The organism is Priestia sp. YIM B13490 (assembly GCF_042787735.1).
Lineage (GTDB): Bacteria > Bacillota > Bacilli > Bacillales > Bacillaceae_H > Priestia > Priestia megaterium.
In genome coordinates, this window is sequence record NZ_JBHZOT010000009.1 from 4,626 (window position 1) to 117,692 (window position 113,067).

The 113,067-nt window shown below is 37.7% G+C and carries 121 protein-coding genes and 3 riboswitches (1 of these 124 cut by a window edge); of the genes, 76 read left to right on the forward strand and 45 right to left on the reverse strand.

The genetic code is table 11. The features are described 5' to 3' along the window. The 3 genes from ACFX4R_RS22300 to ACFX4R_RS22310 form a co-directional block, all read left to right on the forward strand. On the forward strand, window positions 1-694 hold a 694-nt coding region (locus tag ACFX4R_RS22300; protein ID WP_377570416.1), incomplete at its 5' end, for a 3D domain-containing protein. 208 nt (window positions 695-902) lie between these two features. Further along, window positions 903-1,664, forward strand: coding sequence for a M15 family metallopeptidase (locus ACFX4R_RS22305; RefSeq protein ID WP_043982682.1), 762 nt, complete (start codon window positions 903-905; stop codon window positions 1,662-1,664). 229 nt (window positions 1,665-1,893) lie between these two features. Next, window positions 1,894-2,016: a YjcZ family sporulation protein gene (locus tag ACFX4R_RS22310; protein WP_080781703.1), complete on the forward strand. Its 123-nt coding sequence runs from the start codon at window positions 1,894-1,896 to the stop codon at window positions 2,014-2,016. 53 nt (window positions 2,017-2,069) lie between these two features. On the opposite strand, the gene ACFX4R_RS22315 is transcribed toward ACFX4R_RS22310, so the two are convergent. Beyond that, window positions 2,070-2,606, reverse strand: a complete 537-nt coding sequence (locus ACFX4R_RS22315; protein ID WP_043982683.1) for an SH3 domain-containing protein — start codon at window positions 2,604-2,606, stop codon at window positions 2,070-2,072. Between the two features lie 160 nt (window positions 2,607-2,766). After that, window positions 2,767-2,940, reverse strand: a complete 174-nt coding sequence (locus ACFX4R_RS22320) for a hypothetical protein (protein WP_165575601.1) — start codon at window positions 2,938-2,940, stop codon at window positions 2,767-2,769. A gap of 148 nt (window positions 2,941-3,088) precedes the next feature. On the opposite strand from ACFX4R_RS22320, the gene ACFX4R_RS22325 reads away from it, so the two are divergent. The 4 genes from ACFX4R_RS22325 (at window position 3,089) to ACFX4R_RS22340 (ending at window position 6,807) form a co-directional block, all read left to right on the forward strand. Beyond that, window positions 3,089-3,919, forward strand: a complete 831-nt coding sequence (locus ACFX4R_RS22325; RefSeq protein WP_043982685.1) for a GNAT family N-acetyltransferase — start codon at window positions 3,089-3,091, stop codon at window positions 3,917-3,919. Between the two features lie 467 nt (window positions 3,920-4,386). Further along, window positions 4,387-5,838: a cardiolipin synthase gene (gene cls, locus ACFX4R_RS22330; protein WP_043982686.1), complete on the forward strand. Its 1,452-nt coding sequence runs from the start codon at window positions 4,387-4,389 to the stop codon at window positions 5,836-5,838. A 174-nt stretch (window positions 5,839-6,012) separates the two neighbouring features. Beyond that, window positions 6,013-6,504 carry a general stress protein gene (locus tag ACFX4R_RS22335; protein WP_165575600.1) on the forward strand — a complete coding sequence of 164 codons (492 nt, stop codon included), beginning with the start codon at window positions 6,013-6,015 and terminating at the stop codon, window positions 6,502-6,504. A gap of 75 nt (window positions 6,505-6,579) precedes the next feature. Further along, on the forward strand, window positions 6,580-6,807 hold the full coding sequence (locus ACFX4R_RS22340; protein ID WP_028410211.1) for a hypothetical protein: 228 nt from the start codon (window positions 6,580-6,582) through the stop codon (window positions 6,805-6,807). A 227-nt stretch (window positions 6,808-7,034) separates the two neighbouring features. Here the strand turns inward: ACFX4R_RS22340 and ACFX4R_RS22345 are convergent, their stop codons facing one another. Beyond that, entirely contained in the window at window positions 7,035-7,244 is a 210-nt protein-coding gene (locus ACFX4R_RS22345) for an alpha/beta-type small acid-soluble spore protein (protein ID WP_016762907.1), read from the reverse strand. Between the two features lie 270 nt (window positions 7,245-7,514). Between ACFX4R_RS22345 and ACFX4R_RS22350 the strand changes: the two genes are divergently transcribed. Together ACFX4R_RS22350 and ACFX4R_RS22355 are read left to right on the forward strand one after the other, a co-directional pair. Next, a complete protein-coding gene (locus tag ACFX4R_RS22350) occupies window positions 7,515-8,846 on the forward strand; it encodes a prolyl oligopeptidase family serine peptidase (protein WP_377570419.1) in 1,332 nt (443 codons plus the stop codon). A gap of 137 nt (window positions 8,847-8,983) precedes the next feature. Next, entirely contained in the window at window positions 8,984-9,982 is a 999-nt protein-coding gene (locus ACFX4R_RS22355) for a LacI family DNA-binding transcriptional regulator (protein ID WP_013055218.1), read from the forward strand. Between the two features lie 63 nt (window positions 9,983-10,045). Here ACFX4R_RS22355 and ACFX4R_RS22360 read toward each other — a convergent pair whose 3' ends face one another. Further along, window positions 10,046-11,326 (reverse strand): MFS transporter, encoded by a 1,281-nt coding sequence (locus ACFX4R_RS22360; protein WP_013055219.1) that lies wholly within the window; start codon window positions 11,324-11,326, stop codon window positions 10,046-10,048. Window positions 11,327-11,753: 427 nt separating this feature from the next. Between ACFX4R_RS22360 and iolG the strand changes: the two genes are divergently transcribed. The 7 genes from iolG (at window position 11,754) to ACFX4R_RS22395 (ending at window position 20,427) form a co-directional block, all read left to right on the forward strand. Then, window positions 11,754-12,776: an inositol 2-dehydrogenase gene (gene iolG, locus ACFX4R_RS22365; RefSeq protein ID WP_165575598.1), complete on the forward strand. Its 1,023-nt coding sequence runs from the start codon at window positions 11,754-11,756 to the stop codon at window positions 12,774-12,776. Window positions 12,777-12,852: 76 nt separating this feature from the next. Continuing rightward, window positions 12,853-13,860: a 5-dehydro-2-deoxygluconokinase gene (gene iolC / locus ACFX4R_RS22370; protein ID WP_377570422.1), complete on the forward strand. Its 1,008-nt coding sequence runs from the start codon at window positions 12,853-12,855 to the stop codon at window positions 13,858-13,860. A gap of 73 nt (window positions 13,861-13,933) precedes the next feature. Beyond that, the gene (locus ACFX4R_RS22375; protein ID WP_165575597.1) at window positions 13,934-15,391 is read left to right on the forward strand and encodes a CoA-acylating methylmalonate-semialdehyde dehydrogenase; all 1,458 of its coding nucleotides are present in this window, start codon (window positions 13,934-13,936) and stop codon (window positions 15,389-15,391) included. Window positions 15,392-15,503: 112 nt separating this feature from the next. Beyond that, complete coding sequence (gene iolD, locus ACFX4R_RS22380) at window positions 15,504-17,438, forward strand: 3D-(3,5/4)-trihydroxycyclohexane-1,2-dione acylhydrolase (decyclizing) (protein WP_097824971.1); 1,935 nt, start codon at window positions 15,504-15,506, stop codon at window positions 17,436-17,438. Between the two features lie 84 nt (window positions 17,439-17,522). After that, the gene (iolE, locus tag ACFX4R_RS22385) at window positions 17,523-18,419 is read left to right on the forward strand and encodes a myo-inosose-2 dehydratase (RefSeq protein ID WP_097824972.1); all 897 of its coding nucleotides are present in this window, start codon (window positions 17,523-17,525) and stop codon (window positions 18,417-18,419) included. A 60-nt stretch (window positions 18,420-18,479) separates the two neighbouring features. Continuing rightward, window positions 18,480-19,505, forward strand: a complete 1,026-nt coding sequence (locus tag ACFX4R_RS22390; protein ID WP_043981666.1) for a LacI family DNA-binding transcriptional regulator — start codon at window positions 18,480-18,482, stop codon at window positions 19,503-19,505. A 133-nt stretch (window positions 19,506-19,638) separates the two neighbouring features. Beyond that, a complete protein-coding gene (locus tag ACFX4R_RS22395; protein WP_377570426.1) occupies window positions 19,639-20,427 on the forward strand; it encodes a 5-deoxy-glucuronate isomerase in 789 nt (262 codons plus the stop codon). A 254-nt stretch (window positions 20,428-20,681) separates the two neighbouring features. On the opposite strand, the gene ACFX4R_RS22400 is transcribed toward ACFX4R_RS22395, so the two are convergent. The 3 genes from ACFX4R_RS22400 to ACFX4R_RS22410 form a co-directional block, all read right to left on the reverse strand. Beyond that, window positions 20,682-20,900 (reverse strand): hypothetical protein, encoded by a 219-nt coding sequence (locus tag ACFX4R_RS22400; RefSeq protein WP_013055227.1) that lies wholly within the window; start codon window positions 20,898-20,900, stop codon window positions 20,682-20,684. A 348-nt stretch (window positions 20,901-21,248) separates the two neighbouring features. Beyond that, entirely contained in the window at window positions 21,249-22,115 is an 867-nt protein-coding gene (locus ACFX4R_RS22405) for a YitT family protein (protein WP_013055229.1), read from the reverse strand. Between the two features lie 382 nt (window positions 22,116-22,497). Beyond that, window positions 22,498-22,908 (reverse strand): Lrp/AsnC family transcriptional regulator, encoded by a 411-nt coding sequence (locus tag ACFX4R_RS22410; protein WP_097824974.1) that lies wholly within the window; start codon window positions 22,906-22,908, stop codon window positions 22,498-22,500. A 196-nt stretch (window positions 22,909-23,104) separates the two neighbouring features. Next, window positions 23,105-23,149, forward strand: a riboswitch (PreQ1 riboswitch). A gap of 9 nt (window positions 23,150-23,158) precedes the next feature. Between ACFX4R_RS22410 and ACFX4R_RS22415 the strand changes: the two genes are divergently transcribed. The 3 genes from ACFX4R_RS22415 (at window position 23,159) to ACFX4R_RS22425 (ending at window position 24,944) form a co-directional block, all read left to right on the forward strand. Beyond that, window positions 23,159-23,647, forward strand: a complete 489-nt coding sequence (locus tag ACFX4R_RS22415) for a QueT transporter family protein (RefSeq protein WP_013081607.1) — start codon at window positions 23,159-23,161, stop codon at window positions 23,645-23,647. Window positions 23,648-24,082: 435 nt separating this feature from the next. Next, a complete protein-coding gene (locus ACFX4R_RS22420; RefSeq protein ID WP_043981669.1) occupies window positions 24,083-24,532 on the forward strand; it encodes a hypothetical protein in 450 nt (149 codons plus the stop codon). A 64-nt stretch (window positions 24,533-24,596) separates the two neighbouring features. Further along, entirely contained in the window at window positions 24,597-24,944 is a 348-nt protein-coding gene (locus tag ACFX4R_RS22425; protein WP_162215209.1) for a hypothetical protein, read from the forward strand. Between the two features lie 56 nt (window positions 24,945-25,000). Here ACFX4R_RS22425 and ACFX4R_RS22430 read toward each other — a convergent pair whose 3' ends face one another. Next, a complete protein-coding gene (locus ACFX4R_RS22430) occupies window positions 25,001-26,437 on the reverse strand; it encodes a DHA2 family efflux MFS transporter permease subunit (RefSeq protein WP_043981671.1) in 1,437 nt (478 codons plus the stop codon). Between the two features lie 21 nt (window positions 26,438-26,458). Next, window positions 26,459-27,034, reverse strand: a complete 576-nt coding sequence (locus tag ACFX4R_RS22435; RefSeq protein ID WP_043981672.1) for a TetR/AcrR family transcriptional regulator — start codon at window positions 27,032-27,034, stop codon at window positions 26,459-26,461. Between the two features lie 339 nt (window positions 27,035-27,373). On the opposite strand from ACFX4R_RS22435, the gene rluF reads away from it, so the two are divergent. After that, the gene (gene rluF, locus ACFX4R_RS22440) at window positions 27,374-28,081 is read left to right on the forward strand and encodes a 23S rRNA pseudouridine(2604) synthase RluF (protein ID WP_025601719.1); all 708 of its coding nucleotides are present in this window, start codon (window positions 27,374-27,376) and stop codon (window positions 28,079-28,081) included. A gap of 36 nt (window positions 28,082-28,117) precedes the next feature. On the opposite strand, the gene ACFX4R_RS22445 is transcribed toward rluF, so the two are convergent. Further along, entirely contained in the window at window positions 28,118-29,071 is a 954-nt protein-coding gene (locus ACFX4R_RS22445; RefSeq protein ID WP_043981673.1) for a TRM11 family SAM-dependent methyltransferase, read from the reverse strand. 260 nt (window positions 29,072-29,331) lie between these two features. On the opposite strand from ACFX4R_RS22445, the gene ACFX4R_RS22450 reads away from it, so the two are divergent. The 5 genes from ACFX4R_RS22450 (at window position 29,332) to ACFX4R_RS22470 (ending at window position 33,888) form a co-directional block, all read left to right on the forward strand. Next, window positions 29,332-29,490, forward strand: coding sequence for a hypothetical protein (locus tag ACFX4R_RS22450; RefSeq protein WP_013055238.1), 159 nt, complete (start codon window positions 29,332-29,334; stop codon window positions 29,488-29,490). A 167-nt stretch (window positions 29,491-29,657) separates the two neighbouring features. Beyond that, window positions 29,658-30,047 (forward strand): tautomerase family protein, encoded by a 390-nt coding sequence (locus ACFX4R_RS22455; RefSeq protein WP_013055239.1) that lies wholly within the window; start codon window positions 29,658-29,660, stop codon window positions 30,045-30,047. 359 nt (window positions 30,048-30,406) lie between these two features. Continuing rightward, complete coding sequence (gene ftsZ, locus ACFX4R_RS22460) at window positions 30,407-31,411, forward strand: cell division protein FtsZ (RefSeq protein ID WP_013055240.1); 1,005 nt, start codon at window positions 30,407-30,409, stop codon at window positions 31,409-31,411. A 2-nt stretch (window positions 31,412-31,413) separates the two neighbouring features. Then, a riboswitch (cobalamin riboswitch) is annotated at window positions 31,414-31,603 on the forward strand. Between the two features lie 144 nt (window positions 31,604-31,747). Then, a complete protein-coding gene (gene nikA / locus ACFX4R_RS22465; RefSeq protein ID WP_323619278.1) occupies window positions 31,748-33,289 on the forward strand; it encodes a nickel ABC transporter substrate-binding protein in 1,542 nt (513 codons plus the stop codon). Between the two features lie 71 nt (window positions 33,290-33,360). Continuing rightward, window positions 33,361-33,888 (forward strand): GNAT family N-acetyltransferase, encoded by a 528-nt coding sequence (locus ACFX4R_RS22470; RefSeq protein ID WP_052500341.1) that lies wholly within the window; start codon window positions 33,361-33,363, stop codon window positions 33,886-33,888. A 311-nt stretch (window positions 33,889-34,199) separates the two neighbouring features. On the opposite strand, the gene ACFX4R_RS22475 is transcribed toward ACFX4R_RS22470, so the two are convergent. Beyond that, a complete protein-coding gene (locus tag ACFX4R_RS22475) occupies window positions 34,200-35,501 on the reverse strand; it encodes a CitMHS family transporter (protein WP_377570430.1) in 1,302 nt (433 codons plus the stop codon). 143 nt (window positions 35,502-35,644) lie between these two features. After that, window positions 35,645-36,088 carry a YfmQ family protein gene (locus ACFX4R_RS22480; RefSeq protein WP_162215211.1) on the reverse strand — a complete coding sequence of 148 codons (444 nt, stop codon included), beginning with the start codon at window positions 36,086-36,088 and terminating at the stop codon, window positions 35,645-35,647. 194 nt (window positions 36,089-36,282) lie between these two features. Here ACFX4R_RS22480 and ACFX4R_RS22485 point away from each other — a divergent pair, with 194 nt between their 5' ends. Beyond that, window positions 36,283-36,420, forward strand: a complete 138-nt coding sequence (locus ACFX4R_RS22485) for a lmo0937 family membrane protein (RefSeq protein WP_013055244.1) — start codon at window positions 36,283-36,285, stop codon at window positions 36,418-36,420. A gap of 32 nt (window positions 36,421-36,452) precedes the next feature. Here ACFX4R_RS22485 and ACFX4R_RS22490 read toward each other — a convergent pair whose 3' ends face one another. Then, complete coding sequence (locus ACFX4R_RS22490) at window positions 36,453-37,223, reverse strand: TatD family hydrolase (RefSeq protein ID WP_043981677.1); 771 nt, start codon at window positions 37,221-37,223, stop codon at window positions 36,453-36,455. Between the two features lie 66 nt (window positions 37,224-37,289). Next, window positions 37,290-38,210, reverse strand: coding sequence for an EamA family transporter RarD (gene rarD, locus ACFX4R_RS22495; protein WP_162215213.1), 921 nt, complete (start codon window positions 38,208-38,210; stop codon window positions 37,290-37,292). A gap of 335 nt (window positions 38,211-38,545) precedes the next feature. Between rarD and ACFX4R_RS22500 the strand changes: the two genes are divergently transcribed. Further along, window positions 38,546-38,941 (forward strand): SET domain-containing protein, encoded by a 396-nt coding sequence (locus ACFX4R_RS22500; protein WP_025753011.1) that lies wholly within the window; start codon window positions 38,546-38,548, stop codon window positions 38,939-38,941. 35 nt (window positions 38,942-38,976) lie between these two features. Here ACFX4R_RS22500 and ACFX4R_RS22505 read toward each other — a convergent pair whose 3' ends face one another. Next, entirely contained in the window at window positions 38,977-40,119 is a 1,143-nt protein-coding gene (locus ACFX4R_RS22505; RefSeq protein ID WP_013081622.1) for an AI-2E family transporter, read from the reverse strand. A 127-nt stretch (window positions 40,120-40,246) separates the two neighbouring features. On the opposite strand from ACFX4R_RS22505, the gene ACFX4R_RS22510 reads away from it, so the two are divergent. Further along, complete coding sequence (locus tag ACFX4R_RS22510) at window positions 40,247-40,516, forward strand: hypothetical protein (RefSeq protein ID WP_014461729.1); 270 nt, start codon at window positions 40,247-40,249, stop codon at window positions 40,514-40,516. Window positions 40,517-40,764: 248 nt separating this feature from the next. On the opposite strand, the gene ACFX4R_RS22515 is transcribed toward ACFX4R_RS22510, so the two are convergent. Further along, complete coding sequence (locus ACFX4R_RS22515) at window positions 40,765-41,295, reverse strand: IseA DL-endopeptidase inhibitor family protein (protein ID WP_162215214.1); 531 nt, start codon at window positions 41,293-41,295, stop codon at window positions 40,765-40,767. A 413-nt stretch (window positions 41,296-41,708) separates the two neighbouring features. Here ACFX4R_RS22515 and ACFX4R_RS22520 point away from each other — a divergent pair, with 413 nt between their 5' ends. Continuing rightward, complete coding sequence (locus tag ACFX4R_RS22520; RefSeq protein ID WP_043981681.1) at window positions 41,709-42,701, forward strand: zinc-binding dehydrogenase; 993 nt, start codon at window positions 41,709-41,711, stop codon at window positions 42,699-42,701. Window positions 42,702-42,796: 95 nt separating this feature from the next. Here ACFX4R_RS22520 and ACFX4R_RS22525 read toward each other — a convergent pair whose 3' ends face one another. Beyond that, entirely contained in the window at window positions 42,797-44,377 is a 1,581-nt protein-coding gene (locus ACFX4R_RS22525) for a lactate permease LctP family transporter (protein WP_043981682.1), read from the reverse strand. Between the two features lie 62 nt (window positions 44,378-44,439). After that, complete coding sequence (locus ACFX4R_RS22530; protein ID WP_013081626.1) at window positions 44,440-45,396, reverse strand: L-lactate dehydrogenase; 957 nt, start codon at window positions 45,394-45,396, stop codon at window positions 44,440-44,442. A gap of 332 nt (window positions 45,397-45,728) precedes the next feature. Between ACFX4R_RS22530 and ACFX4R_RS22535 the strand changes: the two genes are divergently transcribed. Continuing rightward, a complete protein-coding gene (locus tag ACFX4R_RS22535) occupies window positions 45,729-46,604 on the forward strand; it encodes a cation diffusion facilitator family transporter (protein ID WP_043981683.1) in 876 nt (291 codons plus the stop codon). Window positions 46,605-46,744: 140 nt separating this feature from the next. Next, on the forward strand, window positions 46,745-48,763 hold the full coding sequence (locus ACFX4R_RS22540; RefSeq protein ID WP_162215215.1) for a methyl-accepting chemotaxis protein: 2,019 nt from the start codon (window positions 46,745-46,747) through the stop codon (window positions 48,761-48,763). Between the two features lie 202 nt (window positions 48,764-48,965). On the opposite strand, the gene ACFX4R_RS22545 is transcribed toward ACFX4R_RS22540, so the two are convergent. Then, window positions 48,966-49,877 carry an RluA family pseudouridine synthase gene (locus ACFX4R_RS22545; protein ID WP_043981685.1) on the reverse strand — a complete coding sequence of 304 codons (912 nt, stop codon included), beginning with the start codon at window positions 49,875-49,877 and terminating at the stop codon, window positions 48,966-48,968. A gap of 154 nt (window positions 49,878-50,031) precedes the next feature. Between ACFX4R_RS22545 and ACFX4R_RS22550 the strand changes: the two genes are divergently transcribed. The 10 genes from ACFX4R_RS22550 (at window position 50,032) to ACFX4R_RS22595 (ending at window position 62,582) form a co-directional block, all read left to right on the forward strand. Next, window positions 50,032-50,424 (forward strand): YhcU family protein, encoded by a 393-nt coding sequence (locus ACFX4R_RS22550; RefSeq protein WP_013081630.1) that lies wholly within the window; start codon window positions 50,032-50,034, stop codon window positions 50,422-50,424. Window positions 50,425-50,657: 233 nt separating this feature from the next. Then, complete coding sequence (locus ACFX4R_RS22555; protein WP_043981686.1) at window positions 50,658-51,650, forward strand: Gfo/Idh/MocA family protein; 993 nt, start codon at window positions 50,658-50,660, stop codon at window positions 51,648-51,650. A 259-nt stretch (window positions 51,651-51,909) separates the two neighbouring features. Then, on the forward strand, window positions 51,910-52,704 hold the full coding sequence (locus tag ACFX4R_RS22560; protein ID WP_034654560.1) for a SurA N-terminal domain-containing protein: 795 nt from the start codon (window positions 51,910-51,912) through the stop codon (window positions 52,702-52,704). 190 nt (window positions 52,705-52,894) lie between these two features. Continuing rightward, window positions 52,895-53,665, forward strand: a complete 771-nt coding sequence (locus tag ACFX4R_RS22565; protein ID WP_043981687.1) for a L,D-transpeptidase — start codon at window positions 52,895-52,897, stop codon at window positions 53,663-53,665. A gap of 359 nt (window positions 53,666-54,024) precedes the next feature. Next, window positions 54,025-55,563 (forward strand): carbon-nitrogen hydrolase family protein, encoded by a 1,539-nt coding sequence (locus tag ACFX4R_RS22570; RefSeq protein ID WP_013055260.1) that lies wholly within the window; start codon window positions 54,025-54,027, stop codon window positions 55,561-55,563. 113 nt (window positions 55,564-55,676) lie between these two features. Next, the gene (locus ACFX4R_RS22575; protein WP_043981688.1) at window positions 55,677-56,231 is read left to right on the forward strand and encodes a glycerol-3-phosphate responsive antiterminator; all 555 of its coding nucleotides are present in this window, start codon (window positions 55,677-55,679) and stop codon (window positions 56,229-56,231) included. Window positions 56,232-56,409: 178 nt separating this feature from the next. Beyond that, the gene (locus ACFX4R_RS22580) at window positions 56,410-57,237 is read left to right on the forward strand and encodes an MIP/aquaporin family protein (RefSeq protein WP_025752994.1); all 828 of its coding nucleotides are present in this window, start codon (window positions 56,410-56,412) and stop codon (window positions 57,235-57,237) included. Between the two features lie 67 nt (window positions 57,238-57,304). Then, window positions 57,305-58,795 (forward strand): glycerol kinase GlpK, encoded by a 1,491-nt coding sequence (glpK, locus tag ACFX4R_RS22585; protein ID WP_162215218.1) that lies wholly within the window; start codon window positions 57,305-57,307, stop codon window positions 58,793-58,795. A gap of 187 nt (window positions 58,796-58,982) precedes the next feature. Then, window positions 58,983-60,662 (forward strand): glycerol-3-phosphate dehydrogenase/oxidase, encoded by a 1,680-nt coding sequence (locus ACFX4R_RS22590; protein ID WP_043981690.1) that lies wholly within the window; start codon window positions 58,983-58,985, stop codon window positions 60,660-60,662. 165 nt (window positions 60,663-60,827) lie between these two features. Then, a complete protein-coding gene (locus ACFX4R_RS22595) occupies window positions 60,828-62,582 on the forward strand; it encodes a phospho-sugar mutase (RefSeq protein WP_165575588.1) in 1,755 nt (584 codons plus the stop codon). A 34-nt stretch (window positions 62,583-62,616) separates the two neighbouring features. Here ACFX4R_RS22595 and ACFX4R_RS22600 read toward each other — a convergent pair whose 3' ends face one another. After that, on the reverse strand, window positions 62,617-63,228 hold the full coding sequence (locus ACFX4R_RS22600; RefSeq protein ID WP_028410248.1) for a biotin transporter BioY: 612 nt from the start codon (window positions 63,226-63,228) through the stop codon (window positions 62,617-62,619). Between the two features lie 210 nt (window positions 63,229-63,438). Next, a complete protein-coding gene (locus tag ACFX4R_RS22605) occupies window positions 63,439-63,690 on the reverse strand; it encodes a YhdB family protein (RefSeq protein WP_013055267.1) in 252 nt (83 codons plus the stop codon). 321 nt (window positions 63,691-64,011) lie between these two features. On the opposite strand from ACFX4R_RS22605, the gene ACFX4R_RS22610 reads away from it, so the two are divergent. The 3 genes from ACFX4R_RS22610 (at window position 64,012) to ACFX4R_RS22620 (ending at window position 66,372) form a co-directional block, all read left to right on the forward strand. Then, window positions 64,012-65,421 carry a SpoVR family protein gene (locus tag ACFX4R_RS22610; RefSeq protein ID WP_013055269.1) on the forward strand — a complete coding sequence of 470 codons (1,410 nt, stop codon included), beginning with the start codon at window positions 64,012-64,014 and terminating at the stop codon, window positions 65,419-65,421. Between the two features lie 123 nt (window positions 65,422-65,544). After that, window positions 65,545-65,874, forward strand: coding sequence for an antibiotic biosynthesis monooxygenase family protein (locus tag ACFX4R_RS22615; RefSeq protein WP_043981692.1), 330 nt, complete (start codon window positions 65,545-65,547; stop codon window positions 65,872-65,874). Between the two features lie 66 nt (window positions 65,875-65,940). Next, on the forward strand, window positions 65,941-66,372 hold the full coding sequence (locus ACFX4R_RS22620; protein WP_043981693.1) for an Rrf2 family transcriptional regulator: 432 nt from the start codon (window positions 65,941-65,943) through the stop codon (window positions 66,370-66,372). Window positions 66,373-66,424: 52 nt separating this feature from the next. Here ACFX4R_RS22620 and ACFX4R_RS22625 read toward each other — a convergent pair whose 3' ends face one another. Next, entirely contained in the window at window positions 66,425-67,420 is a 996-nt protein-coding gene (locus ACFX4R_RS22625; RefSeq protein WP_043981694.1) for an NADPH:quinone oxidoreductase family protein, read from the reverse strand. A 179-nt stretch (window positions 67,421-67,599) separates the two neighbouring features. Here ACFX4R_RS22625 and ACFX4R_RS22630 point away from each other — a divergent pair, with 179 nt between their 5' ends. Then, window positions 67,600-68,544, forward strand: a complete 945-nt coding sequence (locus ACFX4R_RS22630; protein WP_377570435.1) for a nucleoside hydrolase — start codon at window positions 67,600-67,602, stop codon at window positions 68,542-68,544. Between the two features lie 34 nt (window positions 68,545-68,578). Here the strand turns inward: ACFX4R_RS22630 and ACFX4R_RS22635 are convergent, their stop codons facing one another. The 3 genes from ACFX4R_RS22635 to ACFX4R_RS22645 are packed head-to-tail and all read right to left on the reverse strand — an operon-like array spanning window position 68,579 to window position 70,853. Beyond that, complete coding sequence (locus ACFX4R_RS22635; protein ID WP_043981696.1) at window positions 68,579-69,313, reverse strand: amino acid ABC transporter ATP-binding protein; 735 nt, start codon at window positions 69,311-69,313, stop codon at window positions 68,579-68,581. Window positions 69,314-69,343: 30 nt separating this feature from the next. Beyond that, complete coding sequence (locus tag ACFX4R_RS22640; protein WP_043981697.1) at window positions 69,344-70,048, reverse strand: amino acid ABC transporter permease; 705 nt, start codon at window positions 70,046-70,048, stop codon at window positions 69,344-69,346. Then, on the reverse strand, window positions 70,032-70,853 hold the full coding sequence (locus tag ACFX4R_RS22645; RefSeq protein ID WP_013081647.1) for an amino acid ABC transporter substrate-binding protein: 822 nt from the start codon (window positions 70,851-70,853) through the stop codon (window positions 70,032-70,034). The genes ACFX4R_RS22640 and ACFX4R_RS22645 overlap by 17 nt, the downstream gene beginning before the upstream one ends. Before the next feature lie 341 nt (window positions 70,854-71,194). On the opposite strand from ACFX4R_RS22645, the gene ACFX4R_RS22650 reads away from it, so the two are divergent. From ACFX4R_RS22650 to thiD, 9 genes are all read left to right on the forward strand, one after another. Beyond that, the gene (locus ACFX4R_RS22650; RefSeq protein ID WP_043981698.1) at window positions 71,195-71,593 is read left to right on the forward strand and encodes a fluoride efflux transporter FluC; all 399 of its coding nucleotides are present in this window, start codon (window positions 71,195-71,197) and stop codon (window positions 71,591-71,593) included. After that, window positions 71,594-71,983 carry a fluoride efflux transporter CrcB gene (gene crcB / locus ACFX4R_RS22655; protein ID WP_043981699.1) on the forward strand — a complete coding sequence of 130 codons (390 nt, stop codon included), beginning with the start codon at window positions 71,594-71,596 and terminating at the stop codon, window positions 71,981-71,983. Window positions 71,984-72,030: 47 nt separating this feature from the next. Continuing rightward, window positions 72,031-72,246, forward strand: coding sequence for a hypothetical protein (locus ACFX4R_RS22660; protein ID WP_013055279.1), 216 nt, complete (start codon window positions 72,031-72,033; stop codon window positions 72,244-72,246). Between the two features lie 162 nt (window positions 72,247-72,408). After that, window positions 72,409-72,510, forward strand: a riboswitch (TPP riboswitch). A 122-nt stretch (window positions 72,511-72,632) separates the two neighbouring features. Next, on the forward strand, window positions 72,633-73,256 hold the full coding sequence (locus ACFX4R_RS22665) for a thiamine phosphate synthase (protein WP_043981731.1): 624 nt from the start codon (window positions 72,633-72,635) through the stop codon (window positions 73,254-73,256). Beyond that, window positions 73,240-74,367 carry a glycine oxidase ThiO gene (gene thiO / locus ACFX4R_RS22670; RefSeq protein ID WP_237075263.1) on the forward strand — a complete coding sequence of 376 codons (1,128 nt, stop codon included), beginning with the start codon at window positions 73,240-73,242 and terminating at the stop codon, window positions 74,365-74,367. The genes ACFX4R_RS22665 and thiO overlap by 17 nt, the downstream gene beginning before the upstream one ends. Further along, window positions 74,364-74,567 (forward strand): sulfur carrier protein ThiS, encoded by a 204-nt coding sequence (gene thiS, locus ACFX4R_RS22675; RefSeq protein WP_013055282.1) that lies wholly within the window; start codon window positions 74,364-74,366, stop codon window positions 74,565-74,567. Before thiO ends, thiS begins: the two co-directional genes overlap by 4 nt. A gap of 5 nt (window positions 74,568-74,572) precedes the next feature. Then, on the forward strand, window positions 74,573-75,340 hold the full coding sequence (locus ACFX4R_RS22680) for a thiazole synthase (RefSeq protein ID WP_162215222.1): 768 nt from the start codon (window positions 74,573-74,575) through the stop codon (window positions 75,338-75,340). Beyond that, window positions 75,337-76,356 carry a thiazole biosynthesis adenylyltransferase ThiF gene (locus ACFX4R_RS22685; RefSeq protein ID WP_043981701.1) on the forward strand — a complete coding sequence of 340 codons (1,020 nt, stop codon included), beginning with the start codon at window positions 75,337-75,339 and terminating at the stop codon, window positions 76,354-76,356. The genes ACFX4R_RS22680 and ACFX4R_RS22685 overlap by 4 nt, the downstream gene beginning before the upstream one ends. A 22-nt stretch (window positions 76,357-76,378) precedes the next feature. Next, window positions 76,379-77,188 carry a bifunctional hydroxymethylpyrimidine kinase/phosphomethylpyrimidine kinase gene (gene thiD / locus ACFX4R_RS22690; RefSeq protein ID WP_377570439.1) on the forward strand — a complete coding sequence of 270 codons (810 nt, stop codon included), beginning with the start codon at window positions 76,379-76,381 and terminating at the stop codon, window positions 77,186-77,188. Between the two features lie 30 nt (window positions 77,189-77,218). On the opposite strand, the gene gpmA is transcribed toward thiD, so the two are convergent. Further along, window positions 77,219-77,944 (reverse strand): 2,3-diphosphoglycerate-dependent phosphoglycerate mutase, encoded by a 726-nt coding sequence (gene gpmA, locus ACFX4R_RS22695; RefSeq protein ID WP_013081653.1) that lies wholly within the window; start codon window positions 77,942-77,944, stop codon window positions 77,219-77,221. 180 nt (window positions 77,945-78,124) lie between these two features. Between gpmA and ACFX4R_RS22700 the strand changes: the two genes are divergently transcribed. Next, window positions 78,125-78,322: a hypothetical protein gene (locus tag ACFX4R_RS22700; protein ID WP_016762958.1), complete on the forward strand. Its 198-nt coding sequence runs from the start codon at window positions 78,125-78,127 to the stop codon at window positions 78,320-78,322. A 38-nt stretch (window positions 78,323-78,360) separates the two neighbouring features. On the opposite strand, the gene ACFX4R_RS22705 is transcribed toward ACFX4R_RS22700, so the two are convergent. After that, window positions 78,361-78,981, reverse strand: coding sequence for an NAD(P)-dependent oxidoreductase (locus ACFX4R_RS22705; protein WP_057274982.1), 621 nt, complete (start codon window positions 78,979-78,981; stop codon window positions 78,361-78,363). 184 nt (window positions 78,982-79,165) lie between these two features. Here ACFX4R_RS22705 and ACFX4R_RS22710 point away from each other — a divergent pair, with 184 nt between their 5' ends. Next, on the forward strand, window positions 79,166-80,431 hold the full coding sequence (locus ACFX4R_RS22710) for a hemolysin family protein (protein ID WP_043981703.1): 1,266 nt from the start codon (window positions 79,166-79,168) through the stop codon (window positions 80,429-80,431). A 65-nt stretch (window positions 80,432-80,496) separates the two neighbouring features. On the opposite strand, the gene ACFX4R_RS22715 is transcribed toward ACFX4R_RS22710, so the two are convergent. Next, window positions 80,497-80,715: an alpha/beta-type small acid-soluble spore protein gene (locus ACFX4R_RS22715; RefSeq protein ID WP_013055290.1), complete on the reverse strand. Its 219-nt coding sequence runs from the start codon at window positions 80,713-80,715 to the stop codon at window positions 80,497-80,499. Window positions 80,716-81,086: 371 nt separating this feature from the next. Here ACFX4R_RS22715 and ACFX4R_RS22720 point away from each other — a divergent pair, with 371 nt between their 5' ends. Further along, window positions 81,087-81,251 (forward strand): hypothetical protein, encoded by a 165-nt coding sequence (locus tag ACFX4R_RS22720; protein ID WP_377570441.1) that lies wholly within the window; start codon window positions 81,087-81,089, stop codon window positions 81,249-81,251. A 23-nt stretch (window positions 81,252-81,274) separates the two neighbouring features. On the opposite strand, the gene ACFX4R_RS22725 is transcribed toward ACFX4R_RS22720, so the two are convergent. From ACFX4R_RS22725 to ACFX4R_RS22755, 7 genes are all read right to left on the reverse strand, one after another. Then, the gene (locus ACFX4R_RS22725) at window positions 81,275-82,384 is read right to left on the reverse strand and encodes an ABC transporter ATP-binding protein (protein ID WP_025752961.1); all 1,110 of its coding nucleotides are present in this window, start codon (window positions 82,382-82,384) and stop codon (window positions 81,275-81,277) included. Between the two features lie 139 nt (window positions 82,385-82,523). Then, window positions 82,524-83,426 (reverse strand): PucR family transcriptional regulator, encoded by a 903-nt coding sequence (locus ACFX4R_RS22730; RefSeq protein ID WP_043981704.1) that lies wholly within the window; start codon window positions 83,424-83,426, stop codon window positions 82,524-82,526. A 29-nt stretch (window positions 83,427-83,455) separates the two neighbouring features. Further along, a complete protein-coding gene (locus tag ACFX4R_RS22735; protein ID WP_043981705.1) occupies window positions 83,456-83,665 on the reverse strand; it encodes a YheE family protein in 210 nt (69 codons plus the stop codon). Window positions 83,666-83,731: 66 nt separating this feature from the next. Then, complete coding sequence (locus ACFX4R_RS22740) at window positions 83,732-84,892, reverse strand: YheC/YheD family endospore coat-associated protein (protein ID WP_043981706.1); 1,161 nt, start codon at window positions 84,890-84,892, stop codon at window positions 83,732-83,734. Continuing rightward, window positions 84,889-86,238, reverse strand: coding sequence for a YheC/YheD family endospore coat-associated protein (locus ACFX4R_RS22745; protein WP_013081661.1), 1,350 nt, complete (start codon window positions 86,236-86,238; stop codon window positions 84,889-84,891). Before ACFX4R_RS22745 ends, ACFX4R_RS22740 begins: the two co-directional genes overlap by 4 nt. 4 nt (window positions 86,239-86,242) lie before the next feature. Beyond that, the gene (locus tag ACFX4R_RS22750) at window positions 86,243-87,325 is read right to left on the reverse strand and encodes a YheC/YheD family endospore coat-associated protein (RefSeq protein WP_241771385.1); all 1,083 of its coding nucleotides are present in this window, start codon (window positions 87,323-87,325) and stop codon (window positions 86,243-86,245) included. Next, window positions 87,322-88,665, reverse strand: coding sequence for a YheC/YheD family endospore coat-associated protein (locus ACFX4R_RS22755; RefSeq protein WP_043981708.1), 1,344 nt, complete (start codon window positions 88,663-88,665; stop codon window positions 87,322-87,324). The genes ACFX4R_RS22750 and ACFX4R_RS22755 overlap by 4 nt, the downstream gene beginning before the upstream one ends. Window positions 88,666-88,852: 187 nt before the next feature. Between ACFX4R_RS22755 and ACFX4R_RS22760 the strand changes: the two genes are divergently transcribed. The 6 genes from ACFX4R_RS22760 (at window position 88,853) to ACFX4R_RS22785 (ending at window position 95,127) form a co-directional block, all read left to right on the forward strand. Continuing rightward, window positions 88,853-89,203: a YlbF/YmcA family competence regulator gene (locus ACFX4R_RS22760; protein WP_013055299.1), complete on the forward strand. Its 351-nt coding sequence runs from the start codon at window positions 88,853-88,855 to the stop codon at window positions 89,201-89,203. A gap of 180 nt (window positions 89,204-89,383) precedes the next feature. Next, window positions 89,384-90,262, forward strand: a complete 879-nt coding sequence (locus ACFX4R_RS22765) for a Cof-type HAD-IIB family hydrolase (protein ID WP_013055300.1) — start codon at window positions 89,384-89,386, stop codon at window positions 90,260-90,262. A 439-nt stretch (window positions 90,263-90,701) separates the two neighbouring features. Beyond that, window positions 90,702-92,204 carry a coproporphyrinogen III oxidase gene (locus ACFX4R_RS22770; RefSeq protein ID WP_170943847.1) on the forward strand — a complete coding sequence of 501 codons (1,503 nt, stop codon included), beginning with the start codon at window positions 90,702-90,704 and terminating at the stop codon, window positions 92,202-92,204. A gap of 115 nt (window positions 92,205-92,319) precedes the next feature. After that, window positions 92,320-93,933, forward strand: coding sequence for a long-chain fatty acid--CoA ligase (locus tag ACFX4R_RS22775; protein WP_377570443.1), 1,614 nt, complete (start codon window positions 92,320-92,322; stop codon window positions 93,931-93,933). A 5-nt stretch (window positions 93,934-93,938) separates the two neighbouring features. Next, on the forward strand, window positions 93,939-94,742 hold the full coding sequence (locus tag ACFX4R_RS22780; RefSeq protein ID WP_098600673.1) for an enoyl-CoA hydratase: 804 nt from the start codon (window positions 93,939-93,941) through the stop codon (window positions 94,740-94,742). A 112-nt stretch (window positions 94,743-94,854) separates the two neighbouring features. After that, on the forward strand, window positions 94,855-95,127 hold the full coding sequence (locus ACFX4R_RS22785; RefSeq protein WP_013055305.1) for an HU family DNA-binding protein: 273 nt from the start codon (window positions 94,855-94,857) through the stop codon (window positions 95,125-95,127). Between the two features lie 40 nt (window positions 95,128-95,167). Here the strand turns inward: ACFX4R_RS22785 and ACFX4R_RS22790 are convergent, their stop codons facing one another. Then, complete coding sequence (locus tag ACFX4R_RS22790; RefSeq protein WP_025752944.1) at window positions 95,168-95,353, reverse strand: YhzD family protein; 186 nt, start codon at window positions 95,351-95,353, stop codon at window positions 95,168-95,170. 141 nt (window positions 95,354-95,494) lie between these two features. Here ACFX4R_RS22790 and ACFX4R_RS22795 point away from each other — a divergent pair, with 141 nt between their 5' ends. From ACFX4R_RS22795 to ACFX4R_RS22810, 4 genes are all read left to right on the forward strand, one after another. Next, window positions 95,495-96,394 carry an ABC transporter ATP-binding protein gene (locus ACFX4R_RS22795; RefSeq protein ID WP_028410272.1) on the forward strand — a complete coding sequence of 300 codons (900 nt, stop codon included), beginning with the start codon at window positions 95,495-95,497 and terminating at the stop codon, window positions 96,392-96,394. Next, a complete protein-coding gene (locus ACFX4R_RS22800; RefSeq protein ID WP_060745402.1) occupies window positions 96,387-97,640 on the forward strand; it encodes an ABC transporter permease in 1,254 nt (417 codons plus the stop codon). The genes ACFX4R_RS22795 and ACFX4R_RS22800 overlap by 8 nt, the downstream gene beginning before the upstream one ends. A gap of 493 nt (window positions 97,641-98,133) precedes the next feature. Continuing rightward, the gene (gene yhaM, locus ACFX4R_RS22805; RefSeq protein ID WP_013055309.1) at window positions 98,134-99,075 is read left to right on the forward strand and encodes a 3'-5' exoribonuclease YhaM; all 942 of its coding nucleotides are present in this window, start codon (window positions 98,134-98,136) and stop codon (window positions 99,073-99,075) included. A 65-nt stretch (window positions 99,076-99,140) separates the two neighbouring features. Continuing rightward, window positions 99,141-99,323: a sporulation YhaL family protein gene (locus ACFX4R_RS22810; RefSeq protein WP_013055310.1), complete on the forward strand. Its 183-nt coding sequence runs from the start codon at window positions 99,141-99,143 to the stop codon at window positions 99,321-99,323. A 42-nt stretch (window positions 99,324-99,365) separates the two neighbouring features. Here ACFX4R_RS22810 and ACFX4R_RS22815 read toward each other — a convergent pair whose 3' ends face one another. Beyond that, complete coding sequence (locus ACFX4R_RS22815) at window positions 99,366-100,289, reverse strand: peptidylprolyl isomerase (protein WP_016762972.1); 924 nt, start codon at window positions 100,287-100,289, stop codon at window positions 99,366-99,368. Window positions 100,290-100,596: 307 nt separating this feature from the next. On the opposite strand from ACFX4R_RS22815, the gene ACFX4R_RS22820 reads away from it, so the two are divergent. Together ACFX4R_RS22820 and ACFX4R_RS22825 are read left to right on the forward strand one after the other, a co-directional pair. Then, entirely contained in the window at window positions 100,597-100,686 is a 90-nt protein-coding gene (locus tag ACFX4R_RS22820) for a YjcZ family sporulation protein (RefSeq protein WP_016762973.1), read from the forward strand. Between the two features lie 36 nt (window positions 100,687-100,722). Beyond that, complete coding sequence (locus tag ACFX4R_RS22825) at window positions 100,723-100,818, forward strand: YjcZ family sporulation protein (protein WP_016762974.1); 96 nt, start codon at window positions 100,723-100,725, stop codon at window positions 100,816-100,818. Between the two features lie 35 nt (window positions 100,819-100,853). On the opposite strand, the gene ACFX4R_RS22830 is transcribed toward ACFX4R_RS22825, so the two are convergent. Further along, window positions 100,854-101,033, reverse strand: coding sequence for a hypothetical protein (locus ACFX4R_RS22830; protein WP_013055312.1), 180 nt, complete (start codon window positions 101,031-101,033; stop codon window positions 100,854-100,856). A 476-nt stretch (window positions 101,034-101,509) separates the two neighbouring features. Here ACFX4R_RS22830 and ACFX4R_RS22835 point away from each other — a divergent pair, with 476 nt between their 5' ends. Continuing rightward, window positions 101,510-101,854: a DUF1878 family protein gene (locus tag ACFX4R_RS22835; RefSeq protein ID WP_013081673.1), complete on the forward strand. Its 345-nt coding sequence runs from the start codon at window positions 101,510-101,512 to the stop codon at window positions 101,852-101,854. Between the two features lie 3 nt (window positions 101,855-101,857). On the opposite strand, the gene ACFX4R_RS22840 is transcribed toward ACFX4R_RS22835, so the two are convergent. Next, entirely contained in the window at window positions 101,858-102,454 is a 597-nt protein-coding gene (locus ACFX4R_RS22840; RefSeq protein ID WP_014461677.1) for an HTH-type transcriptional regulator Hpr, read from the reverse strand. Window positions 102,455-102,567: 113 nt separating this feature from the next. After that, entirely contained in the window at window positions 102,568-102,963 is a 396-nt protein-coding gene (locus ACFX4R_RS22845; protein WP_013055314.1) for a YtxH domain-containing protein, read from the reverse strand. Window positions 102,964-103,081: 118 nt separating this feature from the next. Between ACFX4R_RS22845 and yhzF the strand changes: the two genes are divergently transcribed. After that, entirely contained in the window at window positions 103,082-103,255 is a 174-nt protein-coding gene (gene yhzF / locus ACFX4R_RS29420) for a membrane protein YhzF (protein ID WP_472797451.1), read from the forward strand. Between the two features lie 257 nt (window positions 103,256-103,512). Here the strand turns inward: yhzF and ACFX4R_RS22850 are convergent, their stop codons facing one another. Together ACFX4R_RS22850 and serC are read right to left on the reverse strand one after the other, a co-directional pair. After that, window positions 103,513-104,043, reverse strand: a complete 531-nt coding sequence (locus ACFX4R_RS22850) for a tryptophan transporter (RefSeq protein WP_322551710.1) — start codon at window positions 104,041-104,043, stop codon at window positions 103,513-103,515. Between the two features lie 124 nt (window positions 104,044-104,167). Continuing rightward, entirely contained in the window at window positions 104,168-105,265 is a 1,098-nt protein-coding gene (gene serC / locus ACFX4R_RS22855) for a 3-phosphoserine/phosphohydroxythreonine transaminase (protein ID WP_377570447.1), read from the reverse strand. A 253-nt stretch (window positions 105,266-105,518) separates the two neighbouring features. Here serC and ACFX4R_RS22860 point away from each other — a divergent pair, with 253 nt between their 5' ends. The 3 genes from ACFX4R_RS22860 to ACFX4R_RS22870 all read left to right on the forward strand — a co-directional run bounded on the left by ACFX4R_RS22860 (window position 105,519) and on the right by ACFX4R_RS22870 (window position 108,733). Beyond that, window positions 105,519-106,073 (forward strand): PadR family transcriptional regulator, encoded by a 555-nt coding sequence (locus ACFX4R_RS22860; RefSeq protein WP_025752934.1) that lies wholly within the window; start codon window positions 105,519-105,521, stop codon window positions 106,071-106,073. Between the two features lie 17 nt (window positions 106,074-106,090). Then, on the forward strand, window positions 106,091-106,534 hold the full coding sequence (locus ACFX4R_RS22865) for a GNAT family N-acetyltransferase (RefSeq protein WP_013081678.1): 444 nt from the start codon (window positions 106,091-106,093) through the stop codon (window positions 106,532-106,534). 303 nt (window positions 106,535-106,837) lie between these two features. Further along, window positions 106,838-108,733: an acyltransferase family protein gene (locus ACFX4R_RS22870; protein ID WP_043981713.1), complete on the forward strand. Its 1,896-nt coding sequence runs from the start codon at window positions 106,838-106,840 to the stop codon at window positions 108,731-108,733. Window positions 108,734-108,835: 102 nt separating this feature from the next. On the opposite strand, the gene ACFX4R_RS22875 is transcribed toward ACFX4R_RS22870, so the two are convergent. Then, on the reverse strand, window positions 108,836-109,270 hold the full coding sequence (locus tag ACFX4R_RS22875; RefSeq protein ID WP_014461670.1) for an HIT family protein: 435 nt from the start codon (window positions 109,268-109,270) through the stop codon (window positions 108,836-108,838). Window positions 109,271-109,960: 690 nt separating this feature from the next. Here ACFX4R_RS22875 and ACFX4R_RS22880 point away from each other — a divergent pair. Together ACFX4R_RS22880 and ACFX4R_RS22885 are read left to right on the forward strand one after the other, a co-directional pair. Continuing rightward, on the forward strand, window positions 109,961-110,704 hold the full coding sequence (locus ACFX4R_RS22880) for an ABC transporter ATP-binding protein (protein WP_377570449.1): 744 nt from the start codon (window positions 109,961-109,963) through the stop codon (window positions 110,702-110,704). Beyond that, window positions 110,697-111,902, forward strand: coding sequence for an ABC transporter permease (locus ACFX4R_RS22885; protein ID WP_237075254.1), 1,206 nt, complete (start codon window positions 110,697-110,699; stop codon window positions 111,900-111,902). Before ACFX4R_RS22880 ends, ACFX4R_RS22885 begins: the two co-directional genes overlap by 8 nt. A 38-nt stretch (window positions 111,903-111,940) precedes the next feature. Here ACFX4R_RS22885 and ACFX4R_RS22890 read toward each other — a convergent pair whose 3' ends face one another. Together ACFX4R_RS22890 and ACFX4R_RS22895 are read right to left on the reverse strand one after the other, a co-directional pair. Then, window positions 111,941-112,660: an EcsC family protein gene (locus ACFX4R_RS22890; RefSeq protein WP_165575579.1), complete on the reverse strand. Its 720-nt coding sequence runs from the start codon at window positions 112,658-112,660 to the stop codon at window positions 111,941-111,943. Window positions 112,661-112,773: 113 nt separating this feature from the next. Next, a protein-coding gene (locus ACFX4R_RS22895) for a M20 family metallopeptidase (protein ID WP_322551711.1) crosses the window boundary here: on the reverse strand, window positions 112,774-113,067 show its final stretch. Its footprint extends 915 nt past the window's final position; the window shows 294 of its 1,209 coding nt (coding positions 916-1,209); its start codon lies off the right edge, out of view; it ends in the stop codon at window positions 112,774-112,776.

Genomic DNA, 113,067 nt, shown 5'->3' on the forward strand with positions numbered 1-113,067 from the left:
AGCAGCACAAGCACAGGCAGCACAAGAGCAGGCACAAAAAGAACAAGAGCAAGCTCAAGCAGCACAAGCACAGGCAGCACAAGAACAAGCACAAAAAGAACAAGAGCAAGCTCAAGCAGCACAAGCACAGGCAGCACAAGAGCAAGCACAAAAAGAACAAGAGCAAGCTCAAGTAGCAGCACAAGCACAGGCAGCACAAGAGCAGGCACAAAAAGAACAAGAGCAAGCTCAAGTAGCAGCACAAGCACAGGCAGCACAAGAGCAGGCACAAAAAGAACAAGAGCAAGCTCAAGCAGCAGCACAAGCACAGGCAGCACAAGAGCAAGCACAAAAAGAACAAGCAGCTCAGCAACAGCAACAAGCAGCTCAACAACAGCAACAGCAGTCTCAACAGCAAGCTAGCGGCAAGTCTATGACTGTTGAAGCAACAGCTTATACAGCTAACTGTGCTGGATGCAGTGGTACAACAGCTACTGGAGTAAATTTAAAATCAAATCCAAATCAACGAGTAATTGCGGTTGATCCTAGCGTTATTCCATTAGGTTCAAAAGTATACGTTGAAGGTTATGGTCAAGCTGTAGCAGCAGATACAGGTGGCGCAATTAAAGGAAATCGAATTGATGTATTCGTTTCTTCAGATAGTGCTGCACAAGACTGGGGCAGAAGATCAGTTAAAATTACAGTTATCGACTAATACTAGTCTTATAGAATAGAAGTAAAGAGAGATGTCTTTTAGGAGACATCTCTTTTTTTATGCTTAAAATGAACGTTTGAAAAAATTAGGTCCGGGCATACTAAAATTTATAGTAGGAATTAGTTTGTTATATTAGTAATTATTTCTTGATTTGTATACAATGTTTGAGTGTCCTAAAAAGCTGAAAATATGTCAGGAGTATAGAAATATGAAACTTTATAAAAAAATGGCTTTACTAATAGTGCTGGGTGTTATCGCAGGATTCTCGTATCTAGGCTATCAGGGATTATTTCAGCACGATGATCATTTGAATACGTCTGATCATAATCCTTTATCTTCTTCTAAACAGAAGCAGAATAGTATAGAAATTGTAGGGAACCCAGAATCCATTGCTGTGTTAGTAAACAAGCAAAATCTTCTTCCTGATCACTATGAACCCACCGACCTTGTATACCCAGACGTTCGGTTTGTATTTAAAGAAAAAATCGAAAAGCGCCAAATGCGTACAGAAGCAGCAAAAGCATTAGAAAGGATGTTTTCAGCTGCTGAACGAGAAGGAATTTACCTAGCCGGTGTTTCTGCCTATCGTTCTCAAAGTCGTCAAGAATCTCTTTATCAAGCGTATATAAAACAAGATGGAGAAGCGGCAGCTAATCATTACAGTGCTCATCCAGGCAGCAGTGAACATCAAACTGGTTTAAGTATAGATGTATCAAGCAGCACCGGTAAGTGTGCAGCTCAAGATTGTTTTAAAGATACTCCTGAAGCCAAATGGATTGAAGCAAATTCATATAAATACGGATATATTGTTCGCTATCCAGAAGGAAAGCAGCAGATTACAGGTTATAAATATGAGCCGTGGCATATACGATTTGTCGGAAAAGAACTCGCCTCTAAGGTGTCTAAGAAAGGAATTACGTTAGAAGAATATTATAATGACTACATGCAAGTTGATAATCTGGTTCAATAAAAAAGAAGAGTTATATAAACTCTTCTTTTTTTGTATTGCTGGAATATACCCTTACTTTAAAAAGGGGAACGAGGGAAAGATGTAGAGATGAAGCACGGGATGATATATCCTATGCCTTACTAGTAAAAGAGTTAACGTTTATAAATTATAATGAATTTTGTGATAAAGAATACTCATGTTCGTTTTCATTTCCCTTCACATATTCTACAAAAAAGGGAGGTGAAAGAAAATGAGTTTTTACGGAGGTTATGGTTACGGGTACGGATCAAGTCACGGAAGTAGCTTTGCGCTAATCGTTGTGCTATTTATTTTACTAATTATCATCGGTGCTTCATGGGCAGGGCACTATTAATCAGTTGTCCATAAATAAACTCCCTTGAAATAATTCAAGGGAGTTATCTATTTTTATCTATAAGTAGGTAACTGTAAGTACGCAGTGCTTACATATCCTTTAAAGCCGTTGTATTCTACAAAAGCCCAATCAAATGAAAGCTTGTTATCTTTTGAGTAGCCCCAAGCTAAGAAGCTGACGCTTTTTCCTTTAGGAATAGTTGTTACAACTTTGTTGCTTGTGCTAGGCCCTGTGCGTAAATTAAGGTTAGCAGCTGTATGAACAGTGGTAGGGACTTTCATTAAATAGGAAGTACTGATATATCCGGTGCCGCCAATTATTTTAATGGCGGCCCAGTCTGCATTTACAAACTTGACTACTTCGATTTGATCTTTTTTTCTTAATGTATCAAGAATCTTTCCCTGAGTGCTAGGTTTTGCACGTATATTGAGTACGTTTGCGGTCACTTCATATACGCTGAACGGTGCGTTTATTTTTTCTGCTGCACTTGCTGTTTGCTCGTGAGTGAATGGCAGTGTTCCAGATAGAGATGAAAAAGTAAAGCCCGCTGCTAATGCTAAAACCGATATAGATTTTGTAATTGTCTTCATACAAATATCCAACTCCTTAGTGAAATAGGTAATAACTTTTCTATAACACTAAGAATAAGGGTTACTTGTTTCTAAGTTGTTACCAACATATATCCCAGTTGTAAATTTATAAAAGGTCTGTAAAAAAGTTTATTTCACCGACCTTTTAATAGCTTTATTGTTACTCCTCCTCGCGATCTTCCGTTGATTTGTAAAAAGAAAAATATACAAAAACAGATAATACTGTTCCATAAATGCTCCACAAAGCTAAAGCGAAAATGAATTCTTTCTGCAGGCAATAAATAATGGTTAAAGCAACTAGTGCCATAAAACTTATTAAAATGGTCTTTTTCATAAGCACCCCGCCTATTTAGTTTGATTACTCTATATGCTTTTTGATCTTGCTTTTACCCTATAATTATTCGACTATTGCGCTAAAGATGAAAGGAAAAAGTTAAATAAAGCCGAACTTATAATAAAAAGAAGAATGCAGGGGGCGTTTTATGTTAGAACAACATGTGTTAGAAGATATACAAAAGCTACAGTCTATTTGCGAACAAGAAGAGCACATAGAGCTGAAGCTGAATTTTGATATGTTACGAAGTCGAAAACAAAATGAAGTTAACGATTTTTTTCATTATGAAGATAATCAGCTTGTTGGGTTTATTGGTCTTTATGGGTTTGGGAATACAGTAGAAATATGCGGAATGGTCGCTCCTAGCTATCGCCGAAAAAGGATTTTTTCAAAGCTGTTTTCTCAAGCTTTACATATATGTAAGAAGCGTGGGTATACAGAGATTTTATTAAATGCTCCTGGCGATTCGGTTTCAGGCAGGGAGTTCTTAAAGCAAATTCCATGCTCATTTACTTTTTCAGAATATCAAATGAAGTGGGCAGAAAAAGAATTGGAAGATGATAATCCCTTTGTTACACTTCGCTCTTCCCAATCAGATACAGATATGAAAATGGAAATGCAAGTCGATGTGGAATGCTTTGGTATGTCTTTAACAGAAGCAGCTGCTTATTATGAACAAACGAAAACGGAAGAACAGCAAATTCATTTTATCGTAGAGTACAATAGTCAAGCGGTTGGAAAGTTAAGGGTATCGTATGATAAAAGCGAAGCATGGATTTATGGATTTGGTATTTTACCTTCTTACCAAAAATCAGGAATAGGAAAAGCTGCTTTAAAACAAGTTGTTTTAAAGCAGTTTCGGCTAGGATATGATATATTTCTTGAGGTTGAAGCGAAAAACAAACGCGCTTTGCAACTCTACGAAACATGCGGTTTCAATTCATATCACGTGCAAGATTATTACGTATACAGCTTGTAGATAAAAAACACGGAAATCTTAGATTTTCGTGTTTTTTATTTATATATTAGATGATATGTGCTTTTTTGAGTAAATAATGAGAAAGTAGAGAAAAAGTGATATGCCCGTTGATAGAAACAGGGAAGGCCATACAAACATGATAGGGGCGCTGCAAGCAAGGATACACGTAAGAATACCTCCAATAAATGCTTTTCTAAATAATTGATAAGCCGTATACCTCAGGCTAATACTGACAAATACATTGATGAGGCTAAGAAAAATAAACGAAAAAAACAAATTATCTCCCCCTTGTTTTTAATACACCATAAAAGAAATATTTCACATTTTTAGTGTAGCAAAAAAGAAAAAATTTGGATCCTAAAGGTGAAAAAGGAAGCGATCTGTGTTATGTATAGTAAAGTGAATGAAAGCGTTAAAAACGGAAATGAGTTAATAAAGCAATGCAGTAGAAAGAAAGGAGTAATAGGATGGAATTTGCCCATATCTTTACACTAAGTGTATCTGTTGTAACAGCTATTAATGTTTTATTAGCCGGTATTCTTATTTTCATCGAACGAAGAGATATAGGATCTACATGGGCGTGGCTTCTTATTTTATTTTTTATACCGATTGTCGGCTTTATTGTATATCTATTCTTTGGAAGACAGCTAAAACAGAAGAACTTTTATAAGTTATCATCTGATGAGCGGGAATATTTAAGATCTTCAGTAGATGAACAATTAAAAGAACTTAAAGCTACCCATGAGTATCGAAATGATTTATTGATTCAACATAATAAACTGCTGTTCACTAATTTAAATTCTTCTAAGTCACTCGTGCGCACGGACAATGAAATTGATATCTTTAGTGATGGTAATCAGAAATTTGATGCATTGTTTGAGGACATTCGAAATGCTAAAAAAGAAATTAATATTCAATATTATATTATTCAACGAGATAATCTTGGGAAAAAATTAAGAGATGAGCTAACAAAAAAAGCAAAAGAAGGCATAAAGGTTCGCGTTCTTTATGATGAAGTAGGATCTAGAAAAATGACGCCATCATTTTTTAAGGAGCTTATTTCATATGGCGGCGAAGCACAGGCGTTTTTCCCTTCAATTCTTCGCTTAATTAATTTTCGGATTAACAATCGAAATCATCGAAAGCTTTGTATTATTGATGGTGAAGTAGCATACATAGGAGGATTTAACGTAGGAGATGAATATTTAGGGTTAGATCCAAAAATGGGTTATTGGAGAGACACTCATTTTCGTATTAAAGGAGAGTCAGTGAACGATATTCAAGGGAGATTCATTTTAGATTGGCATCAAGCAACAAAGCAGCCAATTGAACTGGAACAATTTTTGCATCGTACAGAAACTCATTCTGGAACGGTTCCTGTACAAATTGTAGCAAGCGGGCCAAACTCGACTACTCAGCATCTGAAAAACATGTATATCTCATTGATTATGTCGGCCAAAGAAAGTGTGTACCTTCAAACGCCTTACTTTATTCCAGACGCAAGCTTTATGGATGCTTGTAAAATTGCTTTATTATCTGGAGTAGAGATTCATATTATGATTCCAAACAAACCCGATCATCCTTTTGTTTATTGGGCTACGTGGTCTCACGTAGGCGAACTGCTGACGTATGGTGCACATATTTATCTCTATGAAAAAGGCTTTTTGCATGCTAAAACGATTGTAGTAGATAATGAAGTGTCTTCTGTAGGCACGACGAATATTGATCCACGAAGTTTCAGCCTTAATTTTGAAGTGAATGCAGTTGTATATGACCAGCCTATTGCCAAAAAGTTGCAGAACCTGTTTCTTGAAGATGTGCAATGCAGTTCAAAATTAACGTTTGAACGATATAAAGAGCGCTCTCTTCTTATAAAATTTAAAGAAGCGGTATCTCGCTTACTGTCACCAATTTTATAATACAAATCATTGATACCATGAAGCAGACTTGAATTTTTAGATTCAGGTCTGTTATTTTATTGGTTTCTCCTTGTAAGGAGAGTTAGAGATAAAATTAAAAAGTTTTACCAAAAAATCCAAGGGTATTAATACTATAACAAGCTAAAAAATGATAATACCTAGGAGGAAGAGAAAATGACAAAAAATGTAGTAGGTACGTATGATTCAGAGGCAGCGGTTATTACAGCGATTCGAAATTTAAAAACACAGGGATATCTGGACAGTGCACTTTCTGTCTTGACAAACAGTGGTCTGCGTCATGAAAATACAGAAGCGATTGAGCATTCTGCAGGAATTGATGTGCAAACAGTTGATACAGATCAACACTCAAAGCACCATCAATCCTTTATGGAGAAAATAAAAAATGCCTTTACGCCGTCTGAAGAAAAAATGGATCAAGATGTTAATCGAATCGAAAATCAATTAACCGAATATGGTGTACCTGCTGCAGAAGCTTCCTCATATGTATCTGATCTTAAAAAAGGAAAAGTTTTGCTGATGGTAGACGCAGTTGAGCATGATAAACACAATTCAGCTCTAGGACAAACAGTGACACCTGCTGAAAAATCAGCTGACCCAATGAATGAAAAAATGTTATACGGCAATCACGAAAATAAAATAGGGTAATGTTGAAGTAACCAAATGCGATAATAAAAGACTGCGTTCTTAAATAAAAGCTAGTTAACGAAAGGAAGGGGACCGATGAGAAATCTAGAAAAAACAGAATACGAACTTGACTATTTAAAACAGCAGCAAGAAGTTAATCAGAAGCTCATCAAAGTTTCACAGTCTCTTGTTGCTACGTTAAAACAGTATGAAGAAGAACCAGAGAATACGGAAGTATTAGCTGTTCTTGCTGACTTAGAAGGTCAGCAAGAGCAGCTAAAAGCAAAGACCGAAAAGATATCTAAAGAGCTTGCACATTTATAGAGTGAGATGAAAGAAGTTCCTATAAAAGGAACTTCTTTTTATGTTTTATCATAAACAATCTATTGTGAGAGAAAGAGAACCTTATATAACGGAACGTAAACGTTATGGGGAGGTTTTGTTTTAGATACATATAGAGGAGAAGAAATGCGATAAGAGATTATGTAAAAATGGGAAAAGGAAGAACGGTTATTCGCTCTTCCTCCAGCCGTATTGCTTATGATAGTGATTTAGAAACGTCCGCCGCCAAGTTGCTGTTCAGCCATTTGCACAAGACGTTTTGTGATTTCGCCGCCTACTGAGCCGTTTGCGCGTGCAGTTGTGTCAGGACCAAGAGTTACGCCAAATTCACTAGCGATCTCATATTTCATTTGATCGATTGCTTGTTGAGCACCGTGTACTGCTAATTCGTTGCTGCTCTTATTTCTGCTGTTTGCCATCATAATCAACTCCTTTTATAAGGTTAAGATTATGATTTGATTAATAGATAGTTTTTATACATAAAATAAAAAAATTTTTTCAGGGACTTATAGAATATGCTTATTGGAATAAAGAACCAAAAGTTTCCGCTAGGTAACGGAAAATAATTATGTGTAGAAAGAGAGAGAGGGCAAGTAAAATAGAACACAAGTAAGTAAGCGGTTACAAAATAATTAAGATAGAAGGAGAATTTTAATATTCCTATTCTATTTAAAAGGAGGAGATTTGGTATGTATCAAAGGTTAAAAAAGTCTGTACTATTGGCTATTACATTGAGTTTAGCAATTGGCATTGTACTCTCTTATGAGAAAGCAGCGCTGGCGAAGCAGACGCACGAAAAATCTACATCCTATCGTACAGTGACAGAGATTTATGACTGGGGAGCGGCGATCACAAAAATTATTATTGACTTAGGTGAACCTGTTCCAACCAATTCACTTACAAAAGAAACGTTTAAGGTGCATGTGGCTCGCAGTGATAGTCGATTAGAACCGTCTTTATTGGAACAAGGAGGTCGTACAGTAAAAAAAGCCTATGTATCCGATAAAGATGGACAACCAGCCGTACATACTGGAAAATATGCAGTTTTAGAAATGGAAGTTGGACCAGCTGTTTCATTAGGAGCACCACTAAATTACGATGAATATGGTACAGGGTTAAATGCATGGATAGACAGTCAATATACCATTACTCAGCAAAAAGACATGATAACAAATAAAGGAAAGTTGGCAGGGCTTGTAGTGAAACAGTTTGCGGGAGAGAAAAAAGAACTCGTAGATGATTTTACAATTAAAAAAGGTATATATCAAAATATAGAATTAGCATACGCAAGTCATGCACCGGCAAAGGATAAGAAAAAGAATCCATTAATCATTTGGCTACATGGTGGAGGAGAGGGAGGAACAGATGCAACAATTCCCTTATCTGCCAATAAAGCTGTTAGTTTTATCACAAAAGAAACTCAGGCTTATTTTGAAGGTGCCTACGTTTTAGTACCGCAAGCGCCAACAAAATGGATGGATGGTTATACGAGTAAAGCGGATGGAACTTCTATTTATAAAGAATCACTGATGGCCTTAATTGAAGAATATGTTTCTAAAAACCCTGATATTGATCCCAATAGAATCTATATCGGAGGAGCATCTAATGGCGGATATATGACTATGCTTATGATTCGTGATTATCCAAAATACTTTGCAGCAGCATTTCCAGTATGTGAAGGACTAAATGATAGATTAATTACGAATCAAGATATTGAAAAGATGAAAGAAACACCTATTTGGTTCGTAGCCGCCAAGAATGATACGGTCCTTCCGCCAACAATTAACACTCTTCCAACTTATGAACGTTTGGTGAAAAGCCATGCAAATAATGTTTATTTATCACTATTTGAAGATGTCCATGACACCACAGGCTTGTATAAAAATAACGATGGTTCGCCCTATCAGTATAATGGACATTCATCTTGGATATATCTGTATAATAATGAGCCCAACGCTAAAATAAACGGAAGCACAACAAGCATAATGGAATGGATGAGCAAACAATCGTTGAAAAATTAATCATTTTAAAAAAAGCTGTTGCACATTGAACAGCTTTTTTATTTCTCTTTTAAAACGAAAGATTGTATCTAAAATAAACGATTGAATACTTTCGTGATAAAATAAGGAAAGAGATCACGAAGAAAGGAACAGTGAAAGTGAAACCAACCATTTACGATGTTGCGAAAAAAGCAGGGGTATCAATAGCCACTGTATCCAAAGTAATCAATCAAACAGGCCGTATTAGTGAAAAAACGATAAAAAAAGTGAATGAAGTAATGATGGAATTAGATTATCAGCCTAGCAGTGTTGCAGCGGCGTTAACAGGAAAAAAGACGTACACGATCGGTGTTCTAGTTCCTGATATCTCGAATCCTTTTTTTGCAGAGGTAGCAAGAGCTTTTGAAAATAGTGCTAGAGCAGCGGGATACACGCTTTTTTTATGCAGTACAGATCATCAAACTGCGCGCGAACATGAATATATAGATCTTTTATTTAAAAAACAAGTAGATGGAATCATTATCGCAACCGAACTAAATGATACGAAGCTCGTAAAGAAGATCGTGAAGCATGATGTACCGCTTGTATTGTTTTCAGTTGACCATCCTTCTATTTCAACGCATGTAGTGACAATTGATAACGTTCGCGGAGGATATATCGCAGGTACGTATTTAATAGAAAAAGGTCATCAATCGGTAACGATTATGACTGAAAAAGATAGAAAAAGCAGTGAGGGACGATTAGCGGGATTTAAACAAGCGCTCACAGAAGCAAATTTATCACTAGAAAATCAATCCATTATCAGCTGTTATTCAACAGTAGAAGATAGCAGGAGAGCAAGTAAACAGCTGCTTTCCTTGCCTAATAGGCCAACAGCAGTCTTTGCATGTACAGATCTAATTGGGGTATCGCTCATAAACGAGGCAAGAAAGCAGGGGCTTTCGATCCCGGGAGATCTGTCGGTAATTGGATTCGATAATACGATTTATGCTGATATTGCTGAGCCGGGTTTGACAACGATTGAACAACCCATTTCTCAGATGGCTACTAGTACGTTTGAACAGCTGTTAAAGTCTATGAAAAAAGAAGAGCATGCGAAACAGCGAGTAACGATTATTCCCGAACTAGTAGAACGTGCGTCGGTAAAAAAGTTATAAAATAGAGAAAGTAAAAAAGCTGCAGGTGTCTCAACACCTGCAGCTTTTTCTTCTTAAGCATATTTATAGAGAGACCGGACTTTTGACTTCGTTTATTGTTTCGCCTTTAATAGTTGTCTCTGTTGGAATCGTAAGGAAACCAGTTAGAAAAGCACCAAAGAAGTATAAGCAAGCAAAGATCCAAATTACGCCGCCCGTGCCCAAAAGACCAATAAAAACGGTCACAATTAAAGGACCTACAAAAGCAGAAAGTCCAGATCCTAAGTTCAACACAGACATTGCAGCTCCTTTATTCTCCGGAGCTAAAGAAGGCACTAACGCTGTAAGAGGGACATAACCTGCTAGCGTTGCACCGTAACAGCATGCGACAATCATCATTACCCAATAATTATGTCCGACGAATTGCGGTACATAGTAGAGAGCAAGTGTTACAATTCCGCATCCAACTCCGCCAAACCATTTGATTGTATTTACCCAGCCAAACTTATCTCCAACAATACCAAAAATAATATTAAAAGCCATATTCACAAAAAACAATGTACCCCAGATTTGCAACCATTCACTCATCGTAAAATCATGTTTCATCATATATGTTGGCAAGAAAACAACAAATCCAAATTGAGCAGCAGAGTTAATAATCTTTACGATACCGCCGATTCCTACTTTAGGGTTCTCAAATGCAATTGTAATCCCTTTCATTAATTCTTTTGTTTTATTATCGTTTACTTTTTGTACGGTAAACTTGTCTTTATTCATAATAATCGAAAAGATTCCACCGATCAAAACAAAAAGTAAACCACTCCATAAGGTAGCGATTTCTCCAATCTTTGGAACCATATAACTTGAGTAAAAGGCTCCGATTACGCTTAATCCGAGCTGGAAGACAAACCAAAACCAGCCTACTGCTTTTGAAAGCATTTCCTGGGGTGTGCGGTAAGACACCCAGACCAAGAATGAGTAAGCAAATAAAGGGTAACCAAATCCTCTAAGAGCATAACAAATTAGTATAATGGTGTAATTCATAATATGAAGTCCTAAACCTATAAATCCAATTGAACCAATAATAAAGGATATCAAGCCGAATGCCATTGCTTTTCTAGGACCCCACAGTTGAACCAGTACGCCGGAGAACCAGGAAGAAACAGAGACCGTAATGCCGTAAACAGTAAACAGTAAAGCAGCATGTTCAATGGTTAAACCTCGTTCTACAAGATAAGGAGATAACCATCCTTGTTCTAAACCATCGCCAATCATAAAAACAATAATACCTATGTATCCCCACGTTAAATGAGAAGGGATCCCAATCCTGTCTAAAGCCGTTTTTCTGGAAATAAATTCATTCATTTTCCACACCACCAGATCGATTATTTTGTGTAAAACATCAAACTAATTTGGTTAAGCGCTTAATCTATTTGATAAAAAGTATACGCTTACATTTTTTGAACGTCAATTAAAATTTCAAATATATATAATTTTCAATTAAATTATTTCGATCATAAAAATATTAGTATGTAAGTCAATAATCACTGAATTCATGATAAAAATACTTAAATATAGAGAATTTCTTTATGTTTCATCGATAAATAGATAAAAAATAAAAATAGTTTTTTATAGATTATTTAGAATGCTAAAAAACAAATATTCTAAATAATCTATAAAAACTGTTTGCATTTCAGAAAACGTTATGTATAATTGGAATCAGGAAAGCGCTTAACCTGTATAAAGGTTTGAGCGAATGTTTTCTTAACTTTTAATTAAAGGGGAAAATAAGATGGGGATTCTTACAATTGGAATAATTGGTGCTGGACGCATAGGGAAATTACACGTTGATAATTTAAAATTAATGCCGCAAATAAAAATTAAAGCGGTTTCAGATGTGGTAGTAGACCATTTACATGAATGGGCTACAAGTAAAGAAATTTCGACGTTAACAACAAATTATCAAGATTTATTAGCTGATCCAGAAATTGATGCCGTTTTCATTTGTTCGCCAACGAATACGCACGCATCGATTATTAAAGAAGCAGCTCGAGCGAAAAAGCATATTTTCTGTGAAAAGCCCGTTAGTTTTTCAGTAGAAGAAACAATCCAAGCGTTAGAAGTAGTAAAAGAACATGGCGTGCAGCTTCAAGTTGGCTTTAACCGACGCTTTGATCCCAATTTTAAAAAAGTGCATGATCTTGTACAGCAAGGAGAAGTAGGACAGCCGCACATTTTAAAAATCACCTCCAGAGATCCTCAGCCTCCGAGTCCGGAATACGTTCGCGCTTCAGGAGGATTGTTCATGGATATGATGATTCATGATTTTGATATGGCTCGTTATGTAATGGACAGTGAAGTAATTGAAGTATCGGCTTACGGCACTACGCTCATCGATCCTGCTATTGAAGAAGCAGGGGATATAGATACAGCAATTGTGTCATTAAAATTTGCAAATGGAGCTTTAGGTGTAATCGATAACAGTCGTCAAGCTGTCTACGGTTACGATCAGCGCCTTGAAGTTTTTGGTGAAAAAGGTGCAGCTGCCGCTGACAATTGCCGTCCTACTACAGTAGAAATATCAACAGGCGAAAGCGTAGTCAAAGAGAAGCCGCTGTATTTCTTTCTTGAGCGCTATACACAAGCGTACATAGCGGAAGTGACACAGTTTGCAAGAGCAATTATGGAAAAGAAAAGCGTTATTTGTACAGGGAACGATGGGTTACAAGCAGAACGGATTGCTAAAGCAGCAAAAGAATCTTTACTATCCGGGCAGCCAGTGAAGATTGAACATAAAAAATACGCAGTGAATTAATGACAGTAAACGTGGGGATGAAAGAAATTGGTCTTTCTACCCTTTTAGGAAAGCGCTTAACTAAGGAGGAATAAAGATGAATCCGCTTGTTTTTAAAGAAAATCGTGGGTTAGATTTCATCGCTGTTGGCCGTTTATGTATTGATTTAAATGCAAATGAAACACAGCGTCCAATGGAAGAGACTAAAACATTTACTAAATATGTCGGAGGCTCTCCGGCTAATATTGCGATTGGAGCAGCAAGGCTAGGCTTAAAAACCGGTTTTATCGGAAAAGTATCAGATGATCAAATGGGACGCTTCATTATGGATTATCTGCAAAAAAATAAGATTAATACAGATAGCATTGTTGTTGATAAAACGGGGGCCGTAACGGGGCTTGCTTTTACGGAAATCAAGAGCCCTACAGATTGCAGCATCTTAATGTATCGTGATAACGTAGCGGATTTAAAGCTAAGTCCTACAGAAGTATCCGAAGAATATATCAAACAGTCAAAGGCACTTTTAATATCTGGAACAGCTCTTGCGCAAAGTCCTTCTCGTGAAGCAGTGTTTTTAGCACTAGAACACGCACGCAAGCATGAAGTTGTAGTGTTTTTTGATATCGACTATCGTCCATATACATGGGGATCGGAAGCTGAAACGGCAGTCTATTTTAATTTAGCCGCTGAAAAATCAGATGTAATTATTGGTACGCGAGAAGAGTTTGACATGATGGAAAAACTTTTAAATTATAAAGAATCTAATGATCAAGTAACAGCAGAGCGCTGGTTTTCTCACCATGCTCAAATCGTCGTGATTAAGCACGGTGGAGAAGGGTCTATTGCCTATACAAGAGATGGTAAATCTCACCGCGGAGGAATATTTAAAACAAAAGTTCTGAAAACGTTTGGCGCTGGTGATTCATATGCTTCAGCCTTTATTTACGGATTGATGCAAGGGCTGGAAATTCCACAGGCAATGCGATTGGGGGGTGCCTCCGCTTCGATTGTAATTTCAAAACACAGCTGTTCAGATGCTATGCCGACAAGCGTTGAGCTCTTCAACTTTATGGAGACAGCAACGGAAGTTTTGCAGGAAGTTTAATAAACAAAGGGAAAATCTTGAGAGATTAAAGGAATAGCAACTTATTAAAATGAGATAAAGGGAGAGATATTCTATGACACAGACAGCAGTAAAAACAGTAAAAAACTATATTGGTGGACAATGGGTTGAATCAGCTACATCAAAAACGGAACCTGTGTATAACCCAGCGACAGGTGAATTAATCGCACAGGTACCTCTTTCTACAAAAGAAGACGTAGATCAAGCGGTGCAAGCAGCAAATGAAGCGTTCAAAGGGTGGGCAAAAACAGCCGTGCCTAAACGTGCACGAATTTTATTCAAGTATCAGCAGCTATTAGTAGATAACTGGGATGAATTAGCAAAGTTAGTGACGGTTGAAAACGGAAAAAGCTTTAACGAAGCGCGAGGCGAAGTGCAGCGTGGTATTGAATGTGTAGAATTTGCGGCGGGTGCTCCTACGTTAATGATGGGGAAACAGCTTCCTGATATTGCAACAGACATTGAGTCTGGCATGTACCGCTACCCAATTGGTGTCATTGGGGGAATTACGCCGTTTAATTTTCCAATGATGGTTCCTTGCTGGATGTTCCCGCTTGCGATCGCTTGCGGCAATACATTTGTGTTAAAGCCTTCTGAGCGTACACCGCTTTTAGCTGCAAGATTAGTAGAATTATTTGAAGAAGCTGGTTTGCCAAAAGGTGTATTAAACATTGTAAACGGCGCGCATGATGTGGTAAACGGTCTTCTTGAACATAAGTTAGTGAAAGCTATTTCGTTTGTAGGTTCCCAGCCTGTAGCTGAGTACGTGTACAAAAAAGGTACGGAAAACTTAAAGCGTGTTCAAGCTTTAGCCGGTGCTAAAAACCATTCAATTGTATTAAAGGATGCAGATTTGAACGTAGCAACAAAACAAATTATCGGAGCCGCTTTTGGTTCAGCAGGTGAACGTTGTATGGCAGCATCTGTTGTTACTGTACAAGAAGAAATTGCGGATCAGCTAATTGAAAGATTAGTAGAGGAAGCAAATGATATTGTAATTGGCGACGGCTTAGAAGAAAATGTCTTCTTAGGACCAGTTATTCGTGAAAATCATAAAGAGCGTACGCTCAGCTATATTGAATCAGGCGTGCAAGAAGGAGCAAAGCTTATTCGTGACGGTCGCACAGATGCAGCAGTAAATGGCAATGGCTACTTTGTCGGACCAACGATTTTTGATCATGTTACGCAAGAAATGAAAATTTGGCAAGATGAAATTTTTGCACCTGTGCTGTCCATTGTACGTGTGAAAACATTAGAAGAAGCTATTGAAGTAGCTAATAACTCTCGATTTGCAAACGGTGCTTGTATTTATACAGATAGCGGCGCAAGTGTACGTGAGTTCCGTGAAAATATTGAATCTGGTATGTTAGGAGTAAATGTAGGGGTACCGGCACCTATGGCATTCTTCCCATTCTCTGGCTGGAAAGATTCTTTTTATGGTGATCTTCATGCAAACGGTACGGATGGCGTGGAGTTTTATACAAGAAAGAAAATGGTGACAACGCGCTGGTAAGTAATTCATTAAAAATCGCATCTCATTTTTAAAGGAAGTATCAGGAATTAAAGATATTCCTTATGCTTCCTTTTTTAAAATCGCAATCTAGTACTAGAAGGGAGAAAGAAGCATGGAAACAGTTAGAATGACGACGGCACAAGCATTAGTGAAGTTTTTAAATCAGCAGTATGTTGAATTTGATGGAAAGCAGCATCAGTTTATTAAAGGGATTTTTACAATTTTCGGGCACGGAAATGTGGTAGGTCTTGGGCAAGCTTTGGAAGAAGATCCAGGAAATCTAGATGTATATCAAGGACGTAATGAACAAGGAATGGCCAATGCAGCGATGGCTTTTGCAAAACAAAAACATCGAAAGCAAATTATGGCTTGCACATCTTCAGTGGGGCCAGGTTCAGCAAATATGGTTACAACGGCAGCCACTGCTTCAGCTAATAATATTCCAATTTTGCTGCTTCCTGGTGATGTATTTGCAACTAGACAGCCGGATCCCGTTTTGCAGCAAATTGAACAGTCATATGATTTATCTATTTCTACAAACGATGCTTTTCGACCAGTGAGTAAGTACTGGGATCGCGTAAGCCGCCCTGAACAATTGATGACAGCTATGATTAATGCGATGCGTGTATTAACGAATCCAGCAGATACGGGAGCTGTAACTATTTGTTTGCCTCAAGATGTGCAGGGGGAAGCATGGGATTTTCCAGCTTATTTCTTCCAAAAGCGCGTTCACCGCATTGAGCGCCGCCTTCCGACTAGGGACAGTCTAGCAGATGCAATTCAATTAATGAAAACAAAGAAAAAGCCAATCATCATTTGTGGAGGAGGCGTTCGGTATTCAGAAGCTGTAAAAGAGTTAAAACAATTTGCTAGTGAGTTCCATATTCCATTTGGAGAAACTCAAGCAGGGAAAAGTGCCGTTGAAAGTGACTATCGCTATAATCTGGGCGGAATAGGTGTAACAGGGAACTCAGCTGCTAATACAATCGCTAAAGAAGCAGATTTAGTAATTGGAGTAGGCACTCGATTTACTGATTTTACAACAGCATCTAAACAGCTTTTTCAAAATCCCAACGTGCAATTTCTTACCATTAACACGTCTGAATTTCATGCAAATAAACTTGATGCTGTGAAACTTGTAGCTGATGCAAAAGAAGGATTGCTTGCTCTTATGAAAGAGCTAAAATCAATTGGCTATCAGTCTGGTTATACAACAGAAATTGCAAATGCTAAAGACGCATGGGAGACAGAATTAGAGCGTCTGCATAGCATACGTTTTACTGGTGCAGATTTTGTTCCGGAAATACAAGGTCATTTAGATGAAAGCTTAGCTGAATATGTAGAATCACTTGGTACTCAATTAACGCAAACCGAAGTAATTGGAGAGGTGAATAAGCTCCTTGATGACAACTCCGTCATTGTTGGTGCAGCAGGAAGTCTTCCAGGCGACTTACAGAGAATGTGGAAGTCTACTAAACCTAATACCTATCATATGGAATATGGATATTCATGTATGGGATATGAAGTATCAGGCGCACTTGGAGTTAAGCTGGCAGAACCAGCTAAGGAAGTGTATGCGATGGTTGGAGATGGAAGCTATCAAATGCTTCATTCAGAGCTTATTACAAGCCTTCAAGAAAGAAAAAAGATAAACATTTTACTGTTTGATAACTCAGGCTTCGGGTGCATTAATAACCTTCAAATGTCAAACGGTATGGGGAGCTTTGGCACAGAGTTTCGTTATCGAAACGATGAAACAGGAAAACTAAACGGAAACGTGATGAAAATTGATTTTGCAGCCAGCGCCGCAGGCTACGGTGTAAAAACGTATCGCGTAAGTTCTCTTGAAGAATTAAAAACGGCGATAGAAGATGCACAAAAACAAGAGGTTTCTACGCTAATTGATATTAAAGTACTGCCAAAAACTATGACGAACGGTTATGAATCATGGTGGCATGTAGGAGTAGCAGAGGTATCTAAAAATCAGCATGTACAGGAAGCTTATGAAGATAAGGTGAAAAACCTTGAAATGGCAAGAGTTTATTAAGGAGCAGGAGAAAATGAGGTTGTTGAAGAGAAACATTCGATAAATATAAAAGCGGTTTTAATTTCATATAAGGGAGAGGAAGAGATGTTCAAGGAAAATACGGTCAAACTGGGGATTGCTCCAATTGCTTGGACAAATGATGATATGCCTGAACTGGGAGCTGAAAATACATTCGAACAGTGTATCAGTGAGATGGCTTTAACCGGTTTTAAAGGAAGTGAGGTCGGAAACAAATATCCGCGAAATGTTTCAATCTTAAAAAAGGCATTATCGCTTCGGAATTTGGAAATTGCAAGTGCATGGTTTAGTACATTTTTAACAACAAAGCCGCTGGAAGAAACGGTAACGCCATTCATTGAACATCGCGATTTTTTATACGAAATGGGAGCAAAAGTAATTGTTGTGTCTGAACAAGGGCACAGCATTCAAGGGTTGATGGATGTTCCTTTATTTAAAGAAAAGCCTGTGTTCACGCCAACAGAGTGGAGCAGACTTGCAGAAGGCCTGCACCATCTTGGGAAACTGGCACGAGAAAAAGATATGCATATTGTCTATCATCATCATATGGGAACAGGTGTACAAACAACAGAAGAAATTGAGCAGCTAATGGAGCTTACCAATCCGGAGCTTGTTTCGCTGCTATTTGATACCGGTCATCTTGTCTTTTCAGGAGCAGAACCTCTTTATATCTTAAAAAAATATCTGCACCGTATTAAGCATGTTCATTTAAAGGATATTCGTCAAGAAGTAGTTGATCGAGTCAAAGAACAAGACCTAAGTTTCTTGCAAGCGGTAAAAGAAGGAGCCTTTACTGTTCCAGGTGACGGAGCCATTGAATTTGATGAAGTATTTACTACGCTTGCCACTTCGGATTACAACGGATGGTTTGTCGTAGAAGCAGAACAGGATCCAGCCCTTGCTAATCCTTTTGAATATGCGTTAAAAGCAAGAAACTTTATTAAAGAAAAAAGCGGTCTTTAATTTCCATTTTAAAAGATTTTACGCCTTTTATGTGTTTATGAAAGGAAAGGAGGAGAGGAAATGAAGCCAACCATTTATAGTGTGGCTGAAGAAGCAGGTGTATCAATTTCTACGGTATCAAAAGTCATCAATCAAACCGGTCATATTAGTGAAAGAACAAGACAAAAAGTAATTGAGGTTATGGCGCAGTTGAATTATCATCCAAGTGTCGTAGCATCTGCTTTAACAGGAAAACCCACTAAAACGATTGGGCTTCTCGTACCTGACATCTCCAACCCTTTTTTTGCCGATTTGGCAAGAAGCATAGAAGACCGAAGTCATGAGCGAGGTTTCCATGTTGTAATGTGCAATACCGATAACGATGCGGAAAAAGAGAAAAAGTATCTATCGCTGTTAATACGTCAGAGAATCGACGGTTTAATTGTAGCTTCTGCTTTTCGCAATGCTAATCTTTTAAAAAATATGCTTAAGCAAGATATACCGATTAGCGTTATTGCTTCAGAAATTCCTCACATATCCGTTAATACAGTGACAGTGGATGACTACAAAGGGAGCTATTTAGCGACTGATTATTTGCTGTCTTTGCATCATAAAAAAATTGCGATTATTACAGAAAATGCAAAAAGCAATCACGCCCGTTTAGATGCTTTTCGAGACGTTATGCAAGAAAATGGAATCATCGTGCCGCCTCAGCACGTTATTACGACCGAAGCAAGTATTCAAAAAGGATATGAAAGTGCTAAGCAAATTTTTTCAATGAAGGAGAAAGTGACGGCTATTTTTGCTTGTAACGATTTACTGGCTATCGGAGTTATCCAAGCTGCAAAAGAATTCAAAATTGATGTACCGCAAGACTTATCAGTGATTGGCTTTGATAATACGGTTCTTTCTACTACCATTACGCCCATGTTGACGACAGTAGCACAGCCGACAAAAGAAATGGCTGTAAACGTAGTGGATTTGCTGGTTAGAGAAATGAAATATCCAGCGATGCATAAAGAACATTTGCTTCTTGAGCCAAAATTGATTGTTCGGAAATCAACGGCTCCGTTACGAAGGGAAGCCACAGCATCTACAAATAATTGAACACAATCAAGAATATTGCCGTTAATAAAAAATCCTCATAGTCACATATTTAAAAGAATTTAGAGAGTCTATGAAGAAAAATGAGTAATTAGTAAATTCTTATCGCGCTACTACATAAAGGAGGAATTCAAGCATGTTAAGTAAATTAGGTGAATTAAATAAAGGATACAACGTACTTACAGAAATGACCGGTCAGCACAAAGATATGCTGATGGATATTGGGATTTATAAAATGGCCCAAGGAAAAGAGGAAACTTTACTAGACAGCAGCAGTGAAACCGCTATTCTTTTACTAGAAGGAAAGATAAAGCTAGAGTGGGAAGGCCATTCGAAAGAAATTCAGCGCCAGTCCCTATTTGAAGAAGAGCCTTGGTGTTTGCACGTTTCAAAAAATGTGGAGGTCAAAATTACCGGACTTGCCGATAGTGAAGTACTAGTTGAAAAAACGGATAATGAAAAAGAGTTTTCATCAAAATTATATACGCCCGAAGATTGTCAAAACACAGTGGCTGGTGAAGGAGTATGGGAAGGTACTGCTCAGCGTGTAATCCGAACAATTTTTGACTACAATAACGCTCCTTACTCTAACCTTGTTATTGGAGAAGTTATTTCTTATCCGGGAAGATGGTCGAGTTATCTGCCTCATCATCATGACCAGCCCGAAGTGTATTACTATCGTTTTGACAAGCCACAAGGATTTGGCTGCGCAATGGTTGGAGAAGATGCGTACCGTGTAGTTGATAATAGTTTTATTACAATTCCTGGTGAATTGGATCATCCTCAAGCAACGGCTCCTGGCTATGCGATGTACTTCTGCTGGATGATTCGCCATCTCGACAATAATCCGTGGACAGACCGTATTATGGAAGAAGAGCATAAGTGGTTATTAGAGCCAGATGCAAAAATTTGGCCTGAAAAATAAATAAAGATCTTTATACGAAATGGATTTCAAATGTTGAAAAAGCTCGAATAAAAAATAATTATGCGTAAAATAATAGTTTATTTTTGTAAAATATGTTTTTATATGTTAAAATATAGCTTGTATTAATATTCAGGCGATGATATCGCTCTTTGCTGCAGATTCCTTTTTAGGAGTCTCTTTTTTTGGAAATTGAAGCAACAGATACAGATGATTCGTATATAAATTAAAAAGAAAAGGAGATAAGCGTAAGCCGCTTATCTCCTTTTCTTTTTAGCGTTATCTAATGCTAAGTTCTTTTTCACTACTTTTTCTAAAGCAACTTCTACGTGAACATTTTTTTCATCGATGTCATTCACAAGCACGACGGTTCCTTTTCGTCCTTTAATCTTTAAATCATCACCTGTAGAAGGAATGTTTTCCCTCAGCTGGCTTAATAGAAGCTTTCTGTTTTCAAAAAAGTGGACAGCCACCATTTTATCTCACCTAATTTCATATGATATGTGTGATACAAAGATGTGTATATGAAATCCTTCCTATACATTATGTGGTTAGGGGTGGTTTTAGAACACATTGAATAGACAATTGTTACATCGATATATGAAATAAATAGGAGGGCATAGTTATAAATCTCCTATCCTTGGACATACTTATACTACTAATCTAAAAAGGGATGTGGATGAAAATGAAGGTGGCTATCGGATTAAGTGTATTTACGGTCGTTACAGGAGCAATTGCCTTAGGGTCGGTTTACTTTTTAGCAGGTATCTTTTCGTTTTTTTTAACGGTTTTTTCATAAAAAAATCCACCAAGAGGTGGATTTTTTATTTAGCAGCGGCTTTTGTTTCATGAGGCGAATTGCCGATAAATCCAAATTTTCCGCCGACAACTTCTTTTACTTCGTGGATGACAATAAAAGAATTCGGGTCAATTTGCTGGATTTTCTTTTTAATTTTTAATAACTCGTTCTTTTTAATAACAACGTAGATAATGCGTTTATCTTTGTTGGCGTAGTATCCGTATCCGTAAAAGATGGTGGCTGCATTTCCAAATTCACTGGTAATAACTTGTGCTATGTCTTTGTATTGATCGGACATAATCGTCATTGCTTTTTTGTTGTGGAAACCTTCGATAACGACATCTACGATTTTGGCACAAAGATAGACGAATATAAAAGTATAGAGTGTGTTGTTGACGCCAATAGCAAAAACCGATGCTAAAATAATGACGCTGTCCATATAGAACATGCTTTTAGAAATATTATAGCCTTTTGTATAGTTTAATAAATAAGCTAAAAGCGTTGTTCCACCGGTAGATCCATCTGCGATAAAAATGAGAGCAAGTCCTGTTCCCATTAGTAAAGCCCCGAATACAATTCCTAAAATCATGTCGTGAACGTGAAAAGGAATATAGCTGACTAGACCGAGGAAAACGGACGTCATGACGGCTCCTAGAATCGTATAAAGAATCGTTTTTTTGGTTAGAAATTTATAGGCTAAGGCAATAAATATAAGGTTTACAAGAAATGTGCTGATACTTGTAGGGATATGAAATAAATAATATAAAACAAGAGCAATACCAACTGTACTTCCGTCACCTAATTTATTTGGAATGACGAAAAAATCAATGGATGCAGCAACTAAAAGTGCTCCAACAATAATTAAGATGATGTCTTTATAGATTGTTTTCAATATGCAAACCTCCTTGATTATTAGGATATTTTCATGTGTAATCTTGTTTTTAATAGTGTTTCACAAATGATAAAATAAAAAACGTCTTAGAAATTGTCTAGTTATAAAACTGATCAACTTCTAAGACGAAGAATTACGATACGTGTATAGGTCTTGATCCGGCTTTTCTATGCTTCGATGTCACCGATTATATAAACCTCTGACCGCTATGTCAACGCTATGAGAGATGTTCAACTTTTCAAAAAATAGAAGGCGGTTTCCTACATAAAAAAAGAATCCTTTGCGACGATGCAAAGGATTTTCAAATTTATTGGAATAGGGGGAATACGTTATTAGGATTACCATTTTCATAAATTAATATACCTTAATTTTTCAAAAAAATTTATTTGTTAATGACGATTGAAAGTTTGTAATTCACATGCTGATTTAGCTCTGTCAAAAAATCATTTAGTTCTTCATTTGAATGAAATTTGCATTCTAATAAGTAGCAGCCATCGCCGCTGATTTTAAAGTTGTTGATAACGTGCTCCTGCTGACTTTCTAAAAATGTAAGGTAGGGGTGGTGATGAATGCTCTGCGTATAGATATTTAAAAATGCATGGATGATATAGCCGAGTTTTCGTTCATCAATGTTAATTGTATAGCCTTTGATAATGCCTTCATCTTCTAACTTTAATACTCTAGCAGAAGCGGCTTGTCCGGTTAAATGCACTTTTTCTCCTAATTCTTTCATCTTCATACGTCCATTTTTTGATAGTTCTTCTAGTATGCGCTTATCTGTATTATCTAACATCGCTACAAATCCTTTCGTATTTCAAATCAAAAGGCTTAACTACTTGATGTCACCTATGTATACTGATACGTCTTCTATTTTATACTAAAGGAAAGTAAGAAAAAAGAGCAGTCAATATGCAAGATATAGAAAGCAGCAGTAGTTTGTAAACAGCTAGATTGACGAAAGCTTAAGCTTGCTGTATGATTCTTTGAGTGTTTACGTGGTTCGTAACCATCCCACGTTAAAAAACTAAGGAGAGAATAGTAAGATGAATATAAGAACACTTTGCGTCAACGGTCTTTTAGCTGCTATGTATATTGCTGTCAGCATGTTAATCCAGCCGTTTGGCTTCACCAATATCCAATTTCGTATATCGGAAATGTTCAATCACTTAATTGTGTTTAATAAAAAGTACGTGTACGGCATTGTGCTAGGAGTATTTCTGACGAATTTGTTTTTTTCACCAATGGTCGCTTATGATCTGGTGTTTGGGGTAGGACAATCCGTGCTATCATTACTCATTACCATTTTTTCTATGCGCTACATTAAAAATATGTGGGCTCGTATGCTTGTTAATACACTTGTATTTACGTTCACGATGTTTATTATTGCGTTTGAACTGCACTTAGCATTTGATTTACCATTTTTCTTTACATGGTTAACAACGGCTGTTGGTGAGTTCATTGTTATGCTTGTTGGAGCACCAATTATGGCTGCAATTAATAAACGTGTACAATTTAATAAGCTAGTTGGATAAAAAAGATGGGGCTGTGATAAATCTCACAGCCCCGTCTTTTTTTCTTTGTTATTCTATAAGTGTAGTGATAAACCCCTTATTATTGAAGAGCTTTTCACGCATGGACAAATTACCCATATCTAGCATGTGAAAAGAGCAGGTCGCGTTTGCGGTCTGCTCTTTTTGCGTAAGGCAATAGGAAGTATCCGGTTAGATTATTTTGAAAGAAGGAGTGACAAATCTCACAGCGCATTCTTTTTTCTTTTGTTACGATATACATATAGTTGGCAAACTCCTTATCGAAAAGTTTTTCGCACAACAACACATTACCTATGCGTAGCAATTAAAAAAGCAGACCAATGACGGTTTGCTTTTTTAATTGTATTTTTCCATTAAATAACTTTTTTTGAGTTATAATTGTAAAATAATCTTTGTTACTAGAGAGGGGATTGTTTTTTGAATAGAAAGTTAGGAATTCTTGTTTTATTAGCTTTAGCCATCTTATTTGTCGGGTGTTCAAAAGAAGAAGACAACGTTCCTTTAAGAGAACTAGAAAAGATAAGTATTAACGTAATCAAAGAACAAAAAATGAAGCAAGGAATTTCATATGAAATGGAATTAGTAAACAAGAGCGATTTGACCATCAAACAAAATAATGTATTTTTATCCTATCCCTTAAAAATGAAAAACGGTTATTCTGATAATAAATTTAAGGTGTTAGCAGAAGGAAATAAATTAAATATCAAGCCAAAACAAAAGGTGAAGTTAACGGCATTTCTTCCTTATAAAGGAACTAATAAAGAAGCGTTAGCTACTGATGAGCCTGACGTAAAGTGCATAGGGTATTGGAATAAGCTTGATGATTACCATCAATTTTCTTTTGGAGGATCCTTGAAGCAAGAATAATATATAACTATTTGTTAAATGGTGGAACTGAGCGTAAGGGATTGATAAAGGCGGTGAATGAACAGTGAGTGTAGACACGGATAGATTGATTAGCTTCTTTATTTTATGGGGAACACCCGCTGTTTTTAGTATAGTAGAGTACTGTAAACTGAGTAAAACTGAAAAAAAAGAAGCGATACGAGACTTAATATCTTTAAAATCTATTGCAACAACAGGATTTATATTGATTGGAGGAGTGATGGCGAGTTTAGGTAGAGTATTATCTCTGCTGCCTCTCCACGTTATAGGTACTTTTATTTTAGCTATTGGCGGTATCGTGGGCGCTGTTGAAGCATGGAAAACGGAAAGAAAGAAAAGTGTTGTTATCCTTGTTTTAATAGTATCTATGATTGCTTTTACATTTGTAATATAAATTCTGCATGTAACAAGAGCTGCTCAAATTATGAGCAGCTCTTATCAGTTTCTTATTTATTGCGTTTCGAGCTGCTGGTCTTTTTTCTTTAACGTAAGAGCGAGCAGGAACGAAACGACGGCGAAAGCGATGGCTACATAATAGACGGTATGGACCCCGCTTGTCATACTTTTTATTTGTAACAGCGTTTTATTCGTTTCGTTTGATTGTTGAATAAAGTGCTGAGAAGCCATGGTCATAATACTTGTATACAAAGCGGGTCCAATCGCACCTGAAACTTGGTTAATCGTATTTGAAATAGCTGAACCGTGGGCATGAAGCGGTTTTGGCACTTGATTTAAAGCAAGCGTCATCACGGGACCGATGCTTAAACCTACGCCAATTGTAAAGGCTGCGTATAAGATGGCTGCAGTCGTCGTGCTTGTTCCGCTTGAAATAGTAGTGAACAAACTTAAGATAATTGTTAAAAGGACTAAGCCCGTTAAAAGCAGCGGTTTAAATCCGATTTTGTCAAACAAACGTCCTCCCACCATAGCTGTTAGAGCCAGCGTTACGCCGCCTGGAAGCATAAGAAACCCTGTTTGCAAAGGAGACAGTCCCGCAGCCGTTTGGAAGTATAGCGGCAAAATTAACATCATTGAAAACTGAATCATCATAATAAGAAACATTAAGAAAATCGATTTTGAAAACACAGACGATCTAAAAGGCTTCATATTAATCATAGGAGAATTCAGCTTGCTTTGCTGTCTGACAAATAAAGCAAGAGCTATGACGCCAATTATGAGCGTAAGCCATACGATAGGATTACTCCATCCCGTCTCTTCACCAGCTGCGCTAAATCCATAAACAACTCCTCCAAACCCAATTGTAGAAAGAATCACAGATGGGATATGAATTGTTGGTCTAGATGTTTCAGAAACGTTACTGAGCTTGAAAAGAGCAAATAGGAAAATAAGCGCTGCTGCAATTAAAAGACCTAGAAATATAATTTGCCACGAATAATATTGAATAATTAATCCTGAAAGAACAGGTCCTATTGCCGGTGCAAATAAAATAGCTACGCTAAAAATTCCCATTACGGTGCCGCGTTTGCTAACAGGCACGAGTGTTAACATTGTGCTCATCACAAGAGGTAAAATAATGCCTGTCCCTAACGCTTGAATCATACGGCCCACAAAAAGCAGAGAAAACCAGGGAGTAGTAAATCCAATGAAGGACCCAATTAAGTAAAAGCTCATAGCCGTCACAAACAGCTGTCTTAATGTGAATCGTTGAATTAAGAAAGCAGAAACCGGAACAGAGATGCCGATTACAAGCATATATCCGGTAGTTAACCACTGAGCTGAGCTCGTTCTAATGTGAAAATCTGAAATGATACTTGGCAAGGCCACGTTCATTACCGTTTCACTAATTAAGCATAAAAAATTCCCTAGAATCAAAATGAAAAGGATAAGCTTACTTTGTGTACTCATTTTTTCTTCTGTTTGTGTCATAAGTGACCTCCTTTTACTAAATTAATTTTTGTTTGCAAACAGCTTGCCAATTTGGTCAGCTGCAATTTGCATAGGGACTGTACTATTTTTAGTTAATGAAAGAGTATAAGCCCCTTCAATCCAAGACTGTATAGCTGAACCTAGCTGTCTTGCTTCCTCTTGTTCATAACCTGAACAAACTAACTTATCTGCATAAACTTGCTCCCACTCGTTATACACGGCTTCACAGGTCATGCGAAGCGTTTCGTTTGATGACCATACTTCACTCGACATAGCAGCGAGAGAGATATCCGCTTCATTTTCCACTTGTTCAAACATTCGATCAGCCATCAGTTTTATATGATATTGAATAGCTGACGCGGCATCTTCATGAGAAGCGAGGGATTTTTCGATATAAGCTTTGACTCTTTCTCCCGTTTTTTGAATAGCTTCTTTTGCTAACTGTTGTTTTCCATCCGGAAAATAATAATAAATAGATCCTCTCGGAGCGCTGCTTTCTTTTGTAATTTGACTTAGACTGGTGGCGTGATAGCCTTTTTTGCGAAAAAGTTTAGCAGCTGCGCTTAAAATTTTTTCTTTTGAATTGGTTGGTTCCATGAAAACAGCTCCCTGATATAATTACTAGTTGATCGGTCAGTATAATGGTAGCAACTCTATACTGATCAGTCAATCCAGACGTCTAGGTCTTGTATATAAGTAAAGATTGATGCAAGTTTCACAGGTGTAAGCATTGATTGAAATGTTAAGAATAAGGTTACAAAGTATTTTGGACCTATACTTCTATTACTGTTAAAAAAATATGATTAAGTAATGAAATTAAAAGAAGACGAGAAGCGTATAGCATGTTACGATAGGGACGGTATAGAAATTGGCATATGTCTGTTTCTAATAGAAGAGACAAATTTTAAAATTTTTAAATGTAAGGTTGTGATTCACCTGAGACTGAATAAATTTATTAGCGAATCTGGAAAGGCGTCAAGACGCGGGGCAGATAAGTTAATTAGTGAAGGAAGAGTAACCGTTAATGGAAAGGTTGCAAAAGTCGGAGATCAAGTTAAGCCTGGCGATGATATTCGAGTAAGCGGACAACAGCTTCGGATTGCTCGAAATAATGTATATATTGCGCTTAATAAACCAGTCGGCATTACAAGTACGAGTGAAAAAAAAGTAAAGGGAAACATCATTGATTTAGTCAATCACCCTTTGCGTATTCACCACGTTGGACGACTTGATAAGGATTCAGACGGCTTAATTTTACTTACAAATGACGGCGATATTATTAATGAAATTTTACGTGCAGAAAACAAGCATGAAAAAGAATATATTGTTGCAGTAGATAAGCCAATTACACCAGAGTTTATCAAAAACATGTCTGAGGGAGTAAAAATTTTAGGCACAAAAACGCTTCCTTGTGAAGTGACACAGCTGTCTAAGTATGAGTTTCAAATTATTTTAACACAGGGTTTAAATCGTCAAATTCGCCGTATGTGTGAAGTGCTCGGATATGAAGTGTACCGCCTTCAGCGCACTCGTATTATGAATATCCATTTAAATAACTTACCTGTTGGGCAATGGAGAGATTTAACGAAAAAAGAGCGTACGCAGCTATTCAAAGAATTAGACTATGAACCTAAAGAGTGGTAAATCAAAAGACACCAGCCTGTTAGACTGGTGTCTTTTTTATTCGCATACAACTACTTGTCTAGAAAAAACGCTTTTGCGCGCTACGCAGCGATCTGAAATAGAAAAGCCCGCTTCATGAATCATATGGTCAATCGTATCTACTGTAATCACGACTACTTTATCCGCAAAGCGGCGCGCGTGTTTTAAAATAGAAAGCTGATCTTCAGGCGTCGCGTGGGTGTAGAGATTGTAAGGCATGTCGATGATAGCTACATCATAGTGAGTTGTAACATCTGAAATCGGTCCAGTTTTGACATCACCGCTTAAGCCGAAATGCGCAATATTTTCACGAGATCCGTCAGTCACAAGTGGATTGATATCGCGTCCTACAATATCAATGCTCATTGAAAGGGCTTCTACAAGGACTGTACCGATACCGCAGCATGGATCAATCGCTTTGATTCCTTCGGGGTTTGGAACGGCAATGTTAGCTACAGCTCTTGCAAGGCGGGTACTGAGTGCTGTAGAGTATTCACGCGGTTTTTTCAAATGATGCAGCCATACTGCTTCGCTTTTTTGATATTTCCCAAAATACCAGCGTCCTTCAAATGGAACAATGCCAAACAAATGGTCAGGGTTATGCAAGTCTGCTTCTGCTACAAAATGCCAACCCACATCACGTTCAATAGCACGCTGACCTTTATAACTTATTTTTTGATCTTTTTCCAAGTCATTAATTTTCATAAAAATGAGTTTAAATGTTTTGTCTCCGAGGTCAATATCTTCTACTTGCTTACAAATATCTGCAAGGTCATCTGATTCATACATAATATCTAATCGCTCTTTGATAAAAGGGCTTCTGCTTGGATCAAGTTTAACGGCACTTTTTATGATAGGTTTCTCAGTTTCAATTTCAAAAAGAGAGCGTCTCTCTAATTGACATAGTGAGAGTTCCTCTTCGCTGCATGCGTATGTGTAGATATACTGAGGCAGCTGCGTATGGTTATTCAATATCGTATCATCCTTTATCGTATCTAATTATCCTTCTTCTCAAACAATAGCGAGAAAAGAAGAGAAAAGCAACGAATTTAAATATATTTGGCTGTGAATAATAAATTGAAGCGCTACATAGTCCACTTATTTGACAAAACATGCTAAAATAACTGGTGATAACCTGCATGTGCTGCTGTCTATACAAAAGAACTGGATCAAGGTTTCTCAAAAATCATTTACACACTGCTGACATTTTGATGAATAGGAGAGGCTACGTGATGTCTAAAAGTGATCATGAAAAGCAACAGATGAGTCGGGCTGATATGAAAAAACAAGCCAAAACATCCTCGCAAAACCTTGTGATGAACGTACTCATTGCCATTGTATCTGTATGTATTTTAGCTCTTATTATAAATGTTTTTGTACTAATGAAATGAGCCGTTATACTGCTCATTTCTTTTTGTTAAGTTGAGCTTTTATTGAAGCATTTGAGGTCTCTTTCACTAGAGAGCACATTGTGAATAGCATATCTTTTTTTTACAAATGATAGTTGTGATATGATGAGGCAATAATATATTAGACAAAAAGCTGGAGGTTACTTAGTATGCCATTACTTAGATTTGATGTAATAGAAGGAAGAGATGAAAAAGAGTTAAAAACATTACTAGACGCTGCTCACCGAGCGATGCTAGAAGCCTTTGGCGTCCCGGAGCGCGACCGTTATCAAATTGTACATCAGCATCCTGCTCATGAAATGATTATTGAAGATACAGGTCTTGGCTTTGAGAGAAGCAAGGATTTGGTTATTATAAGTGTAACGAGTAAACAGCGAACAGAAGAGCAAAAGCAAGCACTTTACAGATTAATTGTAAAAGAGCTTGGAGAGAGTTGCGGCATTCAGCCAAACGACATTATGATTTCGATTGTTGAAAACGGTAATGCTGACTGGAGCTTTGGCATGGGAGAGGCTCAATTCTTAACTGGGAAATTATAAAACGGTTTATTATCTAGAGAAGCCCTTATTTCTAAGGGCTTTTTCTCATTTTGTCTATAAAAATATTATTCTCTTAGTCACATCTTACTCAAAATTAAATACAGACATCTGTCAAATGAATGATACAATAAGCTTATATGCCATTTTGAGTGGAAAAACCATAAAAGAGTTCGGCGTACTAATTTTAGAACAACAATAAATTTACATAAAGATGTAAAGATTTAAAGGTTAAAAGAGAAGTGTATAAAATCTGTAAAACAAAAGAACAGTTACGCGTTAAACATAGGAGTAAAAGGTTCTTCACGTGTTTTTTCGGATAATAAGAGAAAGTAATTTTGATCATTGAGGAGGAACTTAGAATGTTTGGATTTGATGCAGATGTATCGCCATTAGTGCGAATTAAAGTAATTGGGGTCGGCGGTGGAGGAAATAACACCGTTAACCGTATGATTGAACACGGTGTACAAGGAGTAGAATTTATCGCCGTTAATACGGATGCTCAGGCGCTTAACTTATCTAAAGCAGATGTGAAAATGCAGATTGGTGCGGCCTTAACGCGAGGATTAGGTGCAGGAGCTAATCCAGAAGTGGGAAGAGAAGCAGCCGAAGAAAGCAGAGAACAAATTCAAGAAGTACTGCAAGGCGCAGATATGGTATTCGTAACAGCTGGCATGGGCGGAGGAACCGGTACTGGAGCAGCTCCGGTTATTGCCCAAATTGCCCGTGAACTAAATGCTTTAACAATTGGAGTAGTCACTCGCCCGTTCAAGTTTGAAGGAAACAAACGTACGAAGCAAGCAGTAGGCGGTATTACTGCGATGAATGAATCGGTAGATACCCTTATTGTGATTCCAAACGACCGCTTGCTTGAAATTGTCGATAAAAAGACGCCTATGCTTGAAGCATTCCGTGAAGCAGATAATGTTCTTCGCCAAGGTATTCAAGGTATTTCAGATTTAATCGCTGTTCCGGGGCTGATTAACCTTGACTTTGCTGATGTAAAAACAATCATGTCTAATCAAGGATTTGCGCTTATGGGTATCGGACGAGCTTCTGGATCAGACCGGGCAATTGAAGCAGCGAAAAAAGCGATTTCTAGTCCGCTGCTAGATGCATCGATTGATGGAGCAAGAGGCGTGCTGTTGAACATTACGAGCGGCAGCAGCCTGAGTCTTTACGAAGTACAGGAAGCAGCAGATATTGTCACGTCTGCTTCTGATCAGGACTTAAATATGATTTTTGGGTCCGTGATTAATGAAGATTTAAAGGACGAAATGATGGTAACCGTTATTGCCACTGGATTTGATGATGAAGATGTTTCACCATCAGCTTCTACTTCTAGAGTTTCAAGAGCACGCTACTAAATTAAATAACCAGTTTTTATGGTGGCAATTGTTTTTCAATTGCCTTAAAAGGGAATCGGGTGCAAATCCGGAGCGGTCCCGCCACTGTAACAAGGAGCCTTATGTCAAAAAGCCACTGTCTATTTAGAGACGGGAAGGCGGTATAAGGCAATGACTTGAAGCCAGGAGACCTGCCATAAATCGCAGCACACAATAACCTACGAGGATAGGGAGGTGTTTTGGCAGAATCAAAAATAAGATAAACAAGGGATACGTTTATCTGAATTTGTTTTGAAGACAAGCACTTCTTTTTAGAAGTGCTTTTTTTGTGTATTAAAATAGAAGGTGGAAAAATCAATGATAAATAATAAAAAACTCGTATCTATGATATTTCTTGTGTTACTTTGCCTCACTGCTTGCGCTCCTAATGAAGAGAGCATAAGTATAAAAGAAAGAAAGAAAACGGATAAAAGTGTGACGTTTTTATTTAATTTTACATCTGCAACGCTTGATCCTCATACGGATGATAATTATACAGCAGTTCGTGCGGGAGTAGGGGAGACGCTTGTTAAAATCAGCAATGATTTAAAAATAAAGCCCTGGCTTGCTGAAAAGTGGAAAACGGAAGATAACGGTCTTACGTGGACATTTACGATAAGAAAGAATATTACGTTTCAAAATGGTAAAGCGCTAGATGCAAATGCCGTTAAGTCTTCTCTTCAAAGAACGATAGATCAAAGTTATGCGATGAAAAACGCTTTAAATATTAAAGAAATCAAAGCGAACGGTCATGCGCTGACAATTACATTAAAAGAACCAATGCCTAAATTTCCTTCTGAGTTAGTGCATCCAAACACAGCTATTATAGATGTTGATGTTTCTAATATAGCTAAGAAGCCTATTGGCACAGGTCCATTTCAAGTTTTGACTTTCGATCAAGGAAATCAAGTGAAGTTAGAAAGATATGAACATTATTGGAATGGGAAAGTAAAATTGAAAAATGCGATCTTTGCATTTAACGAAGATGCTAATGCGCGAGTTGCGGCTCTTCAGTCCGGAACAGCCGATATTATTTATCGCCCGCCTTTAGAAAGTTTGGGCACTTTACAAACAGATCCGTCTTTTAAGGTAAGTGGAGTACCCAGTGTGCGTACACATTTATTACTTTATAATCAAACCAATGACGCATTAAAAGACGAAAATGTAAGAAAAGCTATCGATACCTTACTGAACCGAAAAGAAATTGTCAGCAGCATCATGAACAATCAAGCGGCAGCAGCTCGAGGTCCATTTTTATCCCAATTTCCTTTTGCTGATAATAATGCTAATGAGCAAAGAGGTATGCCATCTGCTAAAAAATATTTAGAGAAAGCAGGCTATCAAATTAAAAATGGCAAAACAATCAAAAATGGAAAGCCATTATCGCTCTCTCTTGTCACATACAGCTCTCTGCCAGAACTTCCTTTGATTGCTCAGCTTATACAGTCTAATGCGAAAGAGTTAGGAATTACTATTAAGATTCATCTCGTTGAGGACAGCGATGAATATGTAATGGCAAAAGACGATTGGGATTTAGCACTGTACAGTCTTATCACTGCACCTAGAGGAGATGCAAGCTATTATTTAAGTACGAACTATTTGCCGGGCGGTGGTTTAAATGCCAGCCGGATTGATGATGAGAAGCTAACAAAAATGATTCAGCAGTTAAATTTAACCGTAGATGACGCAAAGCGAGATCAGTTAGCTAAGCAAGCAACCGCTTTGATTAATGCAGAAATGCTGACGTCATCGATTGTACATCCAAACATTGTTGTTGCTTATAATCAAAAGGTGAAAAACTGGACCACAAATCCAAGCGAGTATTATATGCTGACTCAGCATTTAGACGTAACGCCATAGTCAATATTGTGTTGTTCCTATAGGAAAAAGAGAAAGTATACAATGATAGATCAAAGGATGTGACAGTAAACGTGCAAGAAGTACCAATGTATCAAATTAAAGAAGTAAAAGAAAAGGATGCTGAAGTGATTCAGTTTGTCATGAATATGCGGAATGAGCTATTTCCTATGATGGAAAAAAATCAGCTTCCTGTGGATTTGCTTCATTTTAATGAATATTATGTTCAAGCGAAAGGCGCTGCTTTTTTTGCAGCTGTCACGGAAAATCAACAAGTAATTGGAACAATTGGTTTATACGCTTACGATGGAAGGTTTCATGCATTAAAAAAGCGATATGAACATAAAACTGCAGCCGAGATTGTAAAATGCTATGTCGATCCAGCATACCGGCGTCTAGGCATTGGACAGCAGCTGTTAAAGGCAGTGGAACAATTTGCTCAAAGTCATTTTTATGACACGTTGTATCTGCATACTCATCCTTTTTTACCGGGGGCTATTCCATTCTGGACTTCACAAGATTTTATCGAAAGGCTTGCTGAACAGGATGAGCCATGGAATACGCTGCACATGGACAGAAAAATACAACCGGTCGTAATGTAACGATATTATACAGTAATTACCATAGAATCTAGATAAGAGCTCATGCTATAATGAGCGTACTTACATTTATAGCCTGTAGGGCAAGTCCTTACAGAAAAGAACCGCGTTTCGAATTGGCTGAAACGTGGTTTTTTTCTACGAAAAACAAATAACAAAATATTTTTAAAAATATCTATGAAATCGCTTTCAAAATAATGAAATATATTATATAATTACTAATGTTGTGTTGTACTTTGTTAGTGTTAAATCAATATCCTACATGTGTGAGCCGATTGCCTTATGGTAGTCGGCTTCCTTTTTTATGGTAGAGTCTAAAAGGAAATAGCATTCGTTAAAATGGCTGTAATTGTCATCACAATAGTTGTTCCAAAGGCCCACTTGAAAAGAAACTTTTGATGCTCCCCGAAATCTACTTCAACCAGCCCAATCAGAATGAAAGTAGCGGGTACTAAAGGAGATAGGGGAAACCCAGTTGTGGAATGTCCCAATAAAGCTGCTCGTCCTATTTCTACAGGGTCTACACCAAAATTAGCTGCTGTATGGCTAATAACAGGTAAAATGCCAAAATAATAAGCATCAGGTGAAAATACAAAGCTAAGAGGAAGGCTCGTTATTGCTACAACTAAGGGAAGGTGAGGGCCCAGCCATTCAGGAGTGAGGCTGACAATGGTATTAGCCATGGCATCCATCATTTTTGTTTCTGTAAAAACGCCTGTAAAGATTCCGGCTGCAAAAACCAACGTACTAACCATTACAAAGCTGTTTGCATGACTTAAGATTCTTTCCTGCTGTTCTTTTGGATGAGGAAAATTAACAAATAAAGCAATGGCAAAAGCAATAGCAAATAAAATAGGAATAGGGAGTATGTCTACGACCAAGAGGGTCATTAAGCACAGTATCAATAAGGCATTAAACCAAAAGAGTCTAGGTGGCTTCCCAGGGGTCTCATGAACTGAAAGCTGTTCAGCAAAAGCCATTGATGAACCTTTTAAATGAATGGTTCCTAAGCGCGCTTTCTCTCTCTTTCCGAGTAGATATGCTGAAAATAAAGTCCACATCAATCCCGCTGCCATAGCTGGAATAAGAGGGTTAAATAGATCTGATACTTCTAATTGCAAACTTGCTGCGGCTCTTACGAGAGGACCTCCCCAAGGAATCATATTCATAACACCTGCGCTTAAACTAATAACACAAGCCAGTATTAGTCGGTTCATTCCCAGTTTTGTGTACAAAGGAAGCAAGGCGGAAACTGTAATTAAAAATGTAGAAGAGCCGTCTCCGTCCAAGCCAACAAGCATTGTAATAACGGCAGTTGCCATTACGACTTTTAAAGGATCGCCTTTCACAATGTTTAGGACACGAGAAATCATAGGATCAAATAAACCGACGTCAATCATTAGTCCAAAATATAAAATAGCAAAAACGATCATAATGGCCGTAGGAGCTACTTTTAAAATACCATTCATCATCATATCGCCCATATGGGCACTAAAACCTCCAATTATACCAAAGAGGATAGCGACAAAAATAAAAGCAACAACCACGGACAAGCGTTTACTGATGACAAGAAATAGAAAAGTCGCAATCATTCCAAACCCTAACAAAGAAAGCATTATCCATCACCTCTTATAAAAGTTAGAAAATTATATTAATTTACATTATAGCATTAGAATTACTGTTAAAGTTTGGTGTTTTTAAATAAGATAGCTTCAAACTAAAACTAAAAACCAAAAAAGCCGCCTTATAGGCGACTGGTTTAAGCTAGGTCAGCTGTTATGGACTGCTTTTGAAGGTGCTCAGACAGCAGGCTGTAAGCAATAATTTTCTTTTTATACTGTTTTACGACATCGACATGATCATCATAACTGTATACGCATAATCGAACATCTTTTTTTCCTTTTTTCGTATCGATAACCAGTGGAGTTTCACTGTCTTCTAGGTGTTTATAATAGTCCTTATTTCCGTCATGGACATAATATTGTTTTAAAAATGTTGCTTTATTAAAATAATCAATCACTTGCATTTTGTCTTTGCCTTCTAAATGTTTCCCATCAACTGTGACAGTAACGCTTTGGTCATCAAGTGTTGGGTGTAATTGAAATTTAGTCATAAGCCATTTGACCACTGGAGTTGGAAGACACGTTATTAATATTTTGAGTGCACTTACAAGAATGATGGAAAGTAATACAATCCACGTCATAGTTAATCATCTCCGCTATAGTTTAAATGAAATAAGATTACATACTTATTTTACCACAGAGAACATGATTGCTTTTTGTACATTATGTGAACCTTCCTCAGTGAAAAGATGTATATGAAATACGTTTATTTATGCACATTTAGGGAAATATAAAATTATAACAAATACTACATATAAAAAAAGGAGAAAAAATTATGTTGTGGACGATTATTGGACTTTTATTTATTTTTTGGTTATTAGGATTAGTTTTTCATATTGGCGGCGGCATCATTCACATTCTTCTTGTCATTGCAGTGATTGTGCTAATCGTAAAACTTGTGAAACGAATTTAGATATAAAAGGCCTTTCCTTAGGGAAAGGCCTTTTATATGGAGATATTATAAAAACAAGACGTATTTTGATATAAAAAATCATATGCTTCCGTTTCAGAAACTCCTTTGAGACGTGCTATTTCCTCAACGGACTGATGTATCATTGATGGAACCGTTATCTGGTTTTGAAAAGGTCCTTCAAATGGCCACGGACCATCTGTTTCGACCATCAAGTAGTCAAGAGGGTATTCCATGGCAAGCGCTTGGATTTTAGGCTTATATACAATATCAGGTGTAACTGAAATATAGTAACCGTTGTTTTTCATTCGTTCAACGGTTTTTTTAGCTCCTTTGAACCAGTGGAAGTGAGCTTTAGACACGGAATGTTTTTCCAGTAAGTCACACACAATTTCAGCGTCTTCATATACAGCGTGAAGAATTAATGGTTTTCCCCATTTTTTTGAATGAATAATAAAAGCTTCAAGCAGCTCCAAATAGGGCTCTAGAGAAAGAGTATAGGTCTGACTTAAGTAATAAGGTAGACCTACCTCCCCAACAGCTATCATTTCTTCATTGTTTTGATCAATCCAGGCAAACAGCTCCGCTAATTCATTTGAAGAAGGCAGCATTTGTTCAGGATGAAATCCGTAGGCGGGTTTCACACAGGAATACAATTGGCTGATTTTTTGATTAAGTTGGCAAGACTGTAATGTGGAAGATACAGAAATAAGCGCTTGTAACGAAGGATCCTTCTCTATTATGTCTTTCCAGCTTTTCGGTTCATATTGATCGAGATGAATATGAGCGTCAATGATTTGTTTCATAAATATCGCTCGCTCCTTTCAGCCCAATTTGTTTAGAAATAATACGTAAGAAAATGTATGCTTCTGTTAGGCTTCCATTTTATTTTTTATGTATTTTTTGTTCCCCCATTTAGCAATAGATGAAAACGTATAAACAATAAGAGCTAACCAAATCAAACTAAAAGCAATAACATGAGCTTTTGTTAGCGATTCATGGTACAGAATTACTCCTGCTAGCAGAGATAAGGTTGGTGAAATATATTGAAGAATACCAAGCATTGATAATGATACTTTTTTAGCACTTTTTGTGAATAATAAGAGTGGGAGAGCTGTGACCATTCCACTTCCGATTAACAAGAGACTTGTTGAAAAAGAATCAAAAAACTGCAAGTGTGATTGAAACGTGAGGTAGCCTATGTATGCTAATGCAATAGGGGAGATGACCATCGTTTCAAGAGTTAATCCGATTGTTGAATCAGCTTTAATCTTTTTCTTTGCCAAACCATATAATCCGAAAGTAAGAGCTAAACTAAGCGAAATCCAAGGAACCACACCATAATGAAGACTGAGTGTTAATACCCCGATCGCTGCTAGTATAAATGAAAAAATTTGAGCCCCGCTTAATCTCTCTTTTAAGACAATAACACCTAATAAAACACTTGTTAGGGGATTAATATATTGTCCAAGGCTCGCTTCTACTATTTTTCCATCAATGACAGCCCACATAAAAATGCCCCAATTTGCACTAATAAGTACAGACGTAGTAAAAAGGGCCCAGAATAAGGATGGTTTTTTCATTATTTCTTTTACAAACGTAATGTATGTACGCCATTTCTTTGTTATCAATAAAAGAATAAGCATAAAAATAAAAGACCAAAAAACGCGCTGAGCTAAAATCTCCCCCGGTGCTACGTGGTGGACCAGCTTCCAATAAATTGGCGTGAGCCCCCACATAAGATAAGAAAGGACTGCATACGTTACACCCTCTTTGTCATGATTTAAGTTCATTTAAAACCTTCTTTCTAACATGAGATAAATTTGGTAATAAGAGTGATAGATTAACATAAAAAAGCAGCATAAACGATTATATCACAGAGAAAAACGATTCTTCACATGTTGAATGGCTCAAAAAAGCGCTATGCGCAAGGTCATTGCTTTTCCATGTCTAAAATAAAATCAAATTGCGAGTTTCTAACAAGGTAAGTGCTTACACAAGTGTGCATGATAAGCGCTCTTTCAGCTTATATTCAAGTGGTTATGAAAAACAGTTGATTTCCCCATTAGAAACTGTCAAGCTTAAGGAAGAAAAAAATCTTAGAGGAAAGAATATATAGGTGACGAATATGATCGAAATAAAAGCGTCTGCGATAAGCGACGGAGAATTTAACAGAGGTGTATTTGCTAAGCAAGATATTAAAAAAGGAACGCTTATTCACGAAGCTCCTGTTATCGCTTATCCTAATAAAGAGCATGATTTTATTGAGAAAACAACACTAGCGGATTATGCTTTTGAATATGGAGTGAATCATACGGCTATTCTTTTGGGATACGGTATGCTGTTTAATCACTCGTATACACCCAATGCTACGTATGAAATTAATTTTGACAATCATACCTTTGATTTTTATGCATATACGGATATCCAAGCAGGAGAAGAAATTCTCATCAACTATAATGGAGATGAAGATGATCAAGAGCTCCTTTGGTTTGATCGTGAAGATGAAGAAGAACAAAAGTAAAAAGTTAAGCCCATCGAAAATCGATGGGCTTTTTATTATGCTTTTTTATCTGGATACATAGTAGAATTCAAACGGATGAATTGGTAAATATGCGTAATAATAACTTTTAAAACGGCATATCCAGGGACGGCTAAAATGATACCGATGATTCCGAATAAGTTTCCGGCGGTTAGAATGACAAAAATGACGGTAATCGGGTGAATGTCTAAGCTTCTTCCCATAATTTGCGGAGATATTACTTTACCTTCAAGCAATTGAACAACTGCCCAGACAATGGCTAGTTTTACAAGCATGAAAGGAGAGGTAATAAACGCAATAATAATGGCTGGAATAATGGCGATAATAGGACCAAGGTAAGGCACAACGTTGGTTACCATGGCGATAATCGCTAGAAGTAATGCATAATCTAATCCAATAATCAGATAGCCAATGAAAAGCAGTACACCTATACAAATCGCAACAAAAATTTGCCCGCGAATATATGCGCTTAATGCGTGGTTCATGTCGGCTAAAATGAATTTAGCTTCAGAACGAGAGCGGTTTGGAAGCAGTTTTACAATGTAATTAGGTAAATTTTTCCCATCTTTTAACAAGTAAAAAAGAATAAAGGGTAAAACGGCAACCGATAATATAATTTCTGTAATGGTGCCGACAAAGTTCACAATACCGCTTGAAAATCCAGAAACATATTTACTCAAGTGTTTTGATGCATCTTTTGAAATCTTATCTAGGTCCGTGTTAGCCGACTGAAGACCTTGTTCGACATATCGGTTATTCGAAAGGTTCGTCACCGCATGCTGAACGTCATGCGTCAGCTCTGGGATATTATCAATAAGACGGTCAACTTGATTTTTTAGAGGTGGAATAACCGATGAAATAATAATGGCTAACGCGCCGATAATCACTATGTATAAAACAAGAATGGAAATAATTCGTTTTACACCTTTTCGTTCTAAAAAGTCAACAAGCGGATTAAATAAATAAAAGCAAATTCCTGCTAAGATAATCGGCAGTGCGATTGTTTTAATAAAAATAGAGATAGGAATTAAAATAAATCCGATTTTTGATAACGAAAAAATAGTCATGCTGAGAATAAAAATAATAATTGTATATACAACAAATTTATTATTTAAGATTTTCTCTCGGAAAAAAGTTCCTTTCTGAGGTCTAGGTTCCAAGCTGTTCAACTCCTTTTAAAAATAAATGTATAGTTATCATACCCTGATTTAGACTAATTTAAGAGGGTTTTTTACAAAGAAGTGTGCATACTAGTAGAAAATCTTCTAGAAAGAAGGGGTAAAATCATTGAAAGAAGACAAGCAACCATCGTATGATGATTTCTCTACAGTAGAAAAAAGCCATGAGTATATAACCGCTGAAGAATTTCCAGACGGTCCTTTCGGCTCTCCTGTTAATCAAAAACTGGGGAAATCTACTTCATGGGAAGAAGGGCAGCGAACGTATAGCGCATTTAATTATGAAAACAAAAATCTTCATGAAAAAGCGCAAAGATTATTTCCAGGCGCTCATCCTGTACATGATAACCCAGAGGAACATGAACAAAATCCAAGTTAATGTCTTTATTATGCTCTGAATATATTGCCCTATCTTTTTGCTGAATTATGTTGACAATAAGCAATTTAGCCTGTAATATAAAACGTAACTTATCACTGTTTCTACAGGATTCGACAAAATTTGATTTACTTAAACTTGTGATCTCAACTTCTATTTACAGCTATTAGAGCGCTGTAAGTAGAAGTTTTATTTATGTTATCGATCAAAAAGAAAAAAGCAGGTCTGCTCAAGCAGGCCTGCTTTTTTTATTATTGAACAGCGTCAAATTTATTTACTTTCCACTGAGAATTAGATTTATAGAATGTGACAGTTCGTTTTACGCTGCCGCCATCTACAGTTGGAACTGTGAATTCATAAGAGCGAACTGTTGCTGTTTGATACACAAGCTTTGTTTTTGCTTTTGACCACTCTAACATGCTGAATCCGTCGCCGATTGGATGTGCAAGTTTGCCGTTATATGTCATATAGCCGTAATTTGTTAATCCTTTTTCTACTGCACTGTTTGTAAATGTCTCAGATAAGTAGCTTGATAGCTCAGCTTTTGTATCAAATTCAGGGCAAAGATACACGTACTCAGTTCCTTTATATTCAAATGTACGTTCTGTACATGGTTTGTTTTTATAACCGTGCAGAGCACTCCAGAAATGATTGCTGGCACTAGCTGCAATTTTGACAGCATTTGCATCCGTTAGTGTTGTAGATGTTGTTTGTGCTGTAACTCCAGTGCTTAGTGTAAAGAAAATAGCGATTGATGATAAAACTAGTCCAATTTTTTTCATTTCTAACTCACTCCTAATTAATTAACCTTATTTATGTAACAATTATGTGTTTTATATTTCTTTTGTTACATTTATATTACAATAAATTTGTAATAAAAGAAAGTGTTTTGTCTTTTTTTCTTAAATTTTTTTAGTTTTTTACTAGTTTCTAAACTAGTTATAGTAAGGGAATTACCAGTTAAAGGTTGATTTATCAACGTTTTCAGGCGTTTCTTTCTACTTTTTAATCTTTTTTTCAAAAAAAGATTGTTTGTAACAAAAATGTAATAAAAGAAGCTTAATACCTTTACGATACAGAAAAATAAAGATAAAACAGTGAAAGATCGATTCTAAAAGTTTGTTTTCCTTTTTTAGGCATATTTCTTTTTGGGTTTTGAGGTTTTTAGTAGAGTAGATTAAAAGGAGGCGAAATGATGAAAGGTATTATACATAGTGAAAAAAGTGGAATAGCAGGCATGAAGTACAGAAATCTTCAGGAGATGCTCCCTGAAAGAGGAGAAGTAAAAGTAAGACTAAAAACAGCAGGTTTAAACCGGAGAGATTTATTCGTTATGAATAATCGAGGCAAAGGAGATAAGCCGTTTATCCCCGGTTCAGACGGTGCAGGCATTATAGAAGAATTGGGAGAAGGCGTAAAAGGTTTAAAAAAAGGAATGGAAGTAATTATTAATCCAAGTCTAGAGTGGGATTGTGTAGAACACGTTCCACTTACACCTAAAATTTTAGGCGGTCCATCACATGGAACATTTGCAGAGTATGTAATCATACAAGCGAATAACGTTGTACAAAAGCCATCTTATCTATCTTGGAAACAGGCGGGAGTTCTTTCATTATCCGCTTTAACTGCTTATAGAGCTCTATTTACAAAAGGCCAATTAAAAAAAGGAGAGCACCTCCTTATTCCCGGTATAGGAAGCGGAGTCGCGACCTATGGATTGTTATTCGCAAAAGCTATCGGAGCTAACGTAACAGTCACTTCTAGAAGTGGTGAAAAAAGAAAGCAAGCTCTAAAGCATGGAGCGAATTATGCATTAGATAGCGGAAGCAACCTAAAAGAAGAAACCAACAATAGAAAAGTAGATATCATACTTGATAGTGTGGGGGCAGCTTTATTTCCTGCTTATTTTGAAATATTAAAGCCAAATGGAAGAATTGTTAATTTTGGTGCAAGTTCTGGAAATGAAGTTGAACTACCTCTAAGAACCATTTTTTATCCTCAATTCAACATACTTGGTACGTCTATGGGAAGTCAGGAAGAATTCGTGGACATGATGGATTTTATAGAGAAACATCAAATTAAACCAATCGTCGATCGATTCTATCCGCTGTCAGAGGCAGTTGCAGCCTGCGAACGATTAGATAAAGGGAAACAATTTGGCAACATAGGTTTACTTATTTCGGAATAAAAAAACCCCCAGCGCTAACTGGGGACTTTTTTATATAATCAAACGTTTGTTTAAATGAAAGAAACACGGTAATAACAGCTTTTTAGCGCTTTTTATCATAACCACCAAGCCAATAAAAAAGTAACCAACCCTCCTAGTATCAAAAATCCCATGCTGTATTTGAGCGTGTATTTAAACAGTTCACCTTCTTTTCCAGCCAGTCCCACTGCTCCGGCAGCGACGGCAATTGATTGAGGAGAAAGCATTTTAGCCATCACGCCGCCGGCAGTATTGGCCGCTACGAGAATAACTGGCAAGACATTAATTTGCTGAGCTGTAGTTAGCTGCAAGTTGCCGAACAGCGCATTATTTGATACGACAGACCCCGTTAGAAATACGCCGATCCAGCCAAGAAATGGAGATAAAAATGGAAAATAAGCGGCTGATGTAGCGAGCGCCAATCCAAGTGTAGAAGACTGTCCTGAATAATTTGAAATAAAAGCAAAAGCAATGACCATCATAATAGTAATAATAGGTCTTGATAATTCTTTTACGGTTTCTAAAAGAGTGGTCCATGCCACTTTTGGCGATACGTTAAGCAAGAAAACTGAAAGGATACAAGCAATAAGAATCGCTGTACCTGTTGCTGCAAATACGTCTATTTTTAAGATAGCAGCGTAAGGCGTAGGATCTTTTACTAAAGGCGCTGCTTTAATTACGTGATTGTGTAAAAATGGGACGTTAATAAGCAGGTTCATATGTTCAAGCATTTTTTTGACAAAAGAAATGCTCCAAGCCGTAACGAGTATCGTTAATAGAATAAAAGGAGACCAAGCCTTTAAAATCTGTTTTGGTGACAGGCTGAAGCTTTTAGCTGCTGCCGGGCTTGTTCGTTTAATATAAAAAGCAAGAGCAAGTAAACTCACAATAGAAGATGTGATATTTGGAAGTTCAGGGCCGATGTATGTAACAGTTAAATACTGTGTCAGTGCATAGGAAACGGCTGTGATGCTCGTTGCTTTCCATACGTCTTTTAATCCTTTTATCCCATCCATAATAAAGACAAGTAAAAAAGGGATAAGAAAAGAAATAATCGGAAGCTGCGTGCCAAGAAAATGAGCAATTTCTTTTGGATCTATGCCAGATACTTGTCCTGCGACAATAACAGGAATCCCCATGGCGCCAAACGCTCCTGAAGCTGTATTAGCAATTAAACATAGCGCCGCTGCTTTTAACGGTTTGAACCCAAGTCCAACTAAAAGCGCTGCTGTAATGGCAATTGGAGCTCCAAATCCCGCTGCCCCTTCTAAAAAAGCATTAAAGGAAAAAGCAACAAGCAGCATTTGCAAGCGGGGGTCATCCGTTATTGAAATAATAGATTGTCTGATGGTAGTAAACTGTCCGCTTTTGACAGTTAGCTTGTATAAGAACACCGCTCCGATAATAATATAGCTGATGGGCCAAAGTGCATACAGAAACCCATAGCCTGTGGCTCCTAAGATCATTGAGGCAGGCATATCATAAAAATAAATAGCAATAATCATAGAAAGAAGCACCGTAATACCAGCAGCAATATGTCCTTTTAATTTCAAAAGAGTTAAAGCAATAAAGAAAAAGATAATGGGGATGAGTGCAATTAGTGCAGAAAGCCAAATATTATCTAACGGATTATATACCTGAGTCCACGTCATATTCATACACCTCTACTACATATTTAAAACAAGGGAGCGGGGGAGTCCCCCGCAAAAATCTTTAGATGTTACACAAAAGCTCTGTCGCGAGTTTGCTTAAGTATGCTAGCAGAGTGCTCGAGCTGCTGCTGTTCGTGAGGGGTTAAATTCAATTCAATAATTTGACGCACGCCGTTTTTATTAATGATAGCTGGTACGCCGATATACACATCAGAAATACCATATTGTCCTTCTAATAAAGCAGATACTGTTAAAATAGAATTTTCATCATCTAAAATAGCCTTGGTAATGCGTACAAGCCCCATTGCAATTCCGTAATAAGTCGCTCCTTTTCGATTAATAATATGGTAAGCCGCATCGCGGGTTTGTTCGAATAGATGCTGCATATCCGGTTCTTTTTCAATAGCGGCAGTATTGATAAAATGTTCGAGCTTCACACCGCCAATTTGCGCGTGGCTCCAAACAGGAAATTCCGTATCTCCATGTTCCCCCATAATATAAGCGTGGACGTTGCGAGAATCTACTTCGAAATAGTCGCTTAACAAGTAGCGGAAGCGAGCTGTGTCAAGAATCGTTCCTGAACCAATTACCCGTTCGTTTGGTAATCCTGATACTTTTTGTGTAACATGTGCGAGAATATCAACTGGATTTGTTGCCACTAAAATGATGCCGTCAAATCCGCTGTTCATAATATCTTTTACAATGCATTCAAAAATTTTAACGTTTTTTTCAACTAGATCTAAGCGTGTTTCCCCTGGAGCTTGATTAGCGCCCGCTGTAATAACTACTAAATCAGCGTCAGCACAGTCTTTATAATCTCCAGCCCAGATTTTCATCGGTGTGGCAAATGGCATTCCATGATTGATATCACGTGCTTCACCTTCTGCTTTTTCTTTGTTCATATCGATTAACACTAATTCATTGGCAATACCTTGATTCACCATTGAAAAAGCGTAGCTTGAGCCAACAAAACCAGTTCCGATAACAGCAACTTTTCGTGTTTTTGGTGTGAATTGTGTTTTCATTTGTATCATCCTTTGAATTTTATTTTGTGATGTTTTTCACAATGTTAGTGTAACAAGAATAAATTGCTTCAGCTGTGATAAAAATCACACCCTTTAAAAAATAGTAAACAATTTTACAGGGCGATTTTAAAAAATGTCCTTCTACATGAAGTGCCACATTTAGAAAGATCTTAAACGTTTAAAGTGTTGAGTAAAGGCAACTTGTTTTGCAGAAAGCTAAAGAGTTTAACATTCTCTATTTGTATGTTAGCAGCCAATAATGTTTCTATAGACCCACACGAAATCCATTTGTTACACTAAGTTTGCTTATTTTGAATAAAGGAGTGGAAGGGATGGAGAACTACTATGAGCAAGCCCAAAAAGGTGCTTGGGTTAGTATCTTATCATATATCTTTTTATCAACATGTAAACTTATCATTGCGGGTGTCACCGCTTCCTCTGCATTAAAAGCCGACGGTCTTAATAATGTTACAGATATTATTGCATCGATTGCCGTCTTGGTCGGCTTAAAAATCTCTAAAAAACCTCGTGATAATGATCATCCCTATGGACATTCCAGAGCGGAACATATTTCTTCACTTATTGCTTCTTTTATCATGATGGTCATCGGACTAGAAGTATTGGTTGATGCGGGTCAGTCATTATTTATGGACAAATCTGAAGCTCCTAATTTACTGGCTGCTTGGGTAGGTCTTGGAGCGGCTGCTATTATGGGTGGTGTTTACCGATATAATATTAAGCTTGCTAAAAAACTTGATAGCCAGTCTTTATATGCGGTTGCTAAAGATAATTTGTCTGATGCACTTGTGAGTATAGGGGCTGTTGTGGGAATTTTCGGCTCACAATTCGGCTTGCCATGGCTGGATGTGGTAGCTGCTTTTGCTGTGGGAATTATTATTTGTAAAACAGCCATTGAGATTTTTAAAGAAGCGGCTCATTCCTTAACGGACGGATTTGATGAAGAAAAGTTAGGGCACTACAAAGAAAGCATCGAGCTTGTAGAAGGTGTAAAAGAAGTAGAAGATGTGAAAGCGCGCAAGCTTGGTAATCAAGTCGTGATTGATGTAACTGTTAAAGTAGACCCCCATTTAAATGTTATCAAAAGCCATGAAATTGCCGATCAAATTGAACATATGATGAACGATGAGCATCAAATTAAAGATACGCTTGTTCATATTGAACCTGATGCATACGAAAAGCAAAAATAAGACCAGCACGTTCTTTCGTTATGAAAGGATGCGCTGGTTTTATTTTGCGGGAATTTGAAATAAATCACAAAAACTTCTTCAAAAATGAAAATGAAAAGCCGTTATTAGTAATATAAAGGTTTTTGTAGAAGGGTGAGGGAATGAAGAGGTTAAGTGCAAAGCTCGTAGTATTTTTTAGTATTTTTATAGCTATTTTATTATTAGTTGTTTCAGGGGCTGTTTATCAATTTACCAAAACGCAAATAGAAAAAGATGTAGAAGTTCAGTCTCAAAGTCAAGTGAAAGAGTTAAAAGAAACCATTCATACATACTTAGACATGTATAGTCGTTCTTTGCTGACGTATAGTGAAAACGATGTAATTGTTAATTTTGTTAAGCAGGAAGGAGATCAAACAAACCAAGAGAAAAATCCGTATTTTACATGGAACACAGTTCAAAAAGAGTTTACGCAGTTTAAAGAAAAGTATCCAAACCTAGCACTTGAATACATAGGCACTCAAAATAAAGGAATGTATTCTGTTCCCAAACAAGAGTTTGGTTCAAACTATGATCCGACTTCAAGGGTATGGTACAAACAAGCAGTAGAATCACCTAATGATGTTGTTTATACGGATCCATATGAAGATGCAGCAACAAAAAAGACGGTCGTGACAATTGCAAAGGCTATTTTAGATCCAGATACTAAAAATGTACTGGGCGTTATAGCTACTGATTTAGACTTAGATGCATTAAAAAACATTGTAGGTAAAGCAGAAGTAAATCACGGTGGGTATGCATTTTTATTTGATCAAAATGGCACAGCGCTCGTTCATCCAACAGAAGCTGGGAAAAATTTGATGAATCAGCCATTTATGAAAAAAATGTACGAAGCAGACCGGAATAGAGATTTCATGAAGTATACCTTTCAAGGTGAAGAGAGAGTCATGGCATATGATACTCTCGAAGGGACGAATTGGAAGATAGGAAATGCCTTTATTTATAATGAAATGCTCTCAAGCGCTCATCATTTACTGACTGTTATTGTCTGGATTGCGTTAATTGGAATCTTATTATCAGTGGTGTTAACCATCTTTTTCTCAAGAATTATTACTAATCCAATTCGCCGCTTGAAAAATGAAGTAGCCAAAGTAACAGCTGGCGATTTAACGGTTCAGGTGAAGACGAAGTCAAAAGATGAAATTGGTGAGCTTACTCATTTATTTAATGATATGGTAGTCAAAATGAAAACATTGATTGGCACGGTTCAGACGTCTGTTGAGACAGTAAAAACGTCTGTTGAAGACTTGAGTGCCGTATCTGAAGAAGCAACTGCATCCAGTGAGGAAATCGGCCGGGCTATCCATGAGATTGCCAGCGGTGCCACGCAGCAAGCTTCTGACGCTGACTCTACTAATCATAAAACGATGAGTTTATCTTCGCAAATTGAAGAAGTCATTGAACAAAATGCACAGATTAATAAAATGACGATTGAAGCTGTAAGCATCAATGAAAAAGGTTTAAAACAGATGCAGCTCCTTCGCAACCAAACCACTGAATCGTCTCAAACGATTCACGCTGTTCAAGCTGTAATGGAAGAGTTAACAAATAAGATGAAAAAAATTGAATCTATTATTTTCACGATTAATAGTATTTCAGATCAGACAAATTTACTTGCATTAAATGCTAGTATTGAAGCAGCTCGTGCAGGAGAACATGGCAAAGGATTTGCGGTAGTAGCTGAAGAAGTGCGAAAACTTGCTGAACAGTCCTCTCAGGCCACTGAACAAGTTCGCCATACGATTGCAGCGATTCAAGGTGAAGTCGCTGCTGCGCGTGAAGAATGCAACCGTACAGAAGAGCTTTCAAAGTCTCAAGACTTTGTGGTAGGAGATACAGAACGAGCTTTTCATGAAATTGCAACTACGATTGAACAAGTGGCGGCGGCTGTCGAACATGTGACAAGCAGCATGGACAGTATCGATGAGCATAAGGAAGACGTGGTAGCGGCAATTCAAAGCATAGCAGCCATTGCACAGCAATCAGCAGCAGGAACTGAAGAGATTACCGCTTCCACAGAAGAACAAATTAGAGCTATTTCTACTGTTTCTCAATCAGCGGAACATCTGCAAGAGATTAGTGAAGAATTGGCGAACTTGATTCGTCAATTTAAAATTCAATAGAAAAAAAGAGGCTAGGACAAAAGTATTTTAGTTAAAGGAAAATCCGAACGATGAATTGAGATTCTTGATAAAGAATTCAACTCGTTCGGATTTTTTTATTGATATGGTGAACGCAGGTTTCATGTAGGTATCTCAAGCGGTTCAGCGCACTTCTTCTATTTGTTTGCCCTTAGCTGGTTGTGTCTTAACCTCTCTTTTATATTTAATAGGAAAGCAACTTGCTGTAAGGCAAAAAGACTTGCTGAGTTAGAGGTGCAACAGCTGAGACGCGCTGATGTGTAAACGGATGTATAAAAGAAAGCTTAATGGCATGTAAAGCTTGCTGCTGCTCTTTTAATCTCTTTCCTCCATAAAGAGTATCACCAAGTAATGGATAGTTGATGTGACTCATATGAACACGAATTTGGTGAGTGCGTCCAGTTTCGAGCGAAAGTTCAATAAGTGTTTCGTTTTTTGCCGTATTGCGTTTTAACACCCGATAACGTGTTTTGGCAGCTTGTCCCGTTCTAGATACTCGTCTTCTTGTAGCGTGATGACGATCACGTCCAATGGGTTCATTGATGATTCCGTCCTCTTTTTTTATGATTCCTTGGACGAGGGCAATATAAGTCCGATTAATTTTACGTTCAGCCAGCAGCTGATCAAACACGGAGCTTGCTACAAAATGCTTCGTGAATAAGATAGCACCTGATGTATCGCTGTCCAAACGGTGAACGTGTCTAGGCTTTGTTTTGAGGCCTATTTTTTGAAAATAAGCAGCTACAGCGTTTAAAAGAGTTTTTTGGTCTTGTTCTGATGAAGGATGAGTATCTAGGTTTATGGGTTTGTTTACGATTAGTACGTGCTCATCTTCAAACAAAATCTCTATATCAACATTGTAAGGTGTTATTTCATTAGGCTCTGCTTCAAAAAAAGGAAGTGACATTTTATCATGTTCCTTAAGAGTGTTTCTCCATGGTAAAGGCTCACCGTTTATAAGCACATTTTTCTTCATCCGAAACTGATGCAGCGTTTTTTTAGGAATCCGCCATTTCGTTTTTAAATACTCTTCAATTGTTTGCCCTGCATCATTTTTTGCGATTTTATCTTCTAGCCATTGGCCGTGTATACTCATATTTAATCCCTTCCTTACATACTAGTAAATATCCTTTAATCTTTTAAAAGAACTTGTAAATAATTAGGAGGAAATAACTACCTGAAGTTCTCGTTTTATGTTTATGTTATGCTAAATAAAGAGACATAAGTTAAGAGAAAAAGGGGGGGTAACCATGAAAATTGCCCAAGCAGCTCCGCCAGAAATGGAGAATTACATAGAAGAGTTGACTGAACAGCTTCGCTATGACTTGTTACCTCGGTATGTATCTGTAGATAAGCTTAATCCTGATGAATTATTAAACCCAGATTATTGTACAGACCATTTATATAATGGCTTACTCGATGAAGCATTGCAAGTCATTAGTAGCCTTCAGACAATAATTGCCGTGATTGAAGCGATTCAACACCGGCCGATTGAAGAAAGCGACTGCGAGCAATTCGAAAAAAATATTGCAATTTTAAAAAAATACGGGTTCTTATTTCCTGTTTCCATTGAGTGTTTTGCAAAAGAAAACAATTTGATTACGTATTCGTATGAATCGTTTTATAATTCATACATAAATTAAAGAAAGAGGCTGGGACAAAAGCATTTTAGACGAAGTGAAGAACGAACCATTGATCGAGATTTTTGATTAGTGGTTCGTTTTTTTGTTATGGTAAACGTAGGATTCATTTAGTTGTGTCTCAACTTATTTCTTTTTATTGGTATATTTCAGATTTCAATTGGACATTCAAAAAGAGCTTGTGATATGGTCAAACTTGTATAAATCCATCACAAAAAACAAATAGGAGCGAAAACATGACAAAAGCAAAATTATGTTTTATCGGTGCAGGCTTTCACGCATCAACGAACATTTATCCGTCCGTTATTGAAGCGGGAGCAGAAATTAAAGCAATTTCCACACGCAGTATGGAAAGATCAAAAGCTGCTCTTCAGCGATTTGGTAGCAGCGGTACGCCATACGATGATTATAAGGAAATGCTGAAGCAGGAAAAGTGCGACGGAGTAGTAGTTGTGGCACAGCCTGAAGATCATCCTGCTTTGGTGCTTGATTGCATTCGAGCGGGAAAAAATGTTTATGTGGAAAAGCCTTTGGGGCTGAATGAAAGGGAAGCAAAAGAGATTTCAGATGCTGCTAGGGAAGCTGGCGTAAAAGTAATGGTAGGTTTTATGAAGCGCTATGCACCTTGCTATATAAAACTAAAAGAGCTCATTGAAGAAGGAAAACTAGGAAACGTCCGTTCATTTCAAGCGAGGTTTGCTGTAGACAGTACCCCTTTTTGTAAAGATGAAGAGCAGTTTATGAAGCTTGCTGCTATACATATTGTTGATCTTGTCCGTCACTTGTTCGGCGAAGTCGTTCACGTGGCAGGGTTCAGAAATAATCATGGTGAGTATATTTCAAATAGTATTTCGCTGAAGTTTGAAAATGGCACTGTAGGGAGCCTGTATTTTACTGGCATGACAGCGTGGTCTCGCGAAAGCGAAAACTTATTAGTGACATTTGACAATGGCTTTGCTTTTGCTGATGAAGTAAACGCATTGACTATTCACGAATCTCAGACTTTTGATGATTTACCATGGAAGTCATTAAAAGAAAGCGACCGTGTGTTTACACCTTCTGCTTCTCCAATGTCAGGAGCATATCGAGATCTTTACCTTCGTGGATTTGTTGGAGAGATGGCTCATTTCATTGAGTGTTGTACAAGTGATAAAGAACTTCTTTCCAGTGGAAGTGACAATGTAAAAACCATGAAATTATGTGATCAAATACTGTCATCTTTAATGTAAAGAAAGCTTTAAAGAAAAGAATGTACGATGAATAAATTTCTGCAAATTATGTAAAACATACTAAATAATGTTATGATTAGACAAGTCGTATAAACGAAATTGTTTACCTTTCATAAGATTACAGAACGTTTCAATCTTATTACATATGTTTAAAATTAGACTAAATGGTTTCTTTTTACGCCTATATCATATACAATGCCCCCTAGATGATTTTTTCGAATAGCTAATAATCGTTTGGGATTATGAAAGGAGATTAATCATGAAAAAACTGATGTATACATTGCTCATTGGGGTAATTGCTGCAGCTTTAACAGCATGCGGTTCAAACGATGATGCAAAGCAATCAAAAAGTGATGATCAGAAAACTGCACAAACTGAGAAGCAAAAAGAGGCTCAGGAAAAGCAGGAAAAGCAAGCAAAAGAAATGCAGAAGAAATTAGATAAACAAAAAGTAGATGAGAAGAAAACCGTAGCGGTTGTAAACGGTAAAAAAGTTTCTGGTGAAGAATATAATGCGGCATTATCTTCATCACAAGCCCAATATCAACAAATGGGACAAGACCCAACATCTAAAGAAGCAGCTAAACAAGTAAAGCAGCAAACAATTGACAATTTAGTAGGTCAAACGCTGCTATTGCAAGAAGCTGAAAACAAAGGCTATAAAGCAACTGATGAAGAAGTAAATAAAAAGTTAAAAGAAACGAAAAAGCAGTTCAAAACAGATAAACAGTTTAAAGCGGCTTTAAAAGATGCAGGACTAACTCAATCACAATTAAAGTCTGAGCTGGCTGACAGCATTAAATATCAGCAGTACGTAGATAAAGACATCCAAACACCAGAAGTAACAGATAAAGAAATTCAAGATTATTACGATCAATTTGCAAAACAAAGCCAAAGTCAAGCAAGCGGCGGTAAAGAACAATCTCAAATGCCAAAGCTTGAAGACGTAAAGCCACAAATTAAGCAGCAGCTTGAACAACAAAAGAAACAAGAAGCATTAGAGAAAAAAGTTGAAGAACTTAAGAAAAATGCAAAAGTTGAAGTGAAGCTTTAAATACAAAAAAAAACGTCCCTTTAAAGGGCCGTTTTTTTGTTATGTACATTTATTGCTTCTTGTCAGTAAAAAGGGGTGCGTGAAAGATTTTATTGTATTTTGACTTATAAGATAAAAAGTGTTCTGATGGTTTGACTTTCATCCTATACTTTTCTTATATAGATATAAGAGAAATTGGGGGAGTCGATAAATGAAAAAGGTGGCTGTTTTTTTTGTTGGGCTTGTTTTTTTACTCGCGGGGATGGGCCTGACAGGCAATGCGTCTGCGGCGTCAAATCAACTTATTATTATTAATAAATCTACTAACACCCTTGCTTTTTATGATGGAGGAAAATTAGTAAAGACGTTCAAAGTTGCGACAGGCAGGCAGATGAGTTATACACCAGAGGGTACCTTCAGCATTGTGAATAAAATTAAAAACCGGCCTTATTATAAAGACAACATTCGGGGAGGAGATCCTAGGAATCCGCTAGGTGATCGCTGGCTAGGATTAAATGCGCGCGGAACATATGGAACAACGTATGCTATTCATGGAAATAATAATCCAAGTTCTATCGGAACTTACGCAAGTTCAGGGTGCATTCGTATGTATGATGAAGAGGTACGCTGGCTGTTTGACCGCGTTCAAACCGGTACAAAAGTGGTTATTGGTCAATTTCATTCTCAAGGTTTTGATTCAATCGCTGTTAAAAACAAATACAAAGTAAGCAGTGCTCCAGTCGCCCAGAACCTTTGTAAAACGAAAAAGCTTTCAAAAGGCCAAATTGGTTTTGTAACGATTGAATCACCGATGGTTTTGTTAAAAGAAGAAAAAGGAAAATGGGTAAAGATTCGTACGTTAAATCGCGGTGAACGCTATAATGTATATAAAATAGATGGCATTAAAGTCTCTTTAGGACCAGGGTTTATTGAAAATTATCCTACTAAAAAAACATCCATAAAATTAGATATTTGCAAATAGAAAATGAGGCTGGGACAAAAGTATTTTAGCCTAAGTAAAAAACGAACCATGAATCAAATATTTTGATTCATGGTTCGTTTTTTTATTATGGTGAACGTAGGTTTCATCTGTTCTGTTCCTTCTAGCAGTTGATGGGAGAGCAAGGCGAAGACTCCCGTGGAAAGCGAAGTGTTGGACGGAAATCAACAGCGGTGTCACAAGCTATTTATACGAGCTAATGCATCCGTTTGTTCGTCTTTAGATTGGATTTATTTCGTTATGTCTCAACCTCATTTTTTGAATTTTTAATAATGTTTATTATAATAAAAAACAGGGAAACTAATTGCCTAATGAAGAGAGAGAAAGGGTTGTTTTAACGTATGTCTACAATAGATTTATCAAAATTCGAGAAAAAAATGATTATTCGTAACATCAAACCGGACGATATAGATGAAATTTTAGCACTTCAAAAGCTATCATTCCCGGGAATGGATCCGTGGAAAAAAGAACAGCTTGAAAGTCACCTGGCCATTTTTCCAGAAGGACAAATATGTGCAGAGTACGACGGGGAAATTATCGGATCTTGTTCAAGCTTGATTGTGAACTTTGATGAGTACGATGATCAGCATACGTGGGACGATATTACAGACGAAGGATACATTACAAATCATAACCCCGAAGGCTACAATCTGTATGGAATTGAAGTAATGGTTCATCCAAAGTATCGCGGCATGAAAATAGGACGCCGCTTGTATGAAGCGCGTAAAGATTTAGCACGTGAATTGAACCTGAAAAGTATCATTATAGGAGGAAGAATTCCTAATTACCATAAGCATTCAGCTGAAATGTCGCCTAGAGAATATGTAGAGCAAGTTATTCATCATAAAATTTATGATCCAGTCCTATCTTTTCAGCTAATGAACGGATTTACGCTTATGCGTATAAACCCTGGTTATCTTCCTGATGATCTAGCTTCTAATAAGTATGCAACGCTGATGGAATGGAACAACGTAGATTATGTTCGCCGTTCAAAACGCCATTTTAAAACGTCATTCCCAGTGCGTATTTGTGTTGTTCAGTATATGATGAAACAGATCAATTCATTTGAAGAGTTTGCAACACAGGTAGAATATTATACAGATGTTGCTTATGACGCAAAAGCCGACTTCTGCGTATTCCCGGAAATTTTCACAACTCAACTAATGTCTTTCTTGAATGAAAAGATTCCAAGCAAAGCGGTTCAGCGCGTAGCAGAATATACGGAAGAGTACATTGAACTATTCACTAATTTAGCGGTTAAATATAACGTAAATATTATTGGAGGATCCCACTTCGTTGAAGAAGATAATGGAGATATTTTTAATATTGCCTATCTATTCCGCCGAGATGGAACAATTGAAAAGCAGTACAAAGTGCATATTACACCTAATGAAAGAAAATGGTGGGGAATTAGCCCAGGAGACAAAGTTGAAGTGTTTGATACAGATTGCGGTAAAATTGCGATCCAAATTTGCTATGACATCGAATTTCCGGAGCTTGCTCGTATTGCTACCGATAAAGGTGCAAATATTATTTTTACACCATTCTGTACGGAAGACCGTCAAGGCTATTTGCGCGTAAGATACTGCTCTCAGGCGCGCGCGATCGAAAACCAAATTTATACGGTTATCGCAGGTACAGTTGGAAACCTGCCTGAAACAGAAAACATGGATATTCAGTATGCTCAGTCCGCTATTTTTGCACCGTCTGACTTTGAATTTGCACGAGACGGCATTGTAGGAGAATGTAATCCTAATATTGAAATGGTAGTTATTGGAGACGTAGATTTAGAAATTCTTCGCCGCCAGCGTCAATCGGGAACGGTTCGTCAATTAAAAGACCGACGCCACGACGTTTACAATATTAAATATAAAAAATAACGAAGTTTCTAAAAACATCATGCAAATGCATGGTGTTTTTTATTTCAACTTTTGCCATAATAAAAACTATTACAATGAATTTTGTGGACTAACCATGGAAAAGAGGGGAAAACATGAGTTTTCATGGACAATCGGTATTACCCGCTGTTCGAGATATGAAGCAATTGGAAAAATTTTTAGTAAGTAATTATGAGTACGGAGTTCTTTTAGACAATCAAGTGGGCATGCTAAAAGGAATTATGAAAGAGGTCCATAAGCATGAAAAGAAACTAATCATTCATTTAGATTTAATTCATGGCTTAAAGCACGATGAATATGCGGTTGATTTTTTGTGTCAGGAGTTTAAGCCTGCGGGGATTATTTCGACAAGAACAAACGTCATTTTAAAAGCTAAACAAAGAGGGATTTATGCCATTCAACGGGTCTTTTTATTAGACAGCACGGCTTTGAAGAAAAGCTACGAGTTAATGAAGAAAGTAAAACCCGATTATATTGAGCTTCTTCCTGGAATTGTGCCCACTTTAATCCAAGAAGTCAAAGCTGAAACAGGCATTCCAGTGTTAGCTGGAGGTTTAATACGAACCGAAAAAGAAGTGCTGAATGCTTTAGGAGCCGGGGCTTCTGCTGTTACAACATCAAATAGAGAACTGTGGAGTATTTCAACTTAAAAAAACTGTTTGACAACGCTTTCACCATCTAGTAAACTTCTAGATAAGTTAATAGATGTGAGGGAGAATAGGAGATCCACGGTATAGCCTTTTAATGATTTTATTAGGGGGATGTATTGTGGATTTTCTTATTTTCTTGTTATTTTAATCGTTTTCATACAAAGGGGAGGTTATTTATATGCAAGCATTCTTAGGAGAAATAATTGGAACAATGATTTTAATTATCCTTGGCGCTGGTGTATGTGCGGGCGTCAATTTAAAAAAATCGTTTGCTGCTAATTCAGGATGGATCGTTATCACAATGGGATGGGGAATGGCAGTAGCGATGGCAGCATATGCGGTTGGTAATATGAGTGGGGCACACTTAAATCCAGCGTTAACCGTAGCGCTTGCTATTACAGGTGATTTTCCGTGGTCACAAGTACCGGTGTACATTTTAGCTCAGTTTATTGGAGCCATTCTTGGCGCAACAGTTGTTTATTTACACTATCTTCCACACTGGAAAGAAACAAAAGATGCTGGTACAAAATTAGGCGTATTCGCAACGGGGCCAGCAATTGCTAACCCATTTGCAAACGTTTTAAGTGAGGCAATTGGAACGTTTGTATTAGTAGTAGGAATCTTAGCAATTGGAGCAAATAAATTTACAGATGGATTAAATCCTTTAGTAGTAGGATTTTTAATCGTAAGTATTGGTTTATCATTAGGAGGAACAACAGGCTATGCCATCAACCCTGCTCGTGATTTAGGACCTCGTATTGCTCATGCTATCTTGCCCATACCTGGCAAAGGCAGCTCGAACTGGAAATATGCTTGGGTGCCAGTAGTGGGTCCTTTAGTAGGCGGATCAATCGGGGCAGTATTTTACCAAGCGGCATTTTTAAATAAAATGTCAAGCAGTTTATGGGTTGTTTTAAGTCTAGCGCTGATTGTTTTAGCAGTTATCTACGCTGTTTCTAAACAAAAGGCAGCACAGATTCAATCAGCAGTAGTACCGAAAAAATGAATGCGCTTTACCATCTAACTATGTACAATAAAGAAACGACACTATACAGAGAATAGGGGATATTGATATGGAAAAATTTATTTTATCTTTAGACCAAGGAACAACAAGCTCACGAGCAATGTTATTTAATAAAAAAGGTGAAGTTGTACATGTAGCTCAAAAAGAGTTTACACAGTACTTTCCAAAACCAGGTTGGGTAGAGCATAATGCAAGTGAAATTTGGGGATCTATCCTAGCAGTTATCGCATCTTGTTTATCTGAGTCAGGTATTCATGCGGATCAAATCGAAGGAATTGGGATTACCAATCAGCGTGAAACAGCAGTAGTATGGGAAAAAGCAACAGGGAAACCGGTGTACAATGCAATTGTATGGCAATCTCGACAAACGTCTGGTATTTGTGAAGAATTAAAAGCAAAAGGATTAAACGATACGTTCCGCGACAAAACGGGATTATTAATTGATGCATACTTCTCTGGAACAAAGGTGAAGTGGATTTTAGATAACGTAGAAGGTGCACGTGAAAAAGCAGAAAACGGTGAATTGTTATTCGGAACAATTGATACATGGTTAATTTGGAAGCTATCAGGCGGAAAGGCGCATGTAACGGATTACTCAAACGCATCCCGCACGCTTATGTTCAATATCTACGATTTAAAATGGGATGATGAACTGCTAGACATCTTAGGGGTACCGAAATCAATGCTTCCAGAAGTGAAGCCTTCTTCTGAAGTATACGCTCATACAGTAGACTATCATTTCTTTGGTAAAAACATTCCAATTGCTGGAGCAGCCGGGGATCAGCAAGCCGCTTTATTTGGACAAGCGTGCTATGAAAAAGGAATGGCGAAAAACACCTATGGAACAGGCTGCTTTATGCTCATGAATACGGGTGAAAAAGCAGTTAAGTCCGATCACGGTTTGTTAACTACATTAGCATGGGGGATTAACGGCAAAGTAGAATATGCGCTTGAAGGCAGTATTTTTGTAGCAGGATCTGCTATTCAGTGGCTTCGCGACGGTTTAAGAATGTTTAAAAATGCGGCTGAAACTGAAAACTATGCAACGCGAGTAGAGTCTACAGACGGCGTATATATTGTGCCAGCTTTCGTAGGACTTGGAACACCTTATTGGGATAGTGATGTACGGGGGGCGATGTTTGGATTGACTCGGGGTACAAAAAAAGAACACTTTATCCGTGCAACGCTTGAATCACTAGCTTATCAAACAAGAGATGTATTAAGTGCAATGGAAGCGGACTCTGGAATTACATTAAAAACATTGCGTGTAGACGGAGGAGCAGTTAAGAATAATTTCTTAATGCAGTTCCAAAGTGATGTGTTAGACGTTCCGGTTGAACGTCCTCAAGTGAATGAAACAACGGCTCTTGGGGCAGCATATTTAGCGGGTCTAGCGGTCGGCTACTGGAAAGATTGCGATGAAATTGCGCAGCAGTGGAATATGGAAAAATCTTTCGAACCAAGTATGGAAGAAGAAAAGCGTGAAGAATTATATAGCGGCTGGAAAAAAGCCGTACATGCAACAATGGCTTTTAAGTAATTATTTGATGAAAATCCTTTAATTAAAAGCGCATGTATGATATAATTTACTCAAGTTAATAAATTGGTTGGAGAATCGGAGAGACCACAGATCCATATGTAGGCATACTATATATGTGATTTGTGGTCTCTCTTTTTTGTATATTGGAAAAATTTTATATCTTTGAAAAATGAAAGGGGAATGACGTATGTTTTCAAGTCAAACACGTTCGAATAAATTGGTAGACATGACACAAAATCAATACGATTTACTAGTAATTGGTGGGGGAATTACTGGGTCAGGTATTGCACTTGATGCGACTCATCGAGGCATGAAAACGGCATTAGTTGAAATGCAAGATTTCGCAGCAGGAACATCTAGTCGTTCAACAAAGCTTGTTCACGGCGGTCTACGCTATTTAAAACAGTTTGAAGTTAAAATGGTAGCCGAAGTTGGTAAAGAACGTGCCATCGTATATGAAAATGGCCCTCATGTAACGACTCCGGAGTGGATGCTGTTACCTTTCCATACAGGTGGAACATTCGGTAAATTCTCAACTTCAATTGGACTGCGCGTATATGATTTTTTAGCTGGTGTAAAACGCTCAGAGCGCCGCAAAATGTTTAGCGCAGAAGAAACGCTTAGCCGCGAGCCATTGGTGAAATCTAAAGATTTAAAAGGCGGCGGTTACTACGTTGAATATAAAACAGATGATGCACGTTTAACGATTGAAGTAGCTAAAGAAGCTGCAGCAAGAGGGGCAGACTTAGTCAATTACACAAAAGTGGAAAACTTCATCTACGATAAAGGAAAAGTAGTAGGGGCGGTTGTTCGTGATCAGCTTACGAATAAAGAATATAATATCTATGCGAAAAAAATCGTCAACGCTGCAGGTCCATGGGTGGACACGCTGCGTGAAAAAGATAATTCAAAAAAAGGCAAGCAGCTTCAATTAACAAAAGGAATTCACTTAGTTATTGACCAAGAACGCTTTCCGTTAAAACAAGCCATTTATTTTGATACACCTGATGGACGTATGGTATTTGCGATTCCGCGTGATGGAAAAACATACGTAGGCACAACAGACACGGTCTATAAAGAAGACGCTAGACATCCGCGTATGACTGTAAAAGACCGTCAATATGTTATTGATGCGATTAACTATATGTTCCCAACGGTTGATCTTACGGTAGACGACGTAGAATCAAGCTGGGCGGGTGTTCGTCCACTTATTCACGAACAAGGAAAAGATCCTTCTGAAATCTCGCGTAAAGATGAAATCTGGACATCAGAATCAGGTTTAATTACAATCGCTGGAGGGAAATTAACTGGGTACCGTAAAATGGCTGAAATTGTCGTAAATCGCGTAGCTGAAGATTTTAAAGCAGAAGGACGCGAATTTGAAAGCTGTCAAACTAAACATTTACCGATTTCTGGAGGTAATGTAGGCGGTTCAGGTGGGTTCCCAACGTTTGTAGAGCAAAAAGTCAAAGAAGGCATCAAACTAGGGTTATCACGTGACGCTGCTGAAAAGCTTGTAAAACGCTATGGCTCAAACGTAGATAAAGTATACCGCTACATGATTGAACGTCCTGATCAGCTAAAAAACAGCGACCTTCCAGCTAGTGTATTTCTGCAAATTCAATATGGCATAGAAGAAGAAATGGTTTCAAAACCAGTGGACTTCTTCATTAGACGTACGGGCGCTTTATTCTTTGATATCAACTGGGTAAGAAGCTGGAAAAAACAAGTGATTGCTCATATGGCCGAAGAGTTAAAGTGGACGCCTGAGCAAACAAAAGCTTATACGGATGAATTAGAACAGCACCTTCATGACGCAGTTGTACCAGTAGATGAAAAAGTTAACCGTATGACAGGTATTTCATGATAAAATAAAAAAGTACCTCAAAATTTGTCAATACAGCCATAATATAATAGCAGGAAGTCAAATTTTGACGAAGAAATATAATATGACTGTTAAAAAAAGAGAAAGACGGTTACTCGTTTTTCTCTTTTCATACATATTTACATCTATATAAGGGGGCTTTTTTTTATGAGTTGGAAAGAAACGTATACATCTTGGATTAATTATCCAAATTTAGATCCTGAATTACGTCAAAATTTAGACGCAATCAAAGGTGATGAAAAACAATTAGAAGATAGTTTTTACAAAACATTGGAATTTGGAACAGGCGGAATGCGTGGGGAAATTGGAGCCGGTACAAACCGTATGAATACGTATACAATCCGAAAAGCTTCCGAAGGCTTTGCTGAGTACATTAAACAAGCTGGCGAAGAAGCTATTAACCAAGGAGTAGTCATTGCGTATGATTCTCGCCACAAATCCCCTGAATTTGCAATGGAAGCAGCAAAAACATTAGCAAGTCACGGAATTAAAACGTATGTATTTGAAGAGCTAAGACCAACACCTGAACTTTCATTTGCAGTGCGTGAGTTAAACGCATTTGGAGGTATTGTTATTACAGCGAGCCACAATCCTCCTGAATATAACGGATACAAAGTATATGGTCCAGACGGTGGTCAGCTGCCGCCAAAAGAAGCTGATGAACTAGTTGGCTTTGTAAATGCTGTGGAAAATGAACTTACATTAGCTGTTCAATCTGAAGCGGAGCTAAAAGAAAAAGGTCTTATTGAAATGATTGGTTCAGCGATTGACGAAGCATACAATGAGAAACTAAAAACGATTTTAATTAATCCAGAGCTAGCTTCTGAAACAGGTAAAGATTTAAAAGTGGTTTTTACACCTCTACATGGTACAGCTAATAAGCCAGTTCGCAACGCGCTTCAATCCATCGGTTACGAAAATGTCACGGTTATTGAAGAACAAGAACTTCCTGATCCAAATTTCTCGACGGTTAAATCTCCGAATCCTGAAGAACCAGCTGCGTTTGAATATGCTGTTCGTAAAGGAAAAGAAATTGATGCAGATATCTTAATCGCAACGGATCCAGATGCAGACCGTTTAGGAATTGCTGTCAAAGATCCAAGCGGCGAATATGCGTTATTAACAGGAAACCAAACGGGTGCTTTATTGCTTCACTATTTGCTTTCTCAAAAGAAAGAAAAAGGCGTGCTGCCTGCTAATGGCGTTGTGTTAAAAACGATTGTAACGTCAGAAATCGGCGCACAAATTGCTCTTTCATTTGGACTGCAAGTTGTTGACACTCTAACAGGTTTTAAATTTATCGGTGAAAAAATCAAGCAATATGAGCAAACAGGCGAGTATACATTCCAATTCGGTTATGAAGAAAGCTACGGCTATTTAATTGGTGACTTTGCTCGTGACAAAGACGCTGTACAAGCAGCCATTCTAGCAGTAGAAGCTTGTGCTTATTATAAAAAGCAGGGCATGACGCTATATGAAGCGCTTCAGCAAGTGTTTACTAAATATGGTTTCTATCGTGAAGGTCTGAAATCTTTAACGCTTAAAGGAAAAGAAGGATCTGAGCAAATTCAGCATATTTTGGCTACATTTAGAAATGAACCTCCTACTGACATTGCAGGATTAAATGTTTCGGTTGTAGAGGATTATACATTAAGTGAGCGTCAGCATATTAAAGCAGGGAAAGTAGAAGAAATTACATTGCCAAAATCAAATGTATTAAAATATATCTTAGAAGACGGTTCTTGGTTCTGCCTTCGTCCATCTGGTACAGAGCCAAAGGTGAAGTTCTATTTTGGCGTCGTGTCAGAAGATGAAGCAACGAGCATTGCTCATTTAGAAGCTGTACAAACAGCTGTAATGGGTGAAGTAGAACGTGTATTAGATAAAGTGAAAACGGTATAAAAGTAAAGCCTGCTCAAACTTGAGCAGGCTTCTTTTATGATACTTTATTTGATTGCGTATTTGACAAATACGAAGAAGATCGTAGGGCTTTATAAATTTTCGGAGCAAGCATAGCCCCAAGAACAGTAAAAATAAGATCCTTTACCGCAAACCACGACATAATCTTCCAAGCGGCTGCATATGTCATTGCAGGAGCTTCAAGCCAGTAATTAACCGCTGCATACATATACGTAGTACCTATTAAATAAATAACGGCAATACCAACTAGTGATGAAATTAAAAAGATAGAAAAAGTTGGCTTGCCGCGCATCTCCATAATTTTTCCTGTGATAAATGCTGCTACGATATAAGAAAGCAAAAAGCCGCCAGTGCTTCCAAATAAAATACCAATTCCTGCTTTAAATTGAGCAAATACTGGGGCGCCGGCAATGCCAATTAATACGTATACAATCATTGAAATAGAACCCATTCTGCTCCCAAGTAAAAGTCCTGCTAATATAACAAAAAAAGGCTGAAGTGAAAGAGGCACGCCGCCTACTTGTAAAAAAGGTGCCCAAGAAGTAATGTTTGCACCAATAGCCATAAGAGCCGCAAACATACCAGCTAGCGTTAAATCTAATGTGCGAAACCTTTTATTAGTACTCATATATGTTCCTCCCAGTATGTACTGAAATATCTTAGCGTATGTACTGAAGATTGTACGTCGAATCCACTTTTATGTCAACGATAAAAATAAATGTGTTTACATATATTATTTGATGTTTTTTGAAATAAAGTATGCATATTTTTAGTGCAACATAAAAAAATAAAGAAGGGAATTCATCCCTTCTTTGTCCAAGTGTGTGTATCAAAAATACTAGTACAATGATTCTTCCAGAAGCTCCGGGTTGTGCTCCGAATATTCCGTTGCATGATCAATGTAGCGTAGTAAAGAATAAAGCTCTTCTTGAATGATGCGGTAGTTTCGTTCAAAATTGTAGGCGTGCAAAAAATGTTCAATCTTTTTTGAAAGAAAATCGTCGTCTGTTCGAACCATTAAAATTAATAAGTTATCCCATTGTGAACGGTGTGTGTAATATAAAGCTCGATCATAATCAATTACATCCATTAATAACGTTCCTCCTTTTGAGGAGTTGAAATTAGTGTATGATATTTGCGGGAATTCTTACGCTGTAAATGTTGGGCAAAAGACCAGTGCATAATTAAAAGAGGTTGTAGTCATTATGCAAGAAGAATAAACGTACAGGACCCTATAAATGATAAGAAAGGCAAAGAATGATGCAGCATAACAGTTATATTACATCCATTATTTAAGACAACTAAATAAAAATCCCCTTTTCTTGAAAAAATAAAGCTTCTTTTTGATGAAAACACATGAATTGGCATGTTTGTACATAGATTGAAGTAAGGAGTGAAAGGGGGAGCTGTCGTGAAAGAAGCAGATTATAAGCAATTATACCGTGCGATTGATGAAATTACGGAAATAGCTAGCGGTTTCGGCTTAGATTTTTATCCGATGCGCTATGAAATTTGCCCGGCAGATATTATTTATACGTTTGGTGCATATGGGATGCCAACTCGTTTTTCACATTGGAGCTTTGGAAAACAATTTTACAAAATGAAATTACACTACGATCTTGGATTGAGTAAAATTTATGAATTAGTTATCAATTCAGATCCTTGTTATGCATTTTTATTGGATTCCAATGCGCTTATTCAGAATAAATTAATTGTAGCTCACGTGTTAGCCCACTGTGACTTCTTTAAAAATAACAGCCGTTTTGCCAACACTAAACGGGATATGGTAGAAAGTATGGCAGCGACCGCTGATCGAATTAAAGAATACGAAGTAAAGCACGGTAAGCGTGAAGTAGAAAAGTTTTTGGATGCTGTCCTATCGATTCAGGAACATATTGATCCGTCTCTTATGCGTGCCAAGCTTTCTTGGAGCATAGATGATGTAGAATCATCGGAAGAAGAAATCATTTCTCCTTACGATGATTTATGGAATTTGGATTATAAAGAAAAGAAAAAACCAAAACCTCCAAAATCTTTTAAAAAATTTCCGCCTCAGCCTGAAAAAGACATCTTATTATTTATCGAAGAATACAGTCCTTATTTAGAGGACTGGCAGCGGGATATTTTAACGATGATGCGAGAAGAAATGCTTTATTTCTGGCCGCAGCTTGAAACAAAAATTATGAATGAAGGCTGGGCTTCTTTCTGGCATCAGCGCATTATTCGAGAAATGGACTTAACGAGTGATGAAGCGATAGAATTCGCCAAGCTAAATGCAGGAGTTGTGCAGCCCTCTAAGACGGGAATCAATCCATATTATTTAGGTTTAAAAATCTTTGAAGACATTGAAGAACGCTACAATAATCCAACAGAAGATATGATTCGCCGGGGCGTGGAGCCGGGATCAGGAAGAGAGAAGATGTTTGAGGTACGTGAGGTTGAATCAGATATTTCCTTTATTCGCAATTACTTAACAAAAGATTTAGTCATGCGAGAGGATATGTACTTATTCCAAAAACAAGGAAAAGACTATAAAATCGTTGACAAAGAGTGGACAGAAGTTAGAGATCAGCTTGTTAATATGCGCGTAAACGGCGGATTTCCTTATATCACAGTAACCAATGGAGACTATCTAAAAAATGGAGAGCTCTATTTAAAACATTGGTATGAAGGAATTGAATTAGATGTCAAATACTTAGAAAAAGTGGTACCGTACGTTCATCAGCTTTGGGGCCGCCCCGTTCATTTAGAAACGGTAATGGAAGGCAAGCCAATCGCCTTTACGTATGATGGAAAAACAGTGCATAGAAAACATTTGTAAAAAAGAAGACCGCTTAAACAGCGGTCTTTTTGGGCTTCTGTAACTTATCCATATAAATTGAAAAAATAAAATTACTATGCAATAATCGAATGAGAATTACTTTCATTTAGAAAGGAAGATAAGATGTTTGTTGTAAACGCAAGTTTTGAAACAGAAAAGAAATTTGAAGAACAGCTCACGCAAAAAGCTAAGAAAAACAAAACAGAAATTGAGGCAGCCAAAGGAAATTTATCGTTCGAATGCTGGAAAAAAGATTCTGCAGATAAAGTTGAATATGTCTTTGTATCGAAGTGGGAAGACAAGCAGTTCTTTCAAGCGTGGATCTCAAGAGAGGAACATGTGAACGAACATAAAGAAGCGAATAAAAAGAAAACGAAAGCATTTTCTGAAGCTATGGAAATCAAGAAAACGCTGCGTTTTTATGAGGCGGTAGAAGAGGACATTCTTTCCTAAAAAAGCATGCTTGACTTTCATAAATGTTGTAACTATAATGATTACAACAAAATAGGAGTGAGAGCAATGAAAATTAGCAGTCGATTCACCGTGGCCGTTCACATACTATCTTTAATTAAAGTAGATAGCAGTCATCCTAGTACTTCAGAGTGGATTGCTAGCAGTGTAAATACAAATCCTGTTGTTATAAGACGAGTAATTGGGATGTTAAAGAAAGCTGGACTCGTAGGTGTAAAAGCCGGAGCTGGCGGAGCTTATCTATTGAAAGATCTAGAAGAGATAACGTTGCTAGACGTTTATCGAGCGGTGGCGGCAGTGGAAGAAGGAGAATTGTTTCAAATGCATGAAAATCCGAATGTGGAGTGTCCTGTAGGAGCCAATATTCAAAGTGTTCTTGAATTGATTTTAAAACGTTCTCAAGATGCCATGGAACAAGTCTTAGCCAATGTGACCATGAAAGAATTAGTGACGGATTTAATAGCAAAAATAGATGCATAATAACATGCTTCTGTTCGTAAAAAAACGGAGAAACCTAGGTTTCTCCGTTTTTTTATAGCTTCACAATTGTTCGTCCTCGAGCTTGTCCTTTTAATAAAGTCGGAAGTACCTCAGGGAGCTGTTGTAGTGAAATTTCTTGCTGAATGAAAGGTTCGAAGCTTTCAGGCTTAAAGTCATTAGCAAGTCTATTCCAAATCTCTTTTCGAGTAGGCATTGGACAGTAAACAGAATCGATACCTAATAAATTAATCCCTCTTAAAATGAAGGGAAAGACTGTTGTTGGCACTTTGCCTCCAGCCGTTAGCCCGCTGACCGCTACAGAGCCTCCGTACTGAATTTGACTGAGAACAGAAGCTAGAGGCTCTCCGCCCACAGGATCCACCGCAGCGGCCCATTTTTCCTTGCCTAATGCTTTTAATTTGCCGTTATAAACATCTTCACGCGCTACAATAGAGGAAGCGCCAAGCTCTTTCAAATAAGCTGCTTCCGAGCTTTTTCCCGTACTTGCTTCCACTGTGTAGCCTAATTTTGAAAGAATGGCAACCGCAAAGCTTCCTACACCTCCCGTAGCGCCTGTTACAAGCACAGAGCCATTAGATGGACTAGTATGGTTTTCCTCTAAGCGATGCACAGATAAAGCAGCTGTAAAGCCAGCTGTTCCGATAATCATTGCTTCTTTTAACGTTAAATTTTCAGGGAGAGGGACAATCCATTCGCTGCGTATGCGCGCATACTCACTATAGCCTCCAAAGTGTGATACGCCAATGTCATAGCTTGTTGCAATGACATGATCACCTTCTTTAAAATCAGGGCTGTCAGAAGATAAAACAACTCCTGCTAGGTCGATTCCTGGAACAAATGGGTAGCTTGTCACAATATTTCCGTTTGCGATGCTGGCTAAGCTATCTTTATAATTCACCCCTGAATAATGAACGCGAATAAGTACATCGCCTTCTGGCAAATCGTTTAGCGTCAGTTCTTGGACGGACGCCTCCACTTGCTCTTCACTTTTTTTATCTACGATTAATGCTGAAAATGATTGCTCCATTTTATTTCTCCTTTCTATAATGAGATGTATATATCTATACATAGACTACCTTATTTCTATACCCATTATAGAAAATAGTAAAAGAAGTTCCTAATACTTTGATTACGAAAGAGATTATTTCATTATAAAATAGCGGTATAGCTATTAGTTAGCAATACATAGAAAAGAGGAGAAGAGAAATGAGCACAAACATATATTTTAACCATGATGCAGGCATTGATGATTTAGTATCGCTTTTTTTACTGCTGAAAATGGATGATGTAAAGGTAACAGGGGTATCTGTTATTCCCGCTGACGGATATCTAGAGCCAGGTATCAGCGCAAGCCAAAAGATTATTGATCGTTTTGGAAGTTATGATATTGAGGTCGCTAAATCTACTTCACGCGGTATGAATCCATTTCCAAAGGAGTGGCGCATGCATACGTTTTATGTAGATGCACTGCCGATTTTAAATGAAAAAGGGGAAGTACAAACAAAAATAAGTCAGCTCCCTGCTCATGATCATTTAATCGAGACATTGCAGCACACAGCCGGGAAAACAACTTTATTGTTTACAGGACCGTTAACAGATTTAGCAAGAGCATTGGAAAAAGCGCCGGAAATAGAAAAGAAAATTGACAAGTTAGTATGGATGGGCGGTACATTTCAAGAAGTAGGAAACGTGCAAGAGCCCGAACATGATGGAACGGCGGAGTGGAATGCTTTTTGGGATCCAGAAGCAGTAGCGAAAGTATGGAAAAGCAAAATTAAAATTGAGATGGTTGCTTTAGAAAGCACGAATCAAGTTCCCTTAACACCCGCTATTCGTCAAATGTGGGCTTCACTTCGAAGATATGAAGGAGTAGACTTTGTAGGGCAGTGCTACGCGGCTTGCCCGCCGCTTGTACACGTTGAAACCAATTCAACATATTATTTGTGGGATGTACTCACAACAGCATTTACAGGGAATTCAACACTTGTGAAGGTAAAAACCGTTTCGAGTATTGTGCATACAGAAACACCGAGCCAAGGAAGAACAGAAATTTCCGAAGAGGGACGACCTGTAGATGTCGTATATAATGTCACAGCTGAAGCATTCTTTACGTACATTACAGATTTGATGAAAAAAGCAGTAGCCAAATAAAGAAAAAGGTTGCACATGAAAGTGTGCAACCTTTTTAATGAATCATATTCAAGAATTGACGTGTCCGCTCTTGTTGAGGATTTGAAAATATTTTATCTGGTGTCCCTCTTTCCATAATGACGCCTTGATCCATAAAAATAACTTCATCCGCTACTTCACGGGCAAAGCGCATTTCGTGAGTTACCACCACCATCGTCATTCCTTCTTTTGCCAAGTCTTTCATGGCTTGAAGAACGTCTCCTACAAGCTCAGGATCAAGAGCTGAAGTAGGCTCATCAAACAGCATAACTTTTGGGTCCATCGCCATTGCTCTGGCGATGCCAACGCGCTGTTGTTGTCCGCCAGACAGCTGGAAAGGATAAAAGTCGAGCTTGTCTCCTAAGCCAACTCGTGTTAATAATTCTTTCCCTCTTTTTTCTGCTTCTTGAGTGGAAACACCTTTTACAATTACAGGACCTTCCATAACATTTTCAAGTGCAGTTTTATGAGGAAATAAGTTATAGTTTTGAAAGACCATACCTGTTAGGCTTCGAAATGAAGTAATGTCTTTTTTACGAACAGGCTTGGTAAAATTCATGCTTTTTTTATCAAGTTCAATCGTACCGTCTGTTGGGATTTCTAACAGATTTAAGCAACGTAAAAAAGTTGTTTTACCGGATCCAGAAGGGCCGATTAATACAATTACCTTGCCCTGTTCAACTTCCAAATCAATCCCTTTTAATACTTGCAAATCACCGAATGATTTATGCAAATTTTTGATATTAATCATATAAAAAACTCCTTTAGCTACTTGAAACGGTTATTTAGATACGTAACGATCTAGTCTTATTTCAATGCGTCCTTGGATAATGGATAAGATTGTGCACATAATCCAGTACAAGAGCGCTGCTTCACTATAAAGAAGTAAAAACTCATAGTTAGTTGAAGCAATTTCTTGAGCTTGACGGAACATTTCAGAAACAAGAATAAGCGATGCAAGTGACGTGTCTTTAATAAGACTAATAAAAGAGTTAGATAATGGCGGAATCGATACACGTGCTGCTTGCGGTAAGATAATCCGTCTTAACGCTTGGGAATAGGTCATACCAAGTGAGTAGCCAGCTTCCCACTGTCCTTTAGGAATAGATTGAATTGCTGCTCGGATAATTTCAGATGCATAAGCACCTACACTTAATGAAAATCCAATAACAGCAGAGATAAATGGATCAATTGTTATATCTAAGTTAGGTAATCCGTAGAAAATGATAAATAATTGCACAAGCAAAGGCGTTCCACGAATAATTGAGACATATACACGTGCAATCATGTTTAATACCTTACTTGACGACAAGCGAGCAAGTGCTGTTAAAACAGCTAACACAATGCCTATGGCAAAGCTTATTAATGTTAGTGGAATAGAATATTGAATAGCTCCCTTTAGCATTGGTAAGAGAGATGATTGAGCGATTGAAATCAATTGATTCAATCGCTCTCCATCAGGAAAAATATTATTTAGGAGAAACATCTTCGCCAAACCATTTCTTAGAAATTTTTGCGTATGTTCCGTCTTTTTTCATATCTTTCAATGCTTTGTTTACTTCATCCACTAACTTACCGCTGTCTTTTCTAAACATAAAGCCGCTTGCAGCACCATCGGATTTTTCATCCGCGATTTTGATAGGTGCGTTAGGGTGTTTTTTCTTATAGTCAAGGAACGATAATTTATCGTTGATTGTAGCATCAACACGGTTTGCGCTCATTAGTTCTACTGCTTGAGCAAAACCTTCAGCACTCGTAATGTTTGCACCATAAGATTGAGCCATGTCTTTATAGTTACTTGTTAATGACTGCGCTGATTTTTTTCCTTTTAAATCTTTAAATGATTTGATATCTTTTTCGTCTTTACGAACAATTAATACAGCGCCTGACTGGATGTATGGATCAGAGAAATCGTATTTCTTTTGACGATCTTCACGAATACCCACTTCGTTAGCAATCATGTCAAAGCGTTTAGCATCTAATCCGGCAAACATGCCATCCCACTGTGTTTCTTTGAACTCAGCTTTTACGCCAAGACGTTTAGCTACTTCTTGAGCCAATTCTACATCAAACCCAGTTAGCTTTTGTTTGTCATCATGAAAAGTGAACGGAGGGTATGTACCTTCAGTTCCAATTGTTAATACGCCATCTTTTTTCACTTTATTATATAAATCCTCTTGTGAAGATTTATTGTCTCCATTGTTTGCTTCATTTTTTGAGCTAGAACCGCATGCGGCAAGCACAACTGTGAAAGCTAATAGTAGCGACAAAAGTGCAGCAAATTTCTTCATTTTCTAAACCCCCTAGTATTCTGATAGGAAATGATACTCTGTGATACTAAACAAGAACACAGCAAAAGTCAACAAAAAAAACTTATACGATTAATGTGACTTAAAATAAGGGAAATATACCTTCTATACACGGTTTATCATAAGGATACAGAAAGGTTTTAAAATTTGGATTAAGTGGATTTTTAAGGGAAATTTGAGGAGTAAAAAGGAAGTTTCATGCGACGATTTTCTCTTTCATTTTTTCATGACTTTTGGTGCAATAAACATATAGTTAAATGTTAAGGTAGAAATAAATTCCTTATGGTACACTTAAAGAAGAATTTATGAAACGGAGCGATATGATGAAAGCCATAAACTTAATCTCAATTGCCTTTGGTGCTATCGCTGGTACATATGCACGTTATTTGCTGAATCTTTCCTTATTATATACGGGCTATCCAATAGGAACGGTAATTGAAAACCTATTAGGAAGCTTCATACTAGGCCTATTAACAGGATTTTTTGTGTGGAAAAAGCCAAAAGAATGGATAAAGCTTGGACTAGGAGTTGGCGTATGCGGCGGTTTTACAACGTATTCAACGTTTGCAGGAGACGTCATTTCTCTCACTCAGCACCATTTATTTTGGGGAGCCATTTATGTAATGGTCTCTTTAGTAGGTGGAATCCTTCTTGCTTTAGCAGGCTATCTATGCGGTGAAGCGGCAGGGAAAAATTTAGTGAAAGTACATGAGGTGAAGTAAATGAGCATAGTGAGCTTGGCACTTGGCGGGGCAGCTGGAGGAATATGCCGTTATCTTTTGGGTTTAAAAGTTACAAAAACAGTTTCAAACCCTCCTTTTCCAGTATCAATGCTGTTTGTAAACTTGCTTGGTGCGTTTGGGCTTGGTCTTTTTTACGGTAGTTATTATGGAAAGGTTCCGAGTCATGCTTATGATGATTCAATATTTTTAATGATTGGCATTGGTTTTTTTGGTGCCTTTACCACTTTTTCAACGTTCAGTGTGGAAACCGTACAGTTAATTCGAGAAAAATCTTATCGGAAAATGCTGGCGTATGTGGGGATTTCAGCATTGGGAACAGTTGGTTTATTTACAGTCGGTTTACTGGCAGGAACGTTTTTATTTAAGTAAAGAGAACGTTTCTAGTAGGGAAAAACAAAAAGACGGAGAAGTAGAGAATGGATAGAAAAGCAGAAGTTTGGAAATACATTTTGTTGATTGTAGCTGTTGCAGGTCAGATCATCGGTTTTTTATTTTTATTTATAAATGTTGTGGCGGCATTTATTTTTTACGGTTTTTATATTCTAACTTTTATTATGTTACTCCTGCTGTTTATATGGGATCGGAAAAAGGAAAAAGACAAGGAAGAATTTGACGACTATACCGATTACTAATCATATAAAAAGCAGAATGATGCGGTGCGCCGGACCTCTTACTTAGTAAAGAAGCTTAAAAGATACATCTATAAAAGGAAGAGAGCCGTAAGAGCATAAAGAGATATTGTATTTACATCTAGTTGTGTTATAATTTTAAGTGCGAAAACAAAATCAATAAATAGCAATCACTAGGGGAGCTTTTTGAAGCTGAGACGAATGTATTTCGGACCCTTTGAACCTGATCTGGTTTGTACCAGCGTAGGGAAGTGGCGATCATGTTTACATAACGATGCATGCTAACCACTCTACGTTGTAGAGTGGTTTTTTTGTATGGAATAAAGCCCTCTACACAAGATGAAGTGATTGAAATTTCTCTTTATTCTGAACGGAAAGGTTTCGATCATATGGATATTCCTAAATTTCATGTCGTTACAACAGATAAGCAGCCAATTGAAGAGGTTCGGGACATTTTAACGGCTATTGAGCCTTTTGCGGGTGCCATTCATATTAGAGAAAAAAAGAAAACGGCAAAGCAGATTCAATGTTTGCTAGAAAGCCTGCCATTTTGTCTCTCTAAAATTATTGTAAATGACCGAGTTGATGTAGCGCATGCTTTAAAAGCAAAAGGCGTACAGCTTGCCTATCATAGTTTAGATGTTTCGTGTGTTAGAGACGTATTTCCTTCTCTTATTGTCGGAAAATCAGTTCACTCTGTGGAAGAGGCTTTAGAAGCTGAAAAAGATGGTGCCCACTACATTCTATACGGACATATTTATTCAACACATTCAAAAAAAGGATTAAAAAGTCGAGGGGTAGCAGCACTAAAAGAAGTAGTAGATGCTGTACAGATACCGGTTATTGCCATTGGAGGAATTACACCTGTAAATGCCAAAGAGGTGCTTCAAACAGGAGCACACGGTATAGCTGTGATGTCTGGTGTCATGCTTGCGCAAAATCCCCTTAAAGCGATTAAACAATATTCTCATATATGGACATCTGGAGGTGGAGAAAATGAAGCAGCATTATGATGTACTGTTAGTCGGAGGAGGCATAATCAGCTCTTCTATCGCTTATCATTTGTCAAAACAAGGAGCATCAGTGGCCATTCTTGAACGAAATCAAATTGGTTGTGAAGCTTCAAGTGCAGCAGCTGGTATTTTAGGTGCTCAAGCTGAAATTGATGAAGAAGGTCCTCTTTTAGACCTTGCTATTAAGAGCAGAAGCATGTTTCCTGAGCTGGTGAAGGAACTAAAAGAAAAAACGGCCATCGACGTAGAGCTCATTCAAAAAGGCTTATTAAAAGTCGCTGTAACAGAAGAAGATGCACACGTATTAAAGAAAAAAGCCGCTCAGCACCACCGATGGGATGAACATGTAAGATGGATCGATGTAAAAGAAGCGCGTTTGTTAGAACCCGGTCTCTCTCCAGACATATACGGAGCCATTACAATACCGGGGGACGGCCAGCTAGCTCCGGCTAAGTTAACGCAAGCTCTTGCTCATGGAGCCTTGTATCACGGAGCAGATATATTCGAATACTGTGATGTTCATTCTCTTATTATGGAAAATGAAACAGTAAAAGGTGTACAGACGTCCAGAGGCTCTTTTTACGGAGAAAAAGTAGTTATTGCAGCAGGCTCATGGGCTAAACGCTTTATTTCTTCTGAACATTTAGGCCGCGTGTTTCCCGTAAAAGGGGAGTGTATTGCTCTTCGAAGTCATAAGCCGCTGCTTTCTAAAACGATTTTTTTAGATGAAGGTTTTTACTTAGTGCCTAAGACTGGTGGAAGAATCATAATCGGGGCAACTAAGCTACAGCATGACTTTACCAAGACGGTTTCTGCACAAGGTATTCAATTTTTGCTGAATAAAGCTTCGGCGCTTCTGCCAGCTATTAAAGAAGCCACATTTGAAAAAGCATGGGCTGGTCTTCGTCCACAAACAAATGATGGCTGGCCTTATTTAGGAGAGCATCCTGAAATAGCGAATCTACACATGGCGTTTGGCCACTACCGAAACGGTATTTTATTAAGTGCTGCAACTGGAAAAATTATGGCTGATGCTTTGTTAGGGAAAAAGCTGAATCATTCATTTTTTACATCATTTCAGCTAACAAGAGTAATGGAGGGAGTTCATTGAATCTAATCATTAATGGTAAGACCGTTACTTTTGGAGATGAAATTGAAACGGTCGAGCACTTGTTGCAGGCTCAGAACCTGCATGAACGAGTGGTAATTGTTGAGCTAAACAAGAACATTTTGCAAAAAGAAGAACATAGCGATGCATGCTTAAAAGATGGCGATATATTAGAAGTTGTTTCATTTGTCGGAGGAGGATGAAGAGTATGTTAAAAATTGGACAATATACATTTAATTCACGTTTATTATTAGGGACAGGGAAATTTCCGGACATTACGACTCAGCGTCAAGCGGTAGAAGAGTCAGAAACAGAAATTTTAACATTTGCTGTGAGAAGAATGGATATTTTTGATCAAAATCAGCCTAATTTATTAGAAGCGCTTGATGTGAAGCGTTTCACTCTTTTGCCTAACACTGCTGGAGCAAAAAATGCAGAAGAGGCCGTACGTATTGCTAAATTAGCAAAGGCTTCTGGACTTTGTGACATGGTGAAAGTAGAAGTAATTGGATGTGATAAAACGCTGCTTCCTGATCCAGTTGAAACATTAAAAGCCAGTGAAGAACTGTTAAAAGAGGGCTTTACCGTTTTACCTTACACATCAGATGATGTTTTACTTGCGCGTCGTTTAGAGGAGTTAGGCGTACATGCCATTATGCCAGGAGCTTCGCCTATCGGTTCAGGTCAAGGTATTATTAATCCGTTGAACATGCGTTTTATCATTGAACAATCAACTGTTCCAGTAATTGTAGATGCAGGTATTGGAACGGCTTCAGACGCAGCTCAAGCTATGGAGTTAGGAGCAGATGGTGTGTTATTAAATACAGCTGTTTCAGGAGCAAAAGATCCTGTGAAAATGGCTCGTGCTATGAAGTTAGCGATTGAAGCAGGACGAGCAGCATTTGAAGCAGGACGTATTGAAAAGAAACAATATGCAACGGCAAGCAGTCCAACAGAAGGGATGAGTATCGGTTGATTAATCGTTATTCCCGCCAAGAATTGTTTCAACCTATTGGAAAAGGCGGACAGCAGCAAATTCAAGAAAAGCATGTTCTGATTGTAGGAGCAGGTGCTCTTGGAACAGGGAACGCGGAGGCCCTTGCGCGAGCGGGGATAAAGAAAATAACGCTCATTGACCGGGACTATGTAGAATGGAGCAACCTTCAGCGGCAGCAATTGTATAGTGAAAAAGATGCTGATAAAAGAATTCCAAAAGCAATTGCCGCTAAAAAACGGCTTCACGATATTAATCACGATGTAAAAGTAGAAGCGCACGTAGCAGACGGTACCCCTCAAGTTTTAGAACAGCTTGTTGAGGGGGTAGATGTTATGATTGATGCAACCGATAATTTTGACACACGCCTTGTAATGAATGATTTATCACAAAAATATGATATTCCTTGGATTTACGGAGCATGTGTAGGAAGTTATGGAATTAGTTATACTATTATACCAAGTGAAACACCGTGTTTATCCTGTTTGCTTGAATCTGTACCGCTTGGAGGGTTAACATGTGATACAGTGGGGATTATTAGTCCTGCTGTTCAAATGGTAGTCGCTCATCAAGTAACAGAAGTGTTAAAAATATTAGTTGGAGACTGGAATGCGCTCAGGAGGGAACTTGTTTCGTTTGACGTATGGAAAAATGAGTATACGAGCATCAATGTGAACGTGTTTCGCAAATCTGCTTGCCGCTCATGCGGCAGTGAACAAACGTATCCCTTTTTACAATATGAAAATCAAACGAAAACAGCTGTGCTATGCGGAAGAAACACGGTACAAATCCGTCCGGGCAAATCAGCCAAGCAGCCGCTGCAGTCTTTAGGTGAACGATTAAAAGAAAAAGGATATAAAATTGAACAGAATCCGTATCTGCTTTCTTTTTATGTAGATGATTACCGTTTAGTTATGTTTCAAGATGGGCGCGTCTTTGTCCATGGAACAAACGATATAGTAGAAGCAAAGTCACTTTATCATCGGTATATTGGGTAAGAAAGAGATGGAGGTTTCAAGCATGACAGTACCAAAAGCATTAACCATTGCTGGATCAGACAGCGGTGGAGGAGCAGGCATTCAAGCAGATTTAAAAACATTTCAAGAGCGTGACGTTTTTGGCATGTCTGTTATTACAGCTGTGACCGCACAAAATACAGTTGGCGTTCAAGGAGTTTATCCTTTAGAAGTAGAAGCAGTTGAAACTCAGTTAGATTCAATTGCCACTGACTTATTTCCTAATGCAGTGAAGACAGGTATGTTGTTCAGTGCTGATATTATTTACGCAGTGGCTCGTAAAATCAAACAGTACGGACTGCAAAATGTTGTAGTTGATCCCGTTATGATTGCAAAAGGCGGTCAGTCTCTTCTTCAAAGTGAAGCCGTACAGGCTCTAAAAGAATTGTTGCCTCTTTGTGAAGTCATTACGCCGAACATACCGGAGGCGGAAGTCATCACGGGTAAAGAAATTCACACGATCGAAGACCGAAAAGAAGCGGCAAAACAGATGCATGAGCTAGGTGTAAAGCACGTGGTAATTAAAGGCGGACATGATCAATCTCATCAAGATATGATTGATATAGTGTATGATGGTCATAAGTACGTTGAAATCACGCATGAAAAGATGAATACAAAGCATACACATGGAACGGGATGCACGTTTGCTGCTTGCGTCACAGCTGAACTAGCGAAAGGCAAAAGCGTGGTTGAAGCAGTTCAAACTGCCTCGGATTTTGTTCACTATGCGATTAAGCACACGCTTGAAATTGGTTCCGGACACGGTCCTACTAATCACTGGGCGTATGGAAAATACTTTCGTTCAAACATATAAAAAAACGTGCCTACAATCTAGGCACGTTTTTTATGAAGAAGGAATATGTGTAGGAATCTCTCCATCGATGCCTAAATAATAATGTCTAAGGGGCTTTAAATTATCATCAAGCTCATAAACAAGAGGCACGCTTGTGGGAATATTCAAGTTCGCAATGCCATCAGGCGAAATGTTATCCAAATACTGCATCAGAGCTCTAATCGTATTACCGTGAGCGGAAATAATAACCTTTTTTCCAGCTTTAATAGAAGGAGCAATAGTTTCGTCCCAGTATTCTAGAACCCGCTTTTCTGTATCGGCTAAGTTTTCCGTTACAGGAAATTGTCCCTTAGCTAATTCCTTATACTTAGGGTTAGAAGCTTCATAACGAATATCTGTTGTCTCTAAAGCAGGAGGGCGTTCGTTCATCGACCTTCTCCACAAATGCACTTGCTCTTCTCCAAATTTTTTTGCGGTTTCTTCTTTGTTCAAACCTTGAAGAGCCCCGTAGTGCCGTTCATTCAGCCTCCAAGATTTATATACGGGAATCCACATGAAGTCCATTTGATGTAAGACAATCCATAGAGTGCGAATGGATCGTTTTAAAACAGAAGTATAGGCAATATCAAAAGTATATTCGTTTTTCTTTAGTACTTTTCCAGCTTCTCGCGCTTCTTGCAATCCATTTTTAGAAAGATCTACATCCGTCCAGCCTGTAAATTTATTTTCAAGATTCCACACGCTTTGTCCGTGCCGAATCAACACAAGTTTTATCATCGTGTTCTCCTTTCAACAGTGACTAAGGACTCTATTCTTTTTATTATGAGAAGGAAAGAGTTTTTTATCCTAAAGCCGGGGAAAGGAGTTTTTATCATTTAGAAAAAGTGATGCCGAAAAGTAAAGCTTTAACTTTTTTACGCATATGATAAAAATAAAAAAGGGAAGGGAAGATAGTGGATGAGTGACCAAGAACGTCAGATTCAAGCGCTGCACGGCCAGATTGAAGATTTAAAAGAAGAAATGTATCAGATGAAGCTTGATATTAGCACATTAGAGAAAGAAAAAGGAAAGCCTGTTTTGACACCGGCTCTCGTTGGTCAAATAGGAGGTTTTGTTCTAGGTGGATTAGCTATAATCGGTATTTTCTGGATGTAGAACTTCTCGTTTTGAAAACGAAAAGTTCTCCTGATTTTTCAATAAGCAATCCCAACGCGGCATTTGGAAAATTTTTGAGCCCATATCTCATGGTAGGTAAAGTGAGCGGTATCTCCCGTTGAGATTTTAACGGCATCAGCTGGTAAAATATCTTTTTCCACTCGATACGTGCCTGTTATTTCACCCTCAGGCAAGTATGTTGGGCATATAACCGTCCAGTTTAGATCACTTTCCTTCAAGTGTAAGTATCCTTTTAAATGATCTTCTGCTGCTCTGGTCGTTTTACGCTTTGATTCATTTGATTGAAAACGATACTTTTCTGGTTCTGTTCGTGATTGTAAGATGCCTGCAGTTCCAATGGTAAGAATACGATGAACGCCGTAATACTTCATGCTGTTTATAATAAGCGGCATACTTTTTGAAATTGTCTCTGCACCATCTGTATTTAACGCGCTGACTACGATATCTTGGTGCTTGAGGGCAAAGTTGATATTTTCTTGATGAAGTACATCGCCTTGTAAGATATGTAGGTTTGGATGGCTAACCTGTAGCTTAGTGCGGTCTCTAACAAGTACAGTAACGTCGTTTTCATCTTTTAGCATCATTTTTAATAAAGACTGTCCAACTCGCCCTGTAGAGCCTAATAGTAAAATTTTCATTGGCTACACCCCTCTATAAAAGATAGCATCTATTCTTTAGGATATACAATCTGTATACTTATTCATAATAAAAAGCATGCGTAGCATAAAGTAATACAAAGTTGATGAATGAAATATTCAACAACAAAAAAATTTGATATGATAAAAAGACAGAAAAATCAAAAAATAGGAGAGTGAATGTCTTTTGGGAGACTTGCCTCTGAATCAAATGATGATACTAGTCGTTTTGCTTATGTTATCAGCTTTCTTTTCATCTGCTGAGACAGCCTTTTCAAGCGTAAATAAAATTCGTTTAAAACATTACGCTGAGAAAAAATATCGGGGAAGTAAAAAAGCGCTGCATATTGCTGAACACTTTGAGCAGACGCTATCGACAATTTTAGTAGGAAATGTTGTCGTAAACATTGCTGCGTCCTCTTTGGCAGCTAAAATTGCCCTCGATATGTTTAAAGGAAACCTAGCACTTGTGATTAGTATCATCGTTATGACCATCATCATTTTGATTTTTGGTGAAGTCTTGCCAAAATCGTTAGCTAAAGAGCATGCCGAATCTTTTGCGCTGATGATTTCTTCCTTGTTATTTATTATTATTAAATTGTTAACCCCGATTTCCTTCTTATTTTTACAGGTAAAAAAAGGAACTTCTCACTTGTTAACGTCTGCTCCTACACCAACGATTACAGAAGATGAAATTAAAGTGATGGTAGATTTAAGCGAAGAAGAAGGAACGATTAATAATATTGAAAAAGAGCTAGTTCATCGTTCACTCAATTTTAATGACATTGTGGTGGGGCAAATTTTAAAACCTAGAATAGATGTCACAGCAGTTGACGTAAATGCCGATATTGATTCGGTTTGTCAAATGTTTCTTGAAGAGAGATATTCGAGAGTGCCTGTATATGAAGATCATATTGATAATATTATTGGCATTTTATCAGAAAGAGAATTTTTAACCTGTTTAATCCAAAGAAAAAAGATTTCTATTCGTGATTTGTTGAGACAACCTATTTTTGTAGTAGAATCCATGAAAATATCTATTCTATTGCCAGAGCTCCAAAAAAGTAAGGTACACATGGCAATTGTAGTTGATGAGTTTGGTGGAACGGCCGGACTTGTGACCTTAGAGGATATATTAGAAGAAATTGTAGGAGAGATTTGGGATGAACATGATGAAGCTGTTAAGTATGTACACCAGATAGGGGAAAAGGAGTACGAATTTAACGCCGACATCCCTATTGATGAATTTTTAACCTATATAGCGGTTAGTTCTCCTGACAGTACGTGCCATACCTTAGGGGGATGGATATATGAGCAGTTTGATCATATCCCTGCTAAAGGAGACTTTTTCTCATATGAAGAGATATTGTTTACCATTAAGGAAGTAGAAAATCGACGTATTCGCAAAGTTTCCGTAAAATCATTTGGGAATAAGAATGAGGAAGCTGATTAAAAGAAACTAGAAAGCGCTCCAAGAAATCTTGGAGCGCTAAAGCCATAATATGAAATTAGTTAATATTAGTACTTTCCGCCTAGGTTTTGCTCAGCTAATTGTACTAAACGTTTTGTGATTTCGCCACCAACAGATCCGTTCGCACGAGCTGTTGCATCTGGTCCTAAGTTTACACCAAACTCACTAGCGATTTCGAACTTCATTTGATCGATAGCAGCTTGAGCACCAGGCGCTACTAACTTGTTTGATGAATTTCTGTTTGATGCGTTTTGATAATTTGCCATGTGTATTCATCTCCTCGTTAGATAAAATAGATTGTAATGGTTGAGTTAGCTGGAGTTGAACCAGCCGAGCAGATGCATCGATTAGATCTGCTTGCCTACCGCGGCGTAACTCAATGCTTGCGAGCTGTTGTGCTCGGTTGTTACTAGTATTATGGCGAAAGGGAAAAAAACATATACATAGAAAATTATTGGTAATTTATAGAATTTTTTGTGTAGAGTTTGATAAAGAGTAAGAGAGTTTTATTCCGTGCATATTATAGGTACATATTGATCAGGTAAAGCGAGGTGTGCGGATGTCGATTTGTTCCTTATGTAATGGGTTTAGTGATGTACAAATGACGTGCAAAACATGTGGAGGAGTGCTGGGGGATATGGGAAAAGTCAGCGATTATTTTGATGATTACAGTGCTTACATGGAAATCAATCAGTTAAAAGTAGAAAATGGGTATCCTAGTGATTTAGCAAATCACCAATGTATTCATCTCTTTTACTGTTCTACTTGTCACAGTGAAGAATTGAAGCAAATACAGGAATAAAAAAAGACCCCTGGGGGTCTTTTTTATTCGTGTTCAGCACGGATGCGCTGTTCAGATTCTGCATCAAAGAAATGCGCTTTGTTCATATCTAATGCTAAGTCTAGAGACTGAAGCGGTTTAATATCTGTTCTTGAATCTACGCGTGCTACAAAATCTTGTCCGCCAAGTTTAGAATAAAGCATGGTTTCAGCTCCCATTAACTCGGATACATCGACTTTGATTGTAACTTTTGTGCCAGGTGAAGATTCAATAAATACAGGCTCATCATGGAAATCTTCAGGACGGATGCCTAAAATAATTTGTTTGTTTAAATATCCTTGCTCGCGAAGTATTTTCATTTTACCTTCCGGAACTGCAAGAAGAGAATCGCCTACTTGAACCTTTCCGTCTTTTAACGTTCCGGTTAAGAAGTTCATAGCAGGAGAACCAATAAACCCGCCTACAAATACATTTTCAGGTTTTTCATATACTTCTTTTGGTGTACCAACCTGCTGGATAATCCCATCTTTCATAACAACCAGACGAGAAGCCATTGTCATTGCTTCGGTTTGGTCATGTGTTACGTAAATTGTCGTTGTACCCAAACGCTGGTGAAGCTTCGCAATTTCAGAACGCATTTGCACACGTAATTTCGCGTCTAAGTTTGATAAAGGTTCGTCCATTAAGAAGACCTTAGCATCACGAACGATTGCACGACCTAGGGCTACACGCTGACGCTGTCCGCCGGATAATGCTTTTGGCTTGCGCTCTAAGTATTGCTCAAGTCCTAAAATACGAGCGGCATCTTTTACGCGGCGTTCGATTTCATCTTTTGGTAATTTACGAAGTTTTAAGCCGAAAGCCATGTTGTCATATACGCTCATATGCGGATACAATGCGTAGTTTTGGAATACCATTGCAATATCGCGATCTTTTGGAGCAACATCATTTACACGCTTGCTGTCAATATAAAAATCACCTTTGGAAATTTCCTCTAGCCCTGCAACCATACGAAGCGTTGTCGATTTTCCGCAGCCTGAAGGCCCAACAAATACAATAAATTCTTTATCTTGAATGTGAAGGTTAAAATCTTTTACCGCCGTCACATCTTTATCATACATTTTATAAATATGTTCTAAACGTAATTCAGCCATTTCCATTTCCCCCTTGTATGTACTCTGTGAAACCGTTTTCTTAACTCTAGTGTAATTTTTTTAAATGAAACGGTAAATGGCAAACATGCACAAAAAAAAGAAAGAGTTTTCGTGCACTATTTACGAAAACCCTTTCATTTCATTCTCCATCTTGCGAATTTTTTAAAGCAAGAATGGCTAAGTAAGCAGACACAGCTCCTGTGAAGTGTTTGATATCAAGGTGTGTGCGATCAATAAATTTCTCAATTCTATACTGCAAGCTGTTGCGATGCATGTACAATTTCTTAGCAGCAAGAGATACGTTTAAATTACATTCTAAATAAACTTTAATCGTTTCTAAAAGATCTCCATCATCTTTTACTAAGTCAAGTAAATGTATCATATGATTTTGGATTGCCTCTGAAGACTCTTGCAGAACCAAATGGGGTAAAACGTCGGCAAAATGAATAACATGGTTTTGTTCGACTGTATGCTTAATTTGATAAAACCATTTCTTTTCACGCTCAAAAATTAATTGCGGTGAAGACGGAAAAAAGTGAATTTTTCCTTCAAAGAACTGAATCGAAGTTTCAAAATCATGACATAGCACCTCGATAGAATCTGATAAATTTTCAGTTAAGTCATTAGGATCATTAAAGGTTTCGATAACGATACCTGATTGTTTATCAATCCACAACACAGTAATGGAGGTAGAATACAAGGCGTGAAGCGCATTTTCAAACTCTATTTTTTGTTCAAACAAACGTTTAATTAAAAACTGGGTGAAGCGAAAAGAATGGTGCGTATGATGAGAGTGAATGACTTTTTCAGGTGCTTCAAATAACAGGTTTGACCAATACAATTGCTCTGGCGTTAGTAAAGAAACTTTCTCATCATAAGGGGTTAAAAAAGCAGAAAGTAACGCCTGCTCTTTTTGAGATAAAGCCGTGTGTTCAATTCCAATGAAGCCTTCATCACATGAAAACCATTTGTAACGTTCAAATTGAGAAGGGATTTTAGCCTTAATCATTTTATCCCCAAATAGTGTGTGCAGCTGTTTCATCTGTGCTCGTTCCCTTCGGTGAAAGCTTACTATTCATAAACGTGAAAAAGCATAAGCTCATGAATATAATCAATTAATTGTGTTTCATCTATTTGATTAGAAAGCGCAGTTTTCCATACAATTTGTCCATCTTTTAAATAATCAGCCTCATAATAAACCTGATTCATATAAAACGAGATGTGCCAGCCCGGCATTCGATTATTTTGATACAGCGGTTTAATCTGAAAATGTGCAACCATAAAGAAAATCTCCTTTCTCAATTAGTTATTATAAGCTTACCATGAGAAAAGGAGATGAAAAATCATTTAATCTAAAAATTTTGTTAATTTGTAAAATATGTTGCATATGTGTTTAGCACCTTGCGTTTGAATATCTGTTTCATCAAAAATCATTGGTTTTGCATTCACTTCAAACAGATAATACTGCCCTTGGGCTGACTTTGCCATATCAAGAGAAAATTCTTCAACTAGAGGGAAGGACTTTTGAAGGACTTGCCCGCACGTATTTACAAAGGACGAAAGAAAGGAAGTATCTACTTCATCTTCAAAATCTTGAAAAGGTGAAATGCTGCCGCCGTTTAACGTGTGTGTTGTAATGGATTGATAGGGACTATGTCGAATACCGACGCCGCTAATAACATATCCGCTATCTTTGTGATGCGCTAAAATACGTAAGTCATAGCGCCTGTCTTTGAATGGTTGCGTCTCAATCGCTTCTTGAATGAGATAAGCAGACCTGGGAAGGTCAATTGCTTGTAAAGAAGAAAATTCTTCTTTGCGTTTATGATCTTGGTAAATAATCGTATGCTTATGGGAAGATAATCGAAAAATTCCAGCACCTTTACTGCTGTTAATAGGCTTAAAGTAAAGGGAAGAGTGCTTTTGCAGGAGCTTAGCAATATCAATTTCTGGTGTTAAACGATAGGTTTTAGGAAGGTGAGAAGATAGTAGTTGATCCTTTGAAAATAATTGATATACTTTCCATTTTGAAAAAAAAGCGGAGTTAAAAAGTGGAATGTGCTTGCCTTTAATTTTTTGATGTAAAGATGTCAGCTTCTTAGTTTCTGATTTTCTTCCTGGATAACGATTATATATAACGTTTGGCAGCGGCAAAGTTGTTTTGATCCACTGCTTTTTTGCACTGTCAAAGCAATACCCTTCAAAGAAGTGATGAGACATTGTTTCTTCAGCGAATAAAGCAAGAAGGCCGCCTTTTTCTTGCAGGGTATGATGTAAGAGTTCCAATAAAGGGCGCTGTTTTACATTCAGTTTTTCCAAAACCGCTTTGTTCGTTAAAACTCCCACAATAGGACCGACTTTTTCTCCTTTTAAACGAAGAAAAGCTTGAGTAGAAGAAATGTTTTGAGTAAAGGGAAGTTCAATTTCTTGAACTCCCCATGTGTAAGACGCTGAAGGGTTATGATGAAACCACTGCTGCTTTTCTTTGTGATAGTAAATTGTAATCATATGCTGATGCCTTCAGGTGTATTTAGATAGTATCCAGATAAGTAAATCGCATATTCTAGAGAAAGTTTTCTAGTTTGTTGATCCGCTTTTCGTAAGGCAGGGTGTGAAAAAATAGAGCGACCGGGCTTGGAGTTAGCTTCAAACAGCCATACGTTGCCTTGATAATCCACTCCAAAATCGAATCCAAGCTCTCCAATTAATCCGTTCAACTCCTGTTCAAGCACATGACTAATTGAGATAGCGGCATCTTTTAGCTTATTTTCAATTTCTTTTTTGTAAGAAGGGTTGGTGAATATTTTAGCTGTAGCTTCAATTTCTCCGCCGTAATCAAGATGCGTAGTGATGCTGTTGGGACCCGCTACTTTAGCAGCCAGAGCAGTAAGCACCCATTGGTTATTCCCGTCTTTATTTGTATGCACGCGAAAGTCTACACAGCGCTTTTCTTTTTTGATTAATGAAATACCCTGCTGAGCAATGTAGGAAGGATTAGTAAGTAAATATTCAAATTCTGATAATAGATCCTCTAAGGTTTCTTTTTCTTGAACATGAAGACCTTTTTCTCCTTTGTAAGTCAGCGTGTACATGGAATCCTTAAAAGATAGGGTATAAATGCCCCGGCCTAAGCTTCCGTTTTTCGGTTTTAAATAAACGGTTTGATGAAGAAGCAGAAGTTTTTTTATTTGCTCACACGAAGGACTTTCAACCGTGTAAGGTAACAAATAGGCTGTCTGCTCGTTCAGTTTTAAAAGCTCATGAATTTCCCACTTGTTGAAAAAATCAGGATTAAAAAATGGAATGCCGTAATCAGTCATCATCTTTTCTTTAATGAACTTAAAAGGAGCTAACCCTTCTGTTTTTCGATTTGGCAAACGATTATATACAACGTTAGGAAGCGGGATTTCATGCTGTGTCCAGCCGCTTTCTTCATAAAAATAGCCGTTTATGGTCCCGGTTTCCCAGTTGATATGATGAGTTCCAAAAATAAAAGGCAGGCCCCCTGTTATACTTGCAGTAGAAAGAAGTTTAGCTAAGTGAAGGGAACGCTTTCCAATTGGCCGCAGCAGAGAACCAGTAAAACCAGCGGATAACACACCGATTAAAGGTCCTAAGTGAATGGTCTCATTCACAATAATAGGATGCATCATATGGGCGAAAGGAATTTGAAGTTTTGTCATTAGCTCAGCTGAAATCTGAATTTCTTCACGTTCTGAAGATTGTATAAGGCATGGAGCTGTCATTGTTCCAAAAGCTGCTTGTTTCAAGGAGTCTTTGTAAAGAGATGCAGGAACAGAAAGATCACAGCCTAGCTGCTCTACTACAACAAGGCGAGTAAGAGTTTTTTTCATAGCATTACTCCTTACGATACGATAGTGTGTTAGCTAAATAGACGCAGTAAGACAGGACATTTTTATACATGACTTCTTTTTGTTCAGGTGCTGTTTCCATTACTACTTTTCTTCCCGGTTTCGAATTTAAATCTAGAATCCAGATGCTGAAGTCTCTCGAGATACATAAATCAATACCTAATTCAAAAAGAGAAGGAAAGTGATTTTCCAGCACGGACGGAATCGTTTTACAAATGGTGTTGATTTCATCCATTACATATTGACGATGAACGCGAGGGATGCGAGGCAGCAAGTTCTCAAAAGGTACAATAGATGCTCCTGAACTTACATTTGTTACGATAGAGTCCCGTTCACCTTGTCTAATGCCTCTTCCAATTTCTTTCCAAGCGCCATCGTTTCCTTTTTGTAATAGCAGTCTTATATCAAAAGGAGTGCGTTCATAAGGGAAAAATGAAATATGGGGCTGAGCAATATACAGTACATCACGGGTGGTTTTCGTAAACCAGTTCTTAAACTCTTGAAAAGAGGAAAATAGAATGGTGTTTACAATGTCATTTTGTTGATATGCAGCTTCAATTTCACGTCCGCGCTGTCTTAATTTCACAATCCCTTTACCTTGTGAGCCGTTGGCAGGTTTAATCATTAGGCTATCGTTTGTTCGAAGCAGCTGAACAAGTTGCTCTACACTTTCGATTGGAGTGGTAGGAGGAATATATGAAGATAAATAGCTATCTTTTTTAATTATTTCATAGACATCTAGCTTATTGGGTAATCCATGGCCTAAAAATGTAACATCTTCCCGCTGTTTAAGCCAGTTTACAATAGGGCGAGCCTTTTTAGACAGAGAGTCTTTTCGATAAAAGCAGCGATCGTAAATAAACGAAGGAAGTAAGAAGGAATCTTCTATCCATTTCTTTTGTTGTAAATCGTAGCGGAAGCCTTCAATATTTTCGGTGTTAGGATGAATGTTAAAAGGAGTAAAACGGTATATTTCAATCGAAAACTCAGAAGCATGTTTAGCAATTTCGGTCACGTACTCCACTTCTTGCTGTGGGTGAATCGTTAAAAAGCCTAATGAAATCATCATAAATCCTCCTTGGGAAATTGAAAATTCGTTGCATGCAGACAATAATCAAGCAGTGCTTTTGTTGATGGACGGACAGAGAAAGCGCTTGAATCGGATTGTTTGGAAGGTTTGACATTTACTTCAATAATCCAAGGCTTTCCTTCTTGATCAATCGCTAAATCAATACCGAATTCGGCATAAAGTTCAGACGGATGAGAAAGCTGCGTGCAAATTTCAATCGCAATCTCTTTTAAAAGTGAAAGGATATGGCGCGTAGTTTTTGAATCATAGAGCTGAGTTAACACTTGCTGAGGAGGATGAATATCTCCTCCACGGGCAAGATTTGAGACGAAATTGCCGGGTTTTGATACACGTGTGACAATGGACGTGATTTTCCACGTCAAGTCGTCTTTTTTATGACAGAGAATGCGGAAATCAAAAGGGCACTGTTTGTATGTCTGCAGTGAAATTCCTTCTTGGATGAGAAATCCTTGCCTTTTTAATTGACTATAAAGCGTTTCAAATAAGTCATAAAGAGATTCATATTCTTTTTCATATGTCTGCGTAAACGTTGTATAGTCTAAAATATACTTCTCTTTTTTTGAAATTTTAAAAATATTTTTTCCTTGGCTACCATGAACAGGCTTCAAAAAAACATCGTCATGAAGTTCCAAAGCGTCAAGAAGATCTTGACGTGAACGAAGCTGATACGTTTTTGGCAAATATGGAAGCAAGTGTACGACATCTTTAAGCTGTTGAAAAACCGTCCATTTATTTAAGTAGCGTGCGTTAAAGAAAGGAACGTCATGTTCTTTTAAAAATGTTTTAAAGGTTTGAAAATCAGCGGTTTGCTCCGTTTTCCTGGCATGAATCCGATTGTGTACGATTCCAGGAAAGGGAACGTCTGAATAAACCCATCGATCAGCGCGATAAACATATCCTTTAGGGGATAATGACTTCACGTCGCTTAATTTGCTCACATAGCAAAAACACCCTAACTCCTTGCAAGCTTGAACAAATTCCTTACAAAATACAGAAATGGAGCCAAAGAGTTCTTCATCTTCTCGAACTTCTGTTACGATGCTAATTACGGGTCCCAACCTAAACGTGTTCTCTTCATAAATGCCTCTCAGCTGATGTGTTTCATACGGAAAGCGAAAGTCTGTAAATAGAGCTTCTGACATCATGAAACAGCATTCTCGATGCTGAAACACGGTGGCTTCGACTTCTTTCGTGATGGAACCTACTGTTAACGTAAACTCGTGCTTGCACTTCACACGTGAGAACAGAGCAGAACTAATGTAAATGTCGCTGCTCATATGGTTCTCTAGTGGTTTTAGAGAAATGGTAAAAGTATTCATAAACGAATCCTCTTTTTCTTTCCTTTAGTAGGCGAATGCTGATATATACTATGAGGAATTAGCCCAATCTGTGAAGAGAATTTATCGTTTTCTAAGAAAATAAAGGTCTTAAGCTGAATTTTATATAATAATTTGTTATAGTTAGGGAAGTCAAGAAATTATAGAACTTAATTAGGAGGAACTTAACGTGTCTGTAAACTTACATGATGTAGCAAATGATTTAGAAAAAGCAATTCGTCAAAGCGACGATTACACAAACTTAAAAAACTTATATGCAGCAGTAAACGCTGATCAAGGTTCAAAACAATTATTTGAGCGTTTCCGTACAATGCAAATGGAGCTGCAACAAAAGCAAATGATGGGCCAAGAAATCACTGAAGAAGAAGTTCAGCAAGCTCAACAAACAGTTGCAATCGTTCAGCAAGATCAAAATATCGCGAAGCTAATGGAAGCTGAGCAACGTATGAGCATGGTAATTGGTGAATTAAACAAAATTATCATGAAGCCACTTGAAGAACTTTACGGTGCGGCTGAATAAGAGATAGAGGAAAGAGGAAAAGAGAAATCTTTTCCTCTTTTTTTTATGCGGAAATTCCTTCTAATTGTGCAGTTCTGCTCATAAGCTTAGTAACAAGGCTACACATGCCGACTATCATGAAAAGGTCATTTATAACCGTATCCTAACGGATTAGACATCTATGAAAGAAGGGGTTCTCATATGGCTTATCGATTGCTAGCGTTGAATATTGATGGAACCATTTTAAATAGCCAAGGGCGCGTTACAAAAGAAACGAAAGACGCAATTCAATTCGTTAAAAATAAAGGGGTTTACGTTACGTTAGTAACAAACAGGCATTTTCCGTCTGCTAAAAAAATTGCTCGGTCACTTAAAGTTCATCCAGCAATGCTCATTACTCATAGCGGTGCCTTTATCGGAACATCGATAGACAAACCGATACTAGATAAGAGAATTAGCGAGGAAAAAACATTTAATCTCATTCAGCTTTTTGAAAATTTTAATTGTCATGTCCGCATTTTACATGAAAGGTTTTCAATTGGAAATCGTGTAAAGCTTCCTAATAATATCGTAGCTAAAAGCGTGTTGAAAACGGGAGAACCGCTCTTTTATCCCGTGCAGTTCGTAGATTCATTAGGAGATACACTTCGTGATGAACCTGTTTCTACGCCAAAAATAGAAGTGTATTTTGCAGATCGTAGAGAAAAAGAATATGCCGAGCAAACAATCGCTAGTGCAGTTCCAGATATTGAATGGTTTTCGTATCCAAATGAAAATAGATGTTATATTACGCCAAAAGGAGCCACAAAAGCTGCCGGCGTTCGTTATGTAGCAAATCGTCTAGGGATACCAATGGAAGACGTAGTAGCAATTGGAAATTGTTATGATGATTTAGAAACGATTGAACATGCGGGAATGGGTGTGGCCATGGGCAATTCACCAACAGAATTAAAAATGCTTGCGGATTGGGTTACTCGTTCTAATAATGAAAATGGTGTAGCCTATATGGTAAAAGAACTATTTAGAAAGCAGCAGCGCCTTGGTTATCTTCATCAAATTGACAGCTTTCGTTTAAAATAAATAAAGGAAAAAAGAGGCTAGTACAAAAGCAGTTTAGCCGAAGGAAGATCCGAACGATGAATCGAGATTCTTGATAGAGAATCCAATTCGTTCGGATTTTTTTATTGGAAGAGTGAACGTAGGTTTCATATATGTACGTGCTTCTAGCTGTTGATTGGAGGGCAAGGCGAAGGCTTCTGAGCGAAAAGCGCAAGCGACGAGAAGGCTCATCGCCCGCCCGCGGAAAGCAAAGCCTTGCACCGAAATCAACAAAGTGTAACAAGCGGTTCAGCTCATGTATCTCATTTGTTCGTCTTTAGATTGAATTAATGTAGCTATGGCTCAATCTCTTTTTCCGTTTGTTTCCTGTCCGCGCATTCCCTTGAGCTGAGCACCTTGACCGGACATACGTAGGTTTTGTAAACTGATTACTTAGATAGAATTGATTTGAAAGGTGATTATATTGAACATTTATATAAAAGGTATAGAAGATGAGCGTTTTTTACGTCCGCTTCACCGAATTTCAGATTTGTTTTTTGAAGAAAGCAATGTCTCCTTTGAGGATGATAACGAAGCTCAGCTGAAAGTCGAAGTAGAGCTAAAAGTTCATGAAGAAATTTATGCGAAAGCAGTGCTGCATGATGCTGAAACGGACAAGGTGTTTACCGAAGAGCTTGCTAAATCGTTTACGCCGTATGAAACAGAAAAAGAAAAATTTAAGCAAATAAAAAATGTGGTGCTTCGCGTCTACTTATCTGTGCTACAGGAGTATACAAGCATTGTTCAAAAATGGGGTATTTTGACCGGTATTCGTCCGACGAAACTGCTTCATATGAAACTGCAGTCAGGCAAAAGTAAAGAACAAGCCCATCGTGAGCTAAAGGAAGAATATTTAATTACCGATGACAAAATTAATTTAATGCAGCATATTGTGGATCGTCAACTAGCAGCTATTCCAGATTTACATGAGTTAAAGAACGAGGTAAGCATTTATATAGGCATTCCGTTTTGTCCGACAAAGTGTGCATACTGTACATTCCCAGCCTATGCAATTAACGGACGTCAAGGATCCGTTACGTCATTTTTAGGCGGCTTGCATTATGAGATGCGTGAAGTAGGAAAATGGCTAAAAGACAATAACGTCAAGATTACAACCGTCTATTATGGTGGAGGCACACCAACGAGCATTACCGCTGAAGAAATGGACATGCTGTATGAAGAGATGTATGAATCGTTCCCGGATGTACAAAATATCCGTGAAATTACGGTAGAAGCAGGAAGACCCGATACGATTACGGAAGAAAAGCTAGCTGTTTTGAACAAATGGAATATTGACCGGATTAGTGTAAATCCGCAGTCTTATATTCAAGAAACCTTAAAAGCTATTGGACGTCATCATACAGTTGAAGAAACTATTGATAAATTTCATCTTTCTCGAAAAATGGGGATGAATAACATTAACATGGACTTAATTATTGGGCTTCCAAATGAAGGTGTAGAAGAATTTCAGCATACGCTAGACGAATCTAAAAAATTGCTTCCTGAATCTTTAACGGTTCATACGCTATCATTTAAACGCGCGTCTGAAATGACTCAAAATAAACGGAAATACAAAGTGGCAGATCGCTATGAAATTGGTAAAATGATGGATTTAGCGACTGAGTGGACTCAAGAACAAGGGTATGAACCTTATTATTTATATCGCCAAAAAAATATTTTAGGTAATTTAGAGAACGTTGGATATTCATTCCCCGGTCAAGAGAGCCTGTACAATATTATGATCATGGAAGAAAAGCAGACGATTATTGGTCTTGGATGCGGGGCATCTAGTAAGTTCGTGCATCCAGAAACAGGCATTATCACAAGGTTTGCGAATCCAAAAGACCCAAAATCGTACAACGATGGATTCGAGCACTACACACAAGAGAAACTCAAGATTTTAGATGAATTGTTTAGGAAATAAAAAGATCACTTTTTAGTGATCTTTTTTTATTTTCGGCAGGGAAATGTCGGAATCTGTTGAATATATAAAAAAGTTGTAAGCGTTTTCTTATTATGGCGATGCGAGGTGCCGCTTAATGATGAATGTACAGTTAACCGTACCATCTATGATGGAAAGAGCTGAAAAGCTGTTTAGTAAAAAAGAAGTGATTTCTAAATCTTCAAAAGGAATTCAGCGTTTAACTTATAATCAGTTAATAAAACGGACTCGGCAGCTCTCTAGTATGCTAGAACGAATTGGAGCGAAGCGAGGAGAAAGAGTCGGGACGTTTGCATGGAATCATCATAGACATCTAGAAGCTTATTTTGCCGTGCCCGGAATAGGCGCTGTTCTTCACACCATCAATATCCGGTTAGATCCTGAGCAAATTGTATACATCATTAACCATGCACGCGATAAAGTCATTTTATTTGATGAATGTTTTTTACCTTTATTTGAAAGCATTCATCAAAAGCTTCCACATGTTGAAGCCTATATCATTATGACAGATGAAAATAAGCTGCCAGAAACAGACTTGCCAGTTTATCATTACGAAAATTGGATTAAGCAAGGGGATGCATCGCATTCTTTTGTTCAAGATTTAAACGAAGAAGAACCAGCAGGTCTTTGTTATACCTCTGCTACTACAGGAGAGCCAAAGGGCGTTGTATATTCTCATCGCGCTATTTATCTGCACTGTATGGCGCTAGGGCTTGCTGATAGTGCTGGATTATCAGAAGCTGATACCGCTATGCCTATCGTTCCAATGTTTCACGTGAACGCATGGGGAATTCCTTTTGCTGCCGTTTGGTTTGGAACAAAGCTTGTGCTGCCGGGTGCTTTTTGTACTTCAGAGACGATTGCTTTTTTGATTGAAGAAGAGAAAGTAACTCTGGCTGCAGCAGTACCTACCGTTTGGTTAAACTTTTTACAAGAGATAGAAAACAGGCCTTACGCAGTCGATAGTTTGCGAGCTATTTTATGCGGCGGATCAGCGGCCCCAAAAAGCGTTATTCGAGAATTTCAAGAAAAATATCAAATTGAATTTATGCATGCATACGGAATGACAGAAACAAGCCCTGTGGTGACCGTCTCCCGCTTAAAAAGCTATCAGTACAGCGAAGACTTTGAGTATCAGCTCAACGTAAAAGCTAAGCAAGGTTTCTTAGTTCCTGGCGTTGAAATGAAAGTAATAGGTCAAAATGGAGAAATTGCTTGGGATGGAGTGGAAATGGGTGAGCTATTACTAAAGGGCCCATGGGTAGCTTCTGAATATTACAAGGATAAAAGAACAGAAGATACGTTTAAAGACGGCTGGCTGTACACCGGAGATATTGTGACGGTTGACGAAGAGGGAACGATCAAAATCGTAGACCGAACAAAAGATTTAATTAAAAGCGGAGGAGAATGGATTTCATCGGTTGATCTAGAAAACGCGCTTATTGCCCATGAAGCTGTTTTCGAAGCCTGTGTAATAGCAGTCCCTCATAAGGTGTGGCAAGAGCGTCCAGTGGCTTGTGTCGTGTTAAAAGATGCATACAAAGGCATCGTTTCGTCAGAAGAGCTGCTCGAATTTTTAACGCCGCAGTTCGCAAAATGGTGGCTTCCAGATGACATTTTATTTATGGATGAGATCCCGAAGACAACGGTAGGAAAGTTCTTAAAACGTACGCTTCGTGAACAAGTCCTCAATCATTATCAGAAAGGGTGAGTAAGATGACCGTCGAATTAAAAGTAGTAGAACTAGTTTTGCAAGAGCGTATCGCCACAATTTCGTTTAACAGGCCGGATGCGTTAAATGCATTAAACGAAGAAGTGCTAGAGCAGTTTATTCAATGTTTAAAAGTTGTCGAAGAAAGTGAAGCGGACTTTTTAATAGTAAAAGGAAACGGAAAAGTATTTTCAGCAGGCGGAGATATTAATATGATGATGTCACCTTCACAATCAGAACGTTTTGAGCAGGTAATGGATTTGATTAATGAAGCCGTGCTGACTTTATACAGCCTCCCTCAAATGACGATAAGTGTACTGCACGGTGCGGCAGCAGGGCTAGGGCTGAGCATCGCGCTTGCCTCTGATTATATTATTGCAGAAAGACACACAAAAATTGCGATGAACTTTATCGGTATTGCTCTAATTCCAGACGGAGGCGGTCACTTTTTACTAGAAAAGCGCATCGGTGCTCATCGTGCAAAACAGCTAATTTGGGAAGGAAAGACGTTAAAAGCAGAGGAAGCTCATCAATTTGGCATAATTGATGAAATAAAAGAAGGAGATTTGGCGAAGCATGTAGAAGATTATCTCTCATATTGGCTAAAAAAACCTTCACGTGCTTTGAAGGAAACAAAGCGAATTTATGTGGAGACATCTGTTTCACAATTAAAGCAAGTGCTTGCGCTTGAGAAAAGAAGTCAGTTTGCTATGAGCCGAAGTTCGGATCATAAGGAAGGTGTACGTGCGTTTCTGGAAAAGCGAGCGCCTGTTTTTAATCAAAGTGAAAAAGATATTTCCGAAAATTAAGTGAACTAGTTTAAAAGCCAATATTTTTGTCTATCATATTGATAGAGCATGTTTAAAAGTTGCAAAACAGTGGTAACACAAGATAATGTAGAAACTAATGAGGTGATTGGAAATGAACAAAACAGATTTAGTAAACGCAGTGGCAACAAAATCAGAGTTAACAAAAGCAGATGCATCTAAAGCAGTTGATGCATTACTAGAAACAATTTCATCAACGCTAGGTGAAGGTGAAAAAATTCAGTTAATCGGCTTCGGTACATTTGAAGTACGCGAGCGTGCGGCTCGTACAGGCCGTAACCCTCAAACGGGTGAAGAAATGCAAATTCCAGCATCAAAAGTACCGGCATTTAAAGCTGGTAAAGAACTAAAAGAAGCTGTAAAGTAATATAAAACGCCGGAAAGCTAAAACTTTCCGGCGTTTTGTATTAACGATGAAACAATACAAGTTTTCCGCTAGAGCTAACGCATCGATGCGTTTTTTCTAAATAGGAAAGCTCTTCTAACTTCTTGGTGCCGACAGTCTTTGCTTCTGTATCAGAAGCTGCTTCGAAACTTTCATCTATTAATTTTTCTCCAGTCTTTTCAAAAGCGGTTAATGTGTAAGTACTCATAAAATCTACTCTCCTCTTATAGTATAATTGTAAGCGTATTCAACATATTTCTCGTCCTATTCCCTTAAATCCTGCTAAGGTTTACAGATATCATTTTTTTCCATACAATAAACATAGGTTTATTTACAAAGGAGGAATTAAATGTCTCTTTCTATCGGTGAAGTTTCAAAAAGGTACGGTGAATTTACAGCTGTAAACGAGCTATCCCTGCAAATTCCAAAAGGCGAAGTGTTTGGTTTTTTAGGTGCAAACGGTGCTGGCAAAACGACGACGTTTCGAATGATTTTAGGGCTCATTGAACCAACCTCAGGTCACATCCAATGGAATGATAAATCTTTAACTTACAGTAGAAGTCATCTAGTTGGCTACCTTCCAGAAGAAAGGGGACTGTATCCAAAATTAAAAGTCAAAGATCAGCTTGTGTACCTTGGACGGCTGCGCGGAATGAAAAAAGCGAACGTGCTGCAAGAAATGGAGCACTGGTTATCTCGATTTAATATTCCTCAATATGCTTCCAAAAAAGTAGAAGAGCTATCCAAAGGAAATCAGCAAAAAATTCAATTTATTGCCTCCGTTATTCATCGGCCCGAGCTGCTTATTTTAGACGAACCTTTTAGCGGCTTAGATCCTGTAAACGTAGAGGTATTAAAAGAAGCGGTGCTTGATTTGAAAAAGCGCGGAACGACGATTGTTTTTTCAAGTCATCGAATGGAACATGTGGAAGAACTTTGTGAATATTTATGTATTATGCATCATGGCACGCCTGTAGTGTATGGAAGGCTCCCGGAGATCAAACGTTCATTTGGAAAGAAAAACGTTATTGTACACGGAAAAGGTCCATTTGAGAGAATTACAGAGCTTGAAGGCGTTGTAAAGGTGAAAAAAACGGTTGAAGGCATGATTGTTCAAATTCAACATGAATCCGTATCACAACTCATTTTTCAAGAACTTAAACACTTTTCATTTGTATCTAAATTTGCAGTGGAAGAGCCTTCATTAAATGATATTTTCATTGAAAAGGTAGGTGCTTCCTATGAATAAATTTTGGGTCATTGTCTTTCATACATATCTTAATAAATTAAAAACAAAATCTTTTATTATTACAACGATTATTACTGCTCTTATTCTAGTTGCTCTTACAAATATGGAGAAAATTATCGACGTTTTTAATTCAGACGATAATGGAACAAATGTGGGTGTCATCTATGAAGTGGAAAGCGTATATACATTGTTCAAACAAAATGTAAATGTCATGGATAAAGACATTCATTTAAAAGAATTTACGTCTGAGTCTAAGGCAAAACAAGCGGTAAAAAACGGGGAGCTCGATAGCTATTTACTCTTATCTTTAAACGATAAGCAGCTGCCTCAAGCTGTGTACAAAGCTAATTCTTTGGCCGAATCAAATCTTTCTTCTACCTTAGAACAGGCGGTACAGCAAACAAAAGTGGCTATGGCTACAGTAAAAATCGGTTTAGAAGAAAAGCAAATTGATCAGCTTTACAGCCCTGTTTCATTTAAAAAGAAAGCGTTAGTTGAAAATGCCAAAACAGAACAAGAGCTAAATCAAGCAAGAGGTCTTGTATATGTACTGCTGTTTGTTATTTATTTTGCCGTTATCATGTATGGGAGCATGATTGCGATGGAAGTAGCTACTGAAAAATCATCCCGCGTTATGGAGATCCTTGTATCGAGCGTATCACCTATTACACAAATGTTTGCTAAAATCATTGGAATTGCACTGCTCAGCTTAACACAGCTTGCAGTGATACTGAGCGTGGGCTACACATCGTTAAAAGCCAGTGTGGAAACAAATCATAACGGTATCTTTTCTTATCTCGGATTTAATGATGTTCCGCTGACTACATTCGTGTATGCATTTGTCTTCTTCATATTGGGGTACTTCCTTTTTGCTACGCTCGCGGCTTTTTTAGGTTCTCTTGTGAGCCGTATTGAAGATGTACAGCAAATGATTACGCCTATGACCCTTGTGATTGTGGCTGCTTTTTTAATTGCTATGTTTGGACTGGGTGATCCTGAAACCACAATCATTACGGTCACATCTTTTATCCCATTTTTTGCTCCGATGATTATGTTTTTGCGTGTAGGTATGTTAAATGTTCCTGTGTGGGAAGTGAGTGTATCGATAGGGATTTTAGTTGTGACGATTACGGCTTTAGCTATATTTGGTGCCCGTGTGTATAAAGGAGGAGTCCTTATGTATGGGCAATCTACCTCTTTTAAAGATATTAAAAAGGCGCTGCAGCTAACGAAAAAAGAAACATAAAGAAGTGAGAGGCTGAGATAAAAGTAGTTTAGTTGAAGGAAGATCCGAACGAACAACCTAGATTCTTGAGGGAGAATCCAACTCGTTCGGATTTTTTTGTTGCTATAGTGACCATAGTTTTCATATATGTGGCTGCTTCTAGCTGTGAATTGGAGAGCAAGACGAAGACTCCTGAGGGAAAAGCGGGATAGGTGAGACCCCCGCAGGAACGGAGGAGACGAGGAGGCTCAGCGCCCTCACGCAGAAAACGAAGTCTTGCACGGAAATCAACAGCGGTGTCTCGAGCAGTTTAGCTCTTTTATCCAATTTGTTCTTCTTTAGATTGCATTGATTTTGTTATGTCGCAATCTCATCTTTTATGAAAAAGCGTCTACCCGTGCATTCGGTGCCAAGCGATGGTAAAATGAAATGTAAAGAGCTGTAAATAAGCGGACGAAGCGATAAGAGCTTCGTTATCAAATACATAGAATGAAGTGGTAAGGAGGAAAAGATCATGACAAAAGGAATTGCTCAATACGAAGTAGGAGAGCAAGTTGATCTTTATTTTTTAATTAAATCCTCAACGAGAGGAATTGCAAGCAATGGAAAGCCATTTTTAACGGTAATCCTGCAAGATAAAACAGGTGATATTGAAGCCAAGCTGTGGGATGCTTCCCCAGATGACGAGGAAAATTATGCTGCTCAAAAGATTGTGCGAGCTGCTGGAGAAGTAATGAATTACCGCGGGCGCAACCAGCTGAAAATACGCAACATTCGGCCTGCACAGCCCCAAGACGGAGTGCGCACATCTGACTTTTTAGAAGTGGCGCCTTTATCTCAAGAAGAAATGGTCGAACATATTACAAAGAGTATATTTGAAATGAAAAATTCGAATGTCCAGCGCATCACTCGCCATTTGTTTAAAAAATATCAAACGGAATTTCTAGAATATCCGGCAGCAACTAAAAATCACCATGAGTTTGTATCAGGACTTGCCTACCATGTGGTGTCTATGCTGAAGCTGGCTGAGTCATTTTCAACCCTTTACCCAAGCTTAAACCGCGACTTGCTGTACGCTGGAGTTATTCTTCATGACCTTGGCAAAGTATTTGAACTTTCAGGTCCTGTTTCGACGATATATACAGTCGAAGGGAACCTGCTTGGCCATATTTCGATTATGGTGAATGAAATTGGAAAAGCGGCAGAAGAATTAGCGATTGAAGGAGAAGAGGTTATGCTTCTTCAGCACCTTGTGTTATCGCATCACGGTAAGGAAGAGTGGGGAAGTCCGAAAAAGCCGTTAATTAAAGAGGCTGAGATGCTTCATTTGATTGACAATGTAGACGCTAAAATGAATATGCTGGACCGCGCATTAACAAAAGTGAAGCCCGGTGAGTTTACAGAGCGTATTTTTGCACTTGATAATCGCTCATTTTATAAACCAACGATTGATTAAAAAGGTATAAGTCTTTCTTCCTTCGCATATAGTGGTTGTAAATAACTGTGATGGGGGATCAATATATGGTGACACTACCAATTTGGATTTATTTAGTTGTAGCAGGCATTTTCTTTAGTGGATTTATGGCGATTCGTGCTGCACAACATGATAAGCAAGTGGATGATTCGTTTATTGAAAAAGAGGGACAAGTCTTCATCGAAAGAATGCAAGTGGAAAAAGAAAGACGCAACAGCGATTCCATCTGATTATATAAAAGAGCCTGTCACATGAGTGACAGGCTCTTAGCATTACTGCTGAGGAGTTTCTACGCCAGATTGACTATCTGTCGCACCTTCTTCGAAAATTGGTTTTACATCCTTATCTTTTGGTTTCACTTTTGCTTTATCAAGCTCTTTTTGAATCTTCTTGTTCGCTTCTGCTTGATCTACTTTTGAACGTTTGATTTGCTGCTCAAGTTCGGGTTTCTTTTTCTCAAACGATTCTACTTTCTTTTTATCGACTAGTTTAATGATATGGTAGCCGTACTCTGTTTTGATTGGTTTACTTACTTCACCTTTTTTCAGCTTGTAAGCCGCTTCTTCAAATTCTTTAACCATTTGGCCTTCACCGAAGTAGCCTAAATCGCCGCCGTTAGCTGCAGACTGCTGATCGGTTGAATATTCTTTTGCTAGACTAGCAAAGTCCTCGCCTTTTTTGATTTTCGCTTCTACTTCGTTTGCTGTCTTTTCGTCTTTTACTAAAATATGACTTGCGCGAATTTGAGGTTTTTGAGCTTTATATTCATCATAAGCTTTTTTCAGCTCTTTGTCCGATACCTTAATGCCTGCCGTAGCAGCTTTTTCACGGAGAATATCGACTTTTAGCATATCTTTGACTTCTTTTTCGCCTTTTTGCTTAATAACTGAATCCACCTGATCACCGTATTGTTCTCTTAGAATGTTCAGCTGCTGATCAAGCTCTTTATCCGTTACTTTATATTTTTTACTCAATACTTTTTCTTCGGTAACGCTTCGTACGAGTGTATTAAATTGATCTTGTCCGATTGTATCTTTCATTTGCTTATACAAATCACCTTGAGTGATATTGCCTGCTTTTGTTTCTACAATTACTTTTGAAGAATCGTTTGCATTTGAAGCATCATTTCCCCCACTGCATGCTGATAAAGCAACGAGGCTGGCTGCCGTTGTTAGTGCAACTAAGCTTTTTTTCATACGTAAACACTCCTACTCATCATTTTTACTTATGTAGCTTGACTCAAGATTTACTATATCACATTTCCTGATGTTAGCAAATGAAGTTAAAACCACGTAAATTTACATTTATTTTCCACTAAGCATGGAGTGATTATACGCTGATGATGGCTTTTTTATAAAGCGTTTTCAAAATGGTGGACAAACTCACAGAGTAATCTCCAAACGAGAAGCAAGAGAAATAAATTATGGAGTTTGGGCTAAAAGCCTAGACGTTTTTTGAGCTGATGCATAAGATGCAGTATTAGTAAACAAAGGGGGTGCTCAAATGAGCGGAGGCGGATATGGAGGCGGTTTTGCACTATTAGTTGTACTGTTTATCTTATTAGTCATTGTTGGTTGTGCATGTTACCACTAGGAAACAGATGAATATAAAAGGAAAGGGGCGATAGATATGGGTTCTTACGGATGCGGATACGGCAGTGGATTTGCGCTATTAGTCGTATTATTCATCTTATTAGTTATCATCGGAGCTAGCTGTTTTTGCTAAGCCTATAAAAAAGCGGTGAGACATCTCACCGTTTTTTATGTAAATGATACTTCAATATAAGATGAAACTAATAAAATGGTAATTAATACATTAATCGTACGAAAAACTTTAGGCTGTTTTTCAGCTGGAATTTCTTTTTGAATACACAATGTATTTGTTAGTGCATTGATGTAGAATAAAATGAATAGTGCAAATACAATAAAGAATATGTACATAAAAATCCCCCTAACAAAATCAGTGTGACGAAGACAAAAAGTCTTATAGTCATTTATATAGTACAGCTTTGTATGAATTTACAAATATCTATATTAACATTACCAAAAAAGCGGTAAAATAGATAGTTATATATACAGTTGAGCAAAGAATTTCAAAAGGTATTTACACAGAAATGCGGTTTTTATTTTATAAAGGGTAGTTAAGAAGTTGAGAAATAGGTTTTAAACGAAATAGCAAAGTGAATGGATAAGAAATGAGTAACAATTACCCATTGTGCAAAAGGATTGTTAAAAAAGACAGAGGGATTTATATTAATATATGCAGTGAGTACATAATCAGTATATGAAAATCTTTATACGGTGCTACTTAAACAGGAAATGTGAATGACGCAGAAAGAATTATTTGGAAGAACATGAATGAATCATGTACAATATGGAGTAGAGGTATATGAACGTTGAAGGAGTAGGGGAAGCGGATGGAAACTTTAGAATCTCGAGTATCACGTTTAGAATATTACATAAAACTGTTATCTGGGACATCTGAACAAGAAGCTAAACCATTTATTGATTTAGTGGTAAGAAATCAGCTTACAAAGAAGGAAGTAGAGGAAATTTTAATTCTGTGTGAAGATACAAAAAACGAATATATTGAGCAAAAAGCGGAAGGTCTAACAGACTTTGTTCCGCTTCTTACACAATTTGTTGGCATGCTGAATTATAAATTAACTCCCAGAGAGACGGTCGAATCGCTTCGTTATCAACCTTCTTATCAAGATGTGATGAATGAATTTTTTGAAATTATTCAATGGATAAGGGACTAACCATTAAGAGTTTGAAATAGTCTCCTGGTGGTTCTCTTTGTCTTTCTTGACGAGCTTGCCATCTTCTTCAGTGAATTCTTCTTCGATATGATGGAAAGATCGCTCGAAGATATCCATAAAATCTTCACCGTAAATTTTGCGGATGACGGTCATCAGTTCCATAAATTCAGGGAATTTGCCGTACAAGTCGCGCAACGGAAGTGCGCCGCTGAACACTGAATTATTAGAAGGTTCGTAATGTTCCATTAAATCTAATAAAATGGCCTCGCCTTTATCTGTCAGCTGAATGTACGTATTTCGCTTGTCGCTTTCTTTTTTAGAAAACTCAAGTAAACCTCGTTCTTCTAGTTTTTTGGAGAAGTTAAATGCAGTAGAAACGTGCATAACTCCAAACTTGGCAATTTCGGAAATGGAAGCCCCGTTTAAATGATATGAAATCCATAAAATATGATGCTCGTTAATATTAAGGTCATAAGGCTTAATCCATTGCTGCCAATCCTTCTCTACGGTTTTCCAAAGGGCTTTACTTAATTGGGCAATGCGTTGGCTAAATAGAAGTGCTTCTTTCAAACTGTAATCTTGATCACTAGTCTTTTTCATCTTCTCCCACCTACTTAGTCTCTTTTTTTATTTATCTTCTATTATGCCAATAAAATAAAAAATTATAAAGATGTAAATTTACAAAATTTTAAAAAATTAAAAAAGAAGGCGTTTCAACCTTCTTTTTTGTCAATTTTTTCATTGGGATTTTTAGTTGTCTGTACATGTTCCTCAAGGTTTGACAAAGAATTTTGGATTTCTTTCAAATGATGCTGAAGGGATTCCTTATGAGGGACAATTTCTTCTTTAAACTGACCAAGGGTAGTAGAAAGGTCACTTGCGATATTTTTCACTATAGTATTTCCTTCTCTGGCGGTCATTTGTACTTGTTGAGAAACAGCTTTTATTTTTGTTGAGAGCTCTTGTTGTGAAGCGTTAACTCGGTCTTTTCGAGAGCTGACACGCTGTTTAAGTTCTCGTCCTGAATATGGAGTAACAAGAAGCGTTGTAATAGCGGCTACGGTGCTTCCAATTGCTGCTCCAGCTGCTAGTTTTTTCATTCTGCTCATTATTTATTTCCTCCTATGTAGTAAAGTAATTGCTAACACTTCCTTCTGACATAATCATAAAAAAATAGCATAGATTTATACAAAAGAAGGAGGTTATCAACATGGGGTAGCTTTATTCATTCTTTTGATAATTAGCCTGAGTTTTTTTCTGGCTGCCTTTAAATGGTTTAGCCTTACGACTAGAACGGCATCATATCCACCTAAACATGTGCTGAAACAAAAGTCTCTTACATGTGCGACAGTGGCTTTTGCGAGTTTTTTATTGGCGCTTATACTTTATTATGTAACCTAGGATGGAGAACTTAAACCTTTATTACATAGTAAGTCTTCATACCTATTGTATGAGCTGCAAATGAAATTTAAGTGAAAAGCATTCTGTACCATTTCTTTTTAAACAAAAAGTTAAGAGTCGAACTGTAGATTGTTTCTAAAAGATCAGCAACATACTATAAATGAACCGTTTTATCTAAAAGCCCGCCACGCTTTGGCGAGCCTGAGCTTTTGGTGTAAAAAAAGAGCCTGATTCTTAATTAAATCAGGCTCTTGACGTTACGATAATTTTGCTTTGATGCTTGTGCGTTTTAGAACGGATTGAACAATTGGATAAATAACGACCATAACGATTGTGTTCACTACTGTTGCAGGTAATACAACCGCAGCAACAAGCGCCATGACGCTGTTTCCGCCCGGTAAGCCGACGATTAGCGCGGCAGCAGACAAGAATACGGTTCCTGATACGAGTGTGCCAACAGCTGTTAAAGCAGCGGCAACGGGTGTTTTAATGCCTATTGCTTTTTTCACAAGCATAAATAATGCAAAGAAAACAAATGCTGTAATTGGTTTATCAATCAAGTTTGCAATTTGTCCGCCAGGAAAGCTTGTTGTTAAAGCAGAAATAACCGCTGTGGTTAAGCTAACCAATGCAACATTTTTTATGCTAGGAAACAACAGGATTGCTAAAAACATCATTGTTAACATCATATCTGGCTTCATTCCAAATAAAATAGGAGGTACCACCGTGTGGAGAACCGCTCCAATTCCGACTAATAACGCTAAAGAAACTAAAACCTTTGTATTCATTTCTCATCTCTCCTCTTCTAAGCTAAGCTCGAAATATACCAATAGTGCCTCTATGCCCATTGCATATATTTACATACTGATTGTAACATATTTATGTGAAAAAAGGATCAGTTAATTCTGCCAATTATGCGTTTGCCTGTGCAAATTCATCCATAAAGGCGGCAAGAGCTTCACACGCTTCAAGGGGTACAGCATTGTAAATAGAAGCGCGGCATCCGCCGATTGAACGGTGTCCAGCTAATCCTACGAAGCCTTTTTCTTTTGCTTGCTGTAAAAACGCAGCCGTTAACTCATCGGTTGGTAAAGTAAACGTTACGTTCATAATTGATCGGCTTTCCTCTGTAGCGTGAGGGTTATAGAAACCATTTGAACGTTCCATGCTTGTGTAGAGTAACTTAGCTTTTTTATGATTTTGGGCTTCAATTGCTTTAACGCCACCTTGTTCTTTAATCCAATCTAAAACAAGTGAAAGCATGTAAATGCCAAACGTTGGAGGAGTGTTGTAAAGAGAGTTGCTCTTTACGTGTGTCTCATAATTCAGCATTGTTGGTAAACCTTCAGGAATACGTTTAAGCAATTCTTTCTTCAAAATGACAACCGTGACACCAGATGGTCCGAGGTTTTTCTGAGCACCAGCATAAATGAGTGAGAACTTAGATACATCAATTTGACGGCAAAGAATGTCGCTTGACATGTCGGCAATTAAGTCTACTCCTTCGATAGAAGGGTAGTCAGCCCATTGTGTACCAAAAATGGTATTGTTGGACGTGATATGCAAGTACCCAATCTCTTCTTTTGGAAGCTTTACGTCATCTAAAGCTGGAATAGAGCGGTAGTTCTCTTCTTTAGTAGAAGCAACAACTGCTGTTTTTCCAAGTTTCTTTGCTTCTTTTAATGCTTTTTCCGACCATGATCCGGTTAGTACATATGCACCGACTTGATCGGGAGCTAAAAAGTTCATTGGAATCATAGAGAATTGCAGGCTTGCTCCGCCCTGCAGGAATAAAATTTCATGTGTATCTGGAATGTTAAGCAATTCCGTGAGTGTTTCTTTAGCATGTGTTAATACATCTTCAAACTCTTTGCTGCGATGTGATAATTCCATCACAGACATACCTGTATTTTTAAAATTAACTAGCTCCTCTTGAGCAAGTTGTAAGACAGGTAGGGGAAGCGCAGACGGACCTGCATTAAAATTATAAGCTCTGTTTAACGTAATCACATTAATTCCTCCTCAAATTAGTTCGAACACTCATCATACAAAATGGCTAATGACTGATGTCAGAAAGAATATCATTATACTATCATGAAAACCATTGATTGTGGAGGTAACTTTTCAAAAATTTAAATTAATCTGTAAAGAGAAAATAATAGAAAAAAGATAAATAAAAAGTATACGCAAACATGTTTTGGCAAACATGTAAATGAAATGTTTATATGCTATACTGATGGAAGAAATAATGTGGAGGAACAGAATGAGAGTATTAAAATATGCCATATTAGGGCTCTTAGATCAGAAGGAGCTCAGCGGGTATGACATTACCAGACTTTTTAAAGAAGAGGTCGGTAATTTTTGGAGTGCTAAGCACAGCCAGATTTATCCCGAGTTAAAGCGATTAACAGAAGAGGGATTTATTCGCTATGAAACCGTGATTCAAGGCAAGAAATTAGAAAAAAAGATGTATTCGATAACGGAAGAAGGAAGAGCTGAGTTAAGCAAGTGGCTCACTACGATTGATCCTATTCCTGAAACAACTAAAGATGAATTTATGTTAAAAGCTTATTTTGCTTCATCCATGTCAATAGAAGAGTTAAAGCAACAAATAGATAACCAGCTATCAAGCAGGAAAGTGAAGCTAACTTTTTTAAAGAAACGAATGGATGACCTTTTGGAACAAGTTAATCATCACATTACCGTTTCGTCTCCTCAATTTGGTCATTATTTGGTGCTATCTCGCGCTCAAGACCGGGAGACAAGCTATATCAATTGGCTTGAACGTACGCTGAATTTAATTGAAAAAGAACAATAAGAAAAGGTGAGCGGATCATGACTTGGTGCATAAAATCATTTCAAGAGCTGACAAACGATGAGCTTTATGAAATTCTACAGGTTCGCACCGCTATTTTTGTTGTCGAACAGAAGTGTGCTTACTTAGAAGTAGATGGAAAAGACAAACTTGCTTATCACTTGTTCAAAAAAGAGAATGAGAAAATTATCGCATATCTTAGAGTTTTACCAAAAGGAATTAGCTACCAGGAAGCTTCTCTTGGGCGCATTATTGTAAAACAAGCGCAGCGCGGTACGGGTCTCGGAAGAGAACTAGTAGCAAGAGGAATTGATTTTTTAGAGAATGAATTGCACGAGAAGACAATTAAAATTCAAGCTCAAAGCAGACTTCAAACATTTTATGAATCGTTTGGTTTTAGACCTGTTTCCGATATTTATTCAGATGAAGGGCTTCCCCACGTAGATATGCTAAAGACACCTTAGAAACTTCACCAATTGTGTGAAGTTTTTCTATTTCTGAAACGGGTAAGGTGAAAGAAAGATGTTAGGCTTTAGTATTGCGCAGATAGAATCGATATGACTACTACTAAATTAGTAATTTATGAATAAGATAGATAATGAATTTGTTTCTTTTTGCTTATTCTTTGATTTTAAGTAAGTGATATATTGAAGAAAGTAATAATATTGTATATAATGATTTTTGTAACAAAAATGTAACAATTACGTAATATTCTTAATGTTGGTTCAGAAAGAAATTTGTTGTACATATTGCTTGGAGGCATTTTTATGAGTGCAAAGGAAAAGAAAAATAGGTATATATATAGTTTGGATGGACTTCGAGCTTTCGCTGTTATGTCTGTCATTGCATATCACTTAGGATTTGGATGGGCATCTGGAGGATTTCTAGGAGTTGACGTTTTCTTTGTATTATCAGGGTATTTAATTACCTCGATTTTACTGGTGCAATCTTGGGAAAATCCTTTGAAAAATTTGAAGCATTTTTGGATTAGCCGAACGAGAAGACTTCTTCCAGCTGTGTATGTGATGGTAGTATTAACTGCAGCTTGGGTTATTTTATTTAACCGGCCATTGTTAACAACGCTACGAGGCGATGCATTATCGTCTATTTTTTATATGAGTAACTGGTGGTTTATTTTTCATAAAGTTTCATATTTTGATAGTTTTGGGTCACCGTCACCATTAAAGAACTTATGGTCACTGGCTATTGAAGAGCAGTTTTATATTGTGTGGCCACTTGTTTTATTGTTGGGTTTAAAATTTATCAAAAAGAGAGGAATTCTTTCTCTATTCATTTTAGCTGGAGTAATGGCCTCAGCTATTCTAATGTCTTTTTTATATGAGCCAGGAGGAGATCCTAGCCGCATTTATTATGGAACCGACACTCGGCTGTTTGCCCTTTTAATCGGCTGTTTACTTGCATTTGCCTGGCCGATGTATCGTTTATCATCAAAAAATCTTCCAGCCGTAGGCAAGCAAGTATTAAACGCGGTAAGTATGGTGAGTTTCTTTGTATTTATTCTCTGCGTATGGAGCGTTGATGAGTATACTCATGCATCTTTTCTTTATCAAGGTGGAATGCTGCTGATTTGTTTAAACGCTGCTGTACTGGTTGCAACGATTAGTCATCCTAGTAGTTTTTTAGGAAAAGCTCTGTCGTTTAAGCCGCTTCGCTGGCTTGGTACTAGATCATACGGCATCTATTTGTGGCATTATCCGGTTATTGTTCTTACAACACCTGTATCCGAGATTGGCCGCCCGGTCTATTGGCATGCGCTGCTACAAGTAGGCCTTACATTTATCATTGCTGAACTTTCTTACCGTTACATCGAAGTGCCTATCCGCACACGCGGCTTTCGCTATTATTTCCGGCACTACCATCCGAGAGAGCTTTTTAAATGGCGTAATCTCTCTCGTTCGAGACAAGCGGTTTTGGGCAGTCTCATTTTCTTTTTGGCGCTGTTTACAGCGGATATGACAAGCTTTGCTATTAGTACGCAGCAAAAGGATGAAACGACAGCGAAAGAGACAGAGGTTAAAATTCAAACGAATCATAAAGAAAATGCTTCAACTTCTGTCAAAGACAAGAACAAAGCGGATGATAAAAAAGCAGAGAACGCGGAAAAGAGTTCCGGGGAAGAAAAATCTGATGCCAAAGAAAAACAGCAGCCGAATTCTTACAGAGATGTCCTTGCGATTGGAGACTCGGTCATGCTGGATATTGCTCCTAATCTTAAAGAGATGCCGCTTAGTATTACGATTGACGGAAAAGTAGGAAGGCAGCTCAATGAAGCACTGCAGCTAACTCCTAGCTATCAAGCATTTAATAATCCGAACAGCGCAGTGATTATTGAGTTAGGAACAAACGGCTATTTTACAAATGAAGAACTTGAACAACTGTTAAAAGCTTTTTCACACGCGGATGTTTACTTAGTGAATACGCGCGTTCCTCGTTCGTGGGAAAGCACCGTGAACAAGAACTTGAAAGCTGCTTCTGAAAAGTTTGATCACGTCACGCTCGTAGATTGGTACTCAGAGGCTTCTAAGCACCCTGAATACTTTACATCAGATGGTGTCCACTTGGTACCTGAAGGATCAAGAGCATTAACAAAATTGATTGAAGAACGTATGAATTTAGAAGTTAAGGCGGAAAGTCGTTCATAATAAGTGAAAAGCTGTACGATGTTTTGTATCACAAACTGATTAAACATGTGTTAAATGAATAGATAAAACAAAAAAAGCTTACATGTGTAAGCTTTTTTTGTTTCAAGAAAGGCGAGAAGAAATATTGCCAGCGATTTCTTGAAGTTTTTCAGGCGTGTATTCGCTTGTATGCTCTTTCCATACAGCACCGAATCCATCGCCTTCCCCATAGCGAGGAATAATGTGCATATGATAATGAAACACGGATTGACCAGCTTTTTCACCATTATTATTTAAGATGTTTAAGCCGATTGGGCTGTATGTTTCTTTAATTGCATTTGCGATTTGAGGAACCACTTCAAACAAATTGCGCGCAATTTCCGGCGTTAGTTCGTGAATGTCTTTTTTATGTACTTTTGGAATCACCAGCGTATGCCCTTTTGTTACTTGACTAATGTCTAAAAAAGCTAATACATGTTCATTTTCAAATACTTTTGCACCTGGGATTTCACCGCGAATAATTTTGCAAAAAATACAGTTTTCATCATGTGTGCTCATTATATTCACCTTCCGTTACCAATATAAATGTATGGGTATACATGTACGTTTATTTTACCACAAAGTAGGAATGCAATCAGCAGACAAGAAATAGCTGTTGGCATTTTATACACAAAAACGGGATGCAAACGATTATGCATCCCGTCATGTGAAGAAGGAAAAAATAGCTTTTAATGCAGCATATGATCTTTAAGGAACACCTCATTTACGTAATTGCATTGCCTAATGAAACAGTAACTTGAAAAAGTATATTCTCTTTAACAAACACCTCATTTAAGCATTGAGCTAAAAAAATATACAATGTGAACGAAATCGTTCTTGGTCTTTGACAAACACCTCATCTACACAGTAATAAATGAACATTATTGTCTACCCATTATATATATTCTTACTACGTTCATGACTACCATCCCCTTATGAATCAAACATACATCGATTTACAATAAGGTTTTCTGAAATATGCCTGCTGTAGACACCTCATCCCAAATGTAAGAAGCTTTGTAATGATTAGTTGTAATCAATAACTTGTTTTCCTTCTTCCCTATATAGAATGTCCCGATATTTCGATTATATTCTGGAAAAATTAACCGAAAAAAATTGAAAACAATGTGAGGAAGAAAAAGATTTGGTACAATAGAGCAAATAGCGCTTGCGCTTGGAGACAAAAAGAACAAATAAAAGGAGATCGTGATGGGTTCTTTATTGCAAATTAACAATATTACAGGGGGATATACAAAAACTCCCGTCTTAAAAAATGTATCGTTTGATGTAAATGCAGGTGAATTAGTCGGGTTAATCGGGTTAAACGGGGCCGGCAAAAGTACAACGATTAAACATATCATTGGATTAATGGAAGCAAAAAAAGGAAGTGTATCCATTAATAATAAAACCTTTCAACAAGATCCAACAGGTTATCGAAGTCAGTTTACGTTTATTCCAGAAACTCCTGTGTTATACGATGAATTAACATTAAAAGAACATTTAGACCTTACAGCTATGGCTTATGGACTTGAGCCTCAAACATATGAAGCCCGTCTGCAGCCGCTTTTAAAAGAGTTTCGTTTAGACCGGAAGTTAAAATGGTTCCCTGCGCATTTTTCAAAAGGAATGAAGCAGAAGGTTATGATTATGTGCGCTTTTTTGGTTCAGCCGTCTCTTTATATTATTGATGAACCTTTTTTAGGTTTAGATCCGCTGGGTATTCAATCTTTACTTGATTTGATGACGGATATGAAAAAGCAAGGTGCAGGCATTTTAATGTCCACACACATTTTGGCGACCGCGGAACGCTACTGCGATAAATTTGTTATTTTACATAACGGAGAAGTAAGAGCGCAAGGAACGCTTAAAGACCTTCAAGAAGAATTTCAAATGCGCAATGCTACTCTTGATGAAATTTATATTGAATTAACAAAGGAAGAAGGCTATGAGTAAGATTGATGCATTATGGAAGCAACGGTTTCAGCAGTATTTAGTGGATATAAGAAGATATACAAAATATATCTTAAATGACCACATTAAATTAGTGTTAATTTTTGCAATTGGCGGTTTGGCCTACTATTATCAACAGTGGTTGAGTACATTAACACCTGCGTTTCCTTCGGCTGTAGTGATTGCGATACTTATGGGATTGATTTTAACCATGGGTCAAATTCAAACGTTTTTAAAACGACCTGATTTAGTCTTTTTACTTCCTTTGGAGACGAAGCTTCAGCCTTATTTCAAAAAATCTTTTTGGTTTACCTTTACGATTCAGCTTTATATTTTATTATTTGCAACTGGTGCAGCAGCACCTCTTCAAGTAAAGGTAATGCATGATTCTTACTCAAACGTTTTTGTGTTTTTTCTGCTATTACTCATCTTGAAAGTTGTAAACTTAGGCATGTCTTGGTGGGCTGTATGGTTTGAAGAAAAGTGGGCGAAGTGGACAGATTATATCGTCAGGTTTTTCTTGAACGCAGTTTTTACGTACTTCTTATTTTCCCATGCATACGCATTCTTTACAGGAATCGTAGCGGTGATTATGATTGCGCTAGCCATTTATTATCGCTCGCTTACAAAAAGAAAGCCGATCAAATGGGAAAAGCTAATTGACTTAGAAGAAAAGCGCATGGGCTATTTTTATCGATTAGCTAATTTATTTACGGACGTTCCTCAGGTGAAAGAGCGAATCAAACGCCGTAGATATTTAGATTGGCTAGTAGCACGTATTCCATTTCGTCAAAGTGCCACTTACCATTACTTATACACCAGAACATTTTTGCGATCAGGAGATTATTTAAGTTTGCTCGTTCGCTTAACTGTCATTGGCGGATTTTTAATTGTAGCTGCGCCGTTTCAATACGGCAATATAGTGGTTGTTTTATTTGTTGTATACATGACGGGTTTTCAATTACTTCCGCTTTGGAAGCAGCACAAACAGATTTTATGGCTTTCTCTTTATCCGGTTGAAGCTAAAGAACGGAAAAAGGCATTTTTGGACGTATGGAAAAAAGCGCTGTATGTACAAATTCTTGTGCTCGCCATAGCGGTGGCTTTTTCTAATATAGTTGCTGCACTGCTTTCCGTGGCAGCAGGTGCTATATTTATTCACTTATTTGTACATGCATATGTAAATAAAAAATTAACGTAAAAAAAAAGCTCCGAAAGGAGCTTTTTTACGTTTTTAGACTACTTTGGAGACGAAGATAATATACGGAAGCGATAGACGTTCATTGCTACTTTTGTGAGATGGTCAAGAAGCTGATAATTAGCATATGCACCTATAACAGCTCCAATTCCCGGCATAAGCTGAAACATTTTCACAACATCAATGTAATCACGGTATTCTTGTTGAAAAGCTTTCCAATCAAGCTCAAGAAGTTCCTCTTTCTTTTCTTCCCAGTTTTCTACTACTTCGAGCAGCTTCGTTCTATGGTCGTCGCTGCAAAAGGCAAGATGAAAAATATACAGCATATAAATGCGTTCTTCTTTTTCTTTTACATCAAAACCATACGTAGCGGCAATGTCAAATAAGCACTTCATTTTTATGGAAAGAAGAAGCGGGAAATCTGCTGCACCTAAAAGGATACCGCCTGCACCAGTACCAGCTCCTTCTACAGCAGCTGTTTTTTTGTACTTAGGTATGAGTTCCAAAATTCTGTTCTCTTTTTCTTCAAATGAAAGACCGCTGACATCTCTTTTTTTAGTGGTGAAATCGGATCCAACAAGCGTGGTTTCAACCATTTTTTTTATGCTTTCAGTCATAATTTTATGGACTTTAGCAGGGATTTTTTCATTTATTTTAAGCTGTAAAGATTTTGCGGTCCGTTGAAATTTAGAAGGTCGTTTCAACATGCTGAATTTCCAATGTTCAGCTTCTTGTAACACTTTTTCTTCATACGTATTCAAAAAAATCACCTCATTTCAGTCGATATAAATACTACGTTTTAAGTGAGGAAAAGGTTCCTCAAATAAAACAACAAGCACTCGTCTGCTTATCTGTACGAATGCTTGCTGAATGATTAATTCGCTTTTATTACGTTTTTAGAAGGAGCTTGTTCTCTTAAATACTCAACAGCAGCCGTACCAAGCGTTTTAGCTGCGATAAGCATTGCTTTTTCGTTAAAATCAAATTTAGGATGATGATGAGGATACGGAGCATCTACACCTTCTGGCTGAGCCCCTGTAAAAAAGAACGTTCCTTTAATATGCTGCAAATAATAAGAGAAATCTTCCCCAGTCATGTGAGGCTCCGTTTCTTCGACTGTATGAACTTCATCGATTTGAGAAGCAGCAGAAGCAAGAAAGGCCGTTTC

Coding starts and splice junctions, on each gene's coding strand:
- ACFX4R_RS22305 (WP_043982682.1), top strand. CDS start 903: ATGAAACTTTATAAAAAAATGGCTTTACTAATAGTGCTGGGTGTTATC.
- ACFX4R_RS22310 (WP_080781703.1), top strand. CDS start 1,894: ATGAGTTTTTACGGAGGTTATGGTTACGGGTACGGATCAAGTCACGGA.
- ACFX4R_RS22315 (WP_043982683.1), bottom strand. CDS start 2,606: ATGAAGACAATTACAAAATCTATATCGGTTTTAGCATTAGCAGCGGGC.
- ACFX4R_RS22320 (WP_165575601.1), bottom strand. CDS start 2,940: ATGAAAAAGACCATTTTAATAAGTTTTATGGCACTAGTTGCTTTAACC.
- ACFX4R_RS22325 (WP_043982685.1), top strand. CDS start 3,089: ATGTTAGAACAACATGTGTTAGAAGATATACAAAAGCTACAGTCTATT.
- cls (WP_043982686.1), top strand. CDS start 4,387: ATGGAATTTGCCCATATCTTTACACTAAGTGTATCTGTTGTAACAGCT.
- ACFX4R_RS22335 (WP_165575600.1), top strand. CDS start 6,013: ATGACAAAAAATGTAGTAGGTACGTATGATTCAGAGGCAGCGGTTATT.
- ACFX4R_RS22340 (WP_028410211.1), top strand. CDS start 6,580: ATGAGAAATCTAGAAAAAACAGAATACGAACTTGACTATTTAAAACAG.
- ACFX4R_RS22345 (WP_016762907.1), bottom strand. CDS start 7,244: ATGGCAAACAGCAGAAATAAGAGCAGCAACGAATTAGCAGTACACGGT.
- ACFX4R_RS22350 (WP_377570419.1), top strand. CDS start 7,515: ATGTATCAAAGGTTAAAAAAGTCTGTACTATTGGCTATTACATTGAGT.
- ACFX4R_RS22360 (WP_013055219.1), bottom strand. CDS start 11,326: ATGAATGAATTTATTTCCAGAAAAACGGCTTTAGACAGGATTGGGATC.
- iolG (WP_165575598.1), top strand. CDS start 11,754: ATGGGGATTCTTACAATTGGAATAATTGGTGCTGGACGCATAGGGAAA.
- iolC (WP_377570422.1), top strand. CDS start 12,853: ATGAATCCGCTTGTTTTTAAAGAAAATCGTGGGTTAGATTTCATCGCT.
- ACFX4R_RS22375 (WP_165575597.1), top strand. CDS start 13,934: ATGACACAGACAGCAGTAAAAACAGTAAAAAACTATATTGGTGGACAA.
- iolD (WP_097824971.1), top strand. CDS start 15,504: ATGGAAACAGTTAGAATGACGACGGCACAAGCATTAGTGAAGTTTTTA.
- iolE (WP_097824972.1), top strand. CDS start 17,523: ATGTTCAAGGAAAATACGGTCAAACTGGGGATTGCTCCAATTGCTTGG.
- ACFX4R_RS22390 (WP_043981666.1), top strand. CDS start 18,480: ATGAAGCCAACCATTTATAGTGTGGCTGAAGAAGCAGGTGTATCAATT.
- ACFX4R_RS22395 (WP_377570426.1), top strand. CDS start 19,639: ATGTTAAGTAAATTAGGTGAATTAAATAAAGGATACAACGTACTTACA.
- ACFX4R_RS22400 (WP_013055227.1), bottom strand. CDS start 20,900: ATGGTGGCTGTCCACTTTTTTGAAAACAGAAAGCTTCTATTAAGCCAG.
- ACFX4R_RS22410 (WP_097824974.1), bottom strand. CDS start 22,908: ATGTTAGATAATACAGATAAGCGCATACTAGAAGAACTATCAAAAAAT.
- ACFX4R_RS22415 (WP_013081607.1), top strand. CDS start 23,159: ATGAATATAAGAACACTTTGCGTCAACGGTCTTTTAGCTGCTATGTAT.
- ACFX4R_RS22430 (WP_043981671.1), bottom strand. CDS start 26,437: ATGACACAAACAGAAGAAAAAATGAGTACACAAAGTAAGCTTATCCTT.
- ACFX4R_RS22435 (WP_043981672.1), bottom strand. CDS start 27,034: ATGGAACCAACCAATTCAAAAGAAAAAATTTTAAGCGCAGCTGCTAAA.
- ACFX4R_RS22450 (WP_013055238.1), top strand. CDS start 29,332: ATGTCTAAAAGTGATCATGAAAAGCAACAGATGAGTCGGGCTGATATG.
- ACFX4R_RS22455 (WP_013055239.1), top strand. CDS start 29,658: ATGCCATTACTTAGATTTGATGTAATAGAAGGAAGAGATGAAAAAGAG.
- ftsZ (WP_013055240.1), top strand. CDS start 30,407: ATGTTTGGATTTGATGCAGATGTATCGCCATTAGTGCGAATTAAAGTA.
- nikA (WP_323619278.1), top strand. CDS start 31,748: ATGATAAATAATAAAAAACTCGTATCTATGATATTTCTTGTGTTACTT.
- ACFX4R_RS22475 (WP_377570430.1), bottom strand. CDS start 35,501: ATGCTTTCTTTGTTAGGGTTTGGAATGATTGCGACTTTTCTATTTCTT.
- ACFX4R_RS22480 (WP_162215211.1), bottom strand. CDS start 36,088: ATGACGTGGATTGTATTACTTTCCATCATTCTTGTAAGTGCACTCAAA.
- ACFX4R_RS22485 (WP_013055244.1), top strand. CDS start 36,283: ATGTTGTGGACGATTATTGGACTTTTATTTATTTTTTGGTTATTAGGA.
- ACFX4R_RS22490 (WP_043981677.1), bottom strand. CDS start 37,223: ATGAAACAAATCATTGACGCTCATATTCATCTCGATCAATATGAACCG.
- rarD (WP_162215213.1), bottom strand. CDS start 38,210: ATGAACTTAAATCATGACAAAGAGGGTGTAACGTATGCAGTCCTTTCT.
- ACFX4R_RS22500 (WP_025753011.1), top strand. CDS start 38,546: ATGATCGAAATAAAAGCGTCTGCGATAAGCGACGGAGAATTTAACAGA.
- ACFX4R_RS22515 (WP_162215214.1), bottom strand. CDS start 41,295: ATGAAAAAAATTGGACTAGTTTTATCATCAATCGCTATTTTCTTTACA.
- ACFX4R_RS22520 (WP_043981681.1), top strand. CDS start 41,709: ATGAAAGGTATTATACATAGTGAAAAAAGTGGAATAGCAGGCATGAAG.
- ACFX4R_RS22525 (WP_043981682.1), bottom strand. CDS start 44,377: ATGAATATGACGTGGACTCAGGTATATAATCCGTTAGATAATATTTGG.
- ACFX4R_RS22530 (WP_013081626.1), bottom strand. CDS start 45,396: ATGAAAACACAATTCACACCAAAAACACGAAAAGTTGCTGTTATCGGA.
- ACFX4R_RS22535 (WP_043981683.1), top strand. CDS start 45,729: ATGGAGAACTACTATGAGCAAGCCCAAAAAGGTGCTTGGGTTAGTATC.
- ACFX4R_RS22540 (WP_162215215.1), top strand. CDS start 46,745: ATGAAGAGGTTAAGTGCAAAGCTCGTAGTATTTTTTAGTATTTTTATA.
- ACFX4R_RS22545 (WP_043981685.1), bottom strand. CDS start 49,877: ATGAGTATACACGGCCAATGGCTAGAAGATAAAATCGCAAAAAATGAT.
- ACFX4R_RS22550 (WP_013081630.1), top strand. CDS start 50,032: ATGAAAATTGCCCAAGCAGCTCCGCCAGAAATGGAGAATTACATAGAA.
- ACFX4R_RS22555 (WP_043981686.1), top strand. CDS start 50,658: ATGACAAAAGCAAAATTATGTTTTATCGGTGCAGGCTTTCACGCATCA.
- ACFX4R_RS22560 (WP_034654560.1), top strand. CDS start 51,910: ATGAAAAAACTGATGTATACATTGCTCATTGGGGTAATTGCTGCAGCT.
- ACFX4R_RS22565 (WP_043981687.1), top strand. CDS start 52,895: ATGAAAAAGGTGGCTGTTTTTTTTGTTGGGCTTGTTTTTTTACTCGCG.
- ACFX4R_RS22570 (WP_013055260.1), top strand. CDS start 54,025: ATGTCTACAATAGATTTATCAAAATTCGAGAAAAAAATGATTATTCGT.
- ACFX4R_RS22575 (WP_043981688.1), top strand. CDS start 55,677: ATGAGTTTTCATGGACAATCGGTATTACCCGCTGTTCGAGATATGAAG.
- ACFX4R_RS22580 (WP_025752994.1), top strand. CDS start 56,410: ATGCAAGCATTCTTAGGAGAAATAATTGGAACAATGATTTTAATTATC.
- glpK (WP_162215218.1), top strand. CDS start 57,305: ATGGAAAAATTTATTTTATCTTTAGACCAAGGAACAACAAGCTCACGA.
- ACFX4R_RS22590 (WP_043981690.1), top strand. CDS start 58,983: ATGTTTTCAAGTCAAACACGTTCGAATAAATTGGTAGACATGACACAA.
- ACFX4R_RS22595 (WP_165575588.1), top strand. CDS start 60,828: ATGAGTTGGAAAGAAACGTATACATCTTGGATTAATTATCCAAATTTA.
- ACFX4R_RS22600 (WP_028410248.1), bottom strand. CDS start 63,228: ATGAGTACTAATAAAAGGTTTCGCACATTAGATTTAACGCTAGCTGGT.
- ACFX4R_RS22605 (WP_013055267.1), bottom strand. CDS start 63,690: ATGGATGTAATTGATTATGATCGAGCTTTATATTACACACACCGTTCA.
- ACFX4R_RS22615 (WP_043981692.1), top strand. CDS start 65,545: ATGTTTGTTGTAAACGCAAGTTTTGAAACAGAAAAGAAATTTGAAGAA.
- ACFX4R_RS22620 (WP_043981693.1), top strand. CDS start 65,941: ATGAAAATTAGCAGTCGATTCACCGTGGCCGTTCACATACTATCTTTA.
- ACFX4R_RS22625 (WP_043981694.1), bottom strand. CDS start 67,420: ATGGAGCAATCATTTTCAGCATTAATCGTAGATAAAAAAAGTGAAGAG.
- ACFX4R_RS22630 (WP_377570435.1), top strand. CDS start 67,600: ATGAGCACAAACATATATTTTAACCATGATGCAGGCATTGATGATTTA.
- ACFX4R_RS22635 (WP_043981696.1), bottom strand. CDS start 69,313: ATGATTAATATCAAAAATTTGCATAAATCATTCGGTGATTTGCAAGTA.
- ACFX4R_RS22640 (WP_043981697.1), bottom strand. CDS start 70,048: ATGTTTCTCCTAAATAATATTTTTCCTGATGGAGAGCGATTGAATCAA.
- ACFX4R_RS22645 (WP_013081647.1), bottom strand. CDS start 70,853: ATGAAGAAATTTGCTGCACTTTTGTCGCTACTATTAGCTTTCACAGTT.
- ACFX4R_RS22650 (WP_043981698.1), top strand. CDS start 71,195: ATGAAAGCCATAAACTTAATCTCAATTGCCTTTGGTGCTATCGCTGGT.
- crcB (WP_043981699.1), top strand. CDS start 71,594: ATGAGCATAGTGAGCTTGGCACTTGGCGGGGCAGCTGGAGGAATATGC.
- ACFX4R_RS22660 (WP_013055279.1), top strand. CDS start 72,031: ATGGATAGAAAAGCAGAAGTTTGGAAATACATTTTGTTGATTGTAGCT.
- ACFX4R_RS22665 (WP_043981731.1), top strand. CDS start 72,633: ATGGATATTCCTAAATTTCATGTCGTTACAACAGATAAGCAGCCAATT.
- thiO (WP_237075263.1), top strand. CDS start 73,240: ATGAAGCAGCATTATGATGTACTGTTAGTCGGAGGAGGCATAATCAGC.
- ACFX4R_RS22680 (WP_162215222.1), top strand. CDS start 74,573: ATGTTAAAAATTGGACAATATACATTTAATTCACGTTTATTATTAGGG.
- thiD (WP_377570439.1), top strand. CDS start 76,379: ATGACAGTACCAAAAGCATTAACCATTGCTGGATCAGACAGCGGTGGA.
- gpmA (WP_013081653.1), bottom strand. CDS start 77,944: ATGATAAAACTTGTGTTGATTCGGCACGGACAAAGCGTGTGGAATCTT.
- ACFX4R_RS22700 (WP_016762958.1), top strand. CDS start 78,125: ATGAGTGACCAAGAACGTCAGATTCAAGCGCTGCACGGCCAGATTGAA.
- ACFX4R_RS22705 (WP_057274982.1), bottom strand. CDS start 78,981: ATGAAAATTTTACTATTAGGCTCTACAGGGCGAGTTGGACAGTCTTTA.
- ACFX4R_RS22715 (WP_013055290.1), bottom strand. CDS start 80,715: ATGGCAAATTATCAAAACGCATCAAACAGAAATTCATCAAACAAGTTA.
- ACFX4R_RS22720 (WP_377570441.1), top strand. CDS start 81,087: ATGGGAAAAGTCAGCGATTATTTTGATGATTACAGTGCTTACATGGAA.
- ACFX4R_RS22725 (WP_025752961.1), bottom strand. CDS start 82,384: ATGGCTGAATTACGTTTAGAACATATTTATAAAATGTATGATAAAGAT.
- ACFX4R_RS22730 (WP_043981704.1), bottom strand. CDS start 83,426: ATGAAACAGCTGCACACACTATTTGGGGATAAAATGATTAAGGCTAAA.
- ACFX4R_RS22735 (WP_043981705.1), bottom strand. CDS start 83,665: ATGGTTGCACATTTTCAGATTAAACCGCTGTATCAAAATAATCGAATG.
- ACFX4R_RS22740 (WP_043981706.1), bottom strand. CDS start 84,892: ATGATTACAATTTACTATCACAAAGAAAAGCAGCAGTGGTTTCATCAT.
- ACFX4R_RS22745 (WP_013081661.1), bottom strand. CDS start 86,238: ATGAAAAAAACTCTTACTCGCCTTGTTGTAGTAGAGCAGCTAGGCTGT.
- ACFX4R_RS22750 (WP_241771385.1), bottom strand. CDS start 87,325: ATGATGATTTCATTAGGCTTTTTAACGATTCACCCACAGCAAGAAGTG.
- ACFX4R_RS22755 (WP_043981708.1), bottom strand. CDS start 88,665: ATGAATACTTTTACCATTTCTCTAAAACCACTAGAGAACCATATGAGC.
- ACFX4R_RS22765 (WP_013055300.1), top strand. CDS start 89,384: ATGGCTTATCGATTGCTAGCGTTGAATATTGATGGAACCATTTTAAAT.
- ACFX4R_RS22775 (WP_377570443.1), top strand. CDS start 92,320: ATGATGAATGTACAGTTAACCGTACCATCTATGATGGAAAGAGCTGAA.
- ACFX4R_RS22780 (WP_098600673.1), top strand. CDS start 93,939: ATGACCGTCGAATTAAAAGTAGTAGAACTAGTTTTGCAAGAGCGTATC.
- ACFX4R_RS22785 (WP_013055305.1), top strand. CDS start 94,855: ATGAACAAAACAGATTTAGTAAACGCAGTGGCAACAAAATCAGAGTTA.
- ACFX4R_RS22790 (WP_025752944.1), bottom strand. CDS start 95,353: ATGAGTACTTACACATTAACCGCTTTTGAAAAGACTGGAGAAAAATTA.
- ACFX4R_RS22795 (WP_028410272.1), top strand. CDS start 95,495: ATGTCTCTTTCTATCGGTGAAGTTTCAAAAAGGTACGGTGAATTTACA.
- ACFX4R_RS22800 (WP_060745402.1), top strand. CDS start 96,387: ATGAATAAATTTTGGGTCATTGTCTTTCATACATATCTTAATAAATTA.
- yhaM (WP_013055309.1), top strand. CDS start 98,134: ATGACAAAAGGAATTGCTCAATACGAAGTAGGAGAGCAAGTTGATCTT.
- ACFX4R_RS22810 (WP_013055310.1), top strand. CDS start 99,141: ATGGTGACACTACCAATTTGGATTTATTTAGTTGTAGCAGGCATTTTC.
- ACFX4R_RS22815 (WP_016762972.1), bottom strand. CDS start 100,289: ATGAAAAAAAGCTTAGTTGCACTAACAACGGCAGCCAGCCTCGTTGCT.
- ACFX4R_RS22820 (WP_016762973.1), top strand. CDS start 100,597: ATGAGCGGAGGCGGATATGGAGGCGGTTTTGCACTATTAGTTGTACTG.
- ACFX4R_RS22825 (WP_016762974.1), top strand. CDS start 100,723: ATGGGTTCTTACGGATGCGGATACGGCAGTGGATTTGCGCTATTAGTC.
- ACFX4R_RS22830 (WP_013055312.1), bottom strand. CDS start 101,033: ATGTACATATTCTTTATTGTATTTGCACTATTCATTTTATTCTACATC.
- ACFX4R_RS22835 (WP_013081673.1), top strand. CDS start 101,510: ATGGAAACTTTAGAATCTCGAGTATCACGTTTAGAATATTACATAAAA.
- ACFX4R_RS22840 (WP_014461677.1), bottom strand. CDS start 102,454: ATGAAAAAGACTAGTGATCAAGATTACAGTTTGAAAGAAGCACTTCTA.
- ACFX4R_RS22845 (WP_013055314.1), bottom strand. CDS start 102,963: ATGAGCAGAATGAAAAAACTAGCAGCTGGAGCAGCAATTGGAAGCACC.
- ACFX4R_RS22850 (WP_322551710.1), bottom strand. CDS start 104,043: ATGAATACAAAGGTTTTAGTTTCTTTAGCGTTATTAGTCGGAATTGGA.
- ACFX4R_RS22860 (WP_025752934.1), top strand. CDS start 105,519: ATGAGAGTATTAAAATATGCCATATTAGGGCTCTTAGATCAGAAGGAG.
- ACFX4R_RS22865 (WP_013081678.1), top strand. CDS start 106,091: ATGACTTGGTGCATAAAATCATTTCAAGAGCTGACAAACGATGAGCTT.
- ACFX4R_RS22870 (WP_043981713.1), top strand. CDS start 106,838: ATGAGTGCAAAGGAAAAGAAAAATAGGTATATATATAGTTTGGATGGA.
- ACFX4R_RS22875 (WP_014461670.1), bottom strand. CDS start 109,270: ATGAGCACACATGATGAAAACTGTATTTTTTGCAAAATTATTCGCGGT.
- ACFX4R_RS22880 (WP_377570449.1), top strand. CDS start 109,961: ATGGGTTCTTTATTGCAAATTAACAATATTACAGGGGGATATACAAAA.
- ACFX4R_RS22885 (WP_237075254.1), top strand. CDS start 110,697: ATGAGTAAGATTGATGCATTATGGAAGCAACGGTTTCAGCAGTATTTA.